This window comes from Archangium minus (genome assembly GCF_044360475.1).
In the GTDB taxonomy this organism is placed as follows: Bacteria; Myxococcota; Myxococcia; order Myxococcales; family Myxococcaceae; genus Archangium; species Archangium minus.
The window spans coordinates 12,327,162-12,440,224 of sequence record NZ_CP043494.1 but is presented as its reverse complement, the minus strand read 5'-3'; the positions used below and the strand labels follow the sequence as shown (position 1 = coordinate 12,440,224).

The 113,063-nt window shown below is 67.9% G+C and carries 96 protein-coding genes and 1 pseudogene (1 of these 97 only partly in view); 49 read left to right on the top strand and 48 right to left on the bottom strand.

Annotated features, from left to right (window positions below; translation table 11 throughout):
- The 3 genes from F0U60_RS51165 to F0U60_RS51155 form a co-directional block, all read right to left on the bottom strand.
- Positions 1-837, bottom strand: partial view of a PepSY-associated TM helix domain-containing protein gene (locus F0U60_RS51165; RefSeq protein WP_395811830.1) — the 5' portion only. It extends 402 nt beyond the left edge of the window; 837 of the gene's 1,239 nt are visible here — the first part of the coding sequence; it begins with the start codon at positions 835-837; its stop codon lies off the left edge, out of view.
- Positions 838-848: 11 nt separating this feature from the next.
- A complete protein-coding gene (locus tag F0U60_RS51160) occupies positions 849-1,724 on the bottom strand; it encodes a TonB family protein (RefSeq protein WP_395811829.1) in 876 nt (291 codons plus the stop codon).
- Between the two features lie 164 nt (positions 1,725-1,888).
- Positions 1,889-2,569, bottom strand: coding sequence for a Fe2+-dependent dioxygenase (locus F0U60_RS51155; protein ID WP_395811828.1), 681 nt, complete (start codon positions 2,567-2,569; stop codon positions 1,889-1,891).
- A 221-nt stretch (positions 2,570-2,790) separates the two neighbouring features.
- Between F0U60_RS51155 and agmC (F0U60_RS51150) the strand changes: the two genes are divergently transcribed.
- Entirely contained in the window at positions 2,791-4,566 is a 1,776-nt protein-coding gene (agmC, locus tag F0U60_RS51150; RefSeq protein WP_395811827.1) for an adventurous gliding motility protein AgmC, read from the top strand.
- Here the strand turns inward: agmC (F0U60_RS51150) and F0U60_RS51145 are convergent.
- Together F0U60_RS51145 and F0U60_RS51140 are read right to left on the bottom strand one after the other, a co-directional pair.
- Complete coding sequence (locus F0U60_RS51145; protein WP_395811826.1) at positions 4,538-6,712, bottom strand: PhnD/SsuA/transferrin family substrate-binding protein; 2,175 nt, start codon at positions 6,710-6,712, stop codon at positions 4,538-4,540. The genes agmC (F0U60_RS51150) and F0U60_RS51145 overlap by 29 nt on opposite strands.
- A 185-nt stretch (positions 6,713-6,897) precedes the next feature.
- Positions 6,898-7,095: a hypothetical protein gene (locus tag F0U60_RS51140; RefSeq protein WP_257451711.1), complete on the bottom strand. Its 198-nt coding sequence runs from the start codon at positions 7,093-7,095 to the stop codon at positions 6,898-6,900.
- A 214-nt stretch (positions 7,096-7,309) separates the two neighbouring features.
- On the opposite strand from F0U60_RS51140, the gene F0U60_RS51135 reads away from it, so the two are divergent.
- Both F0U60_RS51135 and F0U60_RS51130 read left to right on the top strand, forming a co-directional pair.
- Positions 7,310-7,621, top strand: coding sequence for a DUF2171 domain-containing protein (locus tag F0U60_RS51135; protein ID WP_395811825.1), 312 nt, complete (start codon positions 7,310-7,312; stop codon positions 7,619-7,621).
- Between the two features lie 166 nt (positions 7,622-7,787).
- Positions 7,788-9,524: a Kelch repeat-containing protein gene (locus F0U60_RS51130; RefSeq protein ID WP_395811824.1), complete on the top strand. Its 1,737-nt coding sequence runs from the start codon at positions 7,788-7,790 to the stop codon at positions 9,522-9,524.
- An 18-nt stretch (positions 9,525-9,542) separates the two neighbouring features.
- Here the strand turns inward: F0U60_RS51130 and F0U60_RS51125 are convergent, their stop codons facing one another.
- Positions 9,543-10,217 carry a hypothetical protein gene (locus F0U60_RS51125; protein WP_395811823.1) on the bottom strand — a complete coding sequence of 225 codons (675 nt, stop codon included), beginning with the start codon at positions 10,215-10,217 and terminating at the stop codon, positions 9,543-9,545.
- Positions 10,218-10,224: 7 nt separating this feature from the next.
- A complete protein-coding gene (locus F0U60_RS51120) occupies positions 10,225-10,770 on the bottom strand; it encodes a Wall-associated protein precursor (protein WP_395811822.1) in 546 nt (181 codons plus the stop codon).
- Between the two features lie 129 nt (positions 10,771-10,899).
- Here F0U60_RS51120 and F0U60_RS51115 point away from each other — a divergent pair, with 129 nt between their 5' ends.
- The 5 genes from F0U60_RS51115 (at position 10,900) to F0U60_RS51095 (ending at position 15,739) form a co-directional block, all read left to right on the top strand.
- Positions 10,900-12,294, top strand: coding sequence for a M24 family metallopeptidase (locus tag F0U60_RS51115; protein WP_395811821.1), 1,395 nt, complete (start codon positions 10,900-10,902; stop codon positions 12,292-12,294).
- A gap of 121 nt (positions 12,295-12,415) precedes the next feature.
- Positions 12,416-13,786: an NAD(P)/FAD-dependent oxidoreductase gene (locus F0U60_RS51110; protein ID WP_395811820.1), complete on the top strand. Its 1,371-nt coding sequence runs from the start codon at positions 12,416-12,418 to the stop codon at positions 13,784-13,786.
- Between the two features lie 80 nt (positions 13,787-13,866).
- The gene (locus F0U60_RS51105; protein WP_395811819.1) at positions 13,867-14,541 is read left to right on the top strand and encodes an energy-coupling factor ABC transporter ATP-binding protein; all 675 of its coding nucleotides are present in this window, start codon (positions 13,867-13,869) and stop codon (positions 14,539-14,541) included.
- Entirely contained in the window at positions 14,538-15,149 is a 612-nt protein-coding gene (locus tag F0U60_RS51100) for an energy-coupling factor transporter transmembrane component T family protein (RefSeq protein ID WP_395811818.1), read from the top strand. The genes F0U60_RS51105 and F0U60_RS51100 overlap by 4 nt, the downstream gene beginning before the upstream one ends.
- Positions 15,146-15,739 (top strand): biotin transporter BioY, encoded by a 594-nt coding sequence (locus tag F0U60_RS51095; protein WP_395811817.1) that lies wholly within the window; start codon positions 15,146-15,148, stop codon positions 15,737-15,739. The genes F0U60_RS51100 and F0U60_RS51095 overlap by 4 nt, the downstream gene beginning before the upstream one ends.
- Here F0U60_RS51095 and F0U60_RS51090 read toward each other — a convergent pair.
- Entirely contained in the window at positions 15,702-16,871 is a 1,170-nt protein-coding gene (locus F0U60_RS51090) for a cytochrome-c peroxidase (RefSeq protein ID WP_395811816.1), read from the bottom strand. The genes F0U60_RS51095 and F0U60_RS51090 overlap by 38 nt on opposite strands.
- 119 nt (positions 16,872-16,990) lie before the next feature.
- Positions 16,991-17,722, bottom strand: a complete 732-nt coding sequence (locus F0U60_RS51085; protein ID WP_395811815.1) for a BON domain-containing protein — start codon at positions 17,720-17,722, stop codon at positions 16,991-16,993.
- A gap of 257 nt (positions 17,723-17,979) precedes the next feature.
- On the opposite strand from F0U60_RS51085, the gene F0U60_RS51080 reads away from it, so the two are divergent.
- The 3 genes from F0U60_RS51080 (at position 17,980) to F0U60_RS51070 (ending at position 21,329) form a co-directional block, all read left to right on the top strand.
- Complete coding sequence (locus F0U60_RS51080) at positions 17,980-19,506, top strand: GspE/PulE family protein (protein WP_395811814.1); 1,527 nt, start codon at positions 17,980-17,982, stop codon at positions 19,504-19,506.
- Between the two features lie 117 nt (positions 19,507-19,623).
- On the top strand, positions 19,624-20,169 hold the full coding sequence (locus tag F0U60_RS51075; RefSeq protein WP_395811813.1) for a PEGA domain-containing protein: 546 nt from the start codon (positions 19,624-19,626) through the stop codon (positions 20,167-20,169).
- An 89-nt stretch (positions 20,170-20,258) separates the two neighbouring features.
- Positions 20,259-21,329 (top strand): chemotaxis protein CheB, encoded by a 1,071-nt coding sequence (locus F0U60_RS51070; protein ID WP_395811812.1) that lies wholly within the window; start codon positions 20,259-20,261, stop codon positions 21,327-21,329.
- A 3-nt stretch (positions 21,330-21,332) separates the two neighbouring features.
- Here F0U60_RS51070 and F0U60_RS51065 read toward each other — a convergent pair whose 3' ends face one another.
- Complete coding sequence (locus F0U60_RS51065) at positions 21,333-21,794, bottom strand: winged helix-turn-helix transcriptional regulator (protein WP_395811811.1); 462 nt, start codon at positions 21,792-21,794, stop codon at positions 21,333-21,335.
- A 123-nt stretch (positions 21,795-21,917) separates the two neighbouring features.
- On the opposite strand from F0U60_RS51065, the gene F0U60_RS51060 reads away from it, so the two are divergent.
- On the top strand, positions 21,918-22,280 hold the full coding sequence (locus tag F0U60_RS51060; protein WP_395811810.1) for a DUF1304 domain-containing protein: 363 nt from the start codon (positions 21,918-21,920) through the stop codon (positions 22,278-22,280).
- A gap of 79 nt (positions 22,281-22,359) precedes the next feature.
- On the opposite strand, the gene agmC (F0U60_RS51055) is transcribed toward F0U60_RS51060, so the two are convergent.
- Positions 22,360-24,339, bottom strand: coding sequence for an adventurous gliding motility protein AgmC (agmC, locus tag F0U60_RS51055; protein ID WP_395811809.1), 1,980 nt, complete (start codon positions 24,337-24,339; stop codon positions 22,360-22,362).
- A gap of 18 nt (positions 24,340-24,357) precedes the next feature.
- Positions 24,358-26,211, bottom strand: coding sequence for an OmpA family protein (locus tag F0U60_RS51050; RefSeq protein WP_395811808.1), 1,854 nt, complete (start codon positions 26,209-26,211; stop codon positions 24,358-24,360).
- 388 nt (positions 26,212-26,599) lie between these two features.
- Here F0U60_RS51050 and F0U60_RS51045 point away from each other — a divergent pair.
- From F0U60_RS51045 to F0U60_RS51025, 5 genes and pseudogenes are all read left to right on the top strand, one after another.
- Positions 26,600-26,848, top strand: a pseudogene (locus tag F0U60_RS51045) (serine/threonine protein kinase); the annotation flags it as partial.
- Positions 26,814-27,743 (top strand): hypothetical protein, encoded by a 930-nt coding sequence (locus F0U60_RS51040; RefSeq protein ID WP_395811807.1) that lies wholly within the window; start codon positions 26,814-26,816, stop codon positions 27,741-27,743. The pseudogene F0U60_RS51045 and the gene F0U60_RS51040, both read left to right, overlap by 35 nt.
- A gap of 111 nt (positions 27,744-27,854) precedes the next feature.
- Positions 27,855-29,045 carry a cytochrome P450 gene (locus F0U60_RS51035; protein WP_395811806.1) on the top strand — a complete coding sequence of 397 codons (1,191 nt, stop codon included), beginning with the start codon at positions 27,855-27,857 and terminating at the stop codon, positions 29,043-29,045.
- Between the two features lie 242 nt (positions 29,046-29,287).
- Positions 29,288-31,126, top strand: a complete 1,839-nt coding sequence (locus tag F0U60_RS51030) for a hypothetical protein (protein ID WP_395811805.1) — start codon at positions 29,288-29,290, stop codon at positions 31,124-31,126.
- A 93-nt stretch (positions 31,127-31,219) separates the two neighbouring features.
- Positions 31,220-32,674, top strand: a complete 1,455-nt coding sequence (locus F0U60_RS51025) for a hypothetical protein (protein WP_395811804.1) — start codon at positions 31,220-31,222, stop codon at positions 32,672-32,674.
- 8 nt (positions 32,675-32,682) lie between these two features.
- Here F0U60_RS51025 and F0U60_RS51020 read toward each other — a convergent pair whose 3' ends face one another.
- The 4 genes from F0U60_RS51020 to F0U60_RS51005 form a co-directional block, all read right to left on the bottom strand.
- Positions 32,683-34,014, bottom strand: a complete 1,332-nt coding sequence (locus F0U60_RS51020; RefSeq protein ID WP_395811803.1) for a hypothetical protein — start codon at positions 34,012-34,014, stop codon at positions 32,683-32,685.
- A gap of 164 nt (positions 34,015-34,178) precedes the next feature.
- Positions 34,179-35,051 carry an SDR family oxidoreductase gene (locus F0U60_RS51015; protein WP_395811802.1) on the bottom strand — a complete coding sequence of 291 codons (873 nt, stop codon included), beginning with the start codon at positions 35,049-35,051 and terminating at the stop codon, positions 34,179-34,181.
- 90 nt (positions 35,052-35,141) lie between these two features.
- Positions 35,142-35,756: a TetR/AcrR family transcriptional regulator gene (locus F0U60_RS51010; protein ID WP_395811801.1), complete on the bottom strand. Its 615-nt coding sequence runs from the start codon at positions 35,754-35,756 to the stop codon at positions 35,142-35,144.
- Positions 35,757-35,917: 161 nt separating this feature from the next.
- Complete coding sequence (locus F0U60_RS51005; protein ID WP_395811800.1) at positions 35,918-37,120, bottom strand: glycosyl transferase family 39; 1,203 nt, start codon at positions 37,118-37,120, stop codon at positions 35,918-35,920.
- A 122-nt stretch (positions 37,121-37,242) separates the two neighbouring features.
- Here F0U60_RS51005 and F0U60_RS51000 point away from each other — a divergent pair, with 122 nt between their 5' ends.
- On the top strand, positions 37,243-37,806 hold the full coding sequence (locus F0U60_RS51000) for a GNAT family N-acetyltransferase (RefSeq protein ID WP_395811799.1): 564 nt from the start codon (positions 37,243-37,245) through the stop codon (positions 37,804-37,806).
- 59 nt (positions 37,807-37,865) lie between these two features.
- Here the strand turns inward: F0U60_RS51000 and F0U60_RS50995 are convergent, their stop codons facing one another.
- The 6 genes from F0U60_RS50995 to F0U60_RS50970 all read right to left on the bottom strand — a co-directional run bounded on the left by F0U60_RS50995 (position 37,866) and on the right by F0U60_RS50970 (position 44,372).
- The gene (locus F0U60_RS50995; RefSeq protein ID WP_395811798.1) at positions 37,866-39,191 is read right to left on the bottom strand and encodes a family 16 glycosylhydrolase; all 1,326 of its coding nucleotides are present in this window, start codon (positions 39,189-39,191) and stop codon (positions 37,866-37,868) included.
- 73 nt (positions 39,192-39,264) lie between these two features.
- A complete protein-coding gene (locus tag F0U60_RS50990) occupies positions 39,265-40,698 on the bottom strand; it encodes a glycosyl hydrolase family 18 protein (protein ID WP_395811797.1) in 1,434 nt (477 codons plus the stop codon).
- 95 nt (positions 40,699-40,793) lie between these two features.
- A complete protein-coding gene (locus F0U60_RS50985; protein ID WP_395811796.1) occupies positions 40,794-41,642 on the bottom strand; it encodes a hypothetical protein in 849 nt (282 codons plus the stop codon).
- Between the two features lie 332 nt (positions 41,643-41,974).
- Positions 41,975-42,778 (bottom strand): tol-pal system YbgF family protein, encoded by an 804-nt coding sequence (locus F0U60_RS50980; RefSeq protein WP_395811795.1) that lies wholly within the window; start codon positions 42,776-42,778, stop codon positions 41,975-41,977.
- A complete protein-coding gene (locus F0U60_RS50975; RefSeq protein WP_395811794.1) occupies positions 42,775-43,371 on the bottom strand; it encodes an RNA polymerase sigma factor in 597 nt (198 codons plus the stop codon). Before F0U60_RS50975 ends, F0U60_RS50980 begins: the two co-directional genes overlap by 4 nt.
- A 44-nt stretch (positions 43,372-43,415) precedes the next feature.
- Entirely contained in the window at positions 43,416-44,372 is a 957-nt protein-coding gene (locus F0U60_RS50970) for a hypothetical protein (RefSeq protein WP_395811793.1), read from the bottom strand.
- Positions 44,373-44,848: 476 nt separating this feature from the next.
- On the opposite strand from F0U60_RS50970, the gene F0U60_RS50965 reads away from it, so the two are divergent.
- The gene (locus F0U60_RS50965) at positions 44,849-45,988 is read left to right on the top strand and encodes a S1 family peptidase (protein WP_395811792.1); all 1,140 of its coding nucleotides are present in this window, start codon (positions 44,849-44,851) and stop codon (positions 45,986-45,988) included.
- A 61-nt stretch (positions 45,989-46,049) separates the two neighbouring features.
- Here F0U60_RS50965 and F0U60_RS50960 read toward each other — a convergent pair whose 3' ends face one another.
- Positions 46,050-46,610, bottom strand: coding sequence for a DUF1697 domain-containing protein (locus F0U60_RS50960; protein ID WP_395811791.1), 561 nt, complete (start codon positions 46,608-46,610; stop codon positions 46,050-46,052).
- A 220-nt stretch (positions 46,611-46,830) separates the two neighbouring features.
- On the opposite strand from F0U60_RS50960, the gene F0U60_RS50955 reads away from it, so the two are divergent.
- The 4 genes from F0U60_RS50955 to F0U60_RS50940 all read left to right on the top strand — a co-directional run bounded on the left by F0U60_RS50955 (position 46,831) and on the right by F0U60_RS50940 (position 52,045).
- Entirely contained in the window at positions 46,831-48,540 is a 1,710-nt protein-coding gene (locus F0U60_RS50955) for a hypothetical protein (RefSeq protein ID WP_395811790.1), read from the top strand.
- 121 nt (positions 48,541-48,661) lie between these two features.
- Positions 48,662-49,741, top strand: a complete 1,080-nt coding sequence (locus F0U60_RS50950; RefSeq protein ID WP_395811789.1) for an NAD(P)H-dependent flavin oxidoreductase — start codon at positions 48,662-48,664, stop codon at positions 49,739-49,741.
- 302 nt (positions 49,742-50,043) lie between these two features.
- Entirely contained in the window at positions 50,044-51,228 is a 1,185-nt protein-coding gene (locus tag F0U60_RS50945) for a hypothetical protein (RefSeq protein ID WP_395811788.1), read from the top strand.
- Positions 51,221-52,045 (top strand): SEC-C metal-binding domain-containing protein, encoded by an 825-nt coding sequence (locus tag F0U60_RS50940; RefSeq protein ID WP_395811787.1) that lies wholly within the window; start codon positions 51,221-51,223, stop codon positions 52,043-52,045. The genes F0U60_RS50945 and F0U60_RS50940 overlap by 8 nt, the downstream gene beginning before the upstream one ends.
- A 59-nt stretch (positions 52,046-52,104) precedes the next feature.
- Here F0U60_RS50940 and F0U60_RS50935 read toward each other — a convergent pair whose 3' ends face one another.
- On the bottom strand, positions 52,105-52,554 hold the full coding sequence (locus F0U60_RS50935) for a hypothetical protein (protein ID WP_395811786.1): 450 nt from the start codon (positions 52,552-52,554) through the stop codon (positions 52,105-52,107).
- A 319-nt stretch (positions 52,555-52,873) separates the two neighbouring features.
- On the opposite strand from F0U60_RS50935, the gene F0U60_RS50930 reads away from it, so the two are divergent.
- Positions 52,874-53,221 carry a hypothetical protein gene (locus tag F0U60_RS50930; RefSeq protein ID WP_395811785.1) on the top strand — a complete coding sequence of 116 codons (348 nt, stop codon included), beginning with the start codon at positions 52,874-52,876 and terminating at the stop codon, positions 53,219-53,221.
- An 80-nt stretch (positions 53,222-53,301) separates the two neighbouring features.
- Here the strand turns inward: F0U60_RS50930 and F0U60_RS50925 are convergent, their stop codons facing one another.
- On the bottom strand, positions 53,302-53,856 hold the full coding sequence (locus F0U60_RS50925; protein ID WP_395811784.1) for a hypothetical protein: 555 nt from the start codon (positions 53,854-53,856) through the stop codon (positions 53,302-53,304).
- A 292-nt stretch (positions 53,857-54,148) separates the two neighbouring features.
- Here F0U60_RS50925 and F0U60_RS50920 point away from each other — a divergent pair, with 292 nt between their 5' ends.
- Positions 54,149-54,343 (top strand): hypothetical protein, encoded by a 195-nt coding sequence (locus tag F0U60_RS50920; protein WP_395811783.1) that lies wholly within the window; start codon positions 54,149-54,151, stop codon positions 54,341-54,343.
- A 4-nt stretch (positions 54,344-54,347) separates the two neighbouring features.
- Here F0U60_RS50920 and F0U60_RS50915 read toward each other — a convergent pair whose 3' ends face one another.
- Complete coding sequence (locus tag F0U60_RS50915; protein ID WP_395811782.1) at positions 54,348-55,016, bottom strand: potassium channel family protein; 669 nt, start codon at positions 55,014-55,016, stop codon at positions 54,348-54,350.
- A gap of 6 nt (positions 55,017-55,022) precedes the next feature.
- Positions 55,023-56,759 carry a TrkH family potassium uptake protein gene (locus F0U60_RS50910; protein ID WP_395811781.1) on the bottom strand — a complete coding sequence of 579 codons (1,737 nt, stop codon included), beginning with the start codon at positions 56,757-56,759 and terminating at the stop codon, positions 55,023-55,025.
- A 242-nt stretch (positions 56,760-57,001) separates the two neighbouring features.
- Between F0U60_RS50910 and F0U60_RS50905 the strand changes: the two genes are divergently transcribed.
- Positions 57,002-60,634: a two-component regulator propeller domain-containing protein gene (locus tag F0U60_RS50905; protein ID WP_395811780.1), complete on the top strand. Its 3,633-nt coding sequence runs from the start codon at positions 57,002-57,004 to the stop codon at positions 60,632-60,634.
- A gap of 28 nt (positions 60,635-60,662) precedes the next feature.
- On the opposite strand, the gene F0U60_RS50900 is transcribed toward F0U60_RS50905, so the two are convergent.
- From F0U60_RS50900 to F0U60_RS50885, 4 genes are all read right to left on the bottom strand, one after another.
- The gene (locus F0U60_RS50900) at positions 60,663-61,265 is read right to left on the bottom strand and encodes a hypothetical protein (RefSeq protein WP_395811779.1); all 603 of its coding nucleotides are present in this window, start codon (positions 61,263-61,265) and stop codon (positions 60,663-60,665) included.
- A 42-nt stretch (positions 61,266-61,307) separates the two neighbouring features.
- Complete coding sequence (locus F0U60_RS50895; protein WP_395811778.1) at positions 61,308-62,606, bottom strand: TolB family protein; 1,299 nt, start codon at positions 62,604-62,606, stop codon at positions 61,308-61,310.
- A 126-nt stretch (positions 62,607-62,732) separates the two neighbouring features.
- Positions 62,733-65,837 (bottom strand): hypothetical protein, encoded by a 3,105-nt coding sequence (locus F0U60_RS50890; protein ID WP_395811777.1) that lies wholly within the window; start codon positions 65,835-65,837, stop codon positions 62,733-62,735.
- Positions 65,838-66,100: 263 nt separating this feature from the next.
- Positions 66,101-66,589: an SDR family oxidoreductase gene (locus tag F0U60_RS50885; protein WP_395825811.1), complete on the bottom strand. Its 489-nt coding sequence runs from the start codon at positions 66,587-66,589 to the stop codon at positions 66,101-66,103.
- Between the two features lie 148 nt (positions 66,590-66,737).
- On the opposite strand from F0U60_RS50885, the gene F0U60_RS50880 reads away from it, so the two are divergent.
- On the top strand, positions 66,738-67,502 hold the full coding sequence (locus tag F0U60_RS50880; protein ID WP_395811776.1) for an SIMPL domain-containing protein: 765 nt from the start codon (positions 66,738-66,740) through the stop codon (positions 67,500-67,502).
- Between the two features lie 72 nt (positions 67,503-67,574).
- On the opposite strand, the gene F0U60_RS50875 is transcribed toward F0U60_RS50880, so the two are convergent.
- From F0U60_RS50875 to F0U60_RS50865, 3 genes are all read right to left on the bottom strand, one after another.
- On the bottom strand, positions 67,575-68,033 hold the full coding sequence (locus tag F0U60_RS50875; protein WP_395811775.1) for a DUF2267 domain-containing protein: 459 nt from the start codon (positions 68,031-68,033) through the stop codon (positions 67,575-67,577).
- Between the two features lie 116 nt (positions 68,034-68,149).
- Entirely contained in the window at positions 68,150-69,568 is a 1,419-nt protein-coding gene (locus tag F0U60_RS50870; protein ID WP_395811774.1) for an IgA Peptidase M64, read from the bottom strand.
- 25 nt (positions 69,569-69,593) lie between these two features.
- A complete protein-coding gene (locus tag F0U60_RS50865; RefSeq protein ID WP_395811773.1) occupies positions 69,594-71,084 on the bottom strand; it encodes a PEGA domain-containing protein in 1,491 nt (496 codons plus the stop codon).
- Between the two features lie 418 nt (positions 71,085-71,502).
- Here F0U60_RS50865 and F0U60_RS50860 point away from each other — a divergent pair, with 418 nt between their 5' ends.
- Complete coding sequence (locus tag F0U60_RS50860; RefSeq protein WP_395811772.1) at positions 71,503-72,516, top strand: diacylglycerol/lipid kinase family protein; 1,014 nt, start codon at positions 71,503-71,505, stop codon at positions 72,514-72,516.
- 15 nt (positions 72,517-72,531) lie between these two features.
- On the opposite strand, the gene F0U60_RS50855 is transcribed toward F0U60_RS50860, so the two are convergent.
- Positions 72,532-73,341: a hypothetical protein gene (locus tag F0U60_RS50855; RefSeq protein ID WP_395811771.1), complete on the bottom strand. Its 810-nt coding sequence runs from the start codon at positions 73,339-73,341 to the stop codon at positions 72,532-72,534.
- A gap of 354 nt (positions 73,342-73,695) precedes the next feature.
- Here F0U60_RS50855 and F0U60_RS50850 point away from each other — a divergent pair, with 354 nt between their 5' ends.
- Positions 73,696-75,726, top strand: a complete 2,031-nt coding sequence (locus F0U60_RS50850; protein ID WP_395811770.1) for an endo-1,4-beta-xylanase — start codon at positions 73,696-73,698, stop codon at positions 75,724-75,726.
- 133 nt (positions 75,727-75,859) lie between these two features.
- Positions 75,860-77,101, top strand: coding sequence for a glycosyltransferase family 4 protein (locus F0U60_RS50845; RefSeq protein WP_395811769.1), 1,242 nt, complete (start codon positions 75,860-75,862; stop codon positions 77,099-77,101).
- 108 nt (positions 77,102-77,209) lie between these two features.
- On the opposite strand, the gene F0U60_RS50840 is transcribed toward F0U60_RS50845, so the two are convergent.
- The gene (locus tag F0U60_RS50840) at positions 77,210-77,599 is read right to left on the bottom strand and encodes a hypothetical protein (RefSeq protein ID WP_395811768.1); all 390 of its coding nucleotides are present in this window, start codon (positions 77,597-77,599) and stop codon (positions 77,210-77,212) included.
- 371 nt (positions 77,600-77,970) lie between these two features.
- Here F0U60_RS50840 and F0U60_RS50835 point away from each other — a divergent pair, with 371 nt between their 5' ends.
- From F0U60_RS50835 to F0U60_RS50820, 4 genes are all read left to right on the top strand, one after another.
- Positions 77,971-78,987, top strand: coding sequence for an Rpn family recombination-promoting nuclease/putative transposase (locus F0U60_RS50835; RefSeq protein WP_395811767.1), 1,017 nt, complete (start codon positions 77,971-77,973; stop codon positions 78,985-78,987).
- A 57-nt stretch (positions 78,988-79,044) separates the two neighbouring features.
- Positions 79,045-80,082 carry an AraC family transcriptional regulator ligand-binding domain-containing protein gene (locus tag F0U60_RS50830; protein WP_395811766.1) on the top strand — a complete coding sequence of 346 codons (1,038 nt, stop codon included), beginning with the start codon at positions 79,045-79,047 and terminating at the stop codon, positions 80,080-80,082.
- A gap of 64 nt (positions 80,083-80,146) precedes the next feature.
- Positions 80,147-81,190: a nucleoside hydrolase gene (locus F0U60_RS50825; RefSeq protein ID WP_395811765.1), complete on the top strand. Its 1,044-nt coding sequence runs from the start codon at positions 80,147-80,149 to the stop codon at positions 81,188-81,190.
- 75 nt (positions 81,191-81,265) lie between these two features.
- Complete coding sequence (locus F0U60_RS50820) at positions 81,266-81,955, top strand: NUDIX hydrolase (RefSeq protein WP_395811764.1); 690 nt, start codon at positions 81,266-81,268, stop codon at positions 81,953-81,955.
- A 3-nt stretch (positions 81,956-81,958) separates the two neighbouring features.
- On the opposite strand, the gene F0U60_RS50815 is transcribed toward F0U60_RS50820, so the two are convergent.
- Positions 81,959-82,591, bottom strand: a complete 633-nt coding sequence (locus tag F0U60_RS50815) for a glutathione S-transferase family protein (RefSeq protein WP_395811763.1) — start codon at positions 82,589-82,591, stop codon at positions 81,959-81,961.
- Positions 82,592-82,765: 174 nt separating this feature from the next.
- Between F0U60_RS50815 and F0U60_RS50810 the strand changes: the two genes are divergently transcribed.
- A complete protein-coding gene (locus F0U60_RS50810; RefSeq protein ID WP_395811762.1) occupies positions 82,766-83,653 on the top strand; it encodes a bifunctional transcriptional activator/DNA repair enzyme AdaA in 888 nt (295 codons plus the stop codon).
- Between the two features lie 10 nt (positions 83,654-83,663).
- Here the strand turns inward: F0U60_RS50810 and F0U60_RS50805 are convergent, their stop codons facing one another.
- Positions 83,664-85,535, bottom strand: coding sequence for a LamG-like jellyroll fold domain-containing protein (locus tag F0U60_RS50805; RefSeq protein ID WP_395811761.1), 1,872 nt, complete (start codon positions 85,533-85,535; stop codon positions 83,664-83,666).
- A 400-nt stretch (positions 85,536-85,935) separates the two neighbouring features.
- Here F0U60_RS50805 and F0U60_RS50800 point away from each other — a divergent pair, with 400 nt between their 5' ends.
- On the top strand, positions 85,936-87,054 hold the full coding sequence (locus F0U60_RS50800) for an aldo/keto reductase (protein WP_395811760.1): 1,119 nt from the start codon (positions 85,936-85,938) through the stop codon (positions 87,052-87,054).
- Positions 87,055-87,285: 231 nt separating this feature from the next.
- Entirely contained in the window at positions 87,286-88,458 is a 1,173-nt protein-coding gene (locus F0U60_RS50795; RefSeq protein ID WP_395811759.1) for an FG-GAP repeat domain-containing protein, read from the top strand.
- A gap of 159 nt (positions 88,459-88,617) precedes the next feature.
- Here F0U60_RS50795 and F0U60_RS50790 read toward each other — a convergent pair whose 3' ends face one another.
- Positions 88,618-90,420, bottom strand: coding sequence for a sigma 54-interacting transcriptional regulator (locus tag F0U60_RS50790; RefSeq protein WP_395811758.1), 1,803 nt, complete (start codon positions 90,418-90,420; stop codon positions 88,618-88,620).
- 133 nt (positions 90,421-90,553) lie between these two features.
- On the opposite strand from F0U60_RS50790, the gene F0U60_RS50785 reads away from it, so the two are divergent.
- The gene (locus F0U60_RS50785) at positions 90,554-91,606 is read left to right on the top strand and encodes an ADYC domain-containing protein (protein WP_395811757.1); all 1,053 of its coding nucleotides are present in this window, start codon (positions 90,554-90,556) and stop codon (positions 91,604-91,606) included.
- A gap of 17 nt (positions 91,607-91,623) precedes the next feature.
- Here F0U60_RS50785 and F0U60_RS50780 read toward each other — a convergent pair whose 3' ends face one another.
- A complete protein-coding gene (locus F0U60_RS50780; protein ID WP_395811756.1) occupies positions 91,624-94,905 on the bottom strand; it encodes a protein kinase in 3,282 nt (1,093 codons plus the stop codon).
- A gap of 213 nt (positions 94,906-95,118) precedes the next feature.
- Between F0U60_RS50780 and F0U60_RS50775 the strand changes: the two genes are divergently transcribed.
- The gene (locus tag F0U60_RS50775) at positions 95,119-95,895 is read left to right on the top strand and encodes a hypothetical protein (protein WP_395811755.1); all 777 of its coding nucleotides are present in this window, start codon (positions 95,119-95,121) and stop codon (positions 95,893-95,895) included.
- A 72-nt stretch (positions 95,896-95,967) separates the two neighbouring features.
- Here F0U60_RS50775 and gcvA read toward each other — a convergent pair whose 3' ends face one another.
- Positions 95,968-96,858 (bottom strand): transcriptional regulator GcvA, encoded by an 891-nt coding sequence (gene gcvA, locus F0U60_RS50770; protein WP_395811754.1) that lies wholly within the window; start codon positions 96,856-96,858, stop codon positions 95,968-95,970.
- A 113-nt stretch (positions 96,859-96,971) separates the two neighbouring features.
- Between gcvA and F0U60_RS50765 the strand changes: the two genes are divergently transcribed.
- Positions 96,972-98,195 (top strand): MFS transporter, encoded by a 1,224-nt coding sequence (locus F0U60_RS50765; RefSeq protein ID WP_395811753.1) that lies wholly within the window; start codon positions 96,972-96,974, stop codon positions 98,193-98,195.
- On the opposite strand, the gene F0U60_RS50760 is transcribed toward F0U60_RS50765, so the two are convergent.
- Positions 98,185-98,565, bottom strand: coding sequence for a hypothetical protein (locus tag F0U60_RS50760; RefSeq protein ID WP_395811752.1), 381 nt, complete (start codon positions 98,563-98,565; stop codon positions 98,185-98,187). The genes F0U60_RS50765 and F0U60_RS50760 overlap by 11 nt on opposite strands.
- Positions 98,562-99,461 carry a TIGR02587 family membrane protein gene (locus F0U60_RS50755; protein WP_395811751.1) on the bottom strand — a complete coding sequence of 300 codons (900 nt, stop codon included), beginning with the start codon at positions 99,459-99,461 and terminating at the stop codon, positions 98,562-98,564. Before F0U60_RS50755 ends, F0U60_RS50760 begins: the two co-directional genes overlap by 4 nt.
- Before the next feature lie 96 nt (positions 99,462-99,557).
- Here F0U60_RS50755 and F0U60_RS50750 point away from each other — a divergent pair, with 96 nt between their 5' ends.
- Both F0U60_RS50750 and F0U60_RS50745 read left to right on the top strand, forming a co-directional pair.
- Positions 99,558-100,814, top strand: a complete 1,257-nt coding sequence (locus tag F0U60_RS50750; RefSeq protein ID WP_395811750.1) for a cytochrome P450 — start codon at positions 99,558-99,560, stop codon at positions 100,812-100,814.
- Positions 100,815-100,920: 106 nt separating this feature from the next.
- Positions 100,921-101,682, top strand: a complete 762-nt coding sequence (locus F0U60_RS50745) for a MerR family transcriptional regulator (protein WP_395811749.1) — start codon at positions 100,921-100,923, stop codon at positions 101,680-101,682.
- Positions 101,683-101,697: 15 nt separating this feature from the next.
- Here the strand turns inward: F0U60_RS50745 and F0U60_RS50740 are convergent, their stop codons facing one another.
- A complete protein-coding gene (locus tag F0U60_RS50740; RefSeq protein WP_395811748.1) occupies positions 101,698-102,609 on the bottom strand; it encodes a LysR family transcriptional regulator in 912 nt (303 codons plus the stop codon).
- Positions 102,610-102,726: 117 nt separating this feature from the next.
- Here F0U60_RS50740 and F0U60_RS50735 point away from each other — a divergent pair, with 117 nt between their 5' ends.
- Complete coding sequence (locus F0U60_RS50735) at positions 102,727-104,148, top strand: aldehyde dehydrogenase family protein (protein ID WP_395811747.1); 1,422 nt, start codon at positions 102,727-102,729, stop codon at positions 104,146-104,148.
- Between the two features lie 11 nt (positions 104,149-104,159).
- Here the strand turns inward: F0U60_RS50735 and F0U60_RS50730 are convergent, their stop codons facing one another.
- On the bottom strand, positions 104,160-104,918 hold the full coding sequence (locus F0U60_RS50730) for an alpha/beta fold hydrolase (protein WP_395811746.1): 759 nt from the start codon (positions 104,916-104,918) through the stop codon (positions 104,160-104,162).
- Between the two features lie 174 nt (positions 104,919-105,092).
- Here F0U60_RS50730 and F0U60_RS50725 point away from each other — a divergent pair, with 174 nt between their 5' ends.
- Entirely contained in the window at positions 105,093-105,713 is a 621-nt protein-coding gene (locus F0U60_RS50725; RefSeq protein WP_395811745.1) for a hypothetical protein, read from the top strand.
- A gap of 8 nt (positions 105,714-105,721) precedes the next feature.
- On the opposite strand, the gene F0U60_RS50720 is transcribed toward F0U60_RS50725, so the two are convergent.
- Positions 105,722-106,171 carry a DUF4326 domain-containing protein gene (locus F0U60_RS50720; RefSeq protein ID WP_395811744.1) on the bottom strand — a complete coding sequence of 150 codons (450 nt, stop codon included), beginning with the start codon at positions 106,169-106,171 and terminating at the stop codon, positions 105,722-105,724.
- A 179-nt stretch (positions 106,172-106,350) separates the two neighbouring features.
- On the opposite strand from F0U60_RS50720, the gene F0U60_RS50715 reads away from it, so the two are divergent.
- Both F0U60_RS50715 and F0U60_RS50710 read left to right on the top strand, forming a co-directional pair.
- On the top strand, positions 106,351-107,394 hold the full coding sequence (locus tag F0U60_RS50715; RefSeq protein WP_395811743.1) for a hypothetical protein: 1,044 nt from the start codon (positions 106,351-106,353) through the stop codon (positions 107,392-107,394).
- Between the two features lie 51 nt (positions 107,395-107,445).
- Positions 107,446-108,540 carry a peptidylprolyl isomerase gene (locus F0U60_RS50710; RefSeq protein ID WP_395811742.1) on the top strand — a complete coding sequence of 365 codons (1,095 nt, stop codon included), beginning with the start codon at positions 107,446-107,448 and terminating at the stop codon, positions 108,538-108,540.
- Position 108,541: 1 nt separating this feature from the next.
- Here the strand turns inward: F0U60_RS50710 and F0U60_RS50705 are convergent, their stop codons facing one another.
- Complete coding sequence (locus tag F0U60_RS50705; protein ID WP_395811741.1) at positions 108,542-109,078, bottom strand: TetR/AcrR family transcriptional regulator; 537 nt, start codon at positions 109,076-109,078, stop codon at positions 108,542-108,544.
- A 94-nt stretch (positions 109,079-109,172) separates the two neighbouring features.
- Between F0U60_RS50705 and F0U60_RS50700 the strand changes: the two genes are divergently transcribed.
- From F0U60_RS50700 to F0U60_RS50690, 3 genes are all read left to right on the top strand, one after another.
- Positions 109,173-110,348: an MBL fold metallo-hydrolase gene (locus tag F0U60_RS50700; protein ID WP_395825808.1), complete on the top strand. Its 1,176-nt coding sequence runs from the start codon at positions 109,173-109,175 to the stop codon at positions 110,346-110,348.
- A 4-nt stretch (positions 110,349-110,352) separates the two neighbouring features.
- Entirely contained in the window at positions 110,353-111,021 is a 669-nt protein-coding gene (locus F0U60_RS50695) for an NAD(P)H-binding protein (protein ID WP_395811740.1), read from the top strand.
- 116 nt (positions 111,022-111,137) lie between these two features.
- Complete coding sequence (locus tag F0U60_RS50690) at positions 111,138-112,136, top strand: energy transducer TonB (RefSeq protein WP_395811739.1); 999 nt, start codon at positions 111,138-111,140, stop codon at positions 112,134-112,136.
- 247 nt (positions 112,137-112,383) lie between these two features.
- Here the strand turns inward: F0U60_RS50690 and F0U60_RS50685 are convergent, their stop codons facing one another.
- On the bottom strand, positions 112,384-113,022 hold the full coding sequence (locus F0U60_RS50685; protein WP_395811738.1) for a glutathione binding-like protein: 639 nt from the start codon (positions 113,020-113,022) through the stop codon (positions 112,384-112,386).
- Between the last annotated feature and the right edge of the window lie 41 nt (positions 113,023-113,063).

Sequence of the window (113,063 nt, the reverse complement as noted above, 5' to 3'; positions counted from 1 at the left end):
GCGCACCGAGATGTTCTCCCAGGCGGGCGCCTGCTTGCGGGCCTCGGTGAAGAGCGCGTCGAGGCCGAGCGGTTTGGCACCTTCGAGCGGTGGGGGGACCTTGACCGGGGCGGCCGAGGGAGGACCCTGGGTGGCGGGGGGCGTGTTGCCCGTGATCGTGAAGACGAGGTCCGAGGCCCACTTGTAGGAGATGACCATGCCCGTCGCCGTCAGGACGATGAGCACGGGCAGGGACCAGAAGCCGATCACGTTGTGCCAGTTGAAGTCACGCGCCTTGCCGCGCAGTCCGCCCCTGAACCAGAGGGTGGGCCGCACAGTCTTCATCGTCCACTTGCGAGGCCACCACAGGTACAGGCCGGTGATGGCGAGGAAGAGGAACGCCGCATTGCAGACGCCGGTGATGGCACGGCCCATCGCGCGGTTGTCACCCTGGGCACCGAGCCACCGGTGCCACTCCTCCATGACATGGAAGAACTTGCGCCAGCCCTGGGCGCCCTGGTCTCGCACCTCGCCCGTGTAGGGATTCACATAGACGCCGCTGGAGCGGCCGGTGCTCACCAGCACGGCGGCGGTTGGCTCGGGATACACCGTCACGCCCGAGGGTTGCGCCTCGGGCCGAGCGGCGCGCACGCGGGCCAGCAGCTCGTCGATGGGCAGACGGGCCGCGTCCGGCGCGGGCACCTGCACCTGCCGGGAGTCACGGTCCGCCCAGTCGAGGAGCTGGTGCTCGAAGGCGATCGCCACCCCCGTGATGGACATGATCGCGATGACGACCCCCGCGATGATGCCGGAGATCAGGTGCGGCCAGAAGATGAGCTTACGGAGGGTGATGCGCATGGGGTACCGCTTCACTTCAGAGAGAACTGGACGGGAATCTCGACGATGACGCGCACGGGCCGCCCCTGCTTGCCAATCGCCGGGGAGAAGCGCCACTGACTGACGGCGGAGATGGCCGCGGCGTCGAGTGCGGGTACGGAGCGGATGACCTGGGTGTGCTCCGGCTCGATGCGACCATCGGTCCCGATGATGACGCGCACCATGACGAGCCCCTCGATGCCATCGGCCTTCGCTCGCCGGGGGTAGGTGGGTTTGAGCTGCTGGAGCACCTGTGGGGGACGCGCCACCTGCGTCAGGTCGAGCGCCGAGCCTCCCGTGGCGCCCACCATCCCGCCCTCCCTGCCGCCGATCACTCCGCCCACGATTCCCGCGACGACGCCTCCCACACCCTCGGTGCCACCGGCCACGCCCGGGGCCTCGTCGGCGACCGGTGCTTCGTCGACCGTCTCCGGCTCCGTCTCGGGATTCGCGACCTCGACGGGCGGGGCCTCCACGGGGGTGGGAACGGGCATCGGAAGCGTTGGGACAACGGCCGGGCGCGCGGGGCGGGGCCGAGCCTGACGCTGCACCCGCTCGGGCTGGGGCTGCGCCGCACGGGGCGTCGCGGAGCCCGCTGCTGGAGGAGGTGGAGGCGGGAAGCTGAAGAACACCAGCTCCGGCTCCTCGGGCGGCGCGGGGGGCTGCAAGGCGGTACCAGGCACCGCGAGCCACACGAGCGCCACTCCCACGTGGACGAGCGCGGCGATCAGCAGGGCCGCTCCCCAGCGCTCGCTCTCTCCACGCGGGGACTCGCCCATGCGGAAGAGGCTTACCGCAGGACTGCGATCTTCCGCCGCAACCGTCTCCCTTCCGTCCATCCCGACATGGAAATTGAGAATCATTCTCATCTGAAGATGCTTCTGCTCCTAGCCCACATTGAACAGGTCGTCAATCCAAGGAGAGGGTCAGAAGCGACCCACTCTTAAGAAAATGAGAAGTGGAGGACTGGAGGCAGGCCCGCGCAGTCGGGGAAGTGGCGGGTGGAGGACGCGGGGCGGGCGGGAGCGGTGGCTCAGGGCTCGGCCCATTGCCGGAGGAGGTTGTGGTAGACGCCCGTCAGCATGACGAGAGAGGGGCTTTTGGGCACCTCCTTGTTGAGCTGCATGATGGCCATGTCGAGGTCGAAGAGCAGGGCGCGCTGAGACACGTCGCGGATCATGCTCTGCACCCAGAAAAAGGACGCGAGCCGGACGCCACGGGTGACGGGCGTGACATGGTGGAGGCTGGAGGCCGGGTAGACGATGAGATCTCCAGCGGGCAGCTTCACGGAGTGGCTGCCATAGGTGTCCTCCACGACGAGCTCGCCGCCGTCATAGCTCTCGGGGTCGGAGAGGAAGAGGGTGGCGGAGACATCGGTGCGCAAGCGGAGGGACGTGCCGGTGATGGGGCGGATGGCGTTGTCCACGTGCGAGCCGAAGTTCATGCTCGTGTCGTAGCGGTTGAAGAGCGGGGGGAAGACCCGCTGCGGCAGCACGGCCGAGATGAACAGGGGGCTGCGCTCGAGTGCCTCGAGCACGAGGTTGCCGAGCTCACGCGCCTGGGGGCTGTTCTCCGGGAGCTGCAGGTTCTTCTTCACCTGGGCGGATTGGTGACCGGCGGTGCTGCGGCCGTCCTCCCAGGAGGCCTGGGCGAAGACGTCGCGGCAGCGGGCCACCTGCTCGGGGGAGAGGACGTGGGGAATGTGAACCATCATGGTGAGGGGACTCCACCCTGCCTCCGGATGGGCGTCAAAGGCATACTTCCGCGACGCGCCCTCCTGGCACTCTCGTTCCGGTGAACCCACGCGGAGTGTCCATGTTCTTCCTGCGCATGCCTGTCTGTTGCATAGGAGTGCTGGCATTGGGCCCCTGGGTTGCCGGCCTCCCTCGCTTCCTCATAATGGCGAGAGTCGGACACCCGAGGGGGGGACCCTTGATGCCCACCATCTTGCGCCGCTTCTTTTCGGACCGCTCCTCGAGGTTTCCGCTCGGGTTGCTGTCTCTTGTGTTCGCGTTGTTTCCGACGGGGGTCCTCGCCGACGCGGATGTCTTCGGCCTGGGCAATGGTCAGCATGGCTCCTTGCAGGTGAAGGCGCCGGGCGTCGTCCTCAACGCGTCCACGGCGCTCGCCAGCGAGGCGCTCGCGGGCGCCACCGAGCTGCGAGTCGAGAATTCAGTCCCCTTCGACGAGGGCGAGCTGGTGATGGTGTTGCAGATGGGGGGTGAGGCGCTGCTCCCCGTCTACCGCGAGACGCCACTCGAGCTGGGGGACTCGGGCGTGGGCCGGTGGGAGCTGGCGCGTCTGTCGAAGGTGTCACCCGGTGTGCTGCGTCTCACCGCGCCGCTTGTGAATCGCTTCGCCCTCGCGTCCCAGGTGGTGCGCGTGCCCGAGTACACGGAGGTGCACATTCAGAGTTCCGGCTCGTTGGTGGCCCAACCCTGGAACGGGCGCAGCGGCGGCGTGCTGGCGTTGTTGGTGACGGGCCTTGTCAATAACCAGGGCTCGCTGGACGTGGATGGCGCGGGCTTCCGGGGCGGCGAGGCCGAGGTGGGCGTGGCCCTGGACTCCTATGAATGCGCGGCGCCGGACGGAGTTGCCGGGGCGGGAGGCTCGAGCGCGGGCGGCGCGAGCAAGGGCGAGGGTTTCGCCGGTGTCCTCTCCGGTGCGCCGACCCATGGGTATGGGCTGCTCGCCAACGGAGGCGGGGGCGGCAATTGCCATGACGCGGGTGGAGGTGGAGGCGGGCATATTGGCAAGGGCGGGCGAGGTGGGCGCTCCGCGCAGGAGACGATGGAGCGCGAGGTGGGCGGCCTCGGTGGTGCGGCGCTGCGTTATGCGAGCCCACTGGAGCGTCTGTTGTTCGGTGGCGGTGGGGGCGCGGGGATTGAAGGCTCGTCGGGAGGCAGGGGCGGCGGCATCCTCTTCGTGCGTGCCCGTGAAATCCAAAGTCCCCGTCCTCGCGGCATCCTCACCGCGAACGGGCTGGCCGCGAGCTCGGCGGTGGGGCTGCATGGAGGTGGAGGTGGTGGGGGCGCGGGCGGCACGGTCCACGTGCGTGTCGCGGAGACGTTCGATTGCACGGTGCTCTCGGCCAAGGGGGGCGCGGGCGCGGACAGCGACACCTCTCCGGGTGGAGGCGGCGGAGGCGGGCTGCTGCTCGTCCAAGCCTCGGAGGGCGTGCCGCCAGACTGCGCGGCCTCCGTGAGCGCGGGGCTCTCGGGCTACACGTCCGTCGGGGGTCGCGGCGCTGAGCCCGTTGTCGCGGGCCAGCCCGAGTTTGACGGGAACCTGTCCGTCATCGTCCCAGGCTTTGCCGTGCCTCCTGTGCCCACCTGGGTGTCTCCTGGTGCTGGCGCTGCCGGTGTGGAGCCGCTGCCTCGCTTCGAGGGCAAGACGGCGCCCGGTGCCACCGTGCAGGTGTTCCTCGATGGCGAGCCGCTCGGAGCCCCCGTGGTGGCGGATGACTCCGGTGGCTTCGTCGCCGTGCCCTCCGCCGAGCTCGCGGAGGGTCCGCACGAGGTGCGCGCCTGGGCCGAGCAGCTGGGCGTGAGGAGCGCCACCTCGGAGCCGCTCGGCTTCAGTGTGGGCGGCCTGTTCGATCTGCGGGTGGGGTGCGGGTGTGGCGCGGCGTCGGCGGGCGGAGCGTGGGGGCTTGGGCTCGCGGTGCTCGCGTGGGTGTGGCTCAGGGGTGCTGCGCGGCGGGGAGGATGACCGTGAGCGTTGTGCCCATGCCCTCCCGGCTCTCCGCGCGCAGCGAGCCCCCCAGGCTCGTCACGATGGCGTGACTCACTGACAGCCCCAGGCCCATGCTCGCGGGTCGCGTGGTGAAGAAGGGCTCGAAGAGGCGCGCCAGCACCTCCGGCGGCATGCCCACGCCTGTGTCCTGCACCTCCACCACCGCCTCGCCCGCCGGTCCCGTGTAGGTCGCCACTCGCAGCACGTTGCGTGTCGCGTCCAGCTCGCTCATCGCCTGCACCGCGTTGAGCAGCAGGTTCACGAACACCTGGCCCAGCCGGGCCTCATCTCCCTCCACCAACGGCACGGGCCGGAAGTCCTTCTCGAGCCGTGCCCGGTGGCGCAGCTCACCCCGTACCAGGCTCAGCGCGTTCTCCAGCAGCGGCACCACCTCCACGGGCTCGCGGTGCTCCGGCGGCGTGCGGGACAGCATCCGCAAATCCTGGACGATCGTCTTCAGCCGGTCCGCTCCGTCCGTCGACTCGGTCAGCGCCTCCAGCACATCGTCCAGGTCCCCGGCCAGCTCGTGGCCCTGCTCGCGCAGCGCCTGCTTCATCCGCCCCAACTCCTCGCGCGCGAAGCCGAGGTTCGCCAGCATGTAGGCCAGCGGGTTGCCCATCTCGTGACCCACCGCCGCGGCCAGCGAGCCCAGCGCCGCCATCCGGTCCGCCTTGAAGAGCTGCGCCTCCATCTGCTTGCGCGCCGTCACGTTCTTGGCGAACACGCGCAGGCCCTCGGGGTCCACGAGGGGCGACACCGTCAGCTCCCAATACCGGCCTCCCAGCTGCACCAGGGGCGGGGTCTCGCCCGAGCTCACCCCACGCCGGGCCCACGCGAGCGCTGCCTCCACCAGCGGGTGGGCCACGCCCCGCACCACCAGGTCCGGGATGGCGGTGTGCGCCGCCGGGTTGGCGTAGTGCAGCTCTCCGTTCGAGCCCAGCTCCAGCATGGGCTCCGGGTGCAGCAGCGGGAAGGAGGCCATTCGGTACAGCTCGTCCTCCAGCGCACGCAGCTCGGTGACGTCGCGCACCAGTAGCGCCGTGGTGGTGTCCCCTGGGCCTCGGGTGGGCAGGCGCACCGTGGCCTCGGCCGTGTACCAGCGCGTCTCGCCCTCCACCTCCAGGCGGTACTCCACCCGTCCGCCGACCCCGCTGATCTGCGCGGCGCGGGCGAGCGCCACCAGTGCGTCTCCCGCCTCAGGTCCCAGCACCGCCTCCAGCGACTGTCCCTCGGCGTGGCGCAAGTCTCGCCCGAAGGCCGAGCCCGTGGGCGTCCACAGCCGCAAGCACCGCTCCTGGGCGTCCAGCTCCACCGCCAGGTACTCCGCTCGCTGGACCTTCCGGGGAGGCGGCCGCCGGGGCGACGTCGGGGAGGAGAGGACGAAGCCCTCGCTGTCGAAGAGGCCCAGCAGTGGCTCCAACCCCGCGCCGTCGCCCGCGAGCGTGGTGAGGATGGACACCAGCGTGGCCGCGTCCGCTTCGGGCATGCGCGAGGTGAGGATGAGCCCGTCCGAGAGCGTGGGCTCGGTGAACTCAAAGGGGATGAGCCGACGCTCGTCCGCGCCCACGTGCTCGGCGAGGTAGGCGCGGACGGTGTTCTCCTCCGGGTGGCTCGAGTAGATGGAGGCCACGTCCGCCTCGCCGGAGAGCAGCGCGAGCAGCGCCTTGCGGTAGGTGCCGTGGTAGCGCTCCTCGGCGAAGATCTCCGCTGGGGGCAGCCCCCGCTGGGAGAGGTGGCGCGCCGGCAGCAGGTAGCCCCCGGTCGAGCGCGGGGCCACCCAGGCCGCGCGCGTACCCTTCAACGTCTTCAGGGTGAGCGGGTGGTCCGCCCGGCACACCAGGGCTGCGTGGTAATACCAGCGCCCGGCCCGTACCGCGCGCAGCACCGCCCGGGACTGGGGCTCGAAGGTGGTGCACTGCTCGGCCGTGGCCCAGGCCAGGTCGACCTGGCCCTCCTCGAGTTCACGCTCCAGCGCTTCGTACGAGGGCGCCAGCTCCACCACGACCGGGCGGCCTAGCCGCTGGGTGAGTGCTCGGCTGAAGAGTTCGGCGCGCACATGCTCCTTCACCTCTCCGAGCGACGGGGAGAGAAGGAAGCGGATGGGTGCGGCCGGTGTCGTCACAAGCGTGCCTCCGCGGGCGCGACCGAGGTTTCCGGTGCGCCGTCGTCCCGAAGCATGCCGGACGTTCACGGAGCGCGCATCTTTCACACCTGACGGAGATGTACACGCACCCCTCTCGTGGGCTTCCTCTTCACGGCTTCATCGAAGCCAGGGGAGCCCCGAGGGGAGCGGCCTGGAGGGCGGGCTCAGGCGTAGACCTGGTCGCTCTCGACGGAGGCCTCCAGCCGGTGGTTGAGCTGTTCGAGCCGGCTATAGCGGGCCTGCAACATCTCGCGGTAGGCGCGGTGGTCGGAGTGGGCGATCTCGTCGAGCAATTCGCGCAGGGACGAGTCGAGGACTTCCTTGAGCTCGCGGGCCTCCACGGCGGTCATTTCCAGGAGCATGGCGACCTCTCCTTTCCTGGAGACATTAGGCACCGCGCACCCCTCTGTCCCCGTGCGTGCAGGTGACGCACGTGAGCCGGGGTGCAGAGCCACCCCCCGAGCCCAGGCTCGCCCCTCCTGCCAGCCCTCGGCGGTTGCCGTGGCGCCGGATGTTCCCCACTCAGAGAGGAGTGACCCGGGGCGGGAGGGCCTGGGGGCTCGCGAGGAGGACGCCATGGTGGAGCAGGATGCAGTCCGCGAGGGCATGGTGGTGCGGGACATGGACGGGCGGAAGTTGGGCCGCGTGCGCGCGGTGGGCGAAACCCACTTCGAGCTGGAGCCACACCTGCTGTCACGCGACGAGTACCTGGTGGAGCTCGCGGACGTGCGTTACGAGCGCGATGGCGAGCTGTACCTCGAGCGCACGCCGCACCTGTTGAAGCTGGAGGACGACGACGGGGGCGCGCTGCCGCCGCGGCATCACAACGGCATGGACTCAGAGCCGGTGAACGTGGAAGTGCTGGACGCGGATCAACCCGGGGCATGACGGTGCCATGACAGGCCCATGACGGGGTGCGGCACGAGCCGCGCACAACCTGACAGGTCTGTCATACAGAGGACGATAACCCCCGGGAATCACGGAGGAATTCGAATCCGGGGATGTCAGACCCGGCGTGTAGACCCGTCCCTCTCGCAACGGAGTGGGAAGGGTCATGAAAAGGGTTTCGACGTCCTGCGCCATGCTGGCGCTCTTCACGCTGGTGTTCTCGTGCAGCTCGGCGCCACCGCCGGAGGAGCTGGCGGAGGAGCTGGTTGCGCAGGGGCTGTCCACGCCGCGCAAGCTGCTGCCGCTGGTGGTGCTGGCGGACGGGCGGGTGCTGGCCGCGGGAGGACATGATGGCAACCGCACGCTCTCGAGCTGCGAGGTGTACGACGCGGCGACGGGCGGGTGGCGCAGCACGGGGGCGATGCGCACGGCGCGGCGCAACCACGCGGCGGTGCGGATGACGGACGGGCGTGTGCTGGTGGTGGGCGGCACGTACTCGGCGTCCTTTGGAGCCCTCGCGAGCGCGGAGGTGTACGACCCGGGCACGGGCCGGTGGACGCTGGTGGCGGAGATGGCCGAGGCGCGCAACGAGCCGGCGGCGGTGGCGCTGCCGGACGGGCGCGTGCTGGTGGTGGGGGGCTTTGACGTGGACCGGCACCCGGTGCGCTCGGCGGAGCTGTACGACCCCGCGACGGGCCGGTGGACGCGCACGGGAGCGCCGACGTCCGCGCGAAGCGGGGCGCGCACGGGCGTGGTGTTGAGCAACGGCAAGGTGCTCTTCGTGAGCGGGCTGCAGTCGGAGCTGTACGACGTGGCGAGCGGCCAGTGGGCGAAGGCGGGCCCGGTGGGAGGCGCGGCGGGGACGCACCGCTCGGGGCACACGGTGACGGTGCTTCCGGATGGGCGGGTGCTGGTGGTGGGAGGCACGACGTCGCGCGCGGCGGCCACGGCGGAGCTGTACGACCCGGCGAGTGGCGAGTGGAAGCTGGCGGCGACTCCGAGCACGCCGCGCGAGGCGCATGGAGCGCTGGTGACGGGGGATGGGCGGGTGTTGGTGGCGGGAGGCTTCCATGTGTCGTCGGGGGCGCTCGCGTCGGTGGAGAGCTACGACCCGGCGGCGGACACGTGGAGCGCGGAGCCTGCGCTGCGGGCGGCGCGGCGGGGAGCGGGGATGGTGTTGTTGGAGGAGGGCGCGGTGCTGGTGGTGGGCGGCTCCAATGACTTGCAGGGGACGCTGGCCACGAGCGAGCGGTACGACCCGGGCGTGTGCATGCCGCTGACGTGCGAGGCGGCGGGCCAGACGTGCGGCACGGTGCCGGACGGCTGCGGTGGGACGCTGGAGTGCGGCCCGTGCGCGGTGGCGCCCGCGTGTGGCGCGGAGGGCTGTGGCGTGGAGCGTGCGGAGTACGACGCGGAGCTGCGGGTGCCGCGGTGTGACGAGGGGATGATGGGGTGTGACTCGGGCGCGCTGCTGGTGGGACGGGGGCGGATGGGCCCGGAGCCGCACAGGCCCAACACGTTGGGGGGCTCGTGTGAGGACGGGGAGGGGGGCTCGCGCGAGCGGGACGAGGCGCTCGATGGGCTGCGGGTGAGCACGGTGGACGGGGGCAGCCTGGCGCCGGGGAAGACGGTGCGGGTGGAGGCCACGGTGTGGGCGTACGCGGACCCGGAGGCGAACCGGTTGGACCTGTACTACGCGACGGACGCGCGCAACCCGGCGTGGACGTACCTGGCGACGCTCACCCCGAGCGGGCCGAGGGTGCAGGTGCTGACGGCCACGTACGTGCTGCCAACGGGCTCGCTGCAGGCAGTGCGAGGCGTGTTCCGCTACGCGGGCAGCGCCGAGCCGTGCCCTGGCGGCGTGTTCGATGACGTGGACGACCTCGTCTTCACCACGCGATGAGGCGCGCGAGCGGAGGGTTCAGGCCGAGCCCTCCTTCGTATTCGGCAACGGCTCGGGCGCATGCGGATCCCACACGTACTCCTCGATGGGGGTCATCCGCAGGTTGGTGAAGCCATGCCGGGCGACGAAGCGCTCGAAGCGCTCTGAGACGGTCAGGACTCCGTGCAGTCCGCGGGGTCGGAAGATGTCCTCTCCCTGCCAGGTGCCGGGCTCCAGAGAGAATCCGTAGATGGATTTGAACTGCATAGAGCGGCACTCCGCACAGGCGGGGGGCTGCGCGCCTCGGATGTGGCTGCGCGCGAGGTCCACTGCCGCGCGGCCGAAGCAGGCAGTGACAGCGAAGTAGTGGGGAACGTTGGAAGGCTTGGGACCTCGCCCCTTCCTTCGTACCCGGAGGAGTTCGACGGAGTGGAAGCCTTCGAGCCCCGTGAGGCCCTCGTCACGAAAGGCCTGGGCGAAACGCTCGGATATGAGCAGGTCGTCTCCAAGTGCTTCGATGAAGTCGCCGAACTCCTTGCCGTGCAGCTCTAGGTTTGCGCGGTAGGGAGGGAGCCATTGCATCATCCCAATGGGGGCGCCGCATCGCGGGCAGTCGACCCCCTCTCTGCGATTGACGGGCTCGGCCTTGTCGACCTCGGCATCGTAATGAGACCAGAGGACGCCTTCTTCCAAGACGAAGAACCGGGGAAACATGGGGTGTTCAGAACCCATTCGGGAATCTCGCTCGCATCAAGGGCCGATTGTAGATCTCCCGAAGGAAGTCCTCGAACTGCTTGGGGGTCGCATCGCGGAAGCTCCTGAGCCATGCGACGACCTCGGCATCCACCTTCCGGTGCCACTCCTGATAGCCACAGTGGGATTTCTTGTCCGCGGCCCGGCTGATGAAGCGTGGGTCCCGGGCCTTGTAGTGACCCTTGAGCTTTCGGTGTTCCTCCAATGCCTTGGCGATGCGCTTGGAGATGATGTGATGCAACTGCCCCTTGCACTGAATGGGCTCGGAGCAGTCGGTGGATGACAGGGCTTCGGCCTGTATCTCCTCCTCTGCTTTCTGGCCGGCCTCCTCGATTATCTTCGCCTGCGCCGCGACCTGCTCCAAACGGGCGAGGATCTCCGCCGCTTGCTCCGGCTCGCTCAGCCGCAGCGTCTCGCACGCGGTCCGCATGCCTTGCTTGCAGTTGCACACCACCGAGAGGTCATTCGGCGCGCACGGAATCTGCGTGAGCAGCAGCAAGACGAGCGTGAGCATGGGGGCTCTCCTCCCGTGAAATGGCCTGGGGCTGGGAGGCTAACACCCGGAGCGAAACCCGAGGCCCCGGCGCGGGGTGAATGCGCAGAAGTGCACGAGGCACGTCCGCTCGTGCGAAGCTGCGCGGCCATGAAGAATACCTGGAGCCGCCGTCTACTCGTCCCCCTGTTCCTCTTCACGTCCGCCTGTGCCACCACGTCCCCGGCTACTTCCGCGCCAGGGGCCTCCGTGCCCGAGCGGCCCTTTGGCACGTTGCGCGATCAGGCCACGCGACAGCAGGCCTGGCTGCGCGAGCGCATGGAGAAGGCGCTGCCCACGCTGATGCGCCAGTACGGCATCGAGATGTGGGTGATTTCGATGCGCGAGTACAACGAGGACCCCGTCTTCCCCGCGCTGGTGGCGCCCACGACGTTCGCGGCACGGCGGCGCACCATCTATGTCTTCCACGACCGGGGCCCGGAGCTGGGCGTGGAGCGGCTCGCGTTGGGCGGCGGGACGCAGGGTGGGGTGTACGAGGCGCGGCGCGCGCAGCTGCAGGTGGACGGGGGCGGGGTGACGCGGCAGGCCGAGCTGTGGGGCCCGGATCAGTGGAAGGTGCTGAAGGCAGTGCTCGAGGAGCGCAAGCCGAAGGTCATCGGCATCAACGTGTCGCGCACGTTCGCCTTCGCGGACGGGCTGACGCATGGCGAGTACGAGGGCATGGCGGAGGCGCTGGGGACCGAGTGGACCTCCCGGATGAAGCCGGCCGAGGGGCTCGCGGTGGACCTCATCGCGTGGCGCGGCGAGGACGAGGCGCGCTTCTACGAGGACCTGACGAAGCTCGCGTGGAACATCATCGAGACGGGGTTCTCCAACCAGGTGATTACGCCTGGCAAGACGCGCACGAGCGACGTGGTGTGGTGGATGCGGCAGCGGGTGAACGACCTGGGCCTGGGGACGTGGTTCCAGCCGTCGGTGGAGGTGCAGCGGCAGGGGAAGACGGAGGAGGAGCTGGGACAGGACCCCGTCATCGAGAGGGGCGACGTGCTGCACTGCGACTTCGGGGTGACGGCGCTGCGGTTGAACACGGACACGCAGCACATGGGCTACGTGCTGCGCGAGGGCGAGACGGACGCTCCGGCGGGGCTGAAGGCGGCGCTGGCGCGCTCGAATCGGCTGCAGGACATCGTGTTCGAGGAGCTGCGTCCGGGGCGTACGGGCAATGAGATCCTCAAGGCCTCGCGGGAGCGCATGAAGTCCGAGGGCATCGAGGGGACGGTGTACTCGCACCCCATCGGGCTGAACGGGCACGGAGCGGGGCCGATGATCGGCCTGTGGGACCGGCAGGAGGGGGTGCCGGGCAACGGTGACCACAAGGTGATTCCCAACCAGTGGTTCTCCATCGAGTTGCAGGCGACGAGCCCGGTGCCGGAGTGGGGCGGGCAGAAGGTGCGCTCGGCACAGGAGGAGGACGTCACCCTCGATGCCACAGGGAAGGTGCGCTGGGCCTTGAAGCGGCAGACCGCCTTCCACCTGGTGCGGTAGGCGCTTCCGGGCATGCGCCTGCCCTCTGGTCTCATCGGCGAGCGGGCAGGCGGCTTCACCCTTCAGTCACGGTCCCTCCGTACGGTGGTCGATTGCTTGGAGTCTCCCCACCTTTGCCGCCATGGAAGGCAATCGGCGAAGACATCATGTGGTCATCGTGGGTGGGGGCTTCGGTGGACTCGAGGCGGCGCGCGGGCTGAAGCGTGCCCCCGTGGATGTGACGGTGATCGACCGCTACAACCACCACCTGTTCCAGCCGCTGCTCTATCAGGTGGCGACCGCGGTCCTCAGCCCAGGCGACATCTCCGCGCCCATCCGTCAGGTGCTGCGCGGCAGGAACACCACCGTGCTGCTCGCGGAGGCCCAGTCCGTCGACATGGAGCGCAAGGTGCTTGTCACCGACGGTGGCGACATCCCCTATGACTCGCTGGTGCTCGCCACCGGGGCCACGCACTCGTACTTCGGTCATCCGGAGTGGGCTCGGTTCGCCCCCGGACTCAAGACGATCGACGACGCGCGGGATATCCGCGAGCGTGTGCTGCTGGCCTTCGAGGCCGCTGAGCGCGAGCCGGACCCCATGCGCCAGCGCGAGTGGCTCACCTTTGTCATCATCGGCGCGGGCCCCACCGGCGTGGAGTTGGCGGGTGCGCTCGCGTACATGACGCGGCACTCGCTGCCCCGAGACTTCCGCCGCATCGACACGTCCCAGGCTCGCGTCCTCCTGCTGGAGGGGCTCCCCCGGGTCCTCAACACCTATCCCGAGGAGCTCTCGCAGAAGGCGCGTAGGGATCTCGAGAAGCTCGGGGTGGAGGTGCGCACGGGCGCCATGGTCACGGGCATGGATGAGGAGGGCGTCAACGTGGGCGACACCCGCATCCAGGCCCGGACGTTGCTCTGGGGCGCGGGCGTGGCCGCCTCGCCGCTGGCTCGCACGCTCGGCGTGCCGCTCGACAGGGCGGGCCGGGTGAAGGTGGAGTCCACCCTGAACGTGCCAGGGCATGAGGACGTCTTCGTGATTGGCGACCTTGCCTCGATGCTGCAGGACGGCAAGCCGGTGCCGGGTATCGCGCCGGCGGCCATGCAGATGGGCAAGCACGTGGCGAAGAACATCCGCCGCAAGCTCGAGGGCCAACCGCTGGAGCCGTTCCGCTACCACGACAAGGGCTCCTTCGCGGTGATTGGCCGCGGCTCGGCGATTGGCGTGCTCTACGACAAGGTCCGCCTGAGCGGCAGGCCCGCCTGGTTGATGTGGCTGGGCATCCACATCACCTTCCTCATCGGCTTCCGCAACAAGCTGGCCGTGATGTTCGACTGGGCCTACACGTACCTCACCAAGCGGCGGGACGTGCGCCTCATCACCGGGCTGCACGCGAACCGGCTCCCGCGCATTCGTGCCACCAGCCTGCCCGGCATCTCCGAGGAGCGCGCCGAGGAGGCCGATCTCGAACGGGTGCGCCGCGAGCCCGAGCCCGAGCCCACCCACATCCACTGAGTGCCGCGTCCCTCTCCCTGCGAGAGGGACGTGCACGGAGCCAAAAAGGCGTTATAAGTCGCCCGCCCCCAGCGGTCGCGATGATCAGCCTCCACGCCGTCCACCACCACTTCGGTGAGCGCCACGTCCTCAAGGGACTCGAGCTCACCCTCTCCGAGCGCCGCATCGCCGTGGTGGGCGGCAATGGTTCTGGGAAGAGCACCTTCGCGCGGCTCCTCAATGGCCTGCTCGTGCCTGAGCAGGGGCAGGTGCTCGTGGAGGGGCTCGACACCCGGAAGGACGCCCGCGCCATTCGCCGCAAGGTGGGCTTCGTCTTCCAGAACCCCGACAACCAGATCGTCCTCCCCACGGTGGAGGAGGACATCGCCTTCGGGCTCAAGAACCTCCGGCTCCCACCGGCCGACATCTCCGTGCGCGTCGACACCATCCTGCGCCGCTATGGCCTGGAGAACTTCCGCCACCACCCCGCGCACCTGCTCAGCGGGGGGCAGAAGCAGCTCCTCGCGCTCTCCTCGGTGCTCGTCATGGAGCCGCGCTACGTCGTCTTCGACGAGCCCACCACGCTCCTCGACTTGCGCAACAAGCGTCGCCTCGCCCAGGCCATTCACGACATGCCCCAGACGGCCATCGTCGTCTCGCATGATCTGGAGCTGCTGCGCGACTTTGACCGCGTGCTCGTCTTTGACGAGGGCCGCGTTGTCGTCGATGACGTCCCCTCCGTCGCGCTCGACGCCTACGTCCGGATGATGGCGTGAGCCTCGGCCTCTACCTCCACCGCGACTCGCCCGTCCATGCCGTGCCCGCGGGCGCGAAGATGCTCGGCTTGCTTCTGGCGGGTACCGGGCTGCTGCTCTTCTCTTCTCTGCCCGTCGTCTCCGCCGCGCTGGGGCTCACGCTCGGCCTCTACGCGCTCGCGCGCCTGCGTCCGCGCGAGGTGGCTCCTGTCTTCCGGCTCTCCGCCTTCGTGCTCGTCCCGCTCTTCCTTGTGCACGGACTGTTGTCCGGCTGGGTGCCCGCGCTGGTGGTGGTGCTGCGGCTGGCCGTCCTGCTGCTGCTCGCCACGCTCGTCTCGCTCACCACGCGGGCCTCGGACATGCTCGAGGCCCTGGAGCGCGCCCTGCGTCCCCTGGCCCGCTTCGGGGTGAACCCCACGCGGTTGGGCCTGCTGCTCTCCCTCACCTTGCGCTTCATTCCCCTCCTGGCCACGTGGCTGCGTGAAATCCAGGAGGCCCAGCGCGTGCGTGGGCTCGACCGAGACCCGTTCGCCGTGCTCCTTCCCCTGCTCGTCAAGACACTCCGTACCGCCGACACGCTCGCCGACGCCATCGACGCGCGCTGCTTCGACCCCGAGGAGCCCTCGTGAAGACTCGCGACCTCGTCCACGTCGCCCTGTTCGCCGCCATCATCGCCGTGCTCGGGCTGCTGCCGCCCCTCACGCTGCCCTTCTTCCCCGTGCCCATCAGCGCGCAGACGCTGGGCGTGATGCTCGCCGGCTCCTCGCTCGGAGCGCGCAAGGCGGGCCTGTCCATGTTGCTCTTCCACGTGCTCGTGGCCGCGGGGCTGCCGCTGCTCGCCGGAGGCCGGGGCGGGCTCGCCGTCTACGCCGGGCCCACCGGTGGCTTCTTCGTGGGCTTCGTGCCCGGGGCCTTCCTCGTCGGTTGGCTCACCGAGCGCGCCTGGACGCGGCTCTCGGTGCCGCTCGCCTTCGCCATCAACCTGCTCGGAGGCGCCTGCGTCCTCTATGCGCTGGGGATTCCGTGGCTCGCCGTGGCCGCGAAGCTGCCGCTCGCGAAGGCCGCGCTGGGGACGCTCGTCTTCATCCCCGGGGACTGCGTGAAGGCCGCCATCGCCGCCTCCACCGCCGTCACCCTCAAGCGCGCCTGGCCGCTCATCCAGGCGCCCCGTTCCGCCGCGCCTACTTCGCCGCCCCCGTCATCGACTCGAGCAGCTTGAGCAGGGCCCGCTTCTCCTCATCGGTGAGCTCCAGCGGCTTGATGGTCTCCGACACCACGCCCGCGTAGCTGCCCGATGCCTCACCGCCCTTGTCGTACAGCTCGATGACGTCCTCGAGCGTCTTCACCTCTCCGGTGTGCATGTACGGAGCCGTGAGCGTCACGTTGCGCAGCGTGGGCGTCTTGTAGGCGCCCTCCATCTCCGACGCCTTCTCCCGCAGATCGCTGCTCAGCCGCTGCAACCGGGTCGACTCGACACCCGTGGGCGCGTCGCTGTAGGGCCCCGCCGAGTTGAAGGGCCACGCGAGCATCTCGGTGCCCGCCGTTGCCACGCCGCGTTGGCTGCCGCTCTGGTCCTTCACCCCGACGTTGTGGAACTGGTCGTCGCTGAGCATGGGGCCCTTGTGGCACGCGGCGCACTGGCCCTTGCGCACGAACGTCTTCAGCCCGAGGTAGGCGGGATCCTTCTCGGCCGTGCCGGCCTCTACCGCCGCGAGGAAGCGGACGACGTCCTGGTCGAAGGGGGCGTCGTTGCGGTTGAGCGTGCGCTCGTACGCGGCGATGGCCTTGCCGAAGTTGGCCAGCAGCAGGTTGTCGTCCGTCTCCTCGGCGGGCAGCTTGCCGAAGAGGGCGCGGTAGTCCTCCGCGTAGAGCTCGGAGAGGCGGGCGCGCAGGATGTCGGGGCTGGAGGCCATCTCCACAGGGCTCAGGAGGGGCAGCAGCGCCTGGTTCCACAGCCGGTCCGCGCGCCCGTCCCACATGAACCAGGTGCTGTAGCCCGAGTTCAGCACCGTGGGCGGGTTGCGTCCGGTGAGCTGGCCGTCGCAGCCGGTCGCCGTGGGCGTGTCCACGGTCCGGCCCTCGCCGTCATGGCAGCTCTGGCACGAGACGGTGCCGCACCGGGACAGGCCCGGGTCCTTGAAGAGCCGCTCGCCGAGCGCCGCCGCCGCGGGGTTGTCGCCGTACTTGTTCGTGGGGTCCTTCGGCGGCGCGTGCGTGGGGGTGTGCAGGCTCTGGAGCAGCTCGAGCTCGTCGATGTTGGGGAACGGTTCCTCGGGCTCCCTACAGGACAGGCTCAGGGAGCCCGCGAGGGCGCCCGCCAGCATCCAGGTGCGCAGGGGGTGACGGCTCATCGACGTGTCTTCCTTCTTGGTACCAGTGCTTCGGGGACCCTGGACGGGCCCATTCAGGCAAGCACTGTAACCCTGGAATATTAAGTCGGGCCAGCACCGGAGGTGGGGGTGAGCCCCGCTCAAGGTGCGAGGACGGTGAGGTGGTTCTCCACCTGGTCCACGCCGAAGACGTACCAGACGTCGTTCTCCGCCATGCGGCGCTGAGCCTCGCCGTGGACCACGCCGCGCAGGGTGACTGTGCGGCCATGGGTGTCCACGGCGATCTCCCCGGCGTCGATGAACGGGTCCTTGTCGAGCACGACGTGCACGGCCTCGGAGAGCTCCGCGTCGTTGTCGGACTCGGGAGGCTCCACGCCGAGCCCGTTCACCACGTCGCGCGCACCGGGCACCCACCAGGCGAGCACCCCCGCCAGGCGCTTGGCGGCGAGGCTGTTGATGTCCCCATCCAGCGTCACCACGCCGTCTTCCACGCGCACGTCGATGCAGCCGCGCACGCCGGGGGCGGTCGGCCGCAGCACGCGTACCTCACCGCCGTCGCGCACGCGTACGCCACAGTCGCGCAGGGTGGGCTCGTCCAGGAGCGCGTCCACCACGTGCTGGCACACCTCTGTGTCGCTCATGGGTTTGGCGGGAACCACGTGCAGCCGGTCCACGATGCCGGACACGCCCCGAGTGGACGCGGCTACCTCCAGCAGGAGCTTCTTCGAGGCCACGTCCTGGACTTCGCCGTCCAGGATGAGCACGTCGCCCTTCTCAAGCGACAGGTGCACTGGGTGTGGCGTGAGGTGGATGTTTGGATGGTGCTCCATCGCGTCGCGGATGGAGTCGAGGATGGGATGGGCTGTGGTCATCTCCGTCTCCCGGACAGGGCTCCAGGAGAAGGTAGTTACGGCACGAGATATCCTCCGTTCCTGCTCGGCTTGCGAGGGAGGTGTTACTTGTCCGCTCGTCTCATGGGTCCGTGCCTGGTGGGCGCACACGCCTCGCCGGCCCGCGAACGGCTGCGGCGGTGGTGAGGATTTCCGCTGAAGAGCGCTGTCCTGCCTGCTCAACGGGCGTCCGTGGAATTGAGGCAAGAGGACCCACCTGCTAGCGTGCGGGCTCTCTCATGATTCAGCTTCTCCGAAGAGCCGCCCAGGCGACGTGGGTGCTGACCCTGTTGGTGCTCGTCGGGAGCATCGGCGCCTGGCTCTACCAGAATCCCCTCCAGGACGTGGACACCGCGCGCCGGTTGGGCTTGCGCTTCCTCGGACTTGCCGTCACACCGACTGTGCTCGGCTGTGTGGGGTTGTGCCTTGTGCTGGGCGTGGGAGGGGCCTGGGCGGAGAGCCGGGTCCGCCGCTCGCGCCAGTCCTTCGCGCGGCGGCAGTCCCTGTCCCCGCTCGCGGTGGTGGACGCGGATGTGGCGGTCGCCGTGCGCGAGATGCTCGCCGAGCTGCAGGTCGTGCTGCGTGGCTATGTCATGCGTGCCGAGCCGGACATGATCGCCTTCGTGGACATGCTGCTGGATGGGGCCATCCGCGTGGGCGCCAGCGACGTGCACATGCACCCGCTGGAGCAGGGCACGCGCATCGCCTTTCGCGTTCATGGCGTGCTCGAAGAGGTGATGATGCTGCCGCGCGAGCACCACCCGCGCCTCATCAACCGCCTCAAGGTGCTGGGCAAGGCGGTCCTCTTCCGCTCGGACCGGCCCCAGGACGGCCACTTCGCCATCAGCACCCAGGAGGGCCCGGCGGACATCCGTCTGTCGTTGCTGCCCACCAACCACGGCGAGTCCGTGGCGCTGCGCATCGCCCGCAGCACCGTGCGCCTGCCCGAGCTGGGCAAGCTGGGCTTCCCCCAGGGGGTCCTCACCACCTACCAGCGCCTGCTCGACGCTCCCCAGGGCGTCATCTTCGTCGCGGGGGCGACCGGCAGTGGCAAGACGACGACGCTGTATGCCTCGCTGGGCTACATCAAGCAGACGCGCGGGGACCTGACGCGAATCGCCACCATTGAGGATCCGGTGGAGTACGACGTACCGCTCTTCTCCCAGACGCAGGTGAATGCCGAGCAGGGCTTCACCTTCGCCCAGGGCCTGCGGTCCGTGCTGCGCCAGGATCCCAACGTCATCATGGTGGGCGAGATTCGTGACGCGGAGACGGCGCGCACCGCCATCCAGGCTGGCCTCAGTGGACACCTGCTGCTCACCACGGTGCACGCGAGCTCGTCGGCGGGCGTCTTCAACCGGCTCATTGAGATGGGGGTGGAGCCCTTCCTGCTCGCGTCCGCTACGGTGGCGAGCATCTCGCAGCGGCTCGTGCGCGCGCTGTGCCCGCACTGCCGCATCCCCACCAGCCCGGAGATCGACGAGCTGGCGCGGCTGGAGGCGGCGGGTCTGCCCACCACGGGTCCGTTCTTCGCGGCGGCGGGGTGTCAGCGCTGCGATGGCTCCGGCTACCTGGGGCGTGCTGCCCTCTATGAAGTGCTGCGTGTCAGCCCGGCCATTCGCGAGTGCGTCAACACCAAGGTGCCCACGTCGCAGACGCATGACATCGCAGTGCAGGAGGGCATGATTCCGCTGCTCGCCGCGGGGTTGGAGCGTGTGAATGCCGGGGTCACGTCGTTGCGTGAGGTCTTCCGTGTGGTGGGCTGAGTTCGGTGCAGCTCTGGAGGTGGAGTCATGAACAGCAACGCACCGCAGACTCAGGCGCCCTCCTCCCCCGGTCCCGTGCGAGGACCCCGTGCTTCCGATGGAGGACCGCCACGGGCCATGACGTCGGTGCCTTCCGGCCGTGGGGCTGGCGCCGGGAGCGAGTCAGTGGCCGCGGTGTTGAAGCTGGCCTCCGCGCTGTGCGCCCTGGCAGCGGTGGGGCTGTTCGTCCGCCCGCTGGTCCTCGGCGAGCTGTCCACGGCGCCGCAGATGCTCACCCTGACGCCCACCTTCTCCGAGCCGGTGGAGTCCGAGTCCTCGGGAGAGTCGTCGGCCCCGGAGGAGGAGGCCCCGGTGGAGCGCACCCCGGCTCCGCAGGCACCCTCGCGAAACTCGGTGACGCGGGAGTCGCGCGCCGCGTTCGAGGGGGCCATCCTCGTGGTCGAGTCCGAGCCGGCCGGAGCCAACGTCCGGGTGGATGGGAAGGATCAGGGAGAGACGCCCGTGTCGGTGGGGCTCGAGTGCCTTCCGGGCAAGCCGGTCATCATCGATATCTCCCTGCGTGGCTACGAGAAGGCGAAGCACACCACGCTCTGCCCGCACGATGCGCTGGTGAAGGTGACGGCTTCGTTGCGCAAGGGCTCCCGGTCCTCCGGCAAGAAGTGAGCGACCGGGCGTATGTGTTAAAGGGTGTGTTCGAACAGGCTCCCTTCCTGGGCCTGGGGTGAGCGTTGACGGGTAGGGAGGCCGCACAGTTGAAGCTGCTGCTGGTTGAGGACTCGCGTTCGGTCGTCGCTTTCCTCGAGCAGATCTTGCGCCGTGAGCCGGACATCGAGCTGTTGCCGGCCGTGAGCAACGGCCGCGACGCGGTGGCGGCGGTGCAGCGATGGAATCCCCAACTGGTGTTGATGGACCTGGTCCTGCCCGGGGGGATGGACGGGGTGGATGCCATCTCGGAGATCATGGCCACGACGCCCTGTCCCATTGTGGTGCTCAGCGGGCAGCTGGACACACCGGGGAGGGACAGGACCTTCGAGTCCTTGAGGGCGGGAGCGGTGGAGGTGCTGGCCAAGCCCATCGTGGGCGGGCTGGAGGCGGTGAAGGAGTTCCGCGAGCGGCTGCTGCGCACGGTGCGGGTGATGGCACATGCGCGGGTGGTGGGCCGCAGACGGACGGCGCTGCGGCTGCCGGTGGTACAGCCCGCGACGTCGTTCGTGGTGCCCGCGTCGGAGGCGAGACCCTGCTCGCTGCTGGCGATCGGAGGGTCCACGGGAGCGCCGCCGCTGGTGTACGAGATGTTGCGCGTGTTGCCGTCGCCCGCGCCCTTTCCGGTGGTGGTGGCGCAGCACATTGTGCGGGGTTTCGAGCCGGGCTTCGCGCGCTGGCTGTGCGGCACGGGGCACCGGGTGGTGGCGGCGCAGGGCGGGGAGTGGCTGGAACCCGGGACGGTGTACGTGTCTCCGGCGGACCGGGACCTGGCGGTGCGTGGGGGCCGGTTGCAGACACAGGTGTCGAGGGGCCTGGCGGTGCCCTCGGTGGACGTGCTCTTCGAGAGCGTGGCGGGTTTCTACGGCTCCAGAGCGGTGGGGCTGTTGCTCACGGGGATGGGTGAGGACGGCGCGCGTGGGCTGCTGGCGATGCGCCAGGCGGGAGCGCTGACGGTGGCGCAGGACGGGGCGAGCTGCGTGGTGGACGGGATGCCGGGAGCGGCGAGGGCGCTCGGGGCGGCGAGCCAGACGCTCACCCCGGGCGAAATGTCCTCGCTGCTGGTCACGCTCGCGAGAGCCTGCCCCTCGCCCTCCGGCAGGGGCTCGCCCTCGGCGTAGGCACTACCCGGTGGTGGGTGGGGGGTCCTCCTCCCGGTCGAGCTTCAAATCCGTTCCCGTGACGTGGCGGCCGCAGGCCCGGCAGGTGAGGACCGACTGGAGGTGCTCCCCGCAGTCGTGGATGAAGGCGGCGCGGGTGGCCGGTACGTCCGTGGCCCACCGCTGACCCCACTGTAGCAGGGTGAGCAGCGTGGGCGCGAGCTCGAGCCCCGCCTGGGTGAGCTGGTACTCGCTGCGCGGCGGACGCTCCGAATACTGGACCCGCTGCAGGACGCCCGCGTCCGACAGCTTGCGCAGGCGCGTGGTGAGCACGTCTCGCGGCGCCCCCGTGTTCTGGGCGATGCCCTCGAAACGCCGCACCCCGTAGAAGACCTCCCGGAGCACGAGCAGCGACCACTTCTCCCCCACCAGCTCCAATGCGGCGGCCAGCGAGCACACCCGCGGACCGGCCTCTTTCTTCGACATGCGCCCATTCTAACTTGTCAGTTGGAAAACCAAACCCAGGTGCTAGGGTGCAGTCAGTTTGAAGAACCAACTGACCCCTGGCGTCGGCCACGAATGCGCCGGGAGGAACCGAAGGGAACGGATATGAGTACGGTCTCGCAGCTGCTGGTGGGCCTGGTTGCCGTCATCCATGTGTACTTCCTGGTGCTGGAGGCCTTCCTCTGGCGTACCCCGCGCGGGATGAAGATTTTTGGAACCGATCGGGAGTTCGCCGAGCGGTCGGCGCCGCTGGCCGCCAATCAGGGCCTGTACAACGGCTTCCTCGCCGCCGGCCTGGTGTGGGGCCTGGTCACCAGCGAGCCCGTGGGGTTCCAGGCGAGGATCTTCTTCCTGGCGTGCGTCATCGTGGCCGGCGTTGTCGGCGCGCTCACCGTCAACCGGCGCATCCTCTTCGTCCAGGCAGTGCCCGCGGTGGCCGCACTGACCCTGGTGGTCCTGGCCCACTGACTCGGGTGGAAAAGAGTCGGGCCCCGCTTCCCAAGGAAGGGAAGGGGGCCCGGCCCGAATCACGGCGTGGAGTGTGTCCCTAGTTGTGGCGCCGACGGCGGACCAGCGCGGCGAGTGCGCCCAGGCCCATCAGGACCAGCGAGGAGTCCCCGCCCGTGGCCGAGCAGCCACTGCCCAGGAGGGCGAGGTCCGCGGTGGTGACGCGGAAGCTCCGGGAGGCCGGGGTGTCATCCACGTTGCCCGCGGCATCACGGGCGCGCACCCGCAGGGTATGCGGCCCCTCGGCCAGGTTGATGAAGGTGATGGGCGACGGGCATGGAGTGAACTCGGCGTTATCCAGGCTGCACTCGTAGGTGACGTTCTGCTCGTCCGAGCTGAACTCGAACGTCGCATCCCGCTCCTGGGTGAAGCCTGACGGACCGGAGACGATGTTGGTGTCTGGCGGCCTGGTGTCCACGGTGAAGGTGTTGACCGCGCTCCTGGCGCCTCGCACCGCCTGATACTCCGTGACGGCCTGCACCGTGTGCTCGCCGTCGGACAGCGGCGAGGGCGGGGTGAGGGAGTAGTTGCCGGAGGCATCAGACGTCGTCGAGCCGAGCTCGGCGCCATCGAGGTAGATGATGACCGTGGCGTTGGGCAGGGCCTTGCCCGTGATGGGAGGACGATTGTTGTTGGTGATGCTGCCGTTGGGCGGTGTGACCACCGTGGGAGGCGGTGGCACGACGAATCCGCCTGGCAGCACGTTGGAAATGCCGTTGCTGCCCGCCTGGGCTCCGTAGGAGGGGTCGGTGGGATCCTGTTGGACTCCGGCCGCAGCGCGGGTGGCGAAGATGTTGCTGCCGCAGCTCCCTCCCGCAGCCTGGAACAGAACATGCCCACCGCCACCACCACCCCCAGGGCCCACGCGGGGGATGTTCACGTTGCCTCCGATGCCGCCACTGGCGGAGAGCGAAGCACAATCGGCCGTTCTGGCGACGCGCAGGTAGACGGAGCCTCCCGCTCCACCGCCACTGCTTCCATCCGAGGCCGATGCACTCCCCAGGTTACCCGAGGCATTGATACTGCCATTGCCTGTGAGTTGATCGGCCCGGATGAAGATGGCGCCACCGCCATTGCCGCCCGGCACGCCTGTGTTACTGGCGCTATGCCCAGCCCCGCCGCCACCGCCGAACGTGAGGTGGTTCAGTGACGAGTAGGTGAGCGCCGCGCCCCCCAATCCTCCAACATCCCGGCCACCGTCGGATGGTGCCTCCGAGCGTCCTCCCTGACCGCCCGCGCCGCCATTACCACCTCCGCCACCGCCCGACTTGAAGCAGACTCCGCCGCCCGCGCCATTGGCCACGTTGCCGCGCCCGGTCTGCTCAGCGCCGTAGCGCGAGATTCCGATGCCCTCGCCCTTCTGTGCGCCCGCTGGGGCTGGCTCATCCACCCCCGTGCAGCCGCGCAACCCGGTGATGTCATTGACGTACTGGCCCCCGCGGAACCCGATACCGCTGGCGGTGATCAACCCGTTGTTGGACACCACGCCATTGGCCAGGAACACGACGATACCGCCCGTGCGCCCGTTCCAGGCGGGAGCCGTGATGCCCTGACCGGCGGCGATGGTGACCGTGGTGTACTCGGGCACGCGGATGACCTGGGTCACGTTCGCTGCGTACTCGTGGACGAGCGGCGCCGTCAGCTCCAGCGTCGACGCCGTCACCGAGGCCACCCGCGCGAACTCCCAGCGCCCTACCGGGCTATTGGTGAGATCGATGGGCTCCTGGAGTCCCGAGGCGGGGACCGGCGTGATGCCCGTCGTCTGGTACACCATCACCAGATCGCCGTCCGCGAAGCAGCCGGTGCAGGGCTCGATGGGGATGGAGGTGTTCCCCGTCGCCAGCGCTCCCGTCACCTGGGCATAGCTGTTGATGATGGTGCCGCTGCCCGCCACGGTGAGCGGCCCATTGCGCCCCGAGCCCAGTCCGAACGAGTCGGGCTCGGCCAGGGCCGTCCCCGCGCCGAGAGTCAGCACGCACAGGGCGGCCGCGAGCCACTTCTTCATGAATGGAGTTTTCATGACCTTTGATTCCTTGGGTTACTGCTCGCTCTCGGGATTGACGATGGTGAACGCCACGCGGCGGTTGGCCGCACGGCCCTTGGCCGTCTTGTTGGACAGCAGGGGCCGATCGGGCCCGTAGCCCTTGGCCTCCAGGCGCGTGGCCTCCACACCCTTCTTCACGAGGTACTCCTTCACCGACTGCGCGCGCGCCAGCGAGAGCCTGCGGTTGGCGTCCGGATCGCCGATGTTGTCGGAGTGCCCCTCGATGATGATCTTCTCAATCTCCGGGTGCTCCTTGATGACCCGGGCGACCTGATCCAGCAGCCGGAAGGAGCGGCGCTGGATGATGGCCTTGTTGGTGGCGAAGAACACGGCCTGCTTGATCTCCAGCTGGCCCTTCTGGATGGCCACGAACTGCTCCTGCTGCGGCGGGCAGCCGTGGTTGGCCTCCACACCCTTCTCCTTGGGGCAGTTGTCCAGGTGGTCCGACACGGCGTCTCCGTCCGTGTCCTTCGGCGGGCAGCCGCGCAGCTCCACCAGACCCGACTCCTTGGGGCATGCGTCGCGCTCGTCCACGACGCCGTCGCCGTCCGTGTCCTTCACCGGGCAGCCCTGACGCGCGGTCGGGCCTGCCTCCGTGGGGCACTTGTCCTTGGCGTCCTCGATGCCGTCGCCATCCCGGTCCGCTACCGCGCAGCCCTGGTTCTCGGGTGGACCGGCTTCATTCGGGCACTTGTCCTTGCCATCCGCGATGCCATCCCCGTCCGAGTCCGCCACCGCGCAGCCCTGGTTCTGGGCCAGGCCCGCCTCCTTGGGGCACTTGTCCACGGAGTCCACGATGCCGTCGCCGTCCGTGTCCTTCTCCGGGCAGCCCTTGTTCCTGGCCGGGCCCGGCTCGTTGGGGCACTTGTCCTCGTCATTCGTCACGCCGTCGCCATCGTCGTCCCGCGGCGCGGCCTCCGGGGGCTCGGAGCCTCCCAGCGCCACGCCGAGCAGCACGCGGAAGGACGGCGTACCGGGCGTATCCCCGAAGCCGGGACCGCCCAACGCATAGAGCTCCGCCAGCTGACCCAGCGGCAGCCGGAGGCCGGCCAACAGCTCCAGGGAGCTCGGCTGGTTCGTGAGCGGCAGGGTGCCGCGCACGTTGAGCTCTCCGCGCAACCCGCTACCCGTGGTGGCGAGCACCGCGCCCAGGCGCACCTCGTTGCCCACCTCGTCCTGGACGTTCTGGTCATCAATGAGGGTGACCGTGGGGCGGATCAGCGCGCCCGCCTCCACTCCGGCGCGCAGCAGGCCGAAGCGCCGGCCCAGCATCAGCTTGGGCGAGAACCGGAAGGTGTTGTCCCGGGAGAGCGTCTCCAGGCTGCCCACGGGAACTCCCACGCCCAGCTCAACCGCCAGGTCCAACGGGGCCTTGCGCCGCTGCGCGAGCAGCCCCACCCGCACGTGGGCCGAGGGCGTCCCCAGTCCCGTCTGGGCCGGAGCGCCGATACCCTGGGCGCTGAGGTCATCCCCGCGCTGCCACACCACCAGCGGCAGGTGGAGGCCGAGCTCCAGCCACCGCAGCGGGGCCCAGGCCATCAACAGGTGCGCCGTGGCCCGATCTCCCACCACCGCGCCCACCGGCTCCCCATCCGCGTACAGTCTCAGTGGATTCTTCTCGTAATGACCCAGCAGCGAAAGGCGGAACCCACCCGAGGGCAGCAACTCGCCGGTGCCCATCACCAGCGAGCCCCGGCCGTTGGGGTTCAATTCCAGACGCTCCAACTCAAACCCGGGCACGCCCTCGGGCTGGGCGAGCGCGGTCGAGGCGAGCAACAGGACGGCGAGGGCGGATAGACGCACGGACTGCGCCGAGCACTTCGGCGGGCGCGGCTTCGTGTAGCTCATGGGTTCTCCGTGTGGAGCGCAATGGGAGGAGTCCACCTGACCCATCGTGCGGGGAGGTACGACCCTGCGTGCTGCGGGGCACCGGAATTCCGGTAATTCATCCCCGGCGCTGGTTTCTCCCAACTGTCCAATCATTCAAACAATCCGCCCTCTCCTACCCCCACTGCCGCCCGAGGGCAATGAAACGTTTTGGGGGAGGAGCCCGGTGCGTGCACAGATCATCAATCGGGTGGACCCAGGTGTGTGCGGGTGAAGCGCAAGGCGTTCGTGCGACCCTTCCCCCTCTGGAGCCAGAGAGCGCCTCGTGGGAAGGTCCCCTTTCTTTCGTCTCCCATTTCCTTGTGTTTTAAAGCCGTGTCCCGTCACGCCGGGCTTGGCGTCCGTGGCGCGCATCCTGCCGCATCTGGCCGAGGAGCCTGCCTTCGTGGAGATGTTCCTCTCCGAGGCGAGGCTGGCCGCGCAGCTCACGCACCCTCACATCGTTCAAATCTTCGACTTCGGCGAGGCGGACGGCTCGTACTTCCTGGCCATGGAGTACATCGACGGGCCCAACCTGCGCACGCCCGTCAAGCGGGCCTCGGCGCAAGGCGTGGACCTGCTCGTTGCGACGCATCTTGGGCCGGGCGCTCGCCAAGGACCGCGAGCAGCGCTACCCGGACTGTCACGCATTCCAGTCGGACCTGGAGGAGTTCATCCTCTCGGTGGGCAAGCCGGTGACGATGCCGCAGATCGCCCAGCTCATCACCCAGGTCTCCTCGAGCACCGACCACTCGCTCCCCGTGGTCACGCAGGGCACGACACACCAGGAGCGGAAGTACTCGGTCACTCCCGTCCACACGCCGGCGTCTCCCATTACGAGGACGGATGCGGGGGCCCCCAGCACGCCAGCGACGACGCGGGTGTCCAGGCCTCGGCTCACTCCGGTCCCCGTGGCGGCACCTCCCTCTCCCTCCGAGGAGATGCTGACGGAGCAGGAGCGAGCGCTCGTGAGGCGTTTGCGCTTCCCCGTGAAGGAGCTGGCGCTCGGGGGCTTCCTGTTGATCGCGGCGGGGAGCGGCGTTGTGCTCTGGCGCTCCATTGCGGCACCCAAGCCCGAGGAGGCCGCAGCGAGGGTTCAACCTTTCCCCGAGCTCGAGCCGTCCACCCCGGACGCTGGATCCCCAGCCTCCGCGTCGGCGTCTCCCACTCCCAACGACGGGAAGGCCAACGACGAGAATGCCGCTGCGCCGGCTCCCGTGACGCCCAAGCCCCCGAGTTCATCCCGCGGTGGCGGTTCTTCGAGGTCCAAGCACGCCATATGGGCCAAATACACGGGCCCCAAGGGCACCCTCGAGTTTCACGGCCAGCTCGGGGTCACCGTCTTCGTGGATGGGGAGGAGTTGGGAGACCTGCCCCTACGGCCCGTGAATCTCCCGGCAGGGCCCCACATCGTGACGTTCTTCAGCCAGAGGCTGTCGAAGCACAGGGATGAGCTCATCAATGTGCGGGAGGGAGAGACCACGCTCCTCCAGGTCAGCATCCAGAAGGAGTGAAGTGCCCATCTGGCGCCGAGCGCCCGGATCAGGGACAGTTCCAGTCGGGGGGGAGCGTTCGTGGGTGAAGGCCGGTGTTCCCACGCTCCGCCCGTGCGGAGGACTGTCGAGATGAGTGGACGTATCAATCTGTTGGCGCCCGAGGTTCGGGCCCATCCCTATGCCGTTTACGCCGAGCTGCGACGAAACGCGCCGGTGTGCCAGGTGGACCCCGGTGGTTACTGGGTCGTCACCCGCCACGATGACGTGGTGGCTGCCTTCAAGAATCCGCAGATCTTCTCCAATACGGGCATGCGCGTGGCCACGAAGCCGGAGTGGCTGGGGCACAATCCGTTCGCGGACTCGATGATTGGACAGGATCCGCCGAATCACACGCGGCTGCGGACCCTGGTCAACCGGGCCTTCGGGCCCGCGGCGCTCGCCCGGCTGGAGGTGCGCGTGCGCCAGTTCGCCGAAGCCATCGTCGCGCGCATCCCCGAGGGGCAGGTGGTGGACTTCGTGGACGCCTTCACCCTCCCACTGCCCGCCAGCGTCATCGGCGAGCTCATCGGGCTGGAGCCCTCCCTGCATGCGCGCTGCAAGCGCTGGGCGGATGACCTCACCAGCATCAGCGCCAACCCCCAGGACGAGAAGCGCCGGGAGGAGATCCGCGCGACGGTCCGGGAGGCGGAGACGGAGATGGCCGCGGTGTTGGCCCGCCGCCGCCGCGAGCCGCGCGAGGACCTGGTGTCGGATCTGCTCCAGGCCCGCGTGGACGGCGAGTCGCTCGGCGACGCGGAGCTGATGAGCTTCATGTTCCTGCTGCTGGTGGCGGGCCTGGAGACCACCATCCACCTGCTCGGCCACTGCATGCGCTTCCTCATGGCGCGCCCGGACGTGCTCGAGCGCTTGAGGGCGGACCGCTCGCTGCTCCCGCGCTTCGTCGAGGAAGTGCTGCGCTACGAGCCGCCCGTGCAGGCCATCGCCCGGCTCACCACGGCTGAGACGGAGCTGAGCGGCGTGCGCATTCCAGCGGGCGCGAGGGTGATGCTGCTCATCGGCTCGGCCAACCACGACGACACGCGCTTCCCGGATGCGGAGAGCTTCAACATGGACCGAGAGGGCGTGAACAACCTGCCCTTTGGCCACGGCATCCACTTCTGCCTCGGAGCGCCGCTCGCGAGGCTGGAGGCCCGCATTGGCCTGGACGTGCTGCTGTCACGCTTCTCGCGCTTCACGTCCGGTGGACCCCTGGAGTGGAACCACTCCTTCACCGTGCGCGGTCCCCGCGTCCTGCCCGTGGTCGCACACGCCAAGCCGTAGCGCGGCCATTTCCCCTCTCCCTTCGGGAGAGGGACGGGGTGAGGGTATCGGGTGAACCCGGGTTGAACCCGTGGGTCCACACGGTGGGCCACGGGTTGAAGAACGGGCTTGGATACCCTCACCCTAACCCTCTCCCAAAGGGAGAGGGGATGTCCACGGAGTGTCCTGGAAGACACTCGACTCACCAGAGTCGGGTCACCCCCTCGCCGCTTGCGCGCAGGGTGCCTTCTTTGCTGCGAAGGATGCCGCCGCTCTCCTCACTCCTCTCTCGCTCCCGCCGCCTGACCCGGTGGCGCCGCCCGCTCCTGGGGGGACTCGGGGCGCTGCTCGTCTTCGAGCTGTTCTACAACGCGATTCTCGTCACCGGTCTCCTGGCCACGGTGCTCAATCTCTTCCTCGGGCGCTTGAGCGTGGACTGGAGCCACGCCTGGAGCCTGGTGCCTGGGCACGTCTACGTCCGGGACCTGACGTTGCGGCAGGAGGAGCGGAACGGCGGCCACTGGCAACTCGAGATGGAGCGAGTGGAGGTGAAGCTGTCCCTCCTCTCCCTGCTGGCGCGGCGGTTGCGAACCGAGTCCCTCGACGTCCACGGTCTGCGCGTCCAACTCCACACCGTGACACCCGAGCGTGGCGCGCAGTCTCCGGGGAAGGCTCCGAAACCCAAGGACCCCTGGAAACTGGACCTGCACGGAGTACGCGTCCAGGAGGTGCGCGAGCTGGAGTGGAACGAGGCGCGGCTCACCGGAATCACGGAGGTCACCGGGAGCCTGGAGATGACGCCGGGGCGGCGTGTCCTCGTGCGGGACGCGCGGCTGCAACTTGGACCGGGGCAGCTCTTCTACCAACGCGCGGCCGTGGCCCACGTGGAGCAGGGCTCGGGAGCCGTCACCCTCGAGGTGCAGCGCCAGGAGCCCGAGGGGCTCGACCTCATCACCGGGCTGACGCAAGGGCGGCTTCGCTTCACCGCCTCCCTTCCCTCGCTCGAGGGGCTGCAGCGACTCTCACCCCGGTTCGCCGGCGTCGTCCTGAAAGGGGGCGCGGGGCGCATCGAGGCGGATGTGCATGTGAAGGAGGGCCGCCTCGCACCGGGGACTCGGATTGAAGGCGAGGGAGCGCCCCTCGTGCTGCCCATGGTGGACCCCCTGGCGCTGAAGGCCCCCTGGAAGCTGCGCGCGGATGTGTACGGGCGAGAGGACGGCGAGGATCGCTTTGGACTGAAGCTCACGCTGGGGCCTGTGCGGCTGGAGGGAGGCGCTGGGCCGGCGCTGGAGACGTCGGAGATGACGGTGTTGCTGGGCGCGAAGTCCCCGCGCCTGGGCCAGCCGCTCCCCGATGTGCACCTCGTGCTCCGCGCGGCGCGCAGCAATCCCCTGGAGCTACGTCTGCTCAACGGATGGCTGGGGCCCTCGTTCCAGGTGGAGTCCGGCCGTCTGATACTGGAGGTCTCATCCCGAGCCAGCCCCGAGACAGAGGGAGGCGAGGCCCACCTGGAGCTGAGTACGGAAGACCTCCAAGCGCGCTGGGGCGGCGCGACTCTGGGCGGGCGCGTCCTGCTGGATATCGACATGCGGAAGCTGGCCTTCCACCAGGACACGGTGACGCTGCATGGCAGTCGCATGATGCTGCGCGACGTCTTCGTGCGAACGGGAAACAAGGACGAAGCGCAGGGCTGGGACGGCACCTTGGATTTCCCAGAGGCAACCCTCTCCCTGTCCCCACTGGGCTTCACGGGGCGCTTCACGGGGAGCTTCTCCAACGCGACTCCCTTCGTTGCACTGCTCACCCAGCAGGGCACCTTGCCCCACGTGCTCTCGTCCCTGCTCACCGCCAGGAACCTGGGACTCTCCGGCTCTATCTCGTTGGGCGCCGAGGGCGCGAAGGTGGAAGGCTTGCATGCTCGGGGCAGAGGGCTCGAGTTGCGCGGGAGAGCGGAGAGTGTCGGGGGCTCCCCTCACGCGGTGATGTTGGTGAAGGTGGGGCCCCTCCCCTTGGGCGTGGAGGCGAGCGCCGAGGGCACCCATATTCAAATCCTGCGCCCGTTCCGCTGGTACGAGGAGAGGACGGGAGAGCTGGTGAAGTAGGCCGCGCGGCGTTCCAGATAACCTGGCCGATATGTTCTTCCCACGCGGGTCGTTGAATCTCCGGGGTCACGGTTCCTGCCCGGAGGAGCGAAGATGCGCTTGGGAGTGTTTGTGTCGATGGGACTCGCGTTCCTGCTGGCCGGCTGCGCCGCGGGGCTGAAGGGATGGGAGGCTCCAGGCGAGGAGGCCATCTACGACGCTCCTCTGGAGGAGGTCTGGCCCTCGGTCCGCCAATTCTTCACAGACAACGGGCTGTCCTTCCGCGAGGACAAGGGCAACTTCGTCTTGGAGACGGAGTGGCGTCAGGAATTTGGGGGCTCGAGGGTGGCGGGCTACTGGCATCGCTACCTCGTGCTGGGCAAGCGCGAGACCCCCGTGCGGAGCAAGCTGTGGATCACCCGCGTCACCCGAACCGCGAACAGAACGCTGGCGCGCGCGGGAGACGAGCTCGATTGGGGTGTGGACCGGGGGCTGGGGGGCGGCAATGGCGAGGCCTCATCGGATGGGCTGGAATGGTACCAGAGCGCCGAGGACCTGGTGGACATGGGCGAGATGCCAAGAGGGGAGAACGGCATCGTGGCTGGCTCGGCGCAGGGCTCGCGTGACCTGATGATGGAGTGGAAGGTGTACGAGGCGCTGGCGCCCAGGCTGGCCAAGCGAGAGGCGTCCGCCGCGGAGGGAGCGCAGGCACCGGAGGTGAAGGCGGCGCCCGTCGCGGCGCTGGCGGTGGAGTGCGGGCAGCCGATCGCCGGCCTCGCGGCTCAGGTGAAGCCTGGGGGCGTGTTGCTGCTGGGCGAGCTGCATGGCACGCAGGAGGTGCCGCGCTTCATCGCGCAGAGCGCCTGCCAAGCGGCTGCGAACGGGACTCCCGTGACAGTGGGGCTGGAGCTACCCGTGGTTCAGCAGGAGCGCGTGGCCACCTTCCTCCGGAGTGCCGGCACGGAGGATGACTGGTTGAAGCTGATGGAGGCCCCCTTCTGGCGCAATCCCTACCAGGATGGGCGGAGCAGCGAGGCCATGGCCAACCTGCTGGAGCAACTGCGCCAGCTCCGCGCGCGGGGCTTGGACGTGGATGTCTTCGTGTTCGACCACCCCGGCTCCAAGGGGCAGGCGCACGAGGACGCCATGGCCGCCACGGTGCTCTCACACGTGCGCCAGGCGCAGGGGCGCTTCTTCCTGGTGGTGTCCGGCAACATCCACCCGCGCACCGTCCAGGGCCTGCCCTGGGATGCCAGCCACAAGCCCATGGGCCTGCTGCTGACCGCGCAGCTCAAGAACGTGGTGGCGCTGGACATGGCCTACAACAGCGGCTCGGCGTGGATCTGCGCGGCGGAGGCCTCGAACCAGCGGCTGGAGTGCGGTGTGCGGCCCGCGCGCGGCAAGGACAACGGGGACCGCTTCTTCGTGCACCTGTTCGAGCGACCGAACAAGGATGGCTACCACGGCATCTTCTACGTGGGCCCGGTCACCGCGTCGATACCCGCGGTGAACCGGGGACTGGGGCGCCCCGGGGCTGGTGCTGACGCGTCCCCGCCCCCAGAGGGTTGACGCCTGACTCAGAAGCTCAGGATGGCGCCCGTCTCGATTCCCAGCGCGGTGCGCTCCGCCTCGAAGCGACCCACGTCCACCGCCTGCTGCCGGAAGTGCGACTGGAAGAGGAAGCCCTCCAGCACGAAGGCCAGCCGGCGGGAGGGCTTGAGCTCGTAGCCCAGGCGCACCGTGCCGTTGTGCAGCAGGCCCGGTCCGGTACCCGAGAGCGTGGCGCTGCCGAGCGCGGGCAGCGCGTCCCCGGTCGTAGCGGCGTAGGCGTAGCTGGGCACCACCTTCGAGGGCTCGAGCACCTTCTGGTAGCCAGCCATGCCGTAGACGGCGTGCATGCCCGTCAGCACCTGGCGCACGGAGATGTAGCCTCCCAGCTCCTGCACGTCATCGCTGGCCCGGCCCTGCGCCAGCGTCAGCAGGCCCAGGTTGGCGGAGTTCTGCCCGTAGTTGAGCTCCACCCGGATGTTGGTGTTGTCCGAGGGGGCGAGCTCCGTGAAGAGCGCGGCGGCGAAGGCGGCGGCGTAGCGCTCGTCCGCGGCTCCGAAGTTGAAGGGAATCCGCGTGGCGAGGGCCGAGGCGCCCACCCGGCTCTTGCCGAACTTGTAGGTGCCGCGCACAGCGAAGGTGGGCAGGGCACCAATCTCGAAGGCCGCATCCTTGGCCGTGACGTTGGGGGCGGGGAAGCCCACGGCCACACCCAGCTCGAAGCTCGGCTTGCTGTAGAAGTACTTGAGCTGCTGGCGCATGAAGGCGCTGTTGCCTGCCTGGAAGAGCGCTCCCACCAGGTTGATGCCGTGCGGGTTGAGGGGGGCGTGCAGATCCCAATCCTGTCCCAGGGACACGGTGTGGCCGGGATGGAAGGTGTAGTCCACGTGCACGAGCCGCAGGCGAGGCAGGCTGGCGACGGTGGGCGTGGCCTTGGTGAAGTCCACGAAGTCGATTTCGAGCTGCGCCCGCAGCGGCCCCTTCTCGTTGAGCCAGAAGCCCACGCGCGACTGCGCCACCTGGAAGGTGTGGCGGGACCTGTCCGGCGCGGTGGCGTAGGCGGGGTTGCCCGCGGCGCTGACGGCGGAGGCGTTGGGCTGGTTGAAGGACTCCACCGCTCCATCGGAAATCACGATGCGCGGGGTGAGCGTGCCGTAGAACCGGAAGAGGTTCTCATCGTCACTGGGAGCGGCCGGGGCTGGCGGCGGGGCGACAGCCGGGGGAGGCGTCGGAGTCGGCGCGGGCTGGGTGGCGGCCGGAGTGGAGGCATCACCGGTACCGGGGGTCGTCTGGGCCACTGCCTGGGTGGCCGAGCAGAGTCCCCCCGAGATGATCAATGCGGCGAGTCGAGCAGTCTTCATGGCTTCCCTGGGGTTGTGGGGTCGATGGGTGCCTGGCGCTGCGAACGCAACCTCCGTACCACAACGCTCCCGCTCTGGAAGTCCCATGCTGCCGCACTGCGTCCAGTGTGATTTGGTAACCACTGTTACCGCCGGTAACACGCCCCGCCTGCCAACCTGGGAGCTCAAACCGAAGGCGCCGCCCAGAGCGACGCATGCTCCCGCGCGAACGCGGCGAAGGTCCTCGCGGGCCGTCCGAGCACCGTGCGCACATCGGGTGAGACAGGGGCGCAGAACCCCTCGCGGACGAAGCGATAGAACTGGATCAACCGCTCGACCCATTCGTCCGGAAACCCGGCCGCCCGGAGCGTCGAACGCGCCTCGTCCTCGCTGAGGGGAACGTACCGGAGGGGCCTTTGGGCCGCGTGCGAGAGGAGCTGGGCAACCTCGGTGGTATCGAGCGCCTCATCCCCCGTGAGCGTATAGGCCTTCCCCCTGTGGCCTGGCTCGGTCAGCGCGAGGGCCGCGACGGACGCGATGTCGCGCACGTCGATATAGGAGATCTTCGCGTGGCCGGCGGGGATGCGGATCTCCCCCGTCGCGCGCAGGCCCGCGAGCAGGGTCCCCGAGCTGAACACCTGCATGAACCAGTTGGGCCGCAGGTGCGTGAACCCGATACCCGAGTCCTCCAGGTACAGCTCCACCTTGCGCAGCGCGAAGCCGCTTCGCAGCTCGGCGCCCATGGCGCTCAGGTTGACGACGTGCCGGACGCCTCGCCGCTTCATCTCGTCGATGAGGGGAAGGGCCAGCCGGTCCGCGTGCTCGTCTCCGGGCCGAGCAATCAAGAAGACGCGATCCACCCCGTCCAGGGCCGGGGCGAAGGTCTCTGGCCGTTCGAGGTCGAACGTCACGAAGCGGGCCCGCGTCTGGACTTCAGACGCCGCGCCTGCCGGATGGCGCGAGGCGGCGAGCACCTCCTCCCCGCTCGTCTCGAGCCGCGCCAGGAGCTCCCGACCCACCGCGCCCGTCGCTCCGATGATGAGAATCTTCCCCGCCATGTGCTTCTCCCTCCGCCGGTCCATTCCGGCCGTGTCGCTGTGTGTTCCAGAAAAGTGAATGGATGGTTCACTTATGTGACAAAAAAAAGATCAGCCGAAGAAGTTCGCCAGTCCTGCCAGGTGGTACTTGGAATAGCCCTCGACGGCCTCGCGGATGAGGGCCTCGTCCTCGAAGCGCGTGAGGATGTCCACCATGGCGCCCACGAGGTTTCGGTAGATGCGCTCCAGGTTGAACCGGGCCGTTGCCGTCACTCGCGTGCCGGGATGGAGCGAGCGGAAGTGGGCCACGGCGAGCTGGATGAGCTCCTGGACCAGTCGCTCGGAGAACTCCTCGTGGCGAGAGCCCTGGGCGCGCCCCAGCAGCACGATGACGCGCAGCCGATGGTCGATGCAGAACCGGAGCAGCTCCTCGGAGGCCAGATGGAAGGCGGCCGTCGGTCCAAGCGTCCGGATGTCGGAGACTCCGTCGAGCGATTGCACCCTCCGGCGCAGGAGCGACGTGAACGTTCGGACGAAGTCGTCGCTGACCACCTCATCGAACAGGACGCTCTTGTTCTCGTAGTACCGGTAGATGTTGCCGGTGGAGATGCGCGCGGCCTTGGCGATCTCCGCCATGGTGGCGCTCATGTACCCCTTGAGCGCGAAGACCTTCAGCGCGGCGGCGGCAATGTCCTCCCGGACGTCATCCTTGAGGTACTGGGCCATGACTCAATGATGAACCTGTCATTCACGATTGTCCACCCAGGGCTCTGACGGCAAGGGAGAAGATCCTCACCCTCACCCTCTCCCAGAGGGAGAGGGGACATCCATGGGCCCTCGGACGCTGTCGAAATACTTCGTGGACACCCCCCAGGGGGCGTGGCCCTTCACAAGCGGCGCATCGAGCGCATGAGCACCGGCAGCAGCGCCAGGGCGAACACGTTGAGCCCCACCGACCAGGCGACGAGCCCCTTCCACAGCCGTGTCTCCAAGCGCCGGGTGCCGAGCGCCACCAGCACCCACAGCACTGGCAGGAAGTCCAGGCTGAAGCGCTGCGCGTTCAGCTGCACCCACCCGTTGTTGTAGTAGTGCAGCATGTGGACGAGCGCGAGCAGCACCATGCTCCAGGCCGCCACCCGCAGGGCACGCTCGCCGCGCGCCGCCAGCGCCACGAAGACGAAGGGGCTGGCGAAGGTGAGCGAGGTACCCATGCCATCCATTCCTGTCGGGGCCAGCTGCCGCGGCCCGCCGAACATGAAGTGGGGCCCCTCCAGGAACATGTGGAAGAAGTTGAAGGGCACGTAGGCGGGGTGGAACAGCCCATAGCGCTTCACACGCTCGGCCAGGAAGTCACCCAGGGGCATTCCCGCGTAGCCCGTGTCGAACGGATTGCCGAAACGCGCGGCGTTGAGCGCGAGGTAGGCCAGGGTACATACCCCCGCCACCGCGAGCACCGTGCCCGCGTGCAACACCTGTCTGCGCCGGCCCGCCTCCGCGTGGCGCAGCCACACCGCCACCGCGATGAAGGGAATCAGGTAGACGCACAGCTGGCGCGACAGGAAGGCCAGGCCCGCCCACAGCCCCGCCCAGGCTCCGCGCCCGCGGCCCAGCGCCTCGTCCAGCGCGAGCAGCGAGCACGTCACCGCCACCACGTGCGCGAGGAACCACACTGCCTCGCTCTGCATCACGCAGAACCAGAAGGCCGTGCCCGCCAGCAGCGCCGCCACGAGCCAGGGCCGATCCTCGGGTGGAATCTCCAGCCGCCGCAGCACCCGCCACGCCACCCATGCCGCCAGCACCGCCACCCCCAGCGCCATGACGCGGTAGGGCACGCGCTCGTGCCCCACAAGGGCCACCGCCGGCAGCACCACCACCGAGGGAAATGGCGGGAAGGCCACGTAGTAGCGGCCCCCGTACAGGCTCAGGTCCTCCACCGGGCCTGGCACCTCCAGCTTCCCCTCCAACCACGCCTGAGCCTGCAAGCCGTAGAGGTTGGGCCCGTCGTAGCGCGGGAGCCGGAAGCTCAGGCCGAGCGCGAGCAGGGCCAGCAGGACAGGGAGGGCTTTGCGCAGGGCGGGGGGCAGGGACATGGCGGACGGCGCGCGGACTTAACACACGCCCCTCTCGACGTCACAGCCGAGCGCCGGGTGTCGGACACCCACTCCTCACGGAGTTGCGTGGAGCCGGCGCCCGGGCGAGGGTCTCCGGTGCCATGTTCTCGCACAAGCCCGTCCTCCGCGGCGTCCACGCCGTGCTCCGGCCCTTCCGTCAGGAAGACATCCCCTCGCTCTGGGCGATGCTCCATGAACCGGAGTGCATCCGGTTCACCGGCTCGCGGGGCGAGTACACCCGGGAGTCCGTGGACGCGTGGTACTCGAACCGGGGTGAGGTGTCGGAGCGCCTCGACCTGGCCATCGCGGATGTCGCCACGGATGCGTGCCTGGGCGAGGTGGTGCTCAACAACCTCTCCGAGGTCAACCGCTCCTGCGGCTTCCGCATCTGCCTCGCGGGGCCCCACGCCTTTGGCCGGGGGTTGGGGACGGAGGCGACCCGGCTGATACTGCGGCATGCCTTCGAGACGGTGGGGCTGCACCGGGTGGAACTGGAGGTCTACGACTTCAACCCTCGGGCCCGGCACGTCTACGAGAAGGCTGGCTTCGTCCTCGAGGGCGTCCGGCGGCAGAGCCTCTTCTGGGAAGGGGCCTGGCACGACACCCTCATCATGGCGGTGCTCGCCCACGAATGGGCGGTCCACCGCGGAACTCCAGGGGGCTGAGCGCGGCGGCGGGGCTGGGCCCCACCTCCAACCCCGCCGCGTTGCCTCAACTCAACTGACTACTGCCACTGATAGGCGCGCACCCAGTCGACCTCGAACACCTGCGGCGTCCGGCCGATGAGATCCGCCGTGGACTGCGGCACGCCGTGGTACGGCTGGCTGGCCCCGTTGACGCCGGCCGGGTAGTCGCCACCGACCGCCAGGTTCAGGATGATGAACATGGGCTTGTCGTACACCCAGTTGCCGTACCGGGTGACCTCCGACTTCAGCGTGGTCTTCACCAGCTGACCGTCGATGAACCACTTGATGTCGGTCGGCGAGTACTCGGTGCGGTACGTGTGCCAGTCGCTGACCGGAGAGCTCGGGTAGAACCGGCCGTTGATGGGCGTGTTGCCGGAGTAACCCGGGCCGTGCAGGGCGCCGGAGACCCAATCGCCGTAGCCGACGTTCTCCATGATGTCGAGCTCGCCGCACGCGGGCCAACCCACCCCCGGCTGGTTGATGTCGTTGCCGAGCAGCCAGAACGCCGGCCACAGGCCCGGGCCCACGGGCATCTTGAGCCGCGCCTCGATGGCGCCGTGGCGGAACTCGCGCTTGCCGATGCTCTCCAGACGGCCCGAGGTGAACGGGTAGCCGTTGTTCCACTCGCGGCGGGCGATGAGCTTCAGCGTGCCGTTGCTCACCTGCACGTTGTTGGGCGAGCTCGTGTACTGCTGCTGCTCGTTGTTGACGTGGATGTTGGTGATGTAGCTCCAGTTGGACGTGTTCACGCTGGTGCCGTCGAACTCGTCACTCCAGATCTGCTTCCAGCCACCGGTGCCACCCCCCGAGGTTCCGAAGGAGAACGACTCCCAGCACCCGGCGGTCGCGCGGTCCGCGTACAGGGGCGCGTTCGCGCCGCGGTTCGTATCGGTCGACACGTACTTGCCCGTGCTCTTGGCGAGCAGGCCGATGGTGCCGTTGCCGAAGTCCACCCACGTGAAGCGCTCCCAGTCACCGATGGCGGTGCGGTCCGCGACGAGCTGGCCGCCGAGGTTCGTGTCCGCCGACACGTACTTGCCCGTCTCGCTGACGCGCAGCGCGATGGTGCCGTTGCCCGCGTCGACAATCTGGAACAGCTCCCAGCCCGCCGCCGCGGCGCGGTCCGCCACCAGCGGCGCCGTCGCTCCGAGGTTGGCATCCGCCGAGACGAACTTCCCGTTCAGGCAGGCCTTCAGCCAGATGGTCTGCCCGATGGGCGCGGCCAGGGGCTGCTTCAGCTCCTCCGGCGTCTCCGGGGCGAGCGCGGCCTCGGGAGTGCAGGCGGAAGCTCCCAGCAGCATGCTTCCGATTCCTGCCATCAACATCCAACGGCTGCGCACTGCCTTCTTCATGTTCAAAGCCATTCGCTACTCCTTGGGGGGGCACGATGATAGACGGTTATCTCTCTGGTTTCCAAGATTTCTAGCTATCAGGGGTTCACTGTTTGACGAGTTCGAACTGGTCGAAGGCCGCCCAGTTGTTCGCGAGGGCATCGCTGTAGACGCCCACCTCGATGTAGCCGTTGGAGACCTGGATGTTGTTGAGGGTGTACTTCGTCCAGCTGGAGACGGCGCCCGAGCCGATCTCCGCCGTCTGCTCCGCCGCGCCATGGTTCTTGGCGTACAGGCGCAGGGCACGCTGACCGCCGCCGGAGCGCACCCAGACGCTGGCCTGGTAGGTGCCGTTGGCCACGCTCAATCCCTGGCCCGTCACCTGCTGATAGGCGGTGGAGGCCCAGTGGGTGAGCTTGTAGCTGCCCCCGTAGGGGTAGTCCGTGTCGACCTTGTGCGCGAGCGCGCCGCTGTGCCACTCGCCGTTCCAACTGGAGAGGCTTCCCGTCTCGAAGCTGGCGTTGGTGAGCAGGTTCTGCCCCGGCGGAGGAGGCTGGGTGCCCCCGACGACCTGGGAGATGGCGGTCAGCAGCGAGGCGCTGCCGGTGGCGTCATCGGAGATGTCCCAGATCATCACGCCACCGCCGCGCTGGAGCGCGAGCCTGGACTTCGCCTGGATGGTGGCGATGCCGTTGTAATAGACGTCGCCGACGTTGTCCTTGTACGGGGCCTGCGCATCCCAGGACACCAGGGTGCTGTAGCCCACATAGGACGAGGGCGAGCGGCCGTAGAACGGAACGCCGAGCACCGCCTTGTCCTTGGGGAGCCCCCGCCCGAGCCAGTAATCCAGGGACTGGACGGCATAGTCATACGTCGAGTGGGGATGGCCGCCGTCGTAGGCCATGATGTTGAGGAAGTCCACGTCCGCGAAGGTCGCGGCGGGGATGCCTCCGCCCGTGTACCCGTTGGCGACGACCGCCGCGGTGAGCAGCTTGCCGCGGCTGTGGAGCGCGGTGGACAGCTCCTTCATCAACAGCGCGAAGTTCTGGGACTCGGCTCCGGGATCCGGGTACTCCCAGTCGATGTCCACACCGTCCAACCCGGCCTGCGTCACGTAGTTCACCAGGTTGTTGACGAAGGCCGTTCGCGTGCTGGCGTTGGCGGCCAGACTCCTGAAGCCAGAGTCGTCCCCGTTGTTCCAACCGCCCACCGCGATGGACACCTTGACGCCTCGCGCGTGCGCGGTCTGCACCAGTGAGCGGAGCCGGCTGTCCCCGCTGCCCGGTCCCGTGAGGCCTCCCTGCGCGGTGGGCACGACGAAGGCGTAGTTGATGTGGGTGAGCTTGTCGTACTGGATGGCGTTGACGTCCCCATTCCAGGTGGGGAAGTAGCCAACGACCCGGGTGGCGAGCGCGGCCTGCTCCTGCGTGCCCGCGGACTCTTCAGCGGGGACCTCGGGCTGACCGGAGCAGGCGATCAGCGACGAGAGGAAGGCGGCTCCTACGGCCAGCTTGCGAATGGGAGATGGGATGTAGGACAAAGACGGCTCCTCCGTTTAACCGGTTTTCCAGCGTTTCGCTGGTTGTCGAGCATGGAGGTGGCCGGTTGTCTCTTCGGGTTAAAAATTTGTTCGTCTCACCCTCCTGGGGGATGGGAGAAGGTGGGAGGCGGAAGCACGTCCAGGTCGTAATGGATGGACACCTCTCCCGAAGACGCCAGCCGGCCGATCAGCAGCGCGCCGAAGAGCTCGAGCTTCTCACTCACGTCCATGCTGGCCCCGGGCGCATGGACATTGCCCGCCAGCAGGCTCGAGGCTGGTACCTCGAAGGAGCCGGGGCCTCCCACGTAGACGCGCAGACGCGAGGGAAAGCGGGCCGAGCCCAGCGCGAGCCGCTCCGCCGCGAACAGCCGGCCCGTGATGAACAGATCCAACTCCGCGCCCTCGAGCAGCTCCACCTCGAAGCGGCGTCCCACGTCCACATCCCCACCGACGAACAGCACGCTGCGCCCGCTCACGATGAGCTTCGCCGAGCCCGAGCCCGCGATGCGGCTCAGATAGAACCGTCCGCACGGAAGCTCCAGGGTGCGGTCCTCGGAGAAGCCGTCCAGCGCCGCTGGGTCGAGACCCATAGAGGCATTGTGGTTGTCGGTGACGTGGCTGTTGACGAGCGCGCCGATGTCCTCGCCGTCGAACGCATCGCACGGGCACGGAGGCGGGGGCGGCTCCACGGGCTCGCGTCGCAGCTCGGACACCTGGAATGAACCCGACACGGAGAGGGTGCGTTCTGGCGGGAGCGTCAGGGTTCCGCCCACCGTCAGCGAGGCGAGGGTGATGTCGCCACCGACACGCGCGTCTCCTTCCACGGACACGGGGCCGTTGCCCTCGAGCGCGCCACGGGTTTGCAGCTCGCCTGCGATGGACAGGGTCGTGGCGGCCTGGATGCCGCGTGTGCCGCCCACCCGGAGCGCTCCCCCGATCTGCATCGACGCTGCGTTGGAGAAATCTCCATTCGTCCCAACGGACGCCCCCTTTCCTCCGGGAGACCAGGCGCCCTGAGAGCTTCGGAAGGCATCGGTGACAAAGGGCGTACTGACGGTCAGCCCGTCGCAAGTGCACAACGCGTGTTGGAAGGTTTGTGCGGCCAGGGCCGCGAACTCAGATGGTCCCGGCCTCGCGCAGTATTCGCTGTGGCCCTCCGCCGGGTCGTGCAACGAGGCCACTGGATCCACGAGGGAGCAGCTCCAGCCTCCTCCTGTGACCAGCGCGAGAAGCAGTCCGAAGCGCCAAGGCATGGGGTTCCTCGAGGAGGTGTCGGTCATTGGGCCGTCGAGGACAGCTCCTTCAACCGGTGCCGGGCCTGCTCGGCAAAGAGGGAGTCTGGGTGGGCGGCGAGGAACGCCTCCAAGGCCCGGGCTTCTTGCGCCTCGTCCCCGAGCGCCCGCCAGGCCGCCGCGACGCCCTGGCGCGCCTCCTCGCTCAACATGCCTCCCGGTTGCATCCGCTGCGCCTGCTGAAATTGACGCAGGGCGCCTCGCGCGTCTCCCAGGTGCTCCAGCCGCAGCACCCCGGACGCCACGTGCGCCACGTATGCCGACGCCGTGCCCGGAGAGGACTGAATGACTCGCAGATAGAGTGTCTCCGCCTCGCTCCACCGGCCCTGCGCCCGCCGTTCATTGGCCTGGCGCAACATGTCCTCCGGCTCCGTGGCGGCAGCAGCGGCGACTCGCATCCGTGCCTTTGGCTCCGACGGCGGCGTTACGGCCTTGGGGGGCTTCACGGGCGCGGGTGGGGGCTCCACCTGGGCTGGCGCCGGTGCCTCATTCGTCACGGCCATCCGCGGTGCGGGCTCCGCGGGTGGAGATGACTGCCATTGCCAGATGCCCGCCGCCGCCGAACCTGCCAGCGCCAGGCACGCCCCGGTGACCCACATGCCCTTTCGGGTGCTCCACCGTCTTCGCTTCGGGGCGGGTGGCGTTTCGATTTGGAATGTAGCGAGTGCCCCCTGGACGAGCTCGGCGGACCGTTGTCGGGAGATGCGCCGGGCGGGCCCGGAGCTCTCATCCAACAGTTCGAGCAGCTCGAACGGCTCCTCATTCTCATCGGTGGTCGGGCGACTCATCCCTGACTCCCCCCACGGCTCGACTCCTTCTCGTAAAGCTCCCGGAGCTGGCCTCTTCCCAGACGCAGCCGGCTACGCACCGTCTCGAAGGGAATGCCCAGCTCCTCGGTCATCTCCGGTACGCTCATCCCCAGGACATAATGAAGCACGAGCGCGTGCCGACGCTCGTCGGACAGCTTGTCCAGCAGCTTCACCATGTCACGCCGGAAGACGTAGTCGTCCGGCGGCGCATCCTCTGAGGGCACCGTCACCAGCTCCACCGCTGCATCCCCGCCGCTCTGGTGCTGAGTGGCGCGGGCCTTCTTGATGGAGGCGAAGGTGACCCGCACCACCACCCGGTCCGACCAGGACTTGAAGGAGCCCTCTCCACGCCAGGAGGGGAGCCCTCGCAGGATGGCGATCAGCGACTCCTGGGCGATGTCGTCCACGTCCTCGTCCCCGCGCAGCAGGTAGCGCACGAGGTTGCGCACCCGTGGCAGCAGCTCCGTCAGGAGCGACTCAGCCGCGTCCCGCTCTCCCGCGAGCACCGCCTGGATGCGCTTGTCCTCGAGAGGCGTGACCGCGCGCAGTCCCTCTCTGCTCAATGCTGTCATCGAGCCCATGGAGGGGGAGGGGGGCGATTTCGGGTCATGGGATTTCATGGCGACCCGAAGACCAGCGCTAAGCCGAGGCGCGGTTGCACGCCCCAGAGTTGGTTGCGGACGACGACCGACTGTGCTCGTTGGTAGGTAAGGGTAGGCGCTCCGGCCAGCACATCCACGGCCACGGACGTCTCCAAGGCCACCGGGCCTGTCCGCCAGCGGGCCGAGAGCTCTGGGCTCATATAGGCGGTGGGGGTGAGCCGGGGAGGGGAGGCCTCGGCCGCGGGGACCAATGACGCGGTGCTCCGCAGGAAGCCCGCGACGCCCGCGCCGAGGCCCGCGCCCAGCCGGAACCGCTCCGTGGAGATCAGGGCCGCATCCACCCCCACGCCGGCCGCGTGTTTCGACAGAGAGACTCGGGTGTACTCATCTGTGAGGTGACCAGGGAGGCTTGCCAGCAACAGCAGGCGCGCGCGCAGCCGTCCTCTCTCCCAGCCCAGTCCCACCTGGAGCCCCTGTTGGCCTCGTGGACTGTTCCCATCAAGGGAGGCCTGCCAGCCCACGGCCAGCGTCCAGGGGGCGACCTCGCGGTTCGGGCTCGGAGTGGGAGGGGGCGGCACGTCTGGCTCCAGCTCCACCTCTATCGGCTCACCCACCGGCAGCCGGGCATCCAACGCCTTCAATGCGGAGCGCACCACCAGGGCCGCGCTCTCGGCTGTCGCGGAGCGGCTCAACGTCGTGGGGGGGTCCGCGTGCTGGAACTGCCGCACGAGCATCCGTCGCGTGGCGGGCTCTGCGATGTGGAGGATGAGTGCTTGCTGCGTGTGGCTGAACCAGATGACCGCCCGGGCCTGGTGGCGCTCGGCCAGGGCCACAACGGCCCTCCATTGTTCCACGACGTTGGGTCCGGGCTCGGGTCCCGGGTCCACCTTGAGCACCAGGGGCAGGTCGCTGATCTGTCCCCGGATGCGGCTCTCCAGCGCCTCATCTTCTGGAGAGGAGGTCCGCAGCACGGCGAGCCACGGCTCCGCGTGGGCCGCACTGCTCGCTCCCCCGCTCACGAGGACGCAAAGGAGAACGCGCCGTATCAGACCCACCAGTTTTCCACTCAAGCCGGACTCGACCCTAACACGTCCCCTGGAGGCGCGAGAGGGGGACGGGCTGACCTACCGACCGGCCGGGAGCCGCGAGCTCGTTGAGAAAGACGCTCCTCGCGTCCTCTTCACGCTGAGGCGCTGCGTCATGGCTTCGCAGTGGAAGACAAACAATGAACGATTTCCGCAACAGGCGCCGTTTCATGCCCGTGGCGTAATCGTCGGGTTGTCATGACGATGTTGCAACCGTATTACAAAAAACTACTGGGTTGTCGAAAAGGGCTTTCCAGGTATTGAGGTTTTTAATGGCTATCTGTAGAAAGCATTTCTCGTGAGCCCCCGCTCACGACCCCCAACCCCTGGCTGAAAGGCCACGACCCCCGAGGGAGTAGTCCATGATCCGTAAGCTCAATGCTCTGTCCACCATGACGGCGCTGTTCGCCGGACTGGCAATCCAAGGCATCCCGATGACCGCTGCGGCGGCCTCCGCGGATGAATCCGTGTCGCCGGAGATCATCTCCACGATGCAGCGGGACTTTGGCCTCTCTGAGGCGCAGGTGCGTCGTCGTCTGGCGGTGGAGGCGGCTGCTCCGCGTCTGGAGCGCAAGCTGAACGAGGAGCTCGGTGCTGGTTTTGGCGGCGCCTGGCTGAACGAGGATGGCAGCAAGCTCATCGTGGGCGTGACGGATGAGGCCAGCGCCGAGCGCGTTCGTCTCGCCGGTGCCGAGCCGCGGCTGGTAGCCCGGACCCTGAAGCAGCTCGAGCAGATCAAGGAGGAGCTGGACCGTGGGGCCTCTGAGGCCGACTCGTCCATCCACGCCTGGTATGTCGACGTCGCCACGAACACGGTTGTCGTGCTCGCCGATGACTCGGCGATGTCGAAGTCTCGCGTGGAGGAGTTCCTCGCGCGCGCCGACCGGAAGGATGGCGCCATCCGCGTGGTCGCCTCGGCCGAGCAGCCCCGCCCGCTGTACGACGTGCGCGGTGGTGATGCCTATTACCCTGGCAGCTCGCGTTGCTCGATTGGCTTCTCCGTGACGGGCGGCTTCGTCACCGCGGGTCACTGCGGCGCCCGTGGCACCGCCGTCTCCGGCTCCAACCGGGTGGCGCAGGGCACCGTGCAGGCCTCGTCCTTCCCTGGCAATGATTACGCCTGGGTGAAGGTCAACTCCAACTGGACGCCCCGTGGCGTGGTGAACCGCTACAGCGGCAGCACCACCGTCTCCGTCGCTGGCTCCACGGAGGCCGCGGTGGGCGCCTCGGTGTGCCGCTCCGGCTCCACCACGGGCTGGCGGTGCGGCACCATCCAGGCCAAGAACAGCACCGTCAACTACCCGCAGGGCTCGGTGTCGGGTCTCACCCGCACCAACGCCTGCGCCGAGGGTGGTGACTCCGGCGGCTCCTGGATCTCCGGCAGCCAGGCGCAGGGCGTGACGTCTGGCGGCTCGGGTAACTGCACCTCGGGCGGCACGACGTACTTCCAGCCGGTCAATGAGATCCTGAGCGTCTACGGTCTCCGCCTCACGACCAACTAAGTCTCGGTGAGGTGAAGCGTGAGGCCTGGCTGGGTTTCGAGCCAGGCCTCACGAATGTTTGTCATCCTCGTGGCGGTGCCGTGTGCTTGTCGGCGAGCTCCAGGAGCTTCGTCACGGTGCTCCAGTTGCGGGCCGTCGCGGTGACCCCCCATCGCGTCCCGCTGAGCACGGTGGCCAGCTTCGAATCCCTGATGCCTTGAGGGAACCGGGCGTAGATTTCCCGACCGACGACGCGGAATTCATCTGGCAGGTAGGCCGCCGGGTCGAGCTTCTGAAGCTGTTTTTGATCAGGCACGTCCGACAGGAACGTCACCAGAAACTGCGAGGGAGCGTCCTCGGCACCCGGGAGGGGATTGGCTTCGATCGCCGCAGCCAACTCGTCTCGTGTGCGGATGACCACGGCAACCTCGAAGCCGAACGTCTCCGCGAGGGCGGCCTCGAGCTGCTTGATGAGCTTCGCTGGGTTCTTCTCCTTGCTTGAGAAAACGGCGTTACCACTTTGAAGAAGTGTCGCAACGTCGGTGTAGCCGAGTCCTTGCATCAGCTCACGGAGCTGTGCCATCGGGACCTTCTTGTTGCCACCCACGTTGATGCCGCGCAGCAATGCGACGTACCTGGCCATGGGTATGTGTCCTAACATGCCCTCGAAGCGCACTGCGTCTCCCATGACGGAGCATGGATCCGGATCAGGGGCATTGGATTCGAGTGTTCATTGATGTATCCATGAACACGCATCGAATCCGTTCCAGATCATGCCGTTGTGGCTGTGACACGCAGGAGCCCTCATGCACGGTGATTCCGGTATTGGGAAAGTTTTGCGGCTGGGATTGAGGATGGGAATCATGGCGACTGGCATGTCGGGGTTGCTCCCCGCGGTCAGTCTGGCTCAAGGGTCTCCTCCTCCCAACATCATGTTCCTGTTGGACAACAACAGGGCCATGCAGGAGTTCTCCCAGTATCTGCCTGAAGCCTTCACGCCCGGCTTCTATCCCACACCCGAGGACCCTGCTCCCGGCGATCTCGGCGGTGACGGGCCTGCCGGACACAACATCAACACGGGCTGCACGGATCCGGCGCTGGTCGCCGCGATGAGCTGGTTCGACAAGGACAGCTCGGAGCCGGCGAGGAATGGCTCCGTCCTCATCGATGCAGATCCCGAGCTGGCCGCGAAGTTCTTCGAGCCCGACAGGTTCTATCACTCGCGGGGACGGCGTCTGGCCTGGCAGACGGAGGAGTACCCGTTCTCCGTCACCAGCGACTTCAACGGGCTGAACTCGCACGGTGATGCGCTGACGGCCTGCTACACCGTCACCAATTGGAAGGACGCGTACTTCAACTCGCCCATGATGGACGAGTGCATGAAGTGTCTGACGACCAAGGGCTGGTGGCGGGGTCCGGTGGTCTCCGCGCAGACGGCGCCCGGCCTGGATGGCCCGAAGCCGAATCCCGGCGAGCCGCCGCTTCCTCCCGAGGCGTTCCGCAAGTGGGTTGTCAGTGGCCGCGTCCTCAACCTGCGTCCGCCCAAGTTCGTGGTGGCGCGCAAGGCGGTCAAGGACGTCATCTCCCAGGCGTCCAACGTGCGCATGGGCGTGGCCACGCTCGGAAGGGACCAGGGGTGGTTTGATCCGCCCGAGCTCCTCAAGGGCATGAGCCCGAGCTGCGACAAGTCCACCCCCACCGTTAACGAGGCGGCGCTCGACCGGGCCGCGCTGAAGCGTGCCGTCAACCAGGTCCAGTTCCGCAACCATGACCGCAACGTCGGTGAGGCGTTGTTCGGCCTGGGTGGCTACTTCTCCTCGCAGGTGCAGGACAATCAGTGGGGGAACTGGTTCGGGCAGCCGATTGATCCGGGTTGGGGCTGGCCGGGGTGCTGCGACGGTGGCACGTATGACAACCCGTACACGGGCCAGTTCGGTGCGACCTGGGCCGCTGCTCCTGACGAGTGGCTGAAGGCGCCCTATGTGGATGCGGACCGGGGCATCTCCCTGCCGGGCCAGCCCTGGGAGCCGTCCGAGAGCGAGAACAAGTCCATCTGCTTCGACAACCAGCGCACCGCCGTGCTCGTGGTGGCGGGAGGCACGCCCCGTTACGAGGACAACTCGGTGCCTATCACCAAGATGATGGAGCTGCTCATCGACCAGGGAGCCTCGCACCCGGATGAGTCGCCGGTCCGGTTCAACCCGGCCGACCCCGAGCACAACCCGGACGTGGGGGGCATCAACTACTGCGACAAGGCCGGGAAGTATCCCCCTGCCAGCGGGTGGTACACCAAGGCGGACTGCGACTACACCGCCTACAACTGGCCGGCCGGTCTGGGCGTGGGCAACAAGAACTTCATGGACGACGTGGCCTTCTTCCTGTCGCACATGGACCTGCGCGGCGACAGGGCGGGGCACGAGCCCGTGCAGACGTTCGTCGTGGGCTACAACGATGACAGCCCCATGCTCCAGAGCATCGCGAGGGCGGGCGAGGGCGTGTTCTTCCGGGCGCAGAGCGTCTCCGAGCTGCGCAACTCCCTGACGGTCATCGTCAACACGGTCTCGGCGCCCTAGCCGCACCGCAGTACGTCTTCAGTACGCCTTAAGGTGACTCCAGGACGGGTCGGCGTGAAAGCGCTGACCCGTGGGGGCCGGGCTCTTAATGTAGCGGCCGAGCCCCCACTGGAGGAACGGCATGCCCCGGTCCAACGCCTGGAGTCACCTTGCATCGCTGTTGGGAGTCGAGCACCCCATCATCCAAGCGCCCATGGCGGGCGGTGCGACGACACCGGAGCTTGTCGCCGCCGTGTCGAACGCGGGCGGGCTGGGCTCCACGGGAGCCGCCTACCTGAAGCCGGAGGACATCGTGAAGCACTCGCGCCGGGTGCGCGAGCTCACGGATCGTCCCTTCGCCATCAACCTCTTCGCGCCCCAGCCTCAGCCCGGCGAGGTCGACTCGAGCCGGATGCTGGCGGTGCTGGCCCGCTACCATCAGGAGCTCGGGCTCGCTCCGCCCCAGCCGCCGGCCAATCCGCTTCCGCCCTTCGAGGAGCAGGTCGACGCCATCGCGGAGAGCGGGGCGCGGGTGTTCAGCTTCACGTTTGGAATACCCCCCGCCGCGGTGCTTGAGCGGTTGAAGGCGCGCGGGATGGTGCTTGCGGGGACAGCCACGACGGTGCGGGAAGCGCAGCTGCTCGAGGCCGCGGGCGTGGACGTGGTCGTCGCGCAGGGGAGCGAGGCGGGTGGGCACCGGGGCACCTTCGCGGGGCCCTTCGAGGCGGCGCTGGTGGGCACGATGGCGCTGGTGCCCCAGATGGTGGACGCCGTGCGCCTCCCGGTGGTGGCGAGCGGAGGTATCATGGATGGGAGGGGTCTGGTTGCGGCACGCGTGCTCGGGGCGAGTGGCGTGCAGTTGGGGACAGCCTTCCTGACCTGCCCCGAATCGGGCATTGCCGCCGTCTACAAGGCCGCGCTGCGAGAGGCACGGGACGACATGACCGTGGTGACACGGGCCTTCTCCGGCCGTCCGGCCCGAGGGCTCGCCAATGCCTTCACGGAGGCACTCGCGGACACGAAGGAGCTTCTTCCGTACCCGTTGCAACACGCGGCGACGACGCCGTTGCGAAGTGCCGCGGCGGCGCGAGGAGATTCCCGGTTCATCGCGCTCTGGTCGGGTCAAGCGGCCGCGTTGTCTCGAGGGAAGCCGGCGGCGGAGCTGGTGCGGGAGCTCATCGAGGAGTCCGAGCAGCTGACCCTCCAGGTCACGGAGCGCTGAACCGTGGAAGTCCCCTCTCCCTCTGGGAGAGGGCTAGGGTGAGGGTATTTCCCTCCCTGTGTTGCAGTCTGCCATCCGTGAGTGACCCGTGCGCCGCTGTGGACCCAGCCTCCAGGAGGCCACGAGGGGGCCACGAGAGGGCCACACGCGAGGAGCCACGCGGGTAACGCATACCCTCACCCCCCGCCCTCTCCCAGAGGGAGAGGGAGCATGCGCACCGACCGGGCGCTCAGGCGTTGCACCCGACATTAGAGGTCATATTTTCGTGCCAACTTCTGCGGTCACGTCTACAGTGAGTGGCCATGGGGAACGAACGACACGACAAGGCACCGCGGGGGCAGCGGCTCCCAGCGGATTTACGGGAGCGCACCGGCAGCGAGCGGGATGAGTCGGGGTTGCCTCTGGCCTTCTACGAGCGTCTGGCGGAGGCCTCCGTGGACGAGAAGTTGGCGTTGGCGCGCGAGGCTGCCAGTCACCCGGGGTTCGACGAAGAGGATGCCTTCGAGGTGGGCAGCCGCGTGGAGGAGGCGCTGATCGCGGCCGACCGGTACGCGGAGTTCGAGGGGCTGCTCGACGCGTGGAAGGAGCGGGCTCCGAAGGTGCACGACGCTGAGCCAGCGGTGCGCACGTGGCGCGTGGAGTTGGCGCTGCGCCTGCCGGGCCGGGAGGTGAAGGGGGCGCTCGTGTCCGTGGCCAGGCTGACGGGGGACGCGGAGCTGGTGTCCCGGTTGGCGGAGTGGTGCCTGTTCCGGGGTCGGCTCGATGAGGCGCGAGCGGGTCTGATGGAGGCGTGGCCGCGGGTGCGCGATGACGACACGGTCGCCGAGTGGACCCGGGTGGACTACGTGACGCGTTCGGTCCTCACCTGCATGGACGTGGCACTCCGGGAGTCGCCGGACCTGTCCCTGGCGGATCTGTATGCGCACCTTGCGCCCTTTGCTCGAGCGGTGCCGCACTGGGTGAAGGCGGGGCTGGCGCTGCGCGCTGGCCGAGAGCAGTGGTTGCGCAAGACGGGCCAGCAGTTGCTTGCCCTGTCCTCGGAGAGTTTTTTCGAGGAGCAGCGGTCCTTGGTGATGGCCTTTGAGCCGGAGCTGCGGGTGCGGCATGGGTGGCCGTGGGGGCGCACGCAGCTCCTCTTTCCGGAGTTCTTCCAGCTGCTGCCCGGCCCCTTTGGGCACGACGGCAGGATGGAGCGGGCCATGGAACTGCTGCTGCCCGTGCTCAGTGATCTGGACCATTGGGTGCGCGGCATGGTGGAGGAGCGGACGCTGCATCCGCACGTCCATGCCGCCACGGCGCTCGCGCTGCGTCCCTGGGGCGAGTTCGTGTGCAGGCTGGGGTTGGTGAAGGAGGTGGAGCTGGCGGCGTGGTGGCAGCAGGCGTGGCACATCCTCTCTGCGCTGCCTGAACAGTTCATCGCATCGGATGATCCCCTGCTCGTGGGAGAGGTCCGCAGCTCGCTCCAGGGGGGGCAGCTCGATGCGTGACAATGAAGCGCAGGCGCTGGTGCGCCAGGTGGTGGAGTACACGGTTCAGCTCCCCGCGGACCTGGTCACGGACATCCTCTCGCGCGGCAAGGAGGTGGTGGCTCCGCTGGTGGAGATGCTGTGTGACGAGTCACTGGCCGACACCTCGGCGCCAGGAGAAGGCTGTGCACCCATTCACGCGGCCAGGTTGCTGATACGACGGAGAGATCTCGAGGCCGTGCCCGCGCTGGTGGAGCGGCTCATGCGATGCCTGCCCGGGGAGTTGCTCTATGACACGCTCCTGGTTGGCTTGGAGGAGCTGGGGCCTGTGGTGGCTCCCACCGCGCTGGAGGCGCTTGAGCGGAGCCGGACCCCGGACGAGCGCTTCGGGCTGCTCTCCGTATTGTCGCGCTGCGGTGTGAAGGACGAACGCATCTACTCGGCGCTCATCCAGCAGTTTGAGGAGGATCCGTTCCTGGGGGCGATGAACCTGGCGCGTTACGGTGATGCGCGGACGCTCGAGCCCCTGGTCCGGGCGCTGGATGCGACCTCGGTGGCGGAGGACGAGGAGGATCTCTTCGCCCACCAGTCCGTCATCGAGCTGGCGATTGCCATCGAGACGCTTGGGGGCACGCTCACCGAGGCGCAGCGAGAGAAGCGCGAGCGGGCTCAGCGTGCGCGTCATCGGCTGCGCGAGATGTTCCAGCGCGTGCTGGACTCGCTGCCCCCGATTCCCGTGCCTCGGAAGGATCGTCCTGGGCGCAATGACCCCTGCTGGTGCGGCAGCGGGGTGAAGTACAAGCGGTGCCACCTGCGCCGTGACACCCACGGTGAGTAGTGCCAGGGCCCGGCTCGCGGCGCGAACCGGAGCCCTGTGGATGCGAACGGGCTACGGCTTCACTGCGCGGCTTCGGCGGCCGAGGTCTCGCAGGTGACGCGGAAGTCCCGCGTCTCCGCCTGGTAGTCCTTCAGCTTGAGCGTCTGCTGCTCCGGCTTGAGCGTCGGCGTGCCCGCGTTGGCGCACTTCCAGGCCGGCGACGGCGCCACGGTGAGCTGCAACTCCGGGCCGTCGCTGGGCAGGCCGGTGACCTGGTAGCTGCAGCGACCGCGGCTGACCTTCACCATGCGGCTGCCCAGCACGTCCTCGGGGGCGTCCGCGTAGGCCACCTTCACGGTGAGGCCCTCGCAGTAGTCCCCGGTCTTCGGCCCCACCTCGTCGGCCAACGAGATGATGCCTGTCACGGTACCGTTTCCTTCACGCTCCGCGCGCCCCCCGGTCGCGCTACGGCTCGTTCCACAGCCCACGGCGGTGGAGAGCATCAGGACGGCGATGGTGATGCGATTCATGGATGTCGGGCTCCTCTTACTCGATGGGGTAATCGCCTGTTGTGCAGGCGGCCTGGGAGGCGGCCACTCGACAATTGCCGTAAGGCTTCATTCCTGCTGCATGCGAGTGCGGATGGCGCGAAGACTTCCGGGTTGTTCGGGGAGTTAGAGGCGGAAATCCGCACACAGGGTGCGAGGGATAAGGCGGATTTAATCGAGGGAAAACAGCAGGGGCTCCGGGGAGGAATTCGTCTGGCCGTTCGTTTGGGCACCAGCGGAGGGTTGCCGGTGGCTCCCCGGCTGGAGCAGGGTGAACCCTGCGCGGGAGGCACGAGAGGCGATGAGCGACGAGCAGGGCTGGAGGCCGGTGGAAGAAGGGCGGACGCTGGGGCTGGGGGGCGCGGAAGGCGGCACCATCGTCCGGGACGAGGAGCACCCGGCGGGGTTGCGCATCACGCTGGAGGAGGACCCGGCGCGCTCCTTCTATGCGCTGACGTGCGGGATTTCGGGGTGGCTGGTGCACGCCCGCCACTTCGGGAGCGAGGCGGAGTCCCACGCGGCCTGGGACGAGATGAAGCCGGCGTTGGTGGAGTTGGCGATGCAGATGCCCGCGGGGCCGAGGCGCTTGGATGCGGCGACGCGCGAGGCGGGCGCGAAGCTGGGAGCCTTCATGGCGCGCTTCCCCTGAGTCCGGAAAGCACACGGGGAGACCCGAGGGCACGTAGCCCCGGGCCTCCCCTCGGTGCTTCGAGGTGAGGGGCCGGCACGTCAGTAGGTTCCGCCGAGCTGCAGCAGCGCCTTGTAGCGTCCGTCACCCACGTCGTTGTCGGGTGCGAAGTCCTGGGCGAACGGGATGTTGTAGTCCACCCGGGCGTCCGCGGTGATGAGCCGGGTGATGTTGTAGCGCAGGCCCACGCCGGCCGGCACGTACCCGCTGGTGTCATCCACGAAGCCGAAGACCGGGCTGGCGCCGCGGACGTTGTAGTTCTGGATGCCGACGCCGCCCAGCACGTAGGGCTGAAGCTTCGTCGTGGTGAGCCCGAGGGTGATCGCCGCCTGGCCGCCTTGGCGCACGATGTCCGCGCCATCCGCCGTGCCACCCGGTCCCGCCAGGTCCACGTCGTTGAGCGCGCCATTGTAGTTGAGCTCAAAGCCCAGCAGCTTCGAGGGCTTCACGCCGACGGTGGCTCCATAGGCGAAGCCCGGGTTCAGGGCGGCGGCATTCGAGCCGGTGTATCCCTCCGTACCGCCTCCCAGGAGGACGTAGAGACCCGTGTCCGCTCCCCTGTCCTCGGCCCGGTAGACCGATCGCTCTCTCTCCATGCCGGAGCCGCCAGTCCCCGGCTGCTTCCAATCCTCTCCTGCCAGTGCTGCACCACCCCACAGCGCTGCCACACATAAACCCATCCGAATGACGGACTTCATGTCATGGACTCCTTTCCAGTGTCCGCAGGCAAGCTGGGGGTGTGTGGAATCCGACTGCAACGGTGTGTGAAGAAGTAGTTCGGCTTCCTGCCTGGGGGAACACCAGAAGGCCCGGCTCTTCCCAGCCTGGCGTGTCAGACCGGGGGTGCAGAATTCGTCTGGTGCTGCATTCCTTCCCGGGAGGCTCTCCATGTTGCAGCAGATCGGACAGCATCCATGCATCCACCCGGGCACCGGGTGTCTCGGCTTCCTACCCGCGGAGCTGGAGTCCAAGAGCCCGCGGTTCGAGGCTCATCCGCTGCCGTCGTTCGTGTCCTCGGCGCCACCTCGCTCCGAGGGAGAGGCGCTGCTGCGGCGCATCTTCTCGAAGGTCGAGCGGGTTTGAGCCGCTACCGACTCGGCTCCCACAGTCGCGCGAGCGCGGCCACCCGCTCGCCCTTGCCCGCCAGCAGGAGCACATCGCCCGCGTGGAGCATGGCCTCGGGGATGGGCTCGTTCACCACGCCCCGGTGCTGGATGGCGATGACGTTCAGCCCGTGCGTCTGCCGCAGCCGCAGCTCCTGGAGGCTCTTGCCCGCGGCGTGCTCGGGCACGCGCAGCTCGGCGAGCGCGTAGCCATTGGGCAGCTCGGTGCTCGACTGCATGCTCGAGTGCAGCAGCAGGCGTGCGAGCTGATCTCCCATCTCCGCCTCCGGGTACACCACGCGGGTGGCTCCCGCGAGCGAGAGAATCTTCCCCCGCTGCCGGGTGGAGGAGCGCGCCACCACCGTCTTCACTCCGATTCCCTTGAGCACCGCGGTGCCCAGCACGGCGGCCTCGAAGTCCTCCTCGCCCAGGGCCACGACGGCCACCTCGGCCTTGCCCACTCCGAGCACGCGCAGGGCCTCCTCCGAGGTGCAGTCCGCGCGCACGGCCTGGGCCACCACGTCCTTGAGTGCCTCCACGCGCTCGAGGGAGCGATCCACGGCCAGCACCTCGCCGCCGGCCTCGGAGAGGCGCCGTGCCACGTGCTCGCCGAACTGTCCCAGGCCCACCACCACGTACGTCCTGCGCATCATCGTTCCTCAGCCCACGACAATCTTCGTCGAGGGGTAGCTGTAGCTGGCGCGTGCCTTGGACAGGCCCAGGGCGAGCGCGAGAGTGAAGGGGCCCAGTCGCCCCACGAACATCTGGGCGCACACCACCAGCTTGCCCGCCGCGGACAGCTGTGGCGTCACGCCGGTGGACAGCCCCACGGTGCCGAAGGCGCTCACCGCCTCGAAGAGCAGGTCGCGGAAGGGCAGGTGGGGCTCGGCGGCGAAAAGGAGGAAGGCCAGGCCGAAGAGCAGGCCAAAGGAAATGAGTGTCACCGCGCACGCCCGGTACACGGTGGCCGGGGGGACGCTGCGGCCCATCACCTCCACCTCGGAGCGGTTGCGCAGCAGGGCCCGGAAGGTGAAGGCGAGCACCGCCACCGTCGTCGTCTTCACTCCGCCCGCGGTGCCTCCCGGCGAGCCGCCGATGAACATCAGCACCAGGCACAGCAGCAGCATGGGCGTGCCCAGCTTCGCGAGGTCCACCGAGTTGAAGCCCGCGGTGCGCAGGGAGACGCTCTGGAAGAGGCTGGCCCACAGGCGCTGGCCCAGGGAGAGCCCCGCCAGCGAGTGGTTCCACTCGAGGACAAGCCAGGCGAGTGCGCCTCCCACCGCGAGCGCGGCGCTGGTGAGGAGCACCACGCGCGAGTGCACCGGCAGGGCACGCCAGGCCCCGCGCAGGCCGCGCTCTTTCCAGGGCCCGCAGTCCAGCAGCGAGGTGACGACGGGGAAGCCCAGGCCCCCCAGGGTGATGAGGGCGATGACGGTGAGGTTGACGCTGGGGTGGTCCACGAAGCGCGTCAGGTTGTCGGGGTAGAGGCCGAAGCCCGCATTGCAGAAGGCGCTCACCGCGTGGAAGAGCGCATAGAAGACACGCTCCGAGGCGGCCAGCGCCCGGCCATCCGGAGCCAGCGCCATGGCGGGGTAGAGGGCCAGCGCGCCCAGCACCTCGAGCGTCACGGTGATGAGGGACATCGAGTACAGCAGCTTCTGGAAGCCCTGGACCGTCTCCTCCTCCAGAATCTCCCGCATGGCCCCGCGGGTGGTTGCCGACAGCTGACTGCGGAAGGCCAGGGCCAGCGTGGTGGTGAGCGTCATGATGCCCAGGCCGCCCACCTGGATGAGGCCGAGAATCACCCAATGGCCGAAGGAGCTGAAGTAGCTCCCGGTGTCCACCACGGCCAGCCCCGTCACGCACGAGGCGCTGGTGGCGGTGAAGAGCGCCACGAGGAAGGGCGCGCCCGTGCCATCCCGCGTGGCGGCGGGGAACATGAGCCCCAGCGTGCCCACCGCGATGGTGAGCAGGAAGGAGAGGCACAGGAGCGGCAGCGGGCGTTGCAGCAGGGCCTGGAGGACGGGCCTCGCCGGGCGCCAGGCCACCAGATCGATGAGCTCACGGGACAGCAGACGCAGGGCAACCAGGGTCGCCGCTCCCCGGGGGCTGCCCGCGCCCAGCGACAACGTCGCCGGTACGGCGAAGAGCAGATCCGGCCACCGGTGGCGCCACAGCCGCAGGCGGAAGGCCCAGGTGTCGCGCACCAACTCCCCGGCGAAGGTGGCCACCACCGCTCCGGCCAGCAGCACGGCGATCGCCTCGCGCCAGGGGCTGTCGGTTCTCCTCACGGTGAACTCGAAGACGAGCAGCGCCACCACGGCGACCTGGCTCGCCCGGCGGGGCCAGTCCGAGCGGTGCCGGGGCCGGCGGCGGGGCTCCTCGGGCGGAGGCACAAGGGCAGGGGGCTCGGGGGATGGGTCGGGCGTCGCCCGGGGGCTCGTGGCGTTCATCGCGGCGGGGGAGCGACGCTAGCACCTCCCCTTCAGGCCCAAGTGCCCTTGGGACGGACGCTCGCCTGCCTGCTTGCCCTGACGTTTCGTGAAATCCTTGGAAGAACAGGCAGCCCGGCGTGCGGCGGGAGTTCCTGGGGTGGGGTTTGCTCCAGGGACGTCGAACATGGCACATGGTGACTGGAATGCGACGAGACGGGATGCACGGCCTGCTAGGGCTGGTCATGACGGTGCTCATGGGCCTGGGGGGTCCCGCGCTCGCGTTGGACCCGGCCCGTCGCGTCACGCAGTACAGCCACGACACCTGGAAGGACGAGGACGGGCTGCCGCAGAACACGGGCTTCGCGCTCGCGCAGACGCGTGACGGCTACCTGTGGGTGGCCACGTGGGAGGGCCTGGCCCGCTTCGACGGCGTGCACTTCACCGTCTACGACAGGCGCAACACGCCCGAGCTGCGCGACGAGGTCATTCGCGCCCTCGTCGAGGACGCGTCCGGCACGCTGTGGGTGGGCACGGGGCGGGGGCTGCTCTCGTACCGGGAGGGGCGCTTCCAGCGCATGGCACCGGCGGGGCCGGGTGAGGTGGAGGTGTCCTCGCTGGTGCGTGCTTCGGACGGCGGCCTGTGGGTGGGAGCGCAGGAAGGGCTCTTCTACGTGCGCGACGGGCAGTCGCAGCGCTACGGCACCGCGGAGGGGTTGCCCGCCGACTGGGTGCACGCGCTGCGGGTGGACCATGACGGCGTCCTGTGGGTGGGCACGGCGAAGGGACTGGCGCGTCTGTCCAAGGGCCGGGTGGAGCCGGTGCGCCTGCCAGGAGGCGCGGCCCGGGCGGCGGTGCGAGCGCTGCTCGAGGGCCATGACGGCTCCATGTGGATAGGGACGGACGTGGGCCTCATGCGCCTTCGCGAGGGCCAGGCCCGGCTCTTCACCCCGCGCGACGGGCTGCCGGACGACAAGGTGACGGCCCTGGCGGAGGATCGAGACGGCAACCTGTGGGTGGGGACGGATACGGGTGGGCTGGCGCGCCTGTCGGGGGGGGCCTTCTCGGTGCTCGGCCCGAAGCAGGGCTTCTCCAGCTCGGCGGTGCTCTCCCTGCTGGAGGATCGCGAGGGCTCCCTCTGGGTGGGGACGATGATGGGGGGACTGAGCCGGCTGCGGGACGCGCCCTTCGTCACCTTCGGTCAGCCCGAGGGCATTCAGGATGATCTGACCTCGGTGGTGCTGGAGGACCGGCAGGGCGCGGTGTGGGTGGGCTCCTTCTCGGGCGGGGTGACGCGCCTGAAGGATGGGGAGGCGACCCATTTCGGTCCGGAGCAGGGGCTGCCCCACGCGAACGTCCGCTCCATGTACGAGGACCGGGAGGGCCACTTGTGGGTGGGGACCACCGGGGGCGCCTTCCGCTACGACGGCCGGAGCTTCACCCGGGTGGGTCGCGAGCAGGGGCTGGAGGACGAGCAGATCTACTCCCTCTTCTCGGACTCGCGCGGGGACGTGTGGTTTGGCACCGGCTCGGGCCTGAGCCGGCTGCGCCAGGGCACCTTCACCCACTTCGGTGCGGAGCAGGGAGGGCCGTCGGGCGCGGCGTTACCTGTTGTCACCATGGCCGAGGACTCCGAGGGGACGCTCTGGTTCGGCTCCTCCGGAGGCTTGTACCGGCTGTCGGGTGACACCTTCACCCGTTACACCTCCGCGGACGGGCTGACGGGCAACCGTGTGTTGGACCTGTACGCGGACCCTCGGGGTGGCCTGTGGGTGGCTTCAGGCTCGGGCCTGACCCTGTTGCGCGGCGGGCGTTTCACCCGCTTCACCACCGCGCAGGGCCTCTACGAGGATTTGGTCCTGCGCGTGCTCGAGGACTCGAAGGGCTTCCTGTGGATGAGCAGCAACCGGGGCATCTTCCGGGTGCCCCGGCGCGAGCTGGAGGAGGTGGCCGAGGGGCTGCGCGCCCTGGTGAGGCCCGTCTTCTTCGATCGGCGCGACGGCATGCGCAGCTCCGAGTGTAACGGGGGCCTGTTCCCCGCGGGGTGGCGCTCGCGCGATGGGCGGCTGTGGTTCCCCACGCTGCGCGGTGTGGTGGCGGTGGATCCGGATCGCATGGTGGTGCGCCGACCGCCGGCCGAGCCTCGCCTGGAGGAGGTGCGGGTACAGGGCAGGCCGGTGCCGCCTTCGGACAAGCTGGTGCTGGAGCCTGGGCAGCGGGACGTGGAGTTCCGCTTCACCGCGCTCTCGTTGGGTGACTCCACGCGGCTGTCACTGCGTTACCGGTTGCTGGGCCACGACGCGGACTGGGTGGATGCGGAGGACCGGCGCACCGTCTCGTACACGAACCTGTCTCCGGGCGAGTACCGCTTCGTGGTGACGGCAGCCAACCGAGACGGGGAATGGACGGAGCCCGGGGCTGTGGTGGAGCTGAGCGTCGTGCCACGCTTCCGCGAGACGCTGGCCTTCTACGCGCTGTGCGTGCTGGGCGTGGGGGCGCTGGCCCTGGGGGGATACGCGCTGCAGATGAGCCGGCTGAAGCGGCGCGAGCGCTGGCTGGAGGCGCGCGTGGACGAGCGCACGCGCGAGCTTGCCGCGGCCAACCGCGAGCTGGACGAGAACCTGCGCGCCCTGCGTCAAGCCCAGTCGCAGCTGGTGCAGGCGGGGAAGATGGCGGCGGTGGGCACGCTGGCGGCGGGCGTGGGCCACGAAATCAACAACCCGCTGGCCTATATCGTCTCCAACCTGGAGTACGCCCTCGCGGAGTCCTCGGCGTTGGGACGGGAGCTGCCCGCGGGCGCTCCGGGCCGCAGACGGCTCGAGGATATTGACCGGGTGCTGGGTGAGGCCCGGCATGGCGCGGATCGGGTGCGGCGCATCGTCCAGGACCTGAAGACGTTCTCTCGGGGCGACGAGGACGCGCGCGGGCCGGTGGACCTGCATGCAGTGCTGGACTCAGCCGCCAAGCTGGCCGGCGGCGAGCTGGCACCCCGAGCCCGGCTGGTGAAGGAGTACGCCGACTCCGGCTGGGTGGACGGCAACGAGTCTCGCCTGGCGCAGGTCTTCCTCAACCTCCTCATCAATGCTGCACAGGCGCTGCCCGAGGGGCATTCGATGAGCAACGAGGTCCGTCTGGTGACGCGGCGGGACGGGGCGCGGATGGTGGCGGAGGTGCGCGACACCGGGTGTGGGATTCCCCCAGCAGTCATGGGTCGCATCTTCGACCCCTTCTTCACCACAAAGCCGGTGGGTGTGGGGACGGGGTTGGGGCTGGCCCTCTGTCACCGATTCATCACGGCCATGGGGGGCGAGATTGCCGTGGAGAGCGAACAAGGCAAGGGGACGGTAGTTCGTGTGACACTCCGGGCCGCAGCGGCGCCCGTGTCCCCGTCCCAGGGAGTGCGTCAGATGCAACAAGAGCAGGAGGGTGCGCGCGTGCGTGGCCGGGTAATGATTGTCGATGATGATGTGATGGTGAGCTCGGCGCTGCGGCGGACGCTGGCGCGCGAGCATGACGTGGAGGTGGTGACGAGCTCGCGTCAGGCACTGGAGCTGCTCAAGGGCCCGAAGGGCACGGAGGTGGACGTCATCCTCTGCGACCTGATGATGCCGGACCTGACGGGCATGGATCTGCACGCGGACCTGTCGGCGGCGGCGCCGGGAGTGGCGCGCCGGATGGTGTTCGTCACCGGTGGTGCCTTCACGCCGGCGGCGAGGGCCTTCATGGACACGGTGCAGAACGCGCGGGTGGACAAGCCGTTTGACCCGCAGAAGCTGCGTGAGCAGGTGCGCGAGTGGGTGGCCAAGGCGCGCAGCGCGGAGCCAGGCCAGGCGGCCTGAGCAGGCGCGGGACCCGAGGCCCTTCGGCTCAGCTCCGGCTCGAGCCGTCTGAGAAGGGAATCTCCTGCCGTCCCAACAACAGGTTCGCCGCCTGGACGAGCGCCTCGCGTTGTTGGAGGACGCGCTGGCGGAGATCCGGCCCGAGCCCGTGCAGCAGAGAGGGGTCCCTCTCCGCGAGCTGAGCCTGGAGGGCGGCTTCGATGACCGCGCGAGGTGCATCCGGGCGGACCCCGAGGAGCGCCGCGGCCTGCTCGCGGGAGGCCACCGGGGCCTGTGTGGAGGAAGGGTCTGCGTGCTCCTGGGTCGAGCCGTAGGCGTCGTGGGACTCGGCAGCGCGGCGCCGCCGCTGGACGAGCGTGAGGACGAGCGCTCCCAGGAATGAGAGGCCAGCGGCCCCGAGTGCCGCCTTCAGGTGAAGGGGCCGGGCTCGCTCCTCCCGGATGAGCGACAGCGAGACGCGAAGGGCTTCGCTCTCGTCACCCTCGGCCGACAGGTACTGCCGGGTGTACTCGTCCTCGAGCTGGCCGAGCTGCGCCTGCGAGTAGGCCGAATAGGGCGTCTTGACGAAGAACGCCACGTAGCCTGCGTAACCCCCGGTGAGCAGCGCGACCAGCACCAACAATGTCCGCATGACATCTCCCTGTGGCTCGCGAGAATACCGCTCCTGCTCCTTTCATCGCAGCCAACCGATGAAGCCCTGCAGGGGACGGCCCAGTCGGGACACGGGGTCATCCACCCGGACACTGGCGGCGATCAGCTCCTCCAGGGAAGTGCTGGCCTCGAAGCGTGAGCGCTCGGCCACGAGGAGTGACTCGAAGGAGTGCAGCGCGCACCCGTCCCTGCTCTGTGGGTGGCGCGCGACCACGGCCATCAGCACGTACGCATCGTCGGGAGAGAACTCGAGCACCAGCAGCCAGGGGTACTTCGTGTGCTGCTCCAGCCGGGGCGAGCTCCCGCCCACCTCCAGGCGGTAGAGCTCGGACGGCGGCGTCCGGGCAATACACTCGGCTCCGCGGTAGGTGGTGAGGTAGGCCACCGGCTGCCCATGCATCCAGGCCACGCGCTGCACGAGGAAGGACTCGAAATCCCGGGGAACCTCCAGCGCCTGGCCATCCCACAGGGAGGGGCCGACCTTGTCTCCCCAGCGAAGCATGGAGGGAAGCAGGAGCAGCTGCTGGCCATCCGGGGACAGGGAGCCCCGTGCGGGAGGGGACCGCGAGCTCTCCCCGGAGCCGAGCCGCAGGGTGACGAACTCGCCGACCCCCCAGGGTGTGAACTCAGGTGGAGACGGAGGCACGCGCTCGAACGTGAAGTAGAACTCCCCCCGCTTCACGGACCAGCCTCGCGGTTCGAACAACGACCCGCGCTCCGGCCACTGGAACAAGGTCTCCCGGCGGCCGGTGGCGAGCTCCACGGCGTCGACGATGGCCAGGGGATAGTGTGTCCGGACGCGGGGCTTCTTCTCATAGGAATACAGCACGTACGCCACCCGGCTTCCATCCGAGGACCAGAGGATGGGTCCGGCACGGACATTCCCTTCGAGAGGCGTGCGTTCGCGCAGGTCCACGAGCAGGCGGCGGCCCGTGCCATCGGCGTTCACGACCCAGAGCAGACTCCACCCTCCAGGGGTGTTGGCGTCTGGGTTTTCGGCGGTCTCGACGTAGGCCACCTGGCGCCCGTCGGGAGAGATGGCCACACTCGTCCATCCCAGCTCATGCCCGCCGAGCATCTGGGAGACCACCCGGCCCGATCGGGTCAACGCGTAGCCCGCGTCTCCCGAGGGTGTGCGGACCCACAGGTTCGACTGATGCAGTTGCAGGAGCCATGGCCCCGCCCCCATCCGGCCAGGGGTGGGGGCGGGCTCCGGCACGACGGCCTCCCTCGACTGACGAGGACCCCTGCACCCGAGGAAGAGGAGCAGCAGGGCCAGGACGGCCAGGGACTCCCCACGGTTGAGACGCTTGCGTTCCATCCGCTTCCTCCAAGGCCCGCGAGGTAGGGCCTCCCCGGGTGAACCCAGACATGCTTGCGTTGGCGAGCATGCCGGGTGTCCACCCGGGGAATGGCACCAGGGGGAGGGGCCCCCCGGTGACGATGACTACGGGGCGACGTTGACGCTCGTGGTGGCGGTGTTGTTCTGCGCCACGGGGTCCTGCTGCACGCCCGTGACCTCGACGGAGGTGGCCACGGTGCCCACGCCCGCCGGCCGGACCACGACGGTCACCGTCGTGGAGGCCCCACCCTTCAACCCACCGAGATCACACCCCACCGCCAGCCCGTTACGCCGGCACTGGCCTTGCGCGCTGGAGACGGAGACGAAGTCCGCATTGGCGGGCAGCTCCTGCAACACGGTCACCTGGGTCTCGGGGAACGCGCTCTGGTTGGTGAAGGTGAGGGTGAACGTCAGGTTGTCTCCAACGTGGACGGTAGCCGGAGACGTGGTGATGCTGGCCGCGAGGTCGGTCGGTGCGAAGACGAGCTCACACGCATCTCCCTGCCCGTTGCCGTTCAGATCTTCCTGCCCCGGGTTGGCGGCCATGACGCAGTTGTCGTCCGCGTTGCTCACGCCGTCTCCATCCGAGTCGAGAGTCTCGAGCACTTCGTGGAAGGTGTCGATCCTGAAATTCTCACTCGACACGGGAGCACCCCACAAGGACGAGCTCCCTTCCGCATTGCGACGGAAGTCGAAGTGGAGATTGGACCAGTCATCGTGACCACGCAGTTCCGTCAGTGTCTGGTCCTTGCAGCCGATGGGATCGAGCCGGTTGATGTTCAAGGGATAGGGGGCTGGCTGGATGATGGGCTTGCCGTCCTTGTCCGTGTCCTCGTTCCAGTTGATATGGGGCAGACTCTTGTCGGAGCCGCTCACGGCATTACCCGTGTGACCCCAGTAGATGATGTCCAGGGGAAACGCGGTGATGACGTAGTTCTCATTGAGCTGATTCTCGTTGAGCGGCTCGAGCTCGCGCTCTGAGTAGTTCAGCTTGCGCGTAGGATGGATTCCCGCAGTCTGGAAGAAATAACTCATGATGCTGACGTAATTCGGCTTGCAATTGAGATCGTCCGAACCGCCATGGCGCAGCCCCAGGGTGTGACCCAACTCGTGCATGTAGGTTGCGGCCACGATCTCGTTCGTCCCGCATTTCAGGCCCTGATCCGCTCCTACATCATCATCGATCGTGCAGGACTTCCCATCCCCACTCGCTTTCCTGAAGGTCGTGGCGACATCCGGATGGGTCGCGGGGTCTTTGCCGTAGATGGCGATCAGCAGATCATTCCCACCGGCCTCGGCGATACCCGTTGCCTCGGCATGCGCCTGCGTGTGCGCGAAGAGCGCATACCGTGTCGAGATGTTGCGGGCGCGCAGGATGTTCAAGCAGTTCGGGAGCTTCCGCTCGGTCGCTCGGCCGAGCAGGGCCGTGCCACAGAGGTTCTGGATGTCTCCGTACTTGTATTCCGAGAAGTACTTGATCGTACTGGGAACGGGGATGTCGGTCCGGACGGAGCCGTAGTTGAAGAAGCCAATGATCTCCTCCTCGGTCACCTCATCGTCGAGGAAGTGGTGGAGCCGGATGCCATGCGCGGCGAAGGCGTCGTGCACGGCCTTGAGCCGCCTCGGGTGGGGCATGTGGTTGTGCGCCTCCGTATCCTTCATGTAGTCGAGCTCGACGATGAGATCCTTGATGAAGGGATTGGTTTTGTAGAGCGTGGGCAGCGCCAGATCGACGGTGCCGTCCTGATTGAAGTCGATACCACCCAGCTCCCAGTGGTCTGCCAGGCCATCCTCATCCGAATCCAGATGCTCTCCGCGGACCAGGAGGAACTGGCCACTGTTCGTCTTCGCGTAGAAGACGACCCGGTGATCTCCCCGCCGCTGTTCACGATCCTTGCCTGCGAGATCCATTCGCGCATTGGCGATCTCCGGGTAGGCAGGACCGTTGCCGCTGCTGAACTCGGAGACGACCTCGCCGCCAATGGAGTCACCCACCTGGATGACGGGCATCGGCATGGACATCTTCACCCGGGCATACTCGTCCGAGCCGGTGATATCTCCGCGAACGGTCCAGATGCCTTTCTTGTCGGTGAAGGTACCCATCGAGTTCGCCTTCTCGGGGGTGGCCACGAAGCTGATGACGAAGCTGTCATCCTCGATACCCGGCAGGCCGAGCGGCTGATGGGCCACCGCGATCCTCGAATTGAAGTCGTAGGAGCTGAAACGAAAGGAGGATCCGTCGAGGTCGTAGCCTAGCTCCGCGCTCCTGCAGGGCTCGCCGCTCTCACAAATCCCATCCTTGTCTCCGGTTCCTTCCCGCTCGACCTGCTCCACCTTCAGACCCGAGAGCCGCACGAGCTTCCTGCGACCGTCGTTGAGCTGAAGGCTCGCGAAGACGCCCGCCGGGGTGTCTTGATCGGTGATGGGAAGGAGCGTGCAACCCGAGGTGGTCTCGCCGTAGAAGACGATGATGCGCCCATCCGGGCTGATGGCGGCGAAGCGTCCCAGCTTCGAGAAGCAGGAGGAATCCGCGATGGTCTCCTTGGAGCTCAGGTCGTAGGGCGCCAGGGAGATGGGACCCGTGAGCAGGTTCTCGCTGAAGACCACCCGGCCATCGTTGGCCAGGGCCGGCCGCACCGACCAGGTCACGGCCATCTCGTGGGTGGTCGAGTCCTTGGTGACCAGGACGTTGTTGACGGAGTTGCGGAGCGCGCTGAAGGCCATCTGGCCATTGTCATTGAAAGCCGGCCAGGCTCCCACGGAGCTGTACTTCGTCCCACTCTTCTCGACGATGATGTTGTCGTCCGGCGCGTTCCAGATGCGCTCCCAGTAACTCGTGGAGAGTGAGTCCTGGGCGGCTACCTGTCCGGAGGCGTTGATCCTCGGCCCCGAGCCATACTTGCGGGTGGAGGAGGCCGTCGGCGTCAAGGTGGTGGACCCATTGCCGATGAAGAGGTTGTCCGCCCCCGAGGCCACCTTCGCCACGAAGGCGACCTGGCCTTTATCATTGATGGCGGGTGCCTCATTGATGATTTGCACGGAGGGATTGGCCGAATTGACGGCCGCGACCAACCCCTTGCCCGACATCGCCACCACGTCGAGCTTGTAATACCTTCCGGAAATGCTGGTTCCCTGCTCGAGCGACTGCTCGAGCGTGGACGGCGCCTGGCTCGTCTGCTCGGGCTCGCTCTCCCAGCACGCACTTCCCATCAATCCTGTCAGACAGACGAGTCCCGCCAGATAGTGCTTGGACGAGAACGGACTCCACCTGGTTTCCCGCTGTGGCTTCAACGACACACATCCCCCTTTTTCAGTCATTGAGAATCATCGCCGCTCTTCGTCCAACCAATCCCTCAACTATTCTTGAGAAAGGAGAGTCGTCCCCCCGGATGAAGAAGCGAGCGGCCGGCAAAATACAGAAAGGGATTCACCCGTCAACACATAAGGCGGGTCTGTCCGCTCGACGGATTTTTCTAGATGCACTGACTGGGAAAAGAACGGAGGGCAGCGATATGTGCCAATGCCATCAACGTTGGGCGCAAGAGAATAACGGCTGAAATGGCGCGGCCCCTCTGTTCCCGCGTCAGGAGCTGGCTCATCGCTTCCACGGCGCCCTTGGACGCGGCGTAGACCCCATACGTGGGGAGCGCCTGCCGCTCGGCGGACGTCGACAGGTTGATGATGGCGCCACCTGAACGAACCCGCCGCGCGGCCTGCTGCGTGACAACGAATGTGCCTCTCACATTGGTTCGATGCACCTTGTCGAAGTCGCTCAAGCTGAACTCCGCGATCGGGTCCAGGACCATGAGCCCGACACAGGCGCGATTCTCGCGGCCTGCCTCGGGGGGCAGGGCAGCGCGCAATTGTTCGAGCTCAACACACGCGAGTATCTGGATGACGGCCGGCTCGTTCAGCTGCTTCCCGACTGGGCGGACGAGATCTTCTCGCTCTACGCGTACCATCACTCCCCGTGGCTCATGTCAGCGAAGAGTAGCGCCATCACCCCTGCAAATATCCGCATGACATTTGCCCGTGGCTCGCGAGAATACCGCTCCTGCTCCTCCGTCAGGAGGTACAAGGCGCAACCCCTTATCCACAGGAGGCACTTCGATGCCAGCCGTGCGTACAACCCCATTGCTCGTTCTGCTGCTCAGCACCCTGGCCGCTCCCGTAGCGCTGGCTCAAGCCAGGCAGCCGTCACCGACTCCGGCGACGCCGCTGGTGAATCCCCTGGCTCGGACCATCCGAGTGGAGGGCACCGGCGAGGTGAAGGTCGCGCCGGACGAGGCCTTCATCGACCTGGCGATGGAGACGCTGGCGCCCACGGCGAAGGCGGCGGCGGAGGAGAACGCGCGGAAGATGGACAAGGTGATCGCCGCGCTGGTGCAGGCGGGCATCCCGCGCAAGGAGATTGAGACGCGCAACTACACGGTATTCCCGGAGTTCGAGCCCCAGCCCAGGCCGGAGGCGACGCCGAAGCTCAAGGGCTACCGGGTGAGCAACATGGTGGAGGTGCACGTGCGCGAGCTGGCGCGGGTGGGGCCGCTGTTGGACACGGCGCTGGGCGCGGGGGCGAACCGGGTGGACTCGGTGCGCTTCGGGCTGAGCAAGCCGGAGGTGGTGAAGGGTGACGCGCTGCGCGACGCGGTGGAGCGGGCGAGGCAGTCGGCGCAGGTGCTGGCCACGTCGCTGGGCGTGAGGCTGGGGCCGGTGCTGGATGCGAGCACGGTGACGGAGCCGCCGCGCCCCTTCGCGGTGGCGGCGCGCTTCGAGATGGCCGGAGCCGCGGACGTGACGACGCCCATCCAGCCGCAGGAGCAGACGGTGACTGCGACGGTGACGCTCGTCTTCGCCATCGAGGGCCAGGGCCGGTAGTCGTCAGAGAGGGCATGGGAAACCCCGGGGGGCGAAAGCGCCCTCCGGGGTTTTCATTTTCACCAAGAGCGCTCAGCGAGGCAGGTCCGCGTCGCGGCGCGCGGCGTCCCAGGTGCCGGAGATGTTGGGAGGCATCTCGGCGGCGATCTTCTCCGCCAGCCTCTCGGTAATCTGGGAGTGGATGGAACCGAAGACGACATGGAGCACGAGGCGGACGCTCTCGGGTTCAATCTGCAGTCGCTCGGCGATGTCCAGGTAGAAGTCGTCCTTGTCGAACTTGTTCGCGGGCGCGCTCCGGTCCTTCCAACTGCGCTCGAAGAGCCTGCGCAGACTCTCAGGGAACTGCTCCCTCAACTCCTGAACCAACCCGCCAGGGAGCCGTTCGCAGAGTGCGCTGATCACCGCGTCCGCCGCCTCGGTCGGAGAGTACTCGGGGACCTCACGGTTGATTCGCGCGAGGAAGGACTCCGCGCTCGTTCCTACTCCCTCACCAGACCAGGACTCCGTCTCCTGATTGTGCATCATGGCCATGGGTGTGTCCGCCTCCTTTCCGTGTCAGGTTGGAGACGTACAACTCGGCCCGCAGCAGGCAGGGGAGCAACGCCCTGGCGGCCCGGAACCCAGCTCCCGGGCCGCGAGGCCAAACCTCAAGGTGCCTTCTTCGTCCCCTTTGCTCCCTTGCCCGCGTACAGGTCGATGACCTCGGAGATGGCGCGCTGGCATACGGAGCAGAAGGGCACTCGGTCCCGGGTGAACATCACGCAGTCGAGCTGGGGCCGGTAGTAGCCACGGGCCTCGTACATGGCGCCCTCGAAGGCGCCCACCTTGCCCGAGTACTGCTGCTTGCTGAGGAACTGCTCCTCCCAGTCGCGCTGGGCGGTGAAGAGCGCGTCCATCTCCGACTCGGGACGGCGCTCGGCGCGGATGCGGCGGCGCTCCTTCTGCACCTCTCGCGCGTGGTTCTCATACTCCTCCTTCTTCCACGGCGTGGGCAGCGGCGTGTTGGCGGCCACCAGGTCCTTCCACTTGAGCCGCGAGGGGTCCAGGAGCGCGGTGACGTTCTTCTCCCAAGGCTCCACGCGATCCTCGGCCGGGGCGTAGGCCGACTCGGAGGTGTAGTACTCGTCCGCGAGGCCCGCGAAGTGGTGGCCGAACTCGTGGACGAAGACGTAGGGGGACCACAGGTTGTCGGCGGCCACGGTGCTGTAGAGACCGAAGATGCCACCGCCGCCGTAGGTGTTGCCGTTGACGAGGATTTCGACGAACTCGTAGGGCGCGAACGAGGCGATGTCGCGGAAGCGGCGGTTCTCGAAGGTGAGGACGTAGCGCTCGCTGCCGAAGGCGTCATACGTGGCGCCCACGGGCGAGTCTCGGTAGATGCCGGTGGACGGGCGGGAAATGCCCGACTGCCGGGAGGCCGGCATCAGGCCCCAGACGTTGAAGTCCTGCTTGCGCTCCTTGAAGGGCGAGAAGGTGAAGAGGATGTCCACCAACCGGCGTGCGTCCTTCTCGAACCGAGCGCGCTCCTTCTCGGTGTAGCCGTCCCCGAGGATGAGGAAGTCCACCTTGTCCGCCGGCGGGCCGTTGTCCAACAGCTTCACCAACGCGCCAGGCGAGGCGGGCTCGGACGGGTCGACGAACATGTCCTTGGGGTCCACCGTGAGGCTCCACACCTCGCGGAAGGAGTTGTCCTTCGCGCGCTTCTTGAGAATCACCTGCACGGGCTTCTCCGGGGTGGGGAAGCGCAGGGACTCGTGGAAGGTGCGGTTCACCTCGCGCGCCTCGGGCGTCGTCTCCCACTCGCCGTAGATGGAGGCGAAGCCGCGCGAGTACAGCAGGCGGTTCGTGTCCCGGTCGCGCACCTCGAAGAGGTACTTGCCGAGGTTGGTCTCGTCGATGGCGCGCGAGGGGCTGCCCGGCCAGGGCAGCGGCTCCACCACGAGCCGATCGAGGCTGAAGCGCTCCTCGGTGGCGTTGCCGGTGTGGAAGTAGTCGACGCGGAAGGTGCGGGGGGCCGGAGCGCTGGTGGCGCTCGCGGCCAGGAGCAGGGCCAGGAGTACGTTCATGCGCGGGAACGTACCCGAGCCGGCGTCAGAACGTCCCGGAGAGCGAGGCACCCGCCCCATTCGGGCCCGCCACGACGCCCACCGACACGGGCGGCGGGGCCTCCGCGGGGGAGAGCAGGAAGAGCACGAGCCCGGTAGCGAGCGCCGCGCCCGAGCCGATGAGCAGCCCGTTGTGGATGCGGACCTTCCCCGCCATGCGGTTGACGATCTCCCGGCCGACGCGATCATCGGCGTTGACGTTGCCGTTGGCGTTGAGGTGGTTGCCCTGCTCGAGCGCCTGCGAGTCCTTCTGGATGGCGAGCCGCAGGATGCCCGTGCCCGCCAGGGCCGCCACGCCCGCACCCAGCGTCACATACGAGACCACGCGCAGGGGACGCACGGAGCCAGACTTCGCCGTTGCCTCGGAGAGCCCGGCCTGCTCAGCGGAAGGCGCCTCCCAGGGCGGCTGGATGTTGGCCTGAGCAACCACGACGCTTGGCTGGGCTTTTCCGGTGGTGACGAAGTCGACCAGCGCGTTGAGCGACTCGGCCGGGGCGTCGAGCCCCCGCGTCTTGAAACCACCCTCGCGCAGCTTCTGGCCTCCCTCCACGTTGAGCACGGTGGCGGCGAGCCACTTCGGCCCGCTGCTCGCCCCCTCCAGCTTCACGACGATGACCTCTTCCACGCCCAGCGTGCCCCCCAGCCGGATGGCGTGGGAGAGCCCCTGCTCGCCATCCGCGGAGGCGAGGCAGGGGAAGGGGCTCGCGGAGATGGCGCCCTCGTAGGCCAGATCCACGAGCACCGGCGTCTCCTCGCCCTGCACCGGGATTTGATGTGGGAAGCTGACAGCCGCTCCCTTCTTCAGGGTGAGCTCGTAGGTGCCAGCGTGCACCTCCAGCGTCAGCGGGGTCTGCCCCATGCTCCGGCCATCGAGGAACACCTCTGCGGCGGGCAGGGTGGAGGACTGGACCGAGAGCCGCACCTTCTTCGCGCGGGCCAGCTCGCGGCGCAGCCTGTCGAAGGCCTGGCGCGTGGAGGGCGTGTAGTAGTTCGGGTCGAGCTCGTACTGCGCGTCCAGCCGCAGCACGCCGCGGAAGGCCTCGTCGCTCTCCTTCACCCGGCCCATGGCGCGGTAGTTGACGGCCTGGAGCAGCAGCGCGTCGACGTACAGCTTCCAGCGGGCCTCGCCCACCGGGAGACGCGCCACCTGCCGCAGCACCTCGTCGATGGCCGGAGCGGCCCGGGCGTAGCGTGCCTCGTAGAACTGGCCCTGGGCGGCCTCGAGCTGCCGCTTGATGTCCTCGAAGCTGCCGGAGGGCTGCGGGAAGAGACGCTCGACGAAGTCCGACGCGGTGAGAACGTTCTCCCCCGGACGGGCCACCAGCGTGTCGTAGAGGGCCTTGGTCTGACTGCTGAGCTCCGCGTCCTTGCAGTCGCCATTGGCGACCACCACGCGGCGCGGCGCCGCCCCCGCCACATTACCCAGAGCGAGGGCGAGCACCACCACCAGCGAATACGAGTTGTTGAGGAAGGTCATGATGTGGGGCGGAATTGCAGGGCCCGTTCCGCCGGCTGACGGGCATACGGCCTCGCAGATACCAGCCGCGGCACCGCTCCCACAACCCACCCCCCATGTCCCAAACCGCCGTCATTTCGCGGCCTTGGGCGGGTGCCGGGCTCCCTACCCATCAGGGCGTCCTCTCCTCGGATGTCTGGCTCCGCCGTCCCGATCATGGACGCCCCATCCGGCTTCCGCCACCTCGCCTGCCCGGCATGGGGCCGTTCCGGGTCCTTCGTGCGCCGCCGTGCTTCGTCGCCATCTTGGGCAACAAAGGACCAGCAGGCCGGAGGGGGCACCCAGCGGTCGAGGGCCATGTGTCCGCTACCGGAACGTGACAGCCGGTCACGCCCGCCATGACGAAGCCGTGACATGGCTTGGGGAGAGTGGCACCGCCATGAATATCGCCGTGATGGTCAACCTGCGCGCACGCCGTGGCTCCGAGCGAGTCGGCGGTATGGTGCAGCGCATCTTCCCCCGTGCCCGCCTCGCCCTCACCCGCTCGCTGGATGAGGCCCGGACCTGGATTTCCGAACAGCTCCGTCCCAACCCCCCTACGCTGCTGCTGGCCGGCGGGGGAGACGGCACCATTACCGGGCTGCTCAACGAGCTGCGCGCACAGGGCCTGTCGCTGCCCGCCATCGGCGTGCTGCCCTTGGGTACAGGCAATGCCTGGGCGCGCGTCACCGGAGCGCCGAAGCCGGTGGACGCACTGCGTCAGCTCGCGGCCTGTGGCGAGCGCCTGCCTCCCCTGCGCCTCTTCTCGCTGGTGCGCGTGGAGAACAAGGTGGCGCCTTTCGCGGGCACCGGCTGGGACGCGGAGACGCTGCAGGATTTCAAGGACCACCTCGCGAAGTTTCCGGCCGGCCCTCTGCGTGAGGCGAACGGCGGCCTGCGCGGGTACATGGGTGCCCTGTTCACCCGTACCATCCCCCGGCACACCTTCGGCAGGGGCGCCCCACGGGTGAAGGTGTACAACCTGGGCGCTCCGGCGCTCACCATGGATGCACGCGGCACTGTCGTGCCCCTGCCTGGTGGAGAGACGGGGGCGCTCCTCTACGAGGGCCCCGTGGGGGTCGCCGGTGCGGCCACCACGCCCGAGTGGGGCTTTGGCTTCAAGGCCTTCCCCTTCGCCCAGGCGGTGCCCCACCGGCTGTCCGTGCGCGTCTATGGCGCGGGGGTGCTGGAGGCCACGCGCAACATGTTCAAGCTGTGGCGCGGCGCGCACCCGCTGCCCAAGATGAACGACTACTTCGTCGAGCGCCTGCGCATGGACTTTGATCGCGAGGTGCCCTTCCAGATGGGCGGCGACATCATGGGCCTGCGCCGCTCACTCGAGTTCTCCCTGGCCGAGGAGTCCGTGCAGCTCGTGGACTGGCGGCAACTCAAGCGGCTTGTCGCGAACGCATGAGGCCCGCGGAGGGCCTCAGCGGGTGGTGCGGTCCGGCAGCCCGAGCACATAGGTGACGGTGGGCCTGCCGGGCTTGCGCAGCTCGCCCACCTCCCAGGTGTAGCCCTCGCGCGCCAGGGAGGCGGTCATGGCGCGCAGCTCCTCGGGACGGTGTGCCCGGAGCGCAGACACCAGTCCGTCCCAGAGGCTGGCGAGCGGCGCCACCGGCACCACATAGGTGAGCAGCAGGCGCAGCGGCGTCAGCGGGCGGATGAACGGCGTGAAGAGCCACACCATCAGCGGCACCGGCAGCATGCCGAGGACACCCGCGGGCGTGCGGCGCATCACCTCGAAGGCCGCGAAGGGGACGTTGCGCTCCTGGGCATCCGCGAGCACCTGCCTCACCTGCTCGGGCCGGAGGTGGTGCATCGCGCTGAAGAGGGTGCGCATGCCGCGCAGGTCCGGGGGCACCCGTGTGGCGTCCACTGGCCGCTCCAGGTAGTCGACGCCATGCTCGCGCGCCCGCTGCGCTCCTTGGACAGTGGGGTACAGGTCGCTGAGCACCACGTGGGGCTCGAGCCCGTGCTTCGACTTCAGCAGCCGGCACAGCCGAGGCAGGGGGCCGGTTCCTCCCGAGCCCAGGTCGAGCAACTCGGGTGTCTCCGAGGCGCGCAGGCCCCGGGCGAGGATGTCCGTCGCGGCGTCGTAGGCGCCTGTCTTCTCGCTGACGGTGTAGAGGTAGTCCGTGCCCAGCTCCCGCAGGGTTCGCGGGTACCAGTCTTGATCCAACAGCTCGAAGAGGTGGATGCGCGGGATGAGTGCGGTGGTAGAGGCGGTCTCGGTCATGGCTCAAACGTGCCACCCGAGCCCTCGGCACGCACTTGCACCGGGCGCCAGAACGGCTTGCAGGAGACGCCAACCGGTCTCGACCGTCCTCCCGTGGATGTCCTCTCCTCCCTGCGGGTCCTTCAGGCTCGAGCGAAGCAGGCGAACGGAAAAATTCCCTGCTCTTGAATCATTTGACGTGCATGGAGTTCTTTGAATAATAGTTTTACCTGAATTGATGCAAATCAGTGTTTACGCCTGACTGTTGCCGCTGAGGAGAGCGCTTCACTCAACCCTGGCCCGGTGTTCACGCCCAGCTCTCCGGAGGGGCGGTGTCGGAGCTGAATCCACGCACAAGGAAGGAGAACGCGTTCAATGAAGCAAAAGCCTGCGCTGAAAGTGCTTCAGACGTTCCTGGCGTCATCTTTGATTCTGCTGCTCTTCTCGCCGCCTCCCGCACATTCCGAAAACAGCCTGCTCCTCCAGACTGATTTTGAAGATGGAACGGCGCAAGGCTGGACGGGACGTGGGGGGGTGGAAACGTTGGAGGTGGTATCGGAAGCGGCCCGTGGCGGCTCGTACGGTTTGAAGGTAGGGGGTCGCACGCAGTCGTGGCACGGGCCGACGCTGGACGTCACGGCCCATATGGAGCCGGGTCAAACCTACGTGTTCACGGGGTGGCTCAAGCTGCCGCAGGCAGCCCCGAACACCACCGTCTATATGACGATGCAACGCAGGACGCCGAGCACCACCTACTACGAGCGGATCTACTTCGACACGGTCACGCCCAACGACTGGGTGAGGTTCCAAGCCCAGTACAAGCTTCTCGAGGCCGCAGACAATCTGTCCGTGTACTTCGAGGCACCGGACAACTCCTCGCTGGTCTTCTACATCGATGATTTCCGCATGGAGAGGCTGCCTGATCTCGGGCCCATCATCATTGAAGAAGGCATTCCTTCGCTCAAGGACGTCTTCGCCGATGATTTTCTGATCGGTACCGCGTTTTCCAACAGTGAGCTCCTGACGGAAGCGGACAGGAAGTTGCTCGCCAAGCACTTCAACAGCGTGACACCGGGTAACGTCTTGAAGTGGGACAGCACGGAGCCGCGGGAGGGCGTATTCGACTTCAGTGGTTCGGATGCGGCCGTTCAGTTCGCGCTCGAGAACGGGCAGCAGCTCCGGGGACATACGCTCGTCTGGCACTCGCAAACGCCGGACTGGGTCTTCCGTGATGCGAGCGGGAACCTGGCGAGCAAGGAGCTCTTGTTCCAAAGGATGAAGAATCACATCAACGCGGTGATGGGCCGGTACAAAGGCCAGATCTCCGCGTGGGATGTGGTCAACGAGGTCATCGATGCCTCGCAGCCCGACGGATTGCGCCGCAGCTCGTGGTACCAGATCGCGGGGGAGGAGTTCATCGAGAAGGCCTTCCTGTTCGCCCGCGAAGCGGACCCGGATGCGGTGTTGTTCATCAACGACTACAACACCCACGACTCAGCCAAGAGCCAGGCGCTGTACAACCTGGTCAAGCGGTTGAAGGCCAAGGGGATTCCGATTGATGGCGTTGGGCACCAGACGCACATCAGCCTCTACTACCCGACGCTTCAGGAGATCGAAAGCTCCATCGTCAAATTCGCTGACCTGGGTGTCGAAACGCACATCACCGAACTGGACATCAGCGTGTACTCTTCCGCCTCGCAGCGGTACGACACGTTCCCGGAGGAGCTGAAGCAGAAGCAGGCCGCTCTCTACAAGCAGCTGTTCGAGGTCTTCAAAAGACACAAGAGCCTGATCACCAGCGTCACGTTGTGGGGTAAGGATGACGCAAACACCTGGCTGCGAACGTTCCCGGTGGCCCGCAATGATTGGCCCCTCTTGTTCGATGAGCGTCTGCAGTCCAAGCCGGCCTACTGGGCCATCGTCTCGATACCTCCCTCGGACACGGACAAGCTCGTGCTGCAGTACCGTGCGGCGGACACCCAGGTGGGTGATAACAGTCTGAGGCCGCACTTCAAAATCAAGAACAACGGTGCCGAGCCCGTACCGCTGAGCGAGCTGGCCATTCGCTATTGGTTTACGGTGGACGGGGAAAAGCCGCTTGCCTTCTATTGTGATTATGCCCGCATCGGCAACTCGAACGTCATGGGCAAGCATGTGAAGATGAGCACAGGCAAGGCGGGGGCGGACCATTACCTGGAACTCACCTTCAGCTCCGCGGCGGGCAGCATTCCAGCGGGTGACGATTCAGGGGTAATCGAAACCCGCAGCCACAAGGCCGATTGGTCGAACTTCAACGAATCCAATGACTACTCCTTCGACCCCTCCAAAACCTCTTTCACCGAGTGGGAGGGCGTGACGCTTTACCGGAACGGTCAGCGCATCTGGGGGGTTGAGCCGCAAGACTGAGGCCATCGGCAATGCGGCCAGCTTCCGTTTGAAGGGCGGCGGCTGGCCGTGACGTCGAAATCACCCAGTCGTCTCGAAGGCCCTCGTGGCGGCGGTGGATGCTGGCACCTCTTCTCCAGGGGAGGTGTTCACCGTGTCATGTGTCAGAGCGGTCACGGAGCAGCCACGGCACGACGAAGCCGTGGTACGGGAGCGACTGGGGTCCGCCTCGGGGCCGATGCGCATTGCCTACTTCAGCGAGGCGCTGCTGCCGCTGGTGGATGGGGTGACGCTGACGTTGGCGCGGCTGTTCGAGACGCTGGAGGCCCGCCAGGTCGACTTCCGGGTGTTTTCGGCGTTCAGCCCGCCGGAGGACCTGCGGTGGGCGTGGCGTGCGAGGCGCGTCGGCTCGCTCCCCTTCCCGTTGTACCGCGACTACCGGATGGGCCTGCCCCCAGGAGGTGACGTGGCCCGGGAGCTGGACGCGTTCCGCCCACAGCTCATCCACGTGTCCACGCCCTCGCCCATGTCCCTCTGGGCGCAGCGCTACGCCCGCTCTCGGGGCATCCCCGTGGTGAGCAGCTTCCACACGCACTTCGTGGCCTACCTGCGCTACTACGGCTTCGGGGCGCTCGAGGACACCGCCTGGGCCTTCATGCGCTGGTTCTATAGCCAGTGTGCCCGCGTGTATGTACCCACCCGCCGCATCATGGGTGAGCTGGAGGCCCAGGGGCTGCGCCGCTGCGAGCTGTGGAGCCGTGGCGTGGACGCGGTGCGCTTCTCTCCCGCGCACCGGGACGAGGAGCTGCGCCGCTCGGTGGGCGCCAGCGACGCGGTGCCGCTGCTGCTGCTGGTCAGCAGGCTGGTGCGGGAGAAGGACTTGGACGAGCTGGTGGGGCTGAGCCGTCGGCTGCGTGCTCGCGGGCATGCCTTCCGGCTGGTGCTGGTGGGAGACGGGCCCATGCGAGCCGAGCTCCAGTCGCTGCTGCCGGAGGCGTGGTTCGTGGGCCACCAGACGGGAGAGGCGCTGGCGCGGTGGTATGCCTCGGCGGACCTGTTCGTCTTCCCCTCCACCACCGAGACGTTTGGCAACGTGGTGCTGGAGTCGCTTGCCTCCGGTGTGCCGGCGGTGGTGGTGGACGCGGGCGGGCCGCCTGAGTTGGTACGGGAGGGGCACTGCGGCGCCGTGGCCCGGCCTCGGGACGTGGAGGACCTCACCCACCAGGTGGAGGCACTCTTGCGGCCGGAGGCACGCCGCCCGCTCAGTCAGCGGGCGCGTGCGTACGCGCTACGGCGCGACACCCAGGCCGTCAACGGCGCGCTGGTGGACAGCTACGCCCAGGTCATCGCCGGACGCGCCTTGCCTCACCTGCGCGTGGCGAGCGGAACGGTGTGAGGGGCGCATGACCCACTCTCGGTGGAGCTGAGCGGCGTGCTGAGTGCCGATGCCTGTTCCTCGTGCGGCGAAGAAGTCGTTGCGCTCCTGGACGGAGCCCGTGTCCTCTCAGGTCGCGGGCTCGAGCTGGATTCCCAGGGACTGCGGCGTATAGCCGGGTGAGCAGCAGTCACACGTCGTCCGCTCTCGCTTGAACACATTCACTTCGAGGTGGACCGGCTCGAAGCCTTCCGCCTGGATGTCGAGGACATACTGGCCTGGTCCTGTGCCGATGAAGCAGGAGATTGCCTCCGGCCCCAGTCGGTTGCACGAGGGGTTCTCCACTCCCGTCACGATGATGTCGGGGAGTGGCTGTCCAGCGGGTGACCTCACGGAGAGCGACACGGGCGGGGTGTATACGGCCGGACAGGGTTCTTCACGGCAGACCTCCTCGACGGGGTCCTCGGCACAGGCGGACAGCATCAGCAATGCAAACAGAGAGAGGATTCTCGATGTCATGTTCGGCGGGAATGCAGAATGCGTACCCGCCTGTCCGGGGCCTTCGTGCAGGGCCTCTCCTTCTCCGTGAGGACCCCCGGCGCGCGGAGGACGGGTGCCTCGAGAGAGTCGCCTCGGAAATCAATGAGGGCGTCAGAATCTTGAGGCCTGAACTCGCCTCAGCGGATGCTGGGACCCTGCGCGCTGTCCCGGAGGCGGTCTGGGTTGAGCGAGGCGCTTGTGGTGAAGCGGGTTGCGCTCATTGAGCAACCCGCCGTGGGTGCTGGCGTCTCTTTTGTGAGAGGGCAGTCGCCGAAACGGACGCATCCGGAGCGGCGGTTCCCTGTGCGGCACCGCTGGCCCATCGAGTGCTTTGTCCGGCGCTGTTCGCCATGCCCGGACCTCATGACCTCTTCGTTCGCTACACCTTGGGTCAGCCCGAGCGGGCCGCGGCCGAACTGCGCGCCGCTTTGCCCCCTCGGGTCATCTCCCAGGTGGATTGGTCCACGCTGCAGCGGGAGTCCGGCTCCGTGGTGGACCCGGAGCTGCGAGAGACCCAGAGCGATCTGCTCTTTTCAGCCCGCCTGAGCGGGGGGCGTCCGCTGCTGTTCTACGTGTTGCTGGAGCACCAGTCCCGGGTGGACAGGTGGATGGCGCTGAGGATGCTGCGCTACGTGGTGCGCCAGCTTGAGCACTGGCGCCAAGCGAACCCAGACAGCGAGAAGCTGCCGGTGGTGGTGCCTCTGGTGATGTACCACGGGCCAGATGGCGCCTGGTCCGCTCCCCGGCGGGTGGAAGAACTCTTCGACCTGCCGGATGAGGCGGAGGCGCAGGAGCCTTGGCTCGCGCTCATGCCACGCTTCGAATACCTGCTCGATGACCTGATGGCCGAGCGGGCTGAAGCTCTGATGGCACGCCCGGGCCCGGCCCTGACCCGGCTGGCCCTGCTCGTGCTGCGCTACGGGCGCACCGAAGAGCTCAACCAGAGGCTGCCGGACTGGGTAGCACTGTTCGCTGAGGTTCACTCCGGCCCCCATGGAGATGAGGAACTGGGCCTGGTTGTCCGCTATCTCCTTCAGGTCGGGGACAGGACCGTCCGCGCTGCGATAGGCAGAGTGCTACGTTCCGTCATGGAGACACACCGAGCGGAGGAACTGATGCGGACCTATGGCGAGGAGCTCATCGAACAAGGGCGCCAGCAGGGCCTGGCGCAGGGCCTGGAGCAGGGCCGGGCACAGGGGCGGGCGGAGAGTTTGCTTCGGATCCTCGCCGCGCGAGGCTGGTTTGTCAGCGAACAGGCCCGGCAGCGCGTCCTGACCTGTACGGACATAACCCTCCTCGATCGTTGGTTCGAGCGAGCCCTGACCGCCCCCACACTCTCCGACGTGTTGGGCGATCTGTCGCAATGAGGAAGTGGGCTGGTGGCTTGCGAGAAACGCCAGCCGGTCACTAGCGTCCTCCCGTCGATGTCCTCTCCTCCTGCCGCCCTCTCCTCTCGGCTGGTCCTCCAGGCGCTGAACATAGCGGCTGAGCACGGCGTGCCCGTGGAGGCACTCTGTCGTGAGGTGGGCCTGCACCGGGCCGACCTCGACGACCCCGAGGCGCGCATCCCCTACGACGTGCTGGACACCGTCCTGGAGCGGGCGGTGGAGGTGACGGGGGACGACAACCTGGGCCTGCACATGGCGCGGATGAGCTACGTGGACCCGGATGATGCCGCCTCGCTCGTCATCCTTACGAGCGCGACGCTGAAGGAGTCCATGGTACGTGGCTGCCGCTACCAGCGCGTGTGGGGAGATGGGGAGCGCTTCAAGGTGGAGGAGACGGTGCGTGGGGTTCGCATGCGCTTCACTCCAGTGGGGCCCTGGCGTCCGGCCCACCGACACATGGTCGAGGTCGCGATGGTGCAACTCGCCACGGGGACGCGCTTCTTCACGGGGGTGGACGTGCGGCCGCTCCAGGTGCGCTTTGTCCACCCTGCGCCCGCGGACATCCTGGAGCACGAGGACCTCTTCGGCTGTCCGCTCGTCTTCGGTGCGCCCCACAGCGACATCGAATTCTCCCACGAGGATGCCGAGCGGCCCTTCGTCCACGCGGATGCGCTGCTGAGCAGCATGTTCGAGAAGAAGGCCCAGCGTGCGCTCGCGCGGCTGCCAACGACGGCGAGCCTCTCCGAGCGAGTCCGGGAGCAGGTGCGGCGCACGCTGGCGGGAGGGGACTTCTCCTTCGAGGCGGTAGCGAGGGCGCTGCATATGCCCCAGCGCACGCTGCAGCGGAAGCTGGCGGAGGAAGGACAGAGCTACGCAGGCATCCTGGAGGCTGTACGCCGCGAGCTGTCGGAGGACTACCTGCGACGCCGGATGTCCATCGCAGAAGTCTCCTTCCTACTGGGCTATGGCGAGCCCACCACCTTCCACCGAGCCTTCAAGCGTTGGTGGGGCATGAGCCCCGAGGCCTTCCGTCGGGCCCACACTCCCTCTCCCTCTGGGAGAGGGCCGGGGTGAGGGTATCCCTCCCCGTTCTCCTCCCCCGTGTTCCCCCCCATGACGTGGAATGCCATAAAGAGCCATGACCCGAATCCTCTTCCGTCGGAGCATGGCTCTCGCGGCCCTCCTGGCGCTCGGCGCCTGTGTCTCCCCTGAACCTCGCAAGCCCGTGCTGGTGGCTGATGTCGACGCGGACATCGATGACATCTCGGCGCTGGCCTACCTCTGCCAGGAGCACAAGCTCGGGCGAGTCGAGCTCGCGGCCGTCACCGTCACGAACACGGGGGCGGGCTACCCGGGCAAGGCGCTCCAGTACGTGCGCTGCACGCTCGCGGCGTGTGGCCTGACAGATGTTCCGGTGGCCGATGGCTCGCGCACGGCGACCAACTTGTTCCCTGAGCCCATGCGGGACGGCGTCGAGCGCATCCTCTCGAGGACCTTCGAGGGCTGCACCCAGAGCACCGAGCCCGCTCAGCAGAGCGCTCCCCGGTTGCTGGCGGACATCTTCGGACGAGAGGACCTCGTCCGGGTGGTAACGCTCGGGCCAGTGACCAACGTGACGGAGGCCCTGAAGCTCGAGCCCGAGCTCGAGAGCCACGTCGAGGCCGTGTACGTCATGGGGGGCGCCGTGTCCGTGCCGGGCAACATCTGCTGCGGCGCCGAGTCGCAGTACGACAACTCGCAGGAGTTCAACATCATGGGGGACGCGGCCGCCGCGCGAGGCCTCATCGAGGCGCTCGCTCCCGAGAAGGTGTTCCTGGTTCCGCTGGACGCGACCCGAGCCGTGCCCGTCACGAAGACGTTTGCCAGCCGTTTGGAGTCCAGCCGGGTGGGAACCGAACCCGCCACGGCCGAGGTGGGGCTCGTCTCGCGCATCCTCTCCAACCCGGAGGTGCAGGGGGGCATCGAGTTCGAGATGCTCTACTGGTGGGATCCGCTCACGGTGGTCTCGGCCACGCGGCCGGGTGTGGTCTCCTTCGAGACGCGCTCGCTGGACGTGGTCCAGGCGGGGGCCTCGCTGGGCCGGACGAAGGTGTCCTCCGAGGGCAGACGCGTCCGGGTAGGTACCGAGGCCAACAAGGCCCTCTTCGAGGAGCTGTTCCTCGACTCGCTGAACGGCCGATAGACCCGCGACGCGCGGCTTGACTTCGTGTGGGCCTAACACTATGCGCTCAGGGCCATGACACGAAAGGAGTCACCCGTGAGCTACACCTACGAGTACCCGCGTCCGGCGCTGACGGTGGATTGCGTGGTGTTCGGCCTGGATGAGGAGGACCTGAAGGTGCTGCTCATCCGGCGCGGGGTGGAGCCCTACCAGGGGAAGTGGGCCCTGCCGGGTGGCTTCGTGCGCATGGACGAGTCGCTCGAGGACGCCGCGCGCCGCGAGCTCCAGGAGGAGGCGGGCGTCCGCCCCAACCTGCTGGAGCAGCTCTACACCTTCGGCGCTCCGGACAGGGACCCGAGAGGCCGGGTGGTGAGCGTGGCCTACTTCGCCCTGGTGAAGCTGACGGACCACCGCGTCCACGCGGCCACCGATGCGAAGGAGGCCGCCTGGTTCTCCGTGTGGGATGCGCCCAAGCTGGCTTTCGACCATGGAGACATCCTCGCCACGGCGCTCCAGCGGCTGAAGGGCAAGGTGCGCTACCAGCCCATCGGCTTCGAGCTGCTGCCCCCCAAGTTCACCCTGACGCAGCTCCAGCGCATGTACGAGAAGATCCTCGAGCGCGAACTCGACAAGCGGAACTTCCGCAAGAAGATCCTCTCGATGGACCTGCTCGAGGAGCTCGACGAGGTGGAGCAGGACGTCTCGCACCGCGCCGCGCGCCTCTACCGCTTCGACCACAAGAAGTACAAGCAGCTGGAGAAGGCCGGCTTCAACTTCGAGCTGTAGGCCTCAGGCGGCCGCCACGTGTGCGTTGGCGGAGTACGGCGCCAGCGCTCCGATGTGACCGGGCAGGGCCTTCACGCGCTCCAGCCACGCGGACACGGCGGGGGAGCGCTCCAGGGAGAAGCCGCCCTCGGGCGCCACGTGCGCGTACGCATACAGCGCGATGTCCGCGACGGTGGGCCGCTCGCCCACGAGGAACGTGCGCCCGCGAAGGTGCCGCTCCAGGGACGCGAGCGCCTCATGGCCTCGCTCCACGCGCAGGCGGAAGGCCTCTGGGTAGCGGGAGGCGCGGCCCGTCAGGTGCCAGAAGCGCACGGTGCCCACGTTGGGCTCGATGCTGTTCTGCTCGAAGAAGAGCCACTGGTCGACCTGGGCACGCTCGAAGGCGTCCTCCGGCAGGAACTGCGTGCCCCGCGCGAGGTAGAGGAGGATGGCGTTGGACTCCGCCAGGAAGCGGCCCGGCTCGGGCTCGAGCACGGGGATGCGCCCGTCGGGATTCTTTCGCTGCAGGAAGTCCTCCGTGCGGCTCTCACCGGCGAAGATGTCCACGGGCACCAGTTCATAGGGCCTGCCCAGCCAGGAGAGCAGGAGTCGGACCTTGTAGCCATTGGCGGAGGGGAGATAGTCGTAGAGACGCATCGAAGCTCCAGACGTGGGTGGAACGAACGCGCGGCAGGATAGGGAGACCCGCACCGGGCGAGCCACCCGCTTTTTGCGGCATGGGGCGGCGCGGAGGAGCGCAAGAACCGGGTTGCTCCCGCGCGACCCGGCGGCCATACCGGGTACAGGAGCACCCATTCTAGGAGCCGTGGCATGGCGACCAGCGACTACGCCCGAATCGAGCAGGCCATCCTCTACCTCGACGCCCATGCGCGCGAGCAGCCCTCCCTGGACGACGTCGCCGCGCACGTGGGCCTGAGCCCCTTCCACTTCCAGCGCCTCTTCACCCGCTGGGCGGGCATCAGCCCCAAGCGCTTCCTCCAGGTGCACACGCTCGTCTCGGCCCGCCGCCTGCTGGCCGAGCGGCACAGCGTGCTCGACACGTCCTATGCCGTGGGCCTGTCCGGTGGCGGTCGGCTGCACGAACTCTTCGTCACCCTCACCGCCATGACACCGGGTGAGTTCAAGCTGGGCGGTGAGGGCCTCACCGTGCGCTACGGCATCCACCCGTCGCCCTTCGGGGACTGCCTCATCGCCGTCTGTGAGCGCGGCATCTGTGGCCTGCACTTCCTCTCCGACGAATCCGCGGAGGAGGCCCTGATGTCACTGCGCGCGCAGTGGCCGCGTGCCACCTTCGTGGAGTCCCGTGATGCAACCGCCTCGTGGGCGGAGCGCATCTTCCCCTCGCGACCCCCGCGCGAGCCCACGCCGCTGTCCGTGCTGGTGAAGGGCACGCCCTTCCAGGTGCAGGTGTGGCAGGCGCTGCTGCGCATCTCCCCGGGCCACGTGGCCACGTACGAGGACATCGCCCGAAGCATCGGCAACCAGAACGCAGTGCGAGCGGTGGGCTCGGCGGTGGGAGACAACCCCGTGGCGTTGCTCATCCCCTGTCACCGCGTGCTGCGCAAGACGGGCGTCTTCGGTGACTACCGCTGGGGCCCCGCACGCAAGAAGGTGATGCTTGCGTGGGAGTCGCTGCGTTACGGCGCGGAGGCCGAGGCCGGCGAGGCGCCCGGCACGGTAGGCGCAACCGGCCTATGAGAGGCGCGTGTCAGTTCCCGTTGGCGTAGAGAGCGCTCACCTCGGCGGCGGTGAGCGCGCGGTGGTACATTCTCACTGCGTCCACTCGACCCGGCAAATGCCAGGTGTTCGCGTTGGAATAGCTCCCGAGGGTGAAGGCCTTGGTGTTGGACAGGCTGCTGGTGTTGCCGGGCGCATAGGTGGCCGAGGTTTGGAGCTCGCCGTTGAGATAGAGGTAGACCTTGTCGTTGCGCTTGAACACCGCGACAGCGTGATACCATTGGCCCGGTGCCAGCACGGTGAGGCCAATCACATGCTGATTGGTGCCGCTCGCGCCCTGCAGACTCGCCGTGAGCCGGTTACCCGGGTCCACCTCCAGGCCATAGCCGGCGACGCCGGAGCCACCCTTGTTGATGATGGAGGACCAGGCGGACGGCAAGGCATTGAGGTACACCCAGCAACTGAGCGAGAAGTCCCCGGTGGTGACATCGACGGGGGTGGACGTGTTTATGACCACCTTCCCGGTGCTCCCGAGGTTGACCGCGTAGCCGAGGCGGCCGGCCACCCACGAGGAGTCGCCTTGGAGCATGCCGGTATGGGCGTTGCCGCTGGAGTCGCTGATGGAACTGCCACTGCCTTCGTCGAACTTCCACCAGAGCGTGGGCCCGGAGGCACTGGAGGCATAAAACTCATAGGCGCCGATATCAACCGCGGTTTCCTGCGGGCGAGCAACCCCGTCGAAGTCCGCCGGGGGCGCATAGGTGGCGGAACCGGCGTTGCGCGCGGGCGAGCGGCTCTGGAGGTGGTAGTCTCCCCCGCCGCCGGCGATGTAGCCCACGAACAGCGGATCGGCGGAGATGTTGTTTCCCTTCGCCTGGCTGTTGATCGACTCCTGCTTGAGCAACCGCCAGTTGGTGCCGCTGTCATAAACCAGGTTGTTCGTATACGTGTTGTGGGCGCCGAGGATCGATCCGCTACCCTCAACGATGCCGTAGTTCGAGTTCCTGTAGACGATGTTGTTCGAGACGTTGAAGTAATCGCCAGAGGTGGGCGTTGCGCCGGAGCCGCCAGCACCCAGGGCGATCCCGCCGGAGCCGCAGTCGGTGACGACATTGTTCGCGATGTCATTATTGCCGGCGTCGTGCCAGCTCGAAATGCCCCAGGACACAACCTTGTAGATGATGTTGTTCTTGATCTTCCCGCCAGCAATAAGATAGATGCCTTGATAGTAGTTGCAGGGGGCCTTCTCGAATGGCCCGATGTGATGGATGAGGTTGTCCGTGATGTCGATGTTGTCGACGACGCCATCCGGTATGTCCCAGTTGTCGCCTTCGATGCCCGCGCCTCCGGCGTTGGAGCATTCCGGGTATTCATCGGCGATGTGGTGCACGTGGTTGCGCGTGATCAAGCTGTGATTGCCGGTGGAGTAGATGCCGAAACGCCAGGTGTTTTCGGCCGTGCCATCGATCTCAAAGCCGTCGATCGTCACGTACTCACCGGTATTCTTCCAACCATAATCCCTTTTTGTGGGATTGGGATCGACGTTGATCCTGGCCCCCCATTTGGTGGTGGAAACATAGGTGATGCGCGCCGTGGCGGTGCCGTTTACGGTCGTTGTGAATCCGCCGTCATAGTCGCCGGGCGCGACCTTCACCGTGTCGCCGGCGGCCACCGTCTTGTTTGCACGACTGATCTGTCGCCAGGGGGAGGACTCCGTGCCGGGGTTCGAGTCTGAGCCGTCGGGGGAGACATAGTATTCGGCGGCATGGGCCGCCGGGGTAGCGGTGGCCATGAGGCCGAGGACGACAAGGCTCGAGGACAGGTACAACGCGCGCCAGGAGAAGCGCTCGCGGAGCGAGTGCGCACGCGGACAGACGGTCGTTGGGTTCGGGTACATGTTCATGTGGAGTTGGGGTGGAGGACATCCCAGACAACCGCAATGTATCCGGAAAATACCTGGAATACAAGTATTTATGGAAAATCGAGAGAAGGCGATCCGCTCGTTGTAGTCGAAAGCCGTGGATGAGCCTGCCCCGATTTCGTGGCTCTCCCGCAGTTTGTGTGAGTCCTGGGCGCATACGGATCGTTTGACACCTTCTCGGGCGATTACCGCTGGGGCCCCGCACGCAAGAAGGTGATGCTTGAGTGGGAGTCGCTGCGTTACGAGGTGGAGGACGAAGAGGGCAAGAAGCGGGTCGCTCTCAGGTGTGCTTCCCCCTATCTGTAGCGGCGAGACGGGCCCATGGGAGGGCCTGTCGACAACGCGAAGGCAAGACAACTTGCCAGGGATTGAGAGCACCCTCATGTCTACCCATCACATTGATTCCCTGACGCAGTACCACCTGCTCGGCCGCTCGGGGCTCCGGGTGAGCCCGCTGGCGCTGGGCACCATGACATTCGGTACCGAGTTCGGCTGGGGCAACCCCGAGAGCACCGCCCATCAAATCCTGGCGCGCTACCTGGAGGCGGGCGGCAATTTCATCGACACCGCGGATGCGTACACCGCCGGCTCGAGCGAGCGCATCATCGGTGACTTCTTCGCGAAGCATGGCAAGCGCGACCAGGCCGTCATCGCCACCAAGTTCACCATGGGCACCTCGCCGGGAGACCCCAACTCCGGCGGCAACGGACGCAAGAACATCTACCGCGCGCTTGAAGGCTCACTGCGCCGCCTCAAGACGGACTACGTGGACCTGTACTGGCTCCACGCCTGGGATGGCCTGACGCCCGTGGAGGAGGTGATGCGGACCCTGACCGACCTCGTGCGCGAGGGGAAGGTCCGGTACATCGGCCTCTCCGACGTGCCGGCCTGGTACTTCGCGCGGGCCCAGACGCTGGCCGAGCGCCACGGCTGGGAGCGGGTCTCGGCGCTGCAACTGGAGTATTCGCTCGCCGAGCGCAACATCGAGCGCGAGCACATCCCCGCGGCGCTCGAGCTGGGTGCGGCCATCGTTCCCTGGAGCCCGCTCGCCGGTGGGCTTCTGTCGGGCAAATACACGCGCGAGGGGTCGCAGTTGAAAGGGGAGGGGCGTGCCCACGCGCTGCTGGCCACCGGTCTGCCCATCGCCGACAAGTTCTTGAAGGACCGCCCGTGGGCCATCGTCGAGCAGCTCGTGGCCGTGGCGAAGGAGGTGGGGCGCCCGCCCGCGCAGGTGGCGCTCAACTGGGTGGCGACGCGTCCCGCGGTGGCCTCCACCATCATCGGTGCGAGCAGGCTGGAGCAGCTTGAGAGCAACCTGCATGCGCTCGACTTCACGCTGCCTCCGGTGCTCTCGGCCAGGCTGGAGGCCGCGAGCCGGCCCGAGCTCGTGCACCCCTATGTGTTCTTCGAGGATCCGGTGTTCACGCGGGGCATGTTCACGAGCAACACCGCGGTGCGTGCGGAGCCGGGCTGGTTCCGCGCCAACACTCGCAGTCCGTGAGGCGCATGCACGCCGTGAGTGTCGGAGTCGCTTGCTACAAACGCTTACTCTCAGCTGAGGGTTCAGCGAAGGGGAATAGCAATGCGTCAGTACGCGGTGTCTTGTTTGGTAACGATGGCGTTGGCCGTGGGGTGCGATGAGTCAGGCACCCCGGTCAATCAGGGCGAGATGTCTCTCCACGATGTTCCACGGGATGTGTACGGCAGACCGCTCGTTGGCGTGGATGGGCCTATGCACTATCACGACGGTGCAGGCTCACCCGCGCCTGAAGCCTCCAACCCGTTGCCGAACGGGACCCTTCAGAGCGGCCTCGGCGTCCAGTTCTCCCTCGGGGCGTACACGAGCCGTTCCGTCGGAGGCAGGCCGGATGCGGTGGCGATCGGCGACGTCACCTGCGACGGGCGCCCTGATGTCGTCATGACAACGACCTATGCTTCCGACGCCGCCAGTGCTTACCGCGCCTTCGTCTTCCCGCAGCTGGCGGGTGGCGGCCTCGGCACGCCGGTGTCGTATCCCTATGGTGCCACCGCGAGTCGAAATGGAATCGCGCTGGCGGACCTGAGCAAGGACGGTTGTCTGGACGTCGTCGTCGGTCACGGGTCGGGGATCAGTGTCCTGCTCGCGGACAAGGCGACGGGTGGCCTCAAGCCCGCCGTCGTGGTCGCCGACCGTGATGCGGACACGCTCTCCGCCACGGACGTGAACCGCGATGGCAATCTCGACATCATCTCGCTGGGCTGGAGCCGCGGCGCCTCCCTCTTCTACGGCACCGGCACCGGGGCCTTCTCGCAGATCGTCCCGTTCGCCACGAACGCGGCGGGCTACAATGACCATGAAGTGGGTGACCTGAACGGTGACGGCCTCCCGGACCTCGCCGTCATGTCCGGGCAGGCCTACGCCGTGCCGAACCTCTCGGTCCACCTGCACAACGGCACCAACGCCCTCGGTACGACCCCCAACACCTATTTCATGGGGCAGAGCGTGCTGTCCCGTGGCATCGGACTCGGTGACGTGAACGGCGACGGTCGGATCGACGCGGTGTTGTCGAAGTCTGGCAACAGTCCGACTGTCCTGTGGCTCATGGTGCAGGACGCCAACGGCAGCCTCGTCGGCCCCACTTCCATCACGACCTACGACATCCCGGAGTCCGTCCAGGTCGCGGATATCGACAAGGACGGAGACGACGACGTCGTGGTGCTGCACGGCGGCTGGTTGAAGGTGGGCGTCTACCTCCAGGAGGCCGGGGCGTTGAGGCCGGAGGTGCTCTATCCCATTCCGTATGCGAGCCACTACGCGCCGCAGGGGCTGGCGCTCGGTGATTTCTCCGGAGATGGCTGCGGCGACGTCGCCATCGCGGACTACAACAACGGGCTCGTGACGCTCTACGGCAGGTGCCTGCGCTAATCCTCTTCTTCAGCCAGATGGCGGCTCGCGAGGCCTGGCTCGAACGGTTGCTGTCCCGGTAGCGGCCGCCACGAGGCGGGGCGGCAGAGCTTGCGTGCAACTCTTGCCCACATGGCAGATCTTGCTCATGTGGGCAGAGACCACACTCCTCCCCAGGCTTCATCGCCCACGGGGGGAGAGCTTGTACTGCCTGAGCTTGAACGAGAAGGTGCGCAGCGGCATGCCGATGAGCTGCGCCGCCCGTGTCTGTACGCCCCCGGTGGCCTCCAGCGCCTCCACCATGCGCTGGCGCTCCAGCTCACGCACCTCCTCGGCCAGGGGGCGGAAGGTGCGGGAAGCGGGCTCGCCGCCTCCAACGGACGGGGGCGCGGCGGGCTCCGAGGCCGGAGGCGCAGGAGACACAGGCTGGCTCAAGGAGGCGGGGAGGTGCGAGGGCTCGATGATGGGCCCTGGAGCCGTGGCGGCCACGTACTCCATGGCGTTCTTCAGCTCCCGGACATTGCCAGGCCAGGTATGGGCACCCAGCACCCCCATGGCGGCAGCGGAGAGTTGAAGAAGCGGACGGCCCGCCCGCGAGCACGCCTCCTCCAGGAACGCCTGTGCCAGCAACGGCAGCTCGCGCGGCCGCTCCCGCAGCGGGGGGAGTATCACCACCGCCGTGGACAGGCGGAAGAAGAGATCCTGCCGGAAGCGGCCCTCCTTCACCTCGTCCGCCAGCACCCGGTGGGTTGCGGCCACGATGCGCAAATCCACCTCCTGCTCGCGCGAGCCCCCCAGCCGGGTGATGCGCTTCTGATCCAACGCCCGCAGCAGCTTGGCCTGGACGGCCAGCGAGAGCTCGGCCACCTCGTCCAGGAAGAGGGTGCCGCCGCTGGCCCGCTCGAACAGCCCCGCGCGGGGCTTGTCCGCGCCAGAGAATGCGCCCCGCTCGTAGCCAAAGAGCTCGCTCTCCACGAGGCTCTCGGGCAGCGCGGCGCAGTTGAGGGCCACGAAGGGCCCACCCGAGCGCGGCGACCAATGGTGGACGGCCCAGGCCGCGTTCTCCTTGCCCGCGCCCGTCTCGCCATGGATGAGGACGGGCAGGGGGCTGGAGGCCAGACGCCGCAGCAGCTCGAAGAGGCCCACCATCGCGGCGTCGGCCACGATCACCGCGCGCTCGCCCAGCGGGAGCCGGTAGAGCGAGGGTCCACTGTCCTGCAAGGTCCCCGCGGGTGCCACCAGCGCCGCGGCCCGTGCGGCGGACAAGAGCGCGTCGGCGTTGAGTCCGTCCCGTGGCACGGTGGCCAGACCCGCCCGAACCTCTGGCACCCTCGGTCGGAGCTCCTCCAGGAGGTGTTGCGCGGCGATCCCGGCCTCTTCTCCTCCCAGCTCGGGCATCACCACGACCAGCGAGGTGCCCACCTGGCCCACCAGGTCCATCAGCCGCAAGGCCTTGCCGGCAATGTGCACCAGCTCGGGAACGGCGATGCTGGAGGCTCCGAGCTCCACCGCGACGACGCTCACCACGCGCTCGTAGCTGACCACCCGCTCGACTTCCTCGGCCAGCCGGGCCCGCAGGGCCGTGGTGTCCAGCATGGGGCGCAGGGGCAGGGCCCTGTCTCCACAGTGGAAGACGAGCGTGACATGCCCGAGCGTCACCACGTCACCGCTCCAGAGCCGCTGGGTCCCCACCACCCGCTCGCCGTTGAGCCGGACGCCGTTATGGCTCCCCAGGTCGGCGATGCGGACCTCCCCTTCTTCCACGAGCACCCGCGCATGCTGGCGGCTCACGGAGGGGTCCTCCACGCGGATATCCGCAGTGGGCAGTCGGCCCACCAGCAGCGAGCCACTCCGGGGGAGCGGGCACAGCGCGGAGGAGCCGCCGTCCAGGACGAGCAGGTACCGCCGCTCCACCGCCACAGGAGACGCGCGGGAGGCGGTGTGCCGGGCATCCTCGGTTTTCATCAGGTCGGGTGGCAGCATTCCGGGAGAGGATGCCTACATGCCCCGGCACGGGCAAGGCGCCCTGCCCCTGGTTCAAGGGCCACAAGAGGTGTTGGCTTGCCTCTTGCTATTCTTCCACCACGTCAAATCACGGAGAGGGGAAGCAACACCCATGAGAGCTGGACTGAACAGCCGCACGGCCACGGCGCTGGCGGCCCTGGTACTCGGTTGCTGGGCCACCCAGGCGGCCGCGGGGGATCCCTGCACCAGCCCCGAGTGCAAGGAGGGCAATGGCAGGGGAATCTACGTCGTCCAGGGGGGGAACTACTGCATCCAGTACAACCCCTCGCAGCAGGCGCAGTTCTGCCCGGAAGCTTTCGTTCTGGCTGGTGATTCCACCACGCGCTGGATCGAGCTCGCGGGACGCCACTTCAAGGCGGGGCTCGAGTCCGTGCAGAGCCTCAAGGTCTACGCTCGATTCAAGGACCAACCGGTGCAACTGGTCGGCGTCGATACGAAGCCCACCGAGTCCCGGCTCATCTTTTATTATTACAAGTCGCCCGCCGAGCCCCGCGTCGCGGTGCCAGAGAATGAGTTGGCTCAGCTGAAGCTTCGGGTCCAGTCCACCCCCGTCCTGTTTGAATTCTCCTACTCCAGGGTGGCCGGCAGCACCTCGCCACAATACAGCGGCTCGTGGAGCTCGAAGGCCTATTACACCAACAGTGGTGCGGAAGGAGAGTTCTGCACGAGCCCCGGGGGCCAACCCAAGACCGCCCTGTTCCTCCTGCCCGCCAAGCGGGTCGATGGCTCCAATGGCAAGGTGACGCATCTACCCATCGCGGCCACCCTTGCCTGTGGGTCAGGAGCCATCGTTGGCTGCATGAAGTGGGGCTACAACCCAAGTCAGCTCAACTACCCGGATCCGCAAGAGGATGCACTCCTCGGCGCCTGCATCCAGGCGAAGCGTGCGGCCTACTTCGGAGGAGCCGCGAGCTACACGAAGGACAACACCCCGATCACCATCACGGACAATTACGCGGGGACGCCGGTCAATGGCACGGTCAACCAGCTGGAGGCGATCTGGACGCAGAATGGCGCGGCCTGTTTCAACCCCGCGAATCGTCGTATCGACACCCCGCCGCTTCCCGCGACCCCCGTCTTGCCAACCTGCCCCACGGCGCCCCAGGACTGGTGGGCGCTGGGGATGATCGCCACCGGGAAGTAGCCCGGAGCGGAGCAGGCTCACGGCATCGCATTGCGAGCTGCTGGGGAGTCAGTGCTCAGCTCCTCGGCCTCGCGCATCGGCTCCTCGTACTCACGCCGGAGGAGCGGGTTGAGCCCGGTGGCTCGTGCGAACGAGGACCGGGCCTGACGCGCGGAGTCGCGGCGCTCCACCACCTCGCGCGCCATCCGCGCCCGGGCCAGCAGCAGCCCTCCGTGAATGGCGTGGGTGTGGGCCAGGTTCGGATCGCGCTCGAGCGCCAGCTCCACCTGCGCCAGCCCCTCGGCCAACGCGGCGCGCGCCTTGTCGGGGGGCAGGGCTTGCGTCAGCCGCCAGCAGACCCGCGCCAGCTCCTGGTGGGCTCCGGCGGTGGGTTGCAGCTTCACGGCGTGGCGGGCCTCCTCCAGCGCCTGTTGGAGCTGCGGCAGGCCCGACCTGCCCTGGCGCCGCGCCCATTCCGCCGCCACCATTCCCAGCCGTGCCCCCAGGGACCGGAACTCGCCCTCATCGGGGGAATACCGATAGGCGCTCTCCAGCGCCCGGCGCCCCGACGCGAGTGCGTCGCTGGGATCCTGGCCCGCTCGGAGCAGCTGAAGTGCCGTGAGCACGTGGGCCTCGGCCAGGGAGGAGTGGCTGAAACCGAACCTGGGGTTGATGCTCAGCGCGCGCTCCGCATGCTGGAGCGCCTGTTCCAGGAATGGGCGCGGGTCGCCGTCGGCGTCCATCAGGTACCTGGCCTGGATCAGGTTCACACCGGCCAGGTTGTTCAGGGCCGTGTAGAACCTGTTGTTGATGGTGAGGCTCCGCTCGCCCGCTTGGAGCGCCTTCCGAACCTCGGCCTCGGGGTTGAGTCCTCGCGAGAGGCTGTATGCGGCCAGCGCGCTGTACAGGGCCGTCAGGTTCGAGTACGCATTCCGGTAATCCGGGTCGAACCGCACGGCCTGCTCGAAGTAGCGAATGGCCTCCGCATATTCCGCACGCGGATCCTGCCCATGCTCCCGCAGGTAGTCGCCCTGATCGAAGTGGACCAGTGCCAGGTCATTGAGCCCCCAGGGATAGGCGGGCTGGAGCTCGAGCGCCCGGATGAAACGGGCACGCGCCTCGGCCCACGCGGGGTGCGGATCCCTTTCATTCCGGGCCTCGTGTTGGCCTCGTGTGTAGTAGCCGAGCCCCAGCGCGTCGTAGGCGTAGACATCCCGCGGGTTCAGCTCCACGGCACGTGAGCCGGCCGCGATCCACTCGCCGAGAATGGACTCCAGTTCCGGGTTGTTGCGCTGGCTCCTCACCATCCGGAACCAGCGCCACAAGGCATAGGCCTTCTGGGTGTATCCCGTCGAGCGCAGCGGGGCGGCCCGGATTTCCCCACGGGTGGCCTCCAGCACGCGTTCCAGGGCTTCCCTCGGTGAGCGCCCCAGGTGACGATCCACCTCCGCGTGCTGCATCCACACCGCGGCGAGGGCCTCGTAGTTTCCCGCGTCACTCTGCCCGCGCTCGACAGCCTGTTCGTACTGGTGGCTCGCCTCCTGGAGCCCTGCCCGCGCCCTGTCGTAGTCGCCGTGCTCCAGTTGCTCGACGGCTCGCAGATAGGCCACGTCCCCGGCGAGCTTCCGGGCCTCGTACATCCAAGGCGCCTCCACGATGGCCTGTGCCGCCGCCCGCGCCGCGCGGTCGTAGTCCCTCCGGTAGAAGGCGATGAGCCCTTCGAGGTAGCGGGGTGAGTCCAGCTCCAGCCCCTGGCTGCGCTCGAGCGACCGGAGCGCCGGCTCGAGATACTGCTTCTCCAGTTCCAGCCGCCGCCTGGCCACCCAGCTCGTGTCACCGCTGCGCCGCGCATCCTCCAGGCCGCGGTGGTACAGCTCGCCAAGCACCCGGCCGTGGGCATAGTGAAGCGGGGGCGAGTCCATGCCCATCTCGCGCGCGCGCGTCAGCTCCTGGTTCGCCTTCTCGAACTCCTGCAGCACCAGGTGGCCGCGCCCCAGCGCGTAGTGGATGATCCCGTCGCCATAGGCCCCCAGGTCGTGCTTTTGCGCCGAGATCCGCGCCATGCGCTCGCGGACGCGCTGCTGCTCCTGCTGGGGGTCGTGCAGCGGCAGCACGTACGCTATCCGGAGGAACCACTCGATCTCCTTGGCCTGCTGTCCGAGGTCCTCGGCCAGCCGCGCACGCGCCTCGGATTGCCGCCGGGTATGCCTCGCCTCCAGCCAGGACCGTACACTCAAGGCGGAGAGGAGCAGGATGCAGGCCAGCGAGACCCCCGACACAGCCACGAGGGTCCGATGCTTGCGCGCATACCGCCGCAGCCGGTACCTCATGCTTGGACGCTGCCCCAGAATGGGATCTCCGTCGATGTAGCGCCCGAGGTCCTCGGCCAGGGCCCGGGCGGACGAGTAGCGCTGATCCGGCTCCTTGCTCAGGCACTTGAGGACGATGGTCTCCAGCTCGCTCTCGAGGTGAGGCACTCGCGCCCTCGGGGGGAGGGGTTCCTCGTGGAGGACCTTGGCCAGGATGTCCACGAGCGTGTCGCCGGTGAACGGCGCGACGCCCGTGAGCAGCTCGTAGAGCGTCGCCCCCAGGCTGTAGACGTCCGAGCGGCGATCGATGTTGCGCAGCTCACCGCGAGCCTGCTCCGGTGCCATGTACGACGGCGTGCCTATCAGCGTACCCGTCTCGGTGAGCCCGTGCCCCTGGGTGACTTCGTAGGCCAGGCCGAAGTCCATCACCACGGGGGACAGGCGCCCGTCCTCACCGCGTTCGACCATGATGTTGGAGGGCTTGAGATCCCGGTGGATGATGCCGAGCCGGTGCGCCTCGTGTACACCCGCGGCGACCTCTCGCATCACCTGCAAACGTTCGGGCAACGACATTCCAGCAGCCGCCTGGTCGAGCCGCTGACCTTTGACGAGCTGCATGGCGATGTAAGCCTTCCCGCCCACCTCGCCGGCCTCATGGACCTTGCAGACGTTCGGGTGATCGATGCGCGCCTGCGCCCGGGCTTCCCGGAGGAAGCGCACGGCCCGGTCCGGATCCTCGCCGCGGATGAACTTGAGTGCGACCGTTCGGTCCAGGCGCCGATCGCGGGCCTTGTAGACCTCGCCCATGCCACCACGGCCCAGCAGCTCCAGGAGCTCGTAGCGGTCCCAGCTCGCTCCCGAGACCACCGCACTTCCCCCCGTGGCGGCAACGGGGGCTGCCGGAGCGGCGGCCAGGGGCTCCACGGTGACCGTGGGCTCGACCGGGGAGTTCGTGTCCTCCCGGAGCTGTGCCGGGTCGAGGAGCGGCTTGTCTTCGTCTGGGCTCGGCATGGCACCACACTATCAATGCAATGGTTGCTCAGACAGGCAATGCTTGCCGCCGCCAACCGGCAAACCTTGCTCATCCCCGTGGCCAGAACGCCCTGACTCCAGGGCAGACCGCCTCCGAACGCCCGGCACACCGCTTGCTCAATCCCGTCTCGTCAATGTCGCGCGAGCCGGCTCATGAGGAGTCGCCCGACGCGAGAGCGACAGGGGCGGAGCATGCGTAACGGAATGATGTGGATGACCGTGGGGAGTCTGGGTCTGGCGCTGTGCGCGGGATGCATGGGGCCGGAGATGGAGCCGGCCAGCACGGCCGAGTCGAAGCCGGCCGCTCGCGAGACCACCGAAGCCGACGCCTTGCTGAGCCTCGAGGTTGAGCCCGGGCACAGCGTCACGTTCTACGAGCCCGCGCCGGGTGGCCTGTACCTGGTCGAGCGCATGACGCCAGCCCAGTCGTTCGTGCTCACCGGCAAGGAGTCCTCGGATGCGCTGCTCGCGTTCGCGAAGCTGCGCCCCGGAGCCCCGGTTCCCGAGGCGCTCCAGGCGGCGTACGACCGCGCGCGCAACCTGCCGGACGACGCGAGCGCGCGCGAGGCCAAGGCTGGCGGCGGTCAGCCCGAGGCCGCGCGGACCCAGGCACCGGGACTCGGCTCCACCGAGCAGGCGCTCACGTCGTCGAGCAGCGCGATCACGTTCGTCAACACCAACGATGGCTGCGCCTGGGGGCCGACGATGAGCTTCTGCAAGGTGAACTGGGCCAACGGCTTCTTCGCCTCCACCACCGCGACGTCCGGCCTTTGCATCGTGGACCACTACTCGGGCAATGGCGTGACCATCCAGATCACCGTCGGCGCCACCATCACGTCGACGTTCCAGGGTGCGGGCACGATCGCGCAGTACAGCCTGGGCGTCGCCGGGGCTTCGACCACGCGCCGGATCGACGTCACGAATGCGTCCGGTGACAGCTTCCACGCGGGCTGCCGCTGGGGCGTCTGAGCAGGCTTCGGCCACGACAGGTTTCGAGGAGGCGCCGGAAGACCCGTGCGGTGGGACTCCCGGCGCTCCTCGCTACCGCGCGGTGCCGAACTGCCGCAGCAGCCACGTGCGGAAGGCGCTCACCTTGGGCTGCCGGTTGCCCCGCGTCGTGGTGAGCAGGAAATAGCCGCGGCCGTCCACCGCCTCGCCCGAGAACGGCCGGACCAGCCGTCCACTCTGGAGCTCGCGCTGGACGAGCGTGCTGCGCGCGATAGCGATGCCTTGCCCCGCCTCGGCCGCCGCGAGCACCGCCGCCAGCTCACTGAGCCGGGGGCCCCGCGTCGCGTCCACGTCGGTGGCGCCCACGGCCTTCAACCAACTCGCCCAGTCCGGGGTGTCGGCGAAGTGCAGCAGCGTGTGCCTCGCCAGGTCCGCCACGCTCCGCAGCGGCCGGCCCCCGTGCAGCAACGAGGGCGCGCACACGGGGAACAACTGCTCCTCGCCGAGCGCGTCCACCACCACACCTGGCCAGGGGCCCTCGCCAAAGCGGATGCTTACATCCGCCTCGCCCCGGCCCAGCTCCACCTCGTCGCGCGAGCTGTCCACGCGCAGCTCGATCCACGGGTGGGCCTCGGAGAACCCGGCCAGCCGAGGCGCCAGCCACCGGATGGAGAAGGCGCGCGGCACGCCCACCAGCAGCGTCGCCGCCGTGGGCTTCGCGTTGACGCGATCCACCGCCCACGCCAGGTCCGCGAAGATGCGCGTGGCGCGCTCGGCCAGCTCCCGCCCGCGCTCGGTGAGCTCCAGTCCCCGCCCGACACGGAGGAACAGTCTGTTTCCCAGGTGCTCCTCCAGGAGGTGCACCTGCCGGCTCACCGCACCGTGGGTGACGCCCAGCTCCCGTGCGGCGCGTCCCATGTGGCCGTGACGCGCGGCGGCCTCGAAGGCGCGGAGGGCATTGAGGGGAGGAAGGGGGGCGGACATGGCGTACTCCACGCAACCGGTGAGGAAAACTCACCGTACCTGGGCACCTTAATCGATTGTCCTCACGGATGAGGGGAGCGCATCTTCCGTACCGCTGACGAGGAGGCGTTTTCATGGCGGCGACGATGCGGGTGGCTCTGTCTCTGGACCTGTGGCGAGAGCAGACGTGGCGACGGTGGGTGCTGACGGCGTTCTTCGCGCGGCTGCCCGGGACGATGACGGCCTTCGCACTGCTCATGGCCGGCCGAGAGGCCACCGGTTCCTTCACCTTCGGCGCCTGGATGGCGAGTGCGTGCGCCGTGGGAGCGGCCCTCGCGGCGCCGTGGCGCGGGCGGATGCTCGACCGCGAGCCCCTGCTCATGGGACTGCGGCGGGGGCTGTACTGGCAGGCGCTCCTCACGATGGGACTCGTCGTCGCGGCCACCTTGCGCGCGCCGGCACCGGTGCTGCTGGCCGGAGCACTGTTGCTGGGGGTGATGCCCTCTGGAGTGCAGGGAGGCATCCGCGCCCTGCTGGGCTCGGTGGCGCCGGCCTCGCGACTGGAGGCGGCCTTCGCGCTCGACGCCGTCCTCGTGGAGGTGCAGTGGGTGTTGGGACCGCTGCTGGTGGGGATGGCCTCCTCCAGCGGCGTCCCTCTCCTCGCGCTGGGGCTGATGGGCATGAGCGCGCTCGCCGCGAGCGTGCTGAGTCAGAGCCTCCCGGAGCGACCTCCCATGCCCGTGCCGGCGTCCGTCACCACGTGGGAGGGCCCGGGCGTGTGGCGTACGCCGGGCGTGCTGGCTGTCCTGGTGCTGGTGGCGGTGCTGGGCGTGAGCTGGGGCGCGCTGGAGGCGGGAATCCCTCCGAGGCTGGAGGAGGTGGGCGTGGGCGCAGCGCAATGGGGCGTGCTGGCCGCGCTGCTGTCCGCCGTGAGTGCCGTGGGAGGACTCGCCTATACCCTGCTGCCCAGGGCGCAGGGGCGCGGGGAGGGCACCTGGCGCGCGAAGCTCATGCTGGGGATGTGGGGCCTGCTGCTGCTCCCGCTGGGGTGGATGGCCTCGCTCCTGGGCTTGGGACTGTGGCTCGTCGCGGCGGGCCTCTTCCTGGCGCCGCTGACCGGGACGTTGACCTTCCTCCTCCAGCGGACGCTTCCCCCCGCGCGGCACGCCGAGGGCTTCTCCTTCTATAGCGCGTGCTGGTCGCTCGGAGTCGCGGGAGGCAGTGCGCTGGCGGGCTCGCTGCTCGGCGTGGGCGGTGCACGCCCGGTGCTGGCGGGGGCGGCCCTGCTCCCGCTCGCGGTTGTCCTCCTCTCCGCTGGGGCCGGGCTGGGACGACGCCCAGCGTGCTTCAGGGCCTAGCGTAACCGAGTGGCCGCGCTTCCAATCCGGCGGGGGAGGGCTCGTGACGGAAGGTCACCCAGCCCTCCCGTCGGGAGTGGCGGGGCACGTAGGAGAGGAAGAGCTCGGCGCGCTCCAGGACCTCGCCTCCCTGACGCAGGTCCACCCCCACCCGGACCTCCTCCGCGGTCTCCTCCCCCCGGTTTTCCACCGTGATGGGCACTCGCCAGTGTCCACTTCCTTGAAGAGGTGTCCCCACGGTGACCACCAGGTCCGGCGGCTGCTCGCCCATCGTCCACGCGTCCACCACCACATAGCCCAGCACCGCCGCCACGAGCGCGCAGCTGACCGCGAAGACAACCCGCTCCAGCCAGTTCCAATTCGCTTTCATGATTGGATGAGCAGCCTTCCCGCGGATGCGCCGAGCGTCCCCGCGAATCCCAGGACCACCACCTGCGCCACGCAGATGGACAATCCGTTGCCGTCGAAGCGACCGAAGAACCACAGCACCAGCGCCGAGGAGGCCAGCGCCAGCGCGTAGGTGATGACCGTGCCCATCAGCACGTCTCCCAGTTGGCGATGCCGGGTGAAGCGGTGCGCCCCCGTGAAGTCGAGCTGGTACAGGATGAGTCCTCCGAGCAGCAGCGAGAGCAGCGCCATCCCCAACAGCCGCAAGGGCGTCTGCTCCACGGCGATCATGACGATTTCCTCCGTGGGCGCCACGTTGGCCGCGAAGAGCACCGCTCCGCAAAAGCCGATGACGAGCTGGCCGGGCACGCGCTCGGCGGCATCCCGTTCCTTGGCCTCATCCCCCTCCTTGCCGCCCTCACCCCCGCCCCCGCCTCCGCCTCCGAACTGCGCGCTGCCCACGGAGATCCCGATGGCGACGGTGCCCGCCTCCACCGTCACCATTCCCACCACCTCTGGCCACGAGCTGTTTGCGGTGATGCGGCCAATCAGGAAGAGCACCCCCGTGGACACCAACAGCCCCAGCCCCAGCTCCTCCACCGAGTCCGTGAACACCTCGCTCCAGTCCACATCCCGCCGGAAGCCGCCGTAGCGGTTGTAGCCGAGCAGCAGCACGAAGGTCCCCAGCAGATAGAGCAGCAGGTGGGCAGGCCGGGTGATGAACCCCGCCCACCACACCTCCATCGTGTAGAGCAGCGGAATGCTGAAGAGCAGCCCCCCGGCGATGCCCCGGCCGTACTCGCGCAGGGACTCCACCACCGGACGGCCGCGCCTTTCAGGTGAAGCGTTTCTCTCCGGCTCGTGTCGCGCGTCATCCATGGGCGCTGCCAATGTATTCAGTCCCTCGTGGGTGGACAGTCCCCGGGGTGACCTCGACTGGGAACCACCGAACGAGCAGGTCTATCATCCCCGCGAATGACCGCCCACAACGCGCCTTCTTCGGATGAGGTCTCCTCCCACTTCAACCCGCTGGCTCCCGACCAGATAGACAATCCCTATCCGCTCTATGCGCGGCTGCGGCGTGAGCGGCCCGTCTTCCACAGTCCCATGTTTGACCTGTGGGTGGTCACCCGCCACGCGGACATCTCCGAGGTGGAACTGGACACCGCGCGCTTCTCCTCGGTGGGCGCGCTCGATGCCAGGGCCGAGCCGCACCCCGAGGTGCGCAAGGTCCTCGAGCAGGGGTACTCCCAATTCCTCTCTCTCGTGCAGAGCGATCCCCCGGACCACGCCCGCGTCCGGGCCGTATTTGGCAAGGCCTTGAGCGCCCATCGCATCGCGGCCATGGAGCCCGCCATCCGAGCGACAGCGGACGCGCTCATCGACGGCTTCATCCGCGACGGCCAGGCGGACCTCATCCAGCAGTTCGCCTACGCGCTGCCGGGCTTCATCATCTGCGACCTGCTCGGCGTGCCGCGCTCCGACATGGAGCGGCTCAAGCGCTGGTCCGATGACAAGACGGCGCTGATGTCGGCGACCGCGCCCCTCGAGCAGTTGGTGCAGTGCGCGCACGGCTTCATCGCGATGGAGCGCTACTTCAAGGAGCAGCTCCACGAGCGGCGGCGCCACCCGCGAGAGGACTTGCTGACGCTCCTCGTGCCGCAGTCCCTGGGTGGCACCGCGCCCATGAGCGAGCAGGAGGCGGTCTGCAATGCCATGGACCTGTTCGCCGCTGGCCACGAGACGACGACGGGCCTCATCGGCAACGGCCTGTGGCTGCTACTCAATGCCCCCGAGCAACTGGCGGTCCTGCGGGAGGACCCCAGCCTTCTGCCCAACGCCATCGAGGAGATGCTGCGCATGGAGGCCCCCATCCGTGGCTTCTTCCGGACAGTGATGGCCGACTCGACGCTCAGTGGGGTGACGATTCCCAAGGGCGCGCGGGTGTTCATCCTGTACGCCTCCGGCAACCGCGACGAGACTCAGTTCTCCGAGCCGGACCGCTTCGACATCCGCCGCTCCGACGCGAAGAAGCACCTGGCGTTCGGCAAGGGCATCCACCACTGCATTGGCGCTCCGCTCGCGAAGCTGGAAGGGCGGATCGCCTTCGAGCAGCTGCTGCGGCGGTTGCCCGGCCTGCGGCTGCGCACGGACGTGGCCCCGGTGCTCCGGCCCTACTTCATGCTGCGAGGCTACGAGCACCTGCCCATCGCCTGGGACGTGGCCGCGTAGGCCGCGCCGCATGGTAGCGGCAAATCGAAGGCTCGACGGATTGCCTGCTCCTCCCACTTGACCCTCACGTAACGTGAGGCCTTATCCATGTGGCCGAGGTGAGCGGATGGGTCTCAAGGTCAGCGAGGTCTCACGACTTGCAGGGGTGAGCGTTCGCACGCTGCACCACTATGACGAGATCGGCCTCTTGCGTCCCTCGGGGCGCAGTCAGGCGGGATACCGGCTCTACGCGGACAAGGACCTGCGGAAGCTGCAGCAGGTCTTGTTCTTCAAGGAGCTCGGGTTCCCGCTGGAGGAGATTCAGCGCATCGTCAATGACCGGTCCTTCGATTTGAAGGCGGGCCTGTTGATGCAGCGCAAGCTGCTCACCGAGAAAGCAGTGCGCATCAAGGCACTGCTCCAGGCCGTGGATGCGGCCCTGGAGTCACTCGAGCGAGGTACGGCCATGAGCAGGGAAGAGATGTTCGAGGTCTTCGGCGATTACGATCCCTCGAAGTACGAGGACGAGGTCCAGCAGCGATGGGGCGACACGGACGCGTACCGCGAGTCGAAGAAGCGAACGGCCCAGTACAACAAACAGGACTGGCAGAAGATCAAGGCTGAGGGCGATGCCATCACGCAGAAGCTCGTGGCGTTGCTGATCGCCGGGGTGAAGGCCTCGGATGCACGCGCGATGGACGTGGCCGAGGAGCATCGGCTCTACATCAGCCGCTGGTTCTACCCGTGCTCGCCCGAGATGCACCGGGGGCTGGGCGAGATGTACGTCGTGGACTCCCGCTTCTCCGAGAACATCGACAAGGTGAAGCCGGGTCTCGCGAAGTACTGGCGGGATGCCAATGTGGCCAACGCGGAGCGCCAGGCCTCGTAGGCACTGGCGGGCCCCTCAGCGCGCGGCGCGGTGGCCGATGGTCTTCTCGCGGATCAGCTCCACCAGCGCCTTCAATCCCGCCGGTACGTACCGGTGCCTGGGGTAATACAGGCGAAGGCCTGGGAAGGAGGGGCACCAGTCGTCCAGCACCGTCACCAGGCGGCCACTCGCCAGGTCATCGGCGATGTGCCACTCGGACAGGAACGCCAGGCCGATACCCGCGCGGGCGGCCTGGCGCAGGGTGTGCAAATCACTGAGGATCAGTCGCGGCGGTAGGTCGATCTCCAGTGCCTCGCCGCGGCGCTCCAGTTCCCAGCGATACAGGCCTCCGTGCGCCAGCCGCATGCGGATGGCGGCGTGGCCGGTCAGGTCATCCGGCGTCCGCGGCTTGCCGTGTTCCGCGAAATAAGCGGGTGAGCCGACGACGACCATGCGCAGGTCCTTACTGAGTGGCACGGCGACCATGTCCTGCGGCACCGCTTCGGCCAGGCGGATGCCGGCGTCGAAACCGTCGGCGACGATGTCGATCAGCCGTGACTCGCTGACGATGTCCAGCTTCATCCGCGGATAGCGGTGCAGGTATTCGAGCAGCAAGGGCTCGAAGATCATCTTCACCGCGTCCCCCGGCGCGTTGATTCGCAGCGTGCCGGACGGAGCCTCGGGCTGGCTGTTGATTTCCTCGTTGGCGCCGCGAATCTCGGCCACCGCCGGGCCGATGCGCTGCACGTAGCGTTGGCCGGCCTCGGTCAACGCCACGCTGCGGGTGGTGCGGTGGAACAAGCGCGCCTTCAGCCTTGTCTCCAGCCCAGCGACGGCGCTGCTGACTGCCGAGGTGGACATGCCCAGTTGCTTGGCGGCGGCGCGGAAGCTGCCGTGACGGGCGACGGCGAGCACGGTCTCCAGTTCGATCAGTCCTGAGCGGTGCATGGGATTGTCCTGATTTTCAGGATGGCCCTTGCAGGATACACCCGATTGTCGGGATGGTCCCCCGCGCCCAGACTGGATTTCGACCGGTACCGCACCGGCCTTCACCGGAGTCCTTTCATGGAACGAATTGACCAGCTCTACATCGACGGCGCCTTCGTCACCCCGCATGGCGACGAATGGTTCAACCTGTTCAACCCCGCTACCGAAGAGGTGATCGGCCAGGTGCGACTGGCCGATGCCGAGGACGCACGTCGGGCCATCGCCGCGGCCAAACGTGCCTTCCCGGCGTTCTCACGCACGACCCGGGCCGAGCGCCTCGCGATGCTCGAGCGCATGCGGGCGGCGGTGGCCGCGTGCGAGGACGAGCTGTTCGAGGCCCTCGTCACCGAGTACGGCGCACCGGTGTCGCGCGCTCGTTGGATGGCGAGCTATGCCCACCAGGTGATCGGCGAAGTGGCCGAGGTGCTGGCGCGGTACGACTTCGAGCGCCAGGCTGGCGCCGCGAGGGTGGTGATGCAGCCGTTGGGCGTGGCCGGTCTGATCACCCCCTGGAACAACGACGCCGGCTTCATCTGCGGCAAGCTGGCCACCGCGCTGGCCGCCGGCTGCACCGCGGTGATCAAGCCCAGTGAGATGAGCGCGATCCAGACACGCATCGTCACCCGGGCGCTGCACGAGGCGGGCCTGCCTCCCGGTGTGTTCAACATCGTCACCGGGCGCGGTGAGGTGGTGGGCGCGGAGATCAGCGCCTCGCCGGACGTGGCCAAAATCTCGTTCACCGGTTCGACCGTGGTGGGGAAGACGATCCTTCGCGCCGGCGCGGAAACCCTGAAGCGGGTGACGCTGGAGCTGGGCGGCAAGTCGCCCATGGTGGTGTTGGACGATGCCGACTTCTCCACCGCGGTGCCCCTGGCGGTGCAGGCTGGCTTCATGAACAACGGTCAGGCCTGCATCGCCGGCACCCGCATCCTGGTCCCGGCGTCTCGACAGGCCGAGTTCGAGTCGTTGCTCGCCCGCGAAGTGCGTGCGACGAAGTCCGGAGACCCGCGAGACGCCGACACAGCCATTGGCCCCATGGTGAGCGCAAAACAGTGGGAGCGCGTACAGCGCTACATCCGCCTCGGCATCAACGAGGGGGCGCGCCTGCTGGTCGGCGGCGAAGGCCGGCCCGAGGGCATGAAGCGGGGCTGGTGCGTGAAGCCCACCGTGTTCACCGACGTGCGCAACGACATGACCATCGCGCGCGAGGAGATCTTCGGGCCGGTGTTGTCGCTCATCACCTACCGTGACGAGGACGAGGCGGTCGCCATCGCCAACGACACACTCTATGGCCTGCACGGCTACGTGGTGTCTGGCGATCCTCAGCGTGGCGCACGCGTGGCCGCGCGGATCGACGCTGGTCGTGTCTTGGTTAATACCCTCACCCACGAGCCCAAGGCCCCGTTCGGCGGCTTCAAGCAGTCCGGCATTGGCCGCGAGAATGGCCCCTATGGACTGGAGGCCTACCTGGAGCCGAAGGCCCTGGTCGTGGCGGCGTAGTCGCGTGGCCCTTAGTCCGAGATGGGCAGCGCCTCTCCACGGACCCACGCACGTACCATGGCGGAGAAGAGCGCGGGCGCTTGCAGGTTCCACACGTGACCCACACCTGGCACCGTCACCGCTCGCGCGCCAGGCAGCTTCCGCGCGAGCACCCGCGCTGCCCGGTGTGCGGCCCACGTCTCGTGCTCGCCCACGGCCACGAGGAGGGGGACCCGTGCCTCAAGGGGTAACCGCAGCCCCATGAGCGCTCGGGTGAAGCTGCGCGTGAAGTCCGCCGTGGCACCGCGTGCCAGGTCCTCCCGGAAGGCCTCCGCGAACTCCTCTGGGATGCCGAACTGCCGCGCGGATAGCGCCGCCAGCCGTTCGGGAGACATCAGCCGGTAGAGCCCAGCACTCCACAGCGACACCGTGCCGAGCACTCGTCCCAGCCCGGACGCGGTCCCGGAGACCAGCAGGCTCTCCACCTGCTCGGGCGCGGTGCGCAGCAGGGTGAGCCCCACCGCTCCGCCCAGCGAGAGGCCCACCACGTGGGCACGTCCGCTGGGCACGCGCGTGCGCACCAGCTCCGAGACGGCCCGAGCGGAGCCCTCCAGGGTGAAGGGGCGCACGTGGGCGCTGCGCCCCTGCTCGGGAAGGTCGGGCGCGAGGCAGTGGAAGTCCTGGGCGAGTTGCTCGAGTTGAGGGGCCCATTGCCTGGAACTCAGCCCTCCGCCATGCAGGAAGAGCAGGGCGGGGCGGCCGGGCTGGCCCGCCTCAAGGTAGGGCAACACGGGCTCGGGGGGTCCTGGCGGGGGAGGGCTCATTCGCGCTGTGTGGCATAGCTTGGATGGCACCGACAGGGAACCCTGCGTTCAGTCCTATCGAAGCCCATCAATCCCCACTTTGGATGAAGGATGTTCACCTGGTTTGTTGTAGCTCCGCTGTGGATGTTCCTAGGTTTGGGGATGCTCGCACTGACACTCACGCTCATTTTGTCGCAGACCCCTCCGGCCATCCCCGCCGAGGTCTTTCAACGGTTCGAAGTGGAGCGGCCACTCGTGCTCGAGGCTCTGGCCACGACGTACGCCTGCCAGAAACCCAGGAGGAAGCCGGAGCCTCTGTGCGATGTCGCGCTGTCGCAACAGCGAGGCACCGCCGCGGATGTTCGCGGACGAAACGCGCTGGTGGGGCTGACCTGGATCGTGAAGCGTGGGAAGGCCGGGAAGGTCGTCGTGAGCGAGCCGTGGATCTCCTCGTTGGCGCTCAACGAGGACGGCACCCGTGTCCTGGGGGCGCTCTCCCGCATCGATCCCGAGAATGCCGAGGAGGCGAAGACGCTCACCCAACTCGCCAAGGACTACGAGGCCTTCTTCAAGGGACGAAAGGCGAACGTGACGCCTCCCGACTCCATCCGCGCCGGGCTCGCCATCTGGTCGAAGAGCGCCAACCATCCCATGGAGAAGAAGGACAACGCCTGGGTTTTCAAGGGAGCGCCCGGCGCGCTCCGCAAGGTCGGCGAGCGTTGGGTGATGGTCGGGATGCCGAAAGCCGGTGAGGGGCTCGTCGTGTCGGTCTTCACTCCGTAGGCGATCAGTCAGTGCGCGGAGCCGGCGTCGAGCCACGCCGCCAGTACGTCCGCGTGACAGGGGCCGGGCTTGCACCAGCACCCCAGACGCTTGCCGCGCAGCGCCCGTACAGCGGCGAGCCAGTCCGCGTCGTACCGGGTGCGCAACTCCAGGTACCAGCGGAAGGACTCGAAGGCGTCCGCCTCGGGGCCCATGCGGCGCAGGGCCTCGGCACGGATGCGCTGCTGCTCGTCCTCAGGCAGGGCGGAGAGCCAGGGGTCGAAGTACTTGCGCACCATGGCACCCGGGGTTTTCACGCCCCCGGGTTTGAAGGGGTTGCCGAAGCGGCCCGGCACGGGGTTGGTGGGGCTCGGCTTCGCCCACGCACGGAAGGCCCGGCCTACGTAGATGTCGCACCCCTCGTGCACGTGCACCGCGAGGGTGCGGACGCTGCTCGCCGGCTTCTCGTCATGGTCCATCACATCCAGGGAGGGTGTCAGAGGACTCGTCGGGAGCGAAGTGCCCAGGCGAGTCCTTTTTCGTCTTCTCGCACGGTGAAAAGAGCCCGCACTCTTCTAAATTCGCTGGTTTGGAAGCAACTTCGCAACGCCTCGGCGCGAGAATCCACCCAAGATTTCTTCAATTGGAGAACGCGTCCATGTCCGTTACCGGTCCTGATGATCGCCGCAGCCGCGGAGTGACCTATGGCCCCCACGTGCCCAAGCAGGGCCCCGTGGCTCCGAAGCAGGCCAAGAAGCAGGAAGAGCCCAAGAAGAAGGAGGACGCCTTCGACAAGCTCGCGGACAAGAACGATGGGTATGGCGTACGCGCCAACTTCTTCAAGATCGCCTCGGACGTCACGCTGGGCAACCAGGGGAAGGCCAACCGGAGCGCGGCGTACACGTTCGGGAACTGGCAGATCAGCAAGGGCGGCAAGCAGACCGTCGAGCTGCGCAATACCCCCTTCACGCGTTGGGCAGGTGTGGGCGGCGGCATGATGAACGCCGTGCAACTCCCCACTGCGCTCGGCTCGATGGTCAGCGATTGGCGCAAGGCGGCTCGCGGGGAAGGCACCTACAACAAGGCCGTGGGCTCCACCGCCAGCTTCGCGTCGCTCACCACGAACGTGGTCAAGGGCGGCGTCGAGACCGTCCAGCAGTTCCGCGCGTTCCGCGAGATGAAGAAGGGGACCCTCGACGCCATCCGCGCGCACGCCCCCGACGCGGACCCCAAGGCGGCCAACAAGACCGCACGCGCTGCGGCCAACCGCTACCTGGGGAAGTCCGCCAAGGTCACCCAGTCCGCGCTGAAGCACACCATCAAGGGCGCCGGTGACGACGCCATCAAGAGCGCCGCCCAGCCCATCGCGAAGGCGGCGCTCAAGTCAGGCGCGACGGCGGCGGCCAAGGCCGGTGGCCGGTTCGTTCCGGGCGCCAACGTGGCCATCGCGGCGATGGACGGCGTGGCCATGGCCAGCACGCTGGCGGACAAGAACGCCACCGTGGGCAAGAAGGTCTGCAGCGTCATCACCTTCGCGGGCTCCGTGGCGGCCGCGACCAACATCCCCATCGTGAGCCAGGCGGGAGCCGTCGTCTCCACCGTGTCCAGTGTGGTGGGCGGGCTCTTTGGCGACAAGGACAAGCCCGGCATCGCCCAGAAGGCCGCCGACAAGGTGGGCGGCTTCTTCAAGAAGCTCTTCTAGAGTGCCATCATGGGGCCTCGCCGGCCCCTCCAGGTACTTACGAGAGAGAGCATGTCCACGAGCAGTGATTCCACGGGAAATGGGAAGGGGATGACCCTGACCGAGTTGCAGGGGATGCGCCTGCTCCAGCGCTCTCCGGGCATGCAGTCGCTCGAGAGCGCGGAGCCCACGAAGCTGCCCCCTGTTCTGGAGGCTCCGTCACTGGAGGGGCTGGAGGTGACCGCCCCCACCGTGGAGCCCGTGACCGAGGATGACCTCATGGAGCGCTTCTCGGCGCTGTGCCGTGAGCGGTCGCCGCGCAGGGAGCGCGCCCCGGGCGAGGACGTGGCGCTGGGGGATGACGTCCTCCTGAACGTCCTGGGCTATGCGAACGGAAGGCTCATTCCCTTCTCCGTACGCACCGACTGGTGGACGGAGGCCACGCCGGATCCAACCTTCCCCGGCTTCTTCGAGGCGCTCGTGGGCGCGAAGGTGGGCCTCTCCATCGCCGTGAGCATCATCCTGCCGGATACGTACGCGGTCGAAGCCCTGCGTGGCGCCGAGGCCCGCTTCCTGGTGGACGTGAAGGCCGCACGCGAGGTGACGCTGCTCACCGACGAATCCCCGGAGCTCCTCTCCGTGCTCGAGCTGGGCTCAACGCTCGACGAGGTGATGGAGAACATTGCCCAGCAGCTCGCCTACGAGCACGAGCAACAGGCACAACACGACCTCCAGGAGCGCGTGCTCGACGAGGTGGTGGAGCGCACGCGGGTGGATGTGCCCCAGAACCTCATTGACGAGGAGATACGCCGCGCGTGGACGGAGTCGGAGTACCCGCAGCTGGCCCTCCGGAACTTCGAGCAGCAGGAGCTGCAAGAGGCGGTCGAGGGGTGGCTGAGCGATCCCTTCACCCGGCTCGACGCCGAGCGGCGGCTGCGGATCAGCCTGGGGCTCCAGGCCATCCTCGCGAGAGATCAGGTCCAGCCCAAGGAGGAAGACCTGGTGGCGCTCATCGACAACCTCGCTGAGATCACCCAGACGACGCGTGAAGAGCTGGGCCGGCTGCTCCAGTCTGATCCGACGGTGATGCGGCGCTTCGAGAGCCTGGCCCTCCACAAGATGGCCGTGGACCATGTGCTGTCGAAGGTGAAGCTCGTCCCAGGGTAGTTCACACGAAGCGTTCGATGAGCAGTTGCAGGCGGCGGCGCAGCACACGCGTCGCCGGCAGGTCTCCCTGGAGCCCGTCGACTGCGAGCATGAAGACCTCGGCGAGCTCCTTGTTCTCCAGGATGGCCTGCGTGAGCTTGAGCTGCATCCGGACGTGCTTCGCCTCCACCTGCGGGAAGAGCCGCGAGCAGACCTCGTAGAAATCGGCCGCCATGGGCGCGCCCATCAGCTCGTCCCACGGCTCGAGCAGGAGGATCTCGTAGACACGCAGGAGCTTGTCCCGCCGGGTACCAGGCGAGGTCAGCACCTGCTCGGCCCGGGGGTAGCGCGTTTCGAAGAGCTCCTCGATGACCGCGGTGAAGATGTCGTCCTTGTTCTTGAACTTCCGGTAGATGAGCGGCCGCGAGATGTTCGCCCGCCTGGCGATGTCGTCGAGCGAGGTCTTCGTGTAGCCGAACTGGAGGAAGCACTCCCGCGCGGCCTGGAGGATCGCCGCCCGGCGTTGCGCGTCACGCTCCTGGCTCTTCTCATCCGACATGCGAACAAGTTGACAATATTTATGTACTTTGTCAATTTGTATCGAGCGGGCGAGCCCTCCTGGCATGCGTCCCTCGGAGGAGCCGGTGAAGCCCATGAAGATCCGCAGCAGACTGGCGCGCGCGGCGCTCGGGACGGGGGTGCTGCTGGCCGTTGTCCTGGCCTCCATCGCCGCCGACGCGTGGACCGCCCTGGGTGCTCGTGCCAGCGGTGCGCGACGGGCGCGAATGGAGCGCTCGCCGCAATGGAAGGACGGGCACTTCGAGAACCCGCAGCCGCTCTGGAATGACTGGTGGGGTTCCCTGTCAGCCATGTTCAAGGCGAGCCCCGACGTGGGCCCCGCCGAGCCGCCACCCTCCATGCCCGGTGACCGCCGCCGGTTCGAGACACCGCCGGCCACGGGTTTGCGCGTTACGTGGCTTGGGCACTCCACGACGCTGATCGAGATCGACGGTCACCGTGTCCTCATGGATCCCATCTGGAGCGAGCGCTCCTCGCCGCTGAGCTGGGTGGGCCCCAAGCGGTGGTACGCCCCGCCGATCGCGCTCTCGGAGCTGCCACCCATCGACGCGGTCGTCATCTCGCACGACCACTACGATCACCTGGACCATCCCACCGTCTCGGCCATGAAGGACTGGGACACCACCTTCGTGGTGCCGCTCGGCGTGGGGGCGCACCTCGCCGCGTGGGGCGTGCCCGAGGCGCGCATCGTCGAGCTCGACTGGTGGGAGCACACGCGGGTCCGTGGACTCGACATCACCGCGACTCCGTCGCGCCACGCCTCGGGGCGGACCGGGCTCGACAAGGACGCGACGCTGTGGGCCGGCTTCGCGCTCCACGGCCCCGCGCACCGTGCGTTCTACTCGGGAGACACCGGGCTGTTCCCGGCGATGAAAGACATTGGCGCGCGCCTGGGGCCCTTCGATGTGACGATGATTGAGGTGGGCCAGTACCACAGCGCCTGGCCCGACTGGCACATCGGACCCGAGCAGGCCGTGCTCGCCCACCGGATGCTCCAGGGCCGAGTCCTCCTGCCGGTGCACTGGGGGCTGTTCACGCTCGCCGCTCACGGCTGGACCGAGCCTATCGAGCGCGTACTCGCGGCGGCCGCACAGGGGAACGACACGGTCATCGTGCCCAAGCCCGGCCAGAGCATCGAGCCGGGCGCTCCGCCACCGCTCGAACGCTGGTGGCCGAGCCTGCCCTGGGACACAGCCGAGCAGCATCCCATTGTCTCCACCCAGCTTGGCGATATCCACACAGGGGGTTGATGACATGAAGATCCTTCTCTTTGGCGCGACGGGGATGATCGGACAGGGCGTGCTGCGCGAGTGCCTGCTCGACCCCGAGGTGGAGCGGGTGCTCGCGGTGGGGCGCAGCGAGACGGGGCAGCGGCACGAGAAGCTCATCGAGCTCCTGCACCGTGACTTCACCGACTTTTCCTCCGTGGAGGAGAAGCTCTCGGGTTACGACGCGTGCTTCTTCTGCCTGGGAGTGTCCTCGGCGGGCATGAAGGAGCAGGACTATCGGCGCGTGACGTACGACTACACGCTCGCGGCGGCGCGCACGTTGGCGCGGCTGAACCCGGGCATGACGTTCATCTACGTGTCGGGCGTTGGCACCGACAGCACGGGGAAGGGCCGCGTCATGTGGGCGCGCGTCAAGGGCGAGACCGAGAACGCACTGTTCCAACTGCCGTTCAAGGCCGCATACATGTTCCGCCCGGGGTTCATCCAGCCGATGCACGGCGTGACGTCGAAGACGCGGCTGTACCGGGTCCTCTATTGGGTGATGGGGCCGCTTTCTCCGTTCTTCGAGATGCTCTATCCCGAGTTCTTCACGACGACCGAGCGCGTTGGTCGCGCGATGCTCCGGGTCGCGAAGCAGGGCGCACCCCAGCGCCTGCTTGAGAACCGGGACATCAACGCACTCGCCGCCGCCTGAGCTGGCGGCCTGGCTCGCCTCGGAACTGCGGGATGGCCGCGAGCAGCGGCGGCGGGAGGTCGAGCGGAAATCCGGTCCGCGGCGACCAGGGGGGCAGTGTCGTATAGTCGTGCGCCATGCCCCGCTTCCCGACGTGGAGCGTTCTGCTCTCCCTTCTGTCCATGAACCTCCTGGGGTGTGCTTCTTCGGCCTCGGACGTCTATCCTGTCATGTGTGGTGTGCGCCCTCCCCCACCCAGTGAGGAACAGCAGCGCGAGTGGGGGGAGCTGAAGCAGCGGGCGGCGTTGCTCTGCCGGTATCAGCTCCTCACCGCCCCCGTGACCTCGCGCCTCCCGGAAGCCCTCGTCCCCTCCGAGCTCATCCGGCAGGAGGATCTCGACTTCATCCAGCGCAATCCCTCGCTGATGCGGCTCTCGGAGCTCGACAGGCCTGGCCTCTACTCCGCACTGGCCCGGTACTCCCAGTGCGAAGCGTATGGCGCATCGATATTTGAAGACCAGGCCGAGGTCACCGTCCGGCTCACCCGGCCTCGATGGGAAGACCCGTCGCTGCGCACCCCCGAGGTGCTCAACCCCGAGACCCCTGCGCAACGCTTCATGGCCTTGGTGCGCTGGACGCGGCACCACCCAGACACCGTCACCACCGAGGAAAAGCTGCGGTTCCAACGCACGCCCGCGGGCTGGCGCGCCGACTACCAGTTGCCCGAACAGGAGGAGCACCGCCTCCAGCCGTTCGTGCTCCACTCATGCCCCTCGGGTAACGACAGCTCGTCCGTCACGCCGTTCGAGCCGGGAATGAGTCCACCCAAGTATCTCTCGGGCCGCATGCCACGCTACACGCGGGAGGCCTTGGAGGCCCGTCTCCAGGGCGCGTTCATCGCCCGGTGCCTCCTGACCCGCGACGGCGAGGTCAAGGACTGCTGCATCCGCAAGCCTCTCCCGTACATAGGGGAGAGCATCATCCGGGCCCTTTACAAGATGCGCTTCACGCCCGTGCAGCACCAGGGCCAGCCGGTCGACGCGGCATACGACTTCCGTTTCAGGCTCCAGATTGCCCGGGGGTGGTTGAAGGGCGACATCCTCTTCGAACCCTTGGACAACCCACCGAGCCCCTGACTGGAGAGCCCAACGGGACGCTGGAGAAGGAGACAGGCCCCGGACGTCGTTCCTGGACGTCTCGGGGCCATCCCTCGTTGGGCGCTCCACGGAATGTGAGGAGAGCTGCCGAGTAGGCGAGGACGGCCCGAGAGCGGCGTGCCAGCGAGCTGCATGCCGTTACCGAATCGCTGGTGGTTGCTGGCGCCCCTGGCACGCTGCACCTGCTCGGGCCCCCGCCCTGCTCGCGGTGTCCGGCTGTGTGGGCTCAAGTGCTGGCCTTGTGCCGCGCTTGCTCCTCCGTGTAGAGCACCCGCTCCTCCGAGGACGCCTTCGCCACGCTCGGCCTGTCCCGCAGGCGCGTGACGTATGCGCTGATCGCCGGCCACTTCTTCAGGTCCACTGGCGTCACCACGGACCAGTTCAGGACCGTGAACAGGTACGCGTCCGCGACGCTGAAGCGGTCGAGCAGGAACTCGCGGCCGGTCAGGTGCTTGTCCAGATGGGAGAGGCGGGACGCCCCTTTCTCCAGCGCGTAGGCCTTCGCGCCCTCGGGGGCCTTCGGGTCGAGGAGTGGCGTGAAGAGCGCCTTGTGCAGCTCGGTCCCGATGAAGCACAACCACTCGTGCAACCGGGCACGCTCCATGCGGTCCGTCGGCGCGAGCTTCGCCTTGGGGTAGAAGTCGGCCACGTACTGAAGGATCGCCGCGTTCTCCGTGAGGATGTCGCCATCGTCGGTGCGGAGGGTCGGGACGAGGCCGAGCGGGTGGATCTCCCGGAAGTCCTTTCCGTCGCGCGTGAGCTTGGTCTTCGGGTCAACCTCGATGAACGTGGCGTCCGCGCCTGCCTCGTAGAACGCGATTCGGGCCGCCATCGAACAAGCCAGGGGCGAATAATAGAGTTGCATGGCATTTCCTCCAGGGGTCGGTCTCGTTCCGTTCGTCGGAA

What these genes read in the sequence shown, in the direction of transcription:
- F0U60_RS51160 (WP_395811829.1), bottom strand. Translation starts at nt 1,724, where the DNA reads ATGAGAATGATTCTCAATTTCCATGTCGGGATGGACGGAAGGGAGACG.
- F0U60_RS51155 (WP_395811828.1), bottom strand. Translation starts at nt 2,569, where the DNA reads ATGATGGTTCACATTCCCCACGTCCTCTCCCCCGAGCAGGTGGCCCGC.
- agmC (WP_395811827.1), top strand. Translation starts at nt 2,791, where the DNA reads ATGCCCACCATCTTGCGCCGCTTCTTTTCGGACCGCTCCTCGAGGTTT.
- F0U60_RS51140 (WP_257451711.1), bottom strand. Translation starts at nt 7,095, where the DNA reads ATGCTCCTGGAAATGACCGCCGTGGAGGCCCGCGAGCTCAAGGAAGTC.
- F0U60_RS51135 (WP_395811825.1), top strand. Translation starts at nt 7,310, where the DNA reads ATGGTGGAGCAGGATGCAGTCCGCGAGGGCATGGTGGTGCGGGACATG.
- F0U60_RS51130 (WP_395811824.1), top strand. Translation starts at nt 7,788, where the DNA reads ATGAAAAGGGTTTCGACGTCCTGCGCCATGCTGGCGCTCTTCACGCTG.
- F0U60_RS51125 (WP_395811823.1), bottom strand. Translation starts at nt 10,217, where the DNA reads ATGTTTCCCCGGTTCTTCGTCTTGGAAGAAGGCGTCCTCTGGTCTCAT.
- F0U60_RS51120 (WP_395811822.1), bottom strand. Translation starts at nt 10,770, where the DNA reads ATGCTCACGCTCGTCTTGCTGCTGCTCACGCAGATTCCGTGCGCGCCG.
- F0U60_RS51115 (WP_395811821.1), top strand. Translation starts at nt 10,900, where the DNA reads ATGAAGAATACCTGGAGCCGCCGTCTACTCGTCCCCCTGTTCCTCTTC.
- F0U60_RS51110 (WP_395811820.1), top strand. Translation starts at nt 12,416, where the DNA reads ATGGAAGGCAATCGGCGAAGACATCATGTGGTCATCGTGGGTGGGGGC.
- F0U60_RS51105 (WP_395811819.1), top strand. Translation starts at nt 13,867, where the DNA reads ATGATCAGCCTCCACGCCGTCCACCACCACTTCGGTGAGCGCCACGTC.
- F0U60_RS51090 (WP_395811816.1), bottom strand. Translation starts at nt 16,871, where the DNA reads ATGAGCCGTCACCCCCTGCGCACCTGGATGCTGGCGGGCGCCCTCGCG.
- F0U60_RS51085 (WP_395811815.1), bottom strand. Translation starts at nt 17,722, where the DNA reads ATGACCACAGCCCATCCCATCCTCGACTCCATCCGCGACGCGATGGAG.
- F0U60_RS51080 (WP_395811814.1), top strand. Translation starts at nt 17,980, where the DNA reads ATGATTCAGCTTCTCCGAAGAGCCGCCCAGGCGACGTGGGTGCTGACC.
- F0U60_RS51075 (WP_395811813.1), top strand. Translation starts at nt 19,624, where the DNA reads ATGACGTCGGTGCCTTCCGGCCGTGGGGCTGGCGCCGGGAGCGAGTCA.
- F0U60_RS51065 (WP_395811811.1), bottom strand. Translation starts at nt 21,794, where the DNA reads ATGTCGAAGAAAGAGGCCGGTCCGCGGGTGTGCTCGCTGGCCGCCGCA.
- F0U60_RS51060 (WP_395811810.1), top strand. Translation starts at nt 21,918, where the DNA reads ATGAGTACGGTCTCGCAGCTGCTGGTGGGCCTGGTTGCCGTCATCCAT.
- agmC (WP_395811809.1), bottom strand. Translation starts at nt 24,339, where the DNA reads ATGAAAACTCCATTCATGAAGAAGTGGCTCGCGGCCGCCCTGTGCGTG.
- F0U60_RS51050 (WP_395811808.1), bottom strand. Translation starts at nt 26,211, where the DNA reads ATGAGCTACACGAAGCCGCGCCCGCCGAAGTGCTCGGCGCAGTCCGTG.
- F0U60_RS51035 (WP_395811806.1), top strand. Translation starts at nt 27,855, where the DNA reads ATGAGTGGACGTATCAATCTGTTGGCGCCCGAGGTTCGGGCCCATCCC.
- F0U60_RS51030 (WP_395811805.1), top strand. Translation starts at nt 29,288, where the DNA reads ATGCCGCCGCTCTCCTCACTCCTCTCTCGCTCCCGCCGCCTGACCCGG.
- F0U60_RS51025 (WP_395811804.1), top strand. Translation starts at nt 31,220, where the DNA reads ATGCGCTTGGGAGTGTTTGTGTCGATGGGACTCGCGTTCCTGCTGGCC.
- F0U60_RS51020 (WP_395811803.1), bottom strand. Translation starts at nt 34,014, where the DNA reads ATGAAGACTGCTCGACTCGCCGCATTGATCATCTCGGGGGGACTCTGC.
- F0U60_RS51015 (WP_395811802.1), bottom strand. Translation starts at nt 35,051, where the DNA reads ATGGCGGGGAAGATTCTCATCATCGGAGCGACGGGCGCGGTGGGTCGG.
- F0U60_RS51010 (WP_395811801.1), bottom strand. Translation starts at nt 35,756, where the DNA reads ATGGCCCAGTACCTCAAGGATGACGTCCGGGAGGACATTGCCGCCGCC.
- F0U60_RS51005 (WP_395811800.1), bottom strand. Translation starts at nt 37,120, where the DNA reads ATGTCCCTGCCCCCCGCCCTGCGCAAAGCCCTCCCTGTCCTGCTGGCC.
- F0U60_RS51000 (WP_395811799.1), top strand. Translation starts at nt 37,243, where the DNA reads ATGTTCTCGCACAAGCCCGTCCTCCGCGGCGTCCACGCCGTGCTCCGG.
- F0U60_RS50995 (WP_395811798.1), bottom strand. Translation starts at nt 39,191, where the DNA reads ATGGCTTTGAACATGAAGAAGGCAGTGCGCAGCCGTTGGATGTTGATG.
- F0U60_RS50985 (WP_395811796.1), bottom strand. Translation starts at nt 41,642, where the DNA reads ATGCAGATCGGGGGAGCGCTCCGGGTGGGCGGCACACGCGGCATCCAG.
- F0U60_RS50980 (WP_395811795.1), bottom strand. Translation starts at nt 42,778, where the DNA reads ATGAGTCGCCCGACCACCGATGAGAATGAGGAGCCGTTCGAGCTGCTC.
- F0U60_RS50975 (WP_395811794.1), bottom strand. Translation starts at nt 43,371, where the DNA reads ATGACAGCATTGAGCAGAGAGGGACTGCGCGCGGTCACGCCTCTCGAG.
- F0U60_RS50965 (WP_395811792.1), top strand. Translation starts at nt 44,849, where the DNA reads ATGATCCGTAAGCTCAATGCTCTGTCCACCATGACGGCGCTGTTCGCC.
- F0U60_RS50960 (WP_395811791.1), bottom strand. Translation starts at nt 46,610, where the DNA reads ATGGCCAGGTACGTCGCATTGCTGCGCGGCATCAACGTGGGTGGCAAC.
- F0U60_RS50955 (WP_395811790.1), top strand. Translation starts at nt 46,831, where the DNA reads ATGGCGACTGGCATGTCGGGGTTGCTCCCCGCGGTCAGTCTGGCTCAA.
- F0U60_RS50950 (WP_395811789.1), top strand. Translation starts at nt 48,662, where the DNA reads ATGCCCCGGTCCAACGCCTGGAGTCACCTTGCATCGCTGTTGGGAGTC.
- F0U60_RS50945 (WP_395811788.1), top strand. Translation starts at nt 50,044, where the DNA reads ATGGGGAACGAACGACACGACAAGGCACCGCGGGGGCAGCGGCTCCCA.
- F0U60_RS50940 (WP_395811787.1), top strand. Translation starts at nt 51,221, where the DNA reads ATGCGTGACAATGAAGCGCAGGCGCTGGTGCGCCAGGTGGTGGAGTAC.
- F0U60_RS50935 (WP_395811786.1), bottom strand. Translation starts at nt 52,554, where the DNA reads ATGAATCGCATCACCATCGCCGTCCTGATGCTCTCCACCGCCGTGGGC.
- F0U60_RS50930 (WP_395811785.1), top strand. Translation starts at nt 52,874, where the DNA reads ATGAGCGACGAGCAGGGCTGGAGGCCGGTGGAAGAAGGGCGGACGCTG.
- F0U60_RS50925 (WP_395811784.1), bottom strand. Translation starts at nt 53,856, where the DNA reads ATGGAGAGAGAGCGATCGGTCTACCGGGCCGAGGACAGGGGAGCGGAC.
- F0U60_RS50920 (WP_395811783.1), top strand. Translation starts at nt 54,149, where the DNA reads ATGTTGCAGCAGATCGGACAGCATCCATGCATCCACCCGGGCACCGGG.
- F0U60_RS50915 (WP_395811782.1), bottom strand. Translation starts at nt 55,016, where the DNA reads ATGATGCGCAGGACGTACGTGGTGGTGGGCCTGGGACAGTTCGGCGAG.
- F0U60_RS50905 (WP_395811780.1), top strand. Translation starts at nt 57,002, where the DNA reads ATGCGACGAGACGGGATGCACGGCCTGCTAGGGCTGGTCATGACGGTG.
- F0U60_RS50900 (WP_395811779.1), bottom strand. Translation starts at nt 61,265, where the DNA reads ATGCGGACATTGTTGGTGCTGGTCGCGCTGCTCACCGGGGGTTACGCA.
- F0U60_RS50895 (WP_395811778.1), bottom strand. Translation starts at nt 62,606, where the DNA reads ATGGAACGCAAGCGTCTCAACCGTGGGGAGTCCCTGGCCGTCCTGGCC.
- F0U60_RS50890 (WP_395811777.1), bottom strand. Translation starts at nt 65,837, where the DNA reads ATGGGAAGTGCGTGCTGGGAGAGCGAGCCCGAGCAGACGAGCCAGGCG.
- F0U60_RS50885 (WP_395825811.1), bottom strand. Translation starts at nt 66,589, where the DNA reads ATGGTACGCGTAGAGCGAGAAGATCTCGTCCGCCCAGTCGGGAAGCAG.
- F0U60_RS50880 (WP_395811776.1), top strand. Translation starts at nt 66,738, where the DNA reads ATGCCAGCCGTGCGTACAACCCCATTGCTCGTTCTGCTGCTCAGCACC.
- F0U60_RS50875 (WP_395811775.1), bottom strand. Translation starts at nt 68,033, where the DNA reads ATGGCCATGATGCACAATCAGGAGACGGAGTCCTGGTCTGGTGAGGGA.
- F0U60_RS50870 (WP_395811774.1), bottom strand. Translation starts at nt 69,568, where the DNA reads ATGAACGTACTCCTGGCCCTGCTCCTGGCCGCGAGCGCCACCAGCGCT.
- F0U60_RS50865 (WP_395811773.1), bottom strand. Translation starts at nt 71,084, where the DNA reads ATGACCTTCCTCAACAACTCGTATTCGCTGGTGGTGGTGCTCGCCCTC.
- F0U60_RS50860 (WP_395811772.1), top strand. Translation starts at nt 71,503, where the DNA reads ATGAATATCGCCGTGATGGTCAACCTGCGCGCACGCCGTGGCTCCGAG.
- F0U60_RS50855 (WP_395811771.1), bottom strand. Translation starts at nt 73,341, where the DNA reads ATGACCGAGACCGCCTCTACCACCGCACTCATCCCGCGCATCCACCTC.
- F0U60_RS50850 (WP_395811770.1), top strand. Translation starts at nt 73,696, where the DNA reads ATGAAGCAAAAGCCTGCGCTGAAAGTGCTTCAGACGTTCCTGGCGTCA.
- F0U60_RS50840 (WP_395811768.1), bottom strand. Translation starts at nt 77,599, where the DNA reads ATGACATCGAGAATCCTCTCTCTGTTTGCATTGCTGATGCTGTCCGCC.
- F0U60_RS50835 (WP_395811767.1), top strand. Translation starts at nt 77,971, where the DNA reads ATGCCCGGACCTCATGACCTCTTCGTTCGCTACACCTTGGGTCAGCCC.
- F0U60_RS50830 (WP_395811766.1), top strand. Translation starts at nt 79,045, where the DNA reads ATGTCCTCTCCTCCTGCCGCCCTCTCCTCTCGGCTGGTCCTCCAGGCG.
- F0U60_RS50825 (WP_395811765.1), top strand. Translation starts at nt 80,147, where the DNA reads ATGACCCGAATCCTCTTCCGTCGGAGCATGGCTCTCGCGGCCCTCCTG.
- F0U60_RS50815 (WP_395811763.1), bottom strand. Translation starts at nt 82,591, where the DNA reads ATGCGTCTCTACGACTATCTCCCCTCCGCCAATGGCTACAAGGTCCGA.
- F0U60_RS50810 (WP_395811762.1), top strand. Translation starts at nt 82,766, where the DNA reads ATGGCGACCAGCGACTACGCCCGAATCGAGCAGGCCATCCTCTACCTC.
- F0U60_RS50805 (WP_395811761.1), bottom strand. Translation starts at nt 85,535, where the DNA reads ATGAACATGTACCCGAACCCAACGACCGTCTGTCCGCGTGCGCACTCG.
- F0U60_RS50800 (WP_395811760.1), top strand. Translation starts at nt 85,936, where the DNA reads ATGTCTACCCATCACATTGATTCCCTGACGCAGTACCACCTGCTCGGC.
- F0U60_RS50795 (WP_395811759.1), top strand. Translation starts at nt 87,286, where the DNA reads ATGCACTATCACGACGGTGCAGGCTCACCCGCGCCTGAAGCCTCCAAC.
- F0U60_RS50790 (WP_395811758.1), bottom strand. Translation starts at nt 90,420, where the DNA reads ATGCTGCCACCCGACCTGATGAAAACCGAGGATGCCCGGCACACCGCC.
- F0U60_RS50785 (WP_395811757.1), top strand. Translation starts at nt 90,554, where the DNA reads ATGAGAGCTGGACTGAACAGCCGCACGGCCACGGCGCTGGCGGCCCTG.
- F0U60_RS50780 (WP_395811756.1), bottom strand. Translation starts at nt 94,905, where the DNA reads ATGCCGAGCCCAGACGAAGACAAGCCGCTCCTCGACCCGGCACAGCTC.
- F0U60_RS50775 (WP_395811755.1), top strand. Translation starts at nt 95,119, where the DNA reads ATGCGTAACGGAATGATGTGGATGACCGTGGGGAGTCTGGGTCTGGCG.
- gcvA (WP_395811754.1), bottom strand. Translation starts at nt 96,858, where the DNA reads ATGTCCGCCCCCCTTCCTCCCCTCAATGCCCTCCGCGCCTTCGAGGCC.
- F0U60_RS50765 (WP_395811753.1), top strand. Translation starts at nt 96,972, where the DNA reads ATGGCGGCGACGATGCGGGTGGCTCTGTCTCTGGACCTGTGGCGAGAG.
- F0U60_RS50760 (WP_395811752.1), bottom strand. Translation starts at nt 98,565, where the DNA reads ATGAAAGCGAATTGGAACTGGCTGGAGCGGGTTGTCTTCGCGGTCAGC.
- F0U60_RS50755 (WP_395811751.1), bottom strand. Translation starts at nt 99,461, where the DNA reads ATGGATGACGCGCGACACGAGCCGGAGAGAAACGCTTCACCTGAAAGG.
- F0U60_RS50750 (WP_395811750.1), top strand. Translation starts at nt 99,558, where the DNA reads ATGACCGCCCACAACGCGCCTTCTTCGGATGAGGTCTCCTCCCACTTC.
- F0U60_RS50745 (WP_395811749.1), top strand. Translation starts at nt 100,921, where the DNA reads ATGGGTCTCAAGGTCAGCGAGGTCTCACGACTTGCAGGGGTGAGCGTT.
- F0U60_RS50740 (WP_395811748.1), bottom strand. Translation starts at nt 102,609, where the DNA reads ATGCACCGCTCAGGACTGATCGAACTGGAGACCGTGCTCGCCGTCGCC.
- F0U60_RS50735 (WP_395811747.1), top strand. Translation starts at nt 102,727, where the DNA reads ATGGAACGAATTGACCAGCTCTACATCGACGGCGCCTTCGTCACCCCG.
- F0U60_RS50725 (WP_395811745.1), top strand. Translation starts at nt 105,093, where the DNA reads ATGCTCGCACTGACACTCACGCTCATTTTGTCGCAGACCCCTCCGGCC.
- F0U60_RS50720 (WP_395811744.1), bottom strand. Translation starts at nt 106,171, where the DNA reads ATGGACCATGACGAGAAGCCGGCGAGCAGCGTCCGCACCCTCGCGGTG.
- F0U60_RS50715 (WP_395811743.1), top strand. Translation starts at nt 106,351, where the DNA reads ATGTCCGTTACCGGTCCTGATGATCGCCGCAGCCGCGGAGTGACCTAT.
- F0U60_RS50710 (WP_395811742.1), top strand. Translation starts at nt 107,446, where the DNA reads ATGTCCACGAGCAGTGATTCCACGGGAAATGGGAAGGGGATGACCCTG.
- F0U60_RS50705 (WP_395811741.1), bottom strand. Translation starts at nt 109,078, where the DNA reads ATGTCGGATGAGAAGAGCCAGGAGCGTGACGCGCAACGCCGGGCGGCG.
- F0U60_RS50700 (WP_395825808.1), top strand. Translation starts at nt 109,173, where the DNA reads ATGAAGATCCGCAGCAGACTGGCGCGCGCGGCGCTCGGGACGGGGGTG.
- F0U60_RS50695 (WP_395811740.1), top strand. Translation starts at nt 110,353, where the DNA reads ATGAAGATCCTTCTCTTTGGCGCGACGGGGATGATCGGACAGGGCGTG.
- F0U60_RS50690 (WP_395811739.1), top strand. Translation starts at nt 111,138, where the DNA reads ATGCCCCGCTTCCCGACGTGGAGCGTTCTGCTCTCCCTTCTGTCCATG.
- F0U60_RS50685 (WP_395811738.1), bottom strand. Translation starts at nt 113,022, where the DNA reads ATGCAACTCTATTATTCGCCCCTGGCTTGTTCGATGGCGGCCCGAATC.